This is a genomic window from Pseudomonas sp. 8(2025) (assembly GCF_052665325.1).
Genome location: NZ_JBQOIE010000013.1, coordinates 112,304 through 223,627, shown reverse-complemented (window position 1 = coordinate 223,627; position 111,324 = coordinate 112,304). Strand labels below are relative to the sequence as shown.

The 111,324-nt window shown below is 61.3% G+C and carries 113 protein-coding genes and 2 pseudogenes (2 of these 115 only partly in view); 78 read left to right on the top strand and 37 right to left on the bottom strand.

What is annotated here, in order from left to right; genetic code table 11:
- The 4 genes and pseudogenes from ACUXVH_RS23790 to ACUXVH_RS23775 all read left to right on the top strand — a co-directional run.
- Window positions 1-372: pseudogene (locus tag ACUXVH_RS23790) on the top strand (DUF637 domain-containing protein); its annotated part reaches 5,256 nt to the left of the window's first position; the annotation flags it as partial.
- A 54-nt stretch (window positions 373-426) separates the two neighbouring features.
- Window positions 427-1,035: a restriction endonuclease fold toxin gene (locus tag ACUXVH_RS23785; protein WP_445496067.1), complete on the top strand. Its 609-nt coding sequence runs from the start codon at window positions 427-429 to the stop codon at window positions 1,033-1,035.
- Window positions 1,035-1,394, top strand: coding sequence for a hypothetical protein (locus tag ACUXVH_RS23780; protein ID WP_141679898.1), 360 nt, complete (start codon window positions 1,035-1,037; stop codon window positions 1,392-1,394). The genes ACUXVH_RS23785 and ACUXVH_RS23780 overlap by 1 nt, the downstream gene beginning before the upstream one ends.
- A gap of 495 nt (window positions 1,395-1,889) precedes the next feature.
- The gene (locus tag ACUXVH_RS23775) at window positions 1,890-2,264 is read left to right on the top strand and encodes a DUF2846 domain-containing protein (protein WP_065363336.1); all 375 of its coding nucleotides are present in this window, start codon (window positions 1,890-1,892) and stop codon (window positions 2,262-2,264) included.
- 71 nt (window positions 2,265-2,335) lie between these two features.
- Here ACUXVH_RS23775 and ACUXVH_RS23770 read toward each other — a convergent pair whose 3' ends face one another.
- Entirely contained in the window at window positions 2,336-2,608 is a 273-nt protein-coding gene (locus tag ACUXVH_RS23770) for a hypothetical protein (RefSeq protein ID WP_065363337.1), read from the bottom strand.
- A gap of 450 nt (window positions 2,609-3,058) precedes the next feature.
- Here ACUXVH_RS23770 and ACUXVH_RS23765 point away from each other — a divergent pair, with 450 nt between their 5' ends.
- Window positions 3,059-3,640, top strand: coding sequence for a hypothetical protein (locus ACUXVH_RS23765; protein WP_065363338.1), 582 nt, complete (start codon window positions 3,059-3,061; stop codon window positions 3,638-3,640).
- 65 nt (window positions 3,641-3,705) lie between these two features.
- Here ACUXVH_RS23765 and ACUXVH_RS23760 read toward each other — a convergent pair whose 3' ends face one another.
- Window positions 3,706-4,653, bottom strand: coding sequence for an AraC family transcriptional regulator (locus tag ACUXVH_RS23760; RefSeq protein ID WP_065363339.1), 948 nt, complete (start codon window positions 4,651-4,653; stop codon window positions 3,706-3,708).
- A 117-nt stretch (window positions 4,654-4,770) separates the two neighbouring features.
- Window positions 4,771-5,514, bottom strand: coding sequence for a DUF899 domain-containing protein (locus tag ACUXVH_RS23755; RefSeq protein WP_019095061.1), 744 nt, complete (start codon window positions 5,512-5,514; stop codon window positions 4,771-4,773).
- Between the two features lie 197 nt (window positions 5,515-5,711).
- On the opposite strand from ACUXVH_RS23755, the gene ACUXVH_RS23750 reads away from it, so the two are divergent.
- Window positions 5,712-6,104 (top strand): transcriptional regulator, encoded by a 393-nt coding sequence (locus ACUXVH_RS23750; protein ID WP_065363340.1) that lies wholly within the window; start codon window positions 5,712-5,714, stop codon window positions 6,102-6,104.
- Window positions 6,105-6,111: 7 nt separating this feature from the next.
- Here the strand turns inward: ACUXVH_RS23750 and ACUXVH_RS23745 are convergent, their stop codons facing one another.
- From ACUXVH_RS23745 to ACUXVH_RS23735, 3 genes are all read right to left on the bottom strand, one after another.
- A complete protein-coding gene (locus ACUXVH_RS23745; RefSeq protein ID WP_065363341.1) occupies window positions 6,112-6,981 on the bottom strand; it encodes a DUF6279 family lipoprotein in 870 nt (289 codons plus the stop codon).
- Between the two features lie 65 nt (window positions 6,982-7,046).
- Complete coding sequence (locus tag ACUXVH_RS23740) at window positions 7,047-7,766, bottom strand: TorF family putative porin (protein WP_065363342.1); 720 nt, start codon at window positions 7,764-7,766, stop codon at window positions 7,047-7,049.
- 197 nt (window positions 7,767-7,963) lie between these two features.
- Window positions 7,964-8,152: a hypothetical protein gene (locus tag ACUXVH_RS23735; protein ID WP_016962619.1), complete on the bottom strand. Its 189-nt coding sequence runs from the start codon at window positions 8,150-8,152 to the stop codon at window positions 7,964-7,966.
- Window positions 8,153-8,494: 342 nt separating this feature from the next.
- Between ACUXVH_RS23735 and ACUXVH_RS23730 the strand changes: the two genes are divergently transcribed.
- From ACUXVH_RS23730 to ACUXVH_RS23720, 3 genes are all read left to right on the top strand, one after another.
- Entirely contained in the window at window positions 8,495-9,331 is an 837-nt protein-coding gene (locus ACUXVH_RS23730; RefSeq protein ID WP_065363343.1) for a CvfB family protein, read from the top strand.
- A 28-nt stretch (window positions 9,332-9,359) separates the two neighbouring features.
- Window positions 9,360-9,782, top strand: coding sequence for a DUF2177 family protein (locus ACUXVH_RS23725; protein ID WP_053149681.1), 423 nt, complete (start codon window positions 9,360-9,362; stop codon window positions 9,780-9,782).
- 86 nt (window positions 9,783-9,868) lie between these two features.
- Window positions 9,869-10,792: a DMT family transporter gene (locus ACUXVH_RS23720; RefSeq protein WP_041774558.1), complete on the top strand. Its 924-nt coding sequence runs from the start codon at window positions 9,869-9,871 to the stop codon at window positions 10,790-10,792.
- An 8-nt stretch (window positions 10,793-10,800) separates the two neighbouring features.
- On the opposite strand, the gene ACUXVH_RS23715 is transcribed toward ACUXVH_RS23720, so the two are convergent.
- Entirely contained in the window at window positions 10,801-11,961 is a 1,161-nt protein-coding gene (locus ACUXVH_RS23715) for a YbfB/YjiJ family MFS transporter (protein WP_011059906.1), read from the bottom strand.
- Between the two features lie 104 nt (window positions 11,962-12,065).
- Here ACUXVH_RS23715 and ptrR point away from each other — a divergent pair, with 104 nt between their 5' ends.
- Entirely contained in the window at window positions 12,066-12,959 is an 894-nt protein-coding gene (gene ptrR, locus ACUXVH_RS23710; protein WP_011059907.1) for a putrescine utilization regulator PtrR, read from the top strand.
- A gap of 133 nt (window positions 12,960-13,092) precedes the next feature.
- Window positions 13,093-13,221 carry a PA1414 family protein gene (locus tag ACUXVH_RS23705; protein ID WP_011059908.1) on the top strand — a complete coding sequence of 43 codons (129 nt, stop codon included), beginning with the start codon at window positions 13,093-13,095 and terminating at the stop codon, window positions 13,219-13,221.
- A gap of 88 nt (window positions 13,222-13,309) precedes the next feature.
- Here the strand turns inward: ACUXVH_RS23705 and ACUXVH_RS23700 are convergent, their stop codons facing one another.
- The 6 genes and pseudogenes from ACUXVH_RS23700 to speB form a co-directional block, all read right to left on the bottom strand.
- Window positions 13,310-13,570 carry a hypothetical protein gene (locus ACUXVH_RS23700; protein WP_011059909.1) on the bottom strand — a complete coding sequence of 87 codons (261 nt, stop codon included), beginning with the start codon at window positions 13,568-13,570 and terminating at the stop codon, window positions 13,310-13,312.
- Between the two features lie 27 nt (window positions 13,571-13,597).
- The gene (locus tag ACUXVH_RS23695; RefSeq protein ID WP_019093736.1) at window positions 13,598-13,855 is read right to left on the bottom strand and encodes a phosphopantetheine-binding protein; all 258 of its coding nucleotides are present in this window, start codon (window positions 13,853-13,855) and stop codon (window positions 13,598-13,600) included.
- A 304-nt stretch (window positions 13,856-14,159) separates the two neighbouring features.
- Window positions 14,160-15,539 carry a sodium:solute symporter gene (locus ACUXVH_RS23690; protein WP_065363344.1) on the bottom strand — a complete coding sequence of 460 codons (1,380 nt, stop codon included), beginning with the start codon at window positions 15,537-15,539 and terminating at the stop codon, window positions 14,160-14,162.
- Window positions 15,540-15,671: 132 nt separating this feature from the next.
- Window positions 15,672-15,887 carry a hypothetical protein gene (locus ACUXVH_RS23685; protein ID WP_019093738.1) on the bottom strand — a complete coding sequence of 72 codons (216 nt, stop codon included), beginning with the start codon at window positions 15,885-15,887 and terminating at the stop codon, window positions 15,672-15,674.
- Between the two features lie 21 nt (window positions 15,888-15,908).
- Window positions 15,909-16,100: pseudogene (locus ACUXVH_RS23680) on the bottom strand (DUF4440 domain-containing protein); the annotation flags it as partial.
- A gap of 165 nt (window positions 16,101-16,265) precedes the next feature.
- Entirely contained in the window at window positions 16,266-17,216 is a 951-nt protein-coding gene (gene speB, locus ACUXVH_RS23675) for an agmatinase (RefSeq protein ID WP_011059912.1), read from the bottom strand.
- A gap of 359 nt (window positions 17,217-17,575) precedes the next feature.
- On the opposite strand from speB, the gene ACUXVH_RS23670 reads away from it, so the two are divergent.
- Together ACUXVH_RS23670 and ACUXVH_RS23665 are read left to right on the top strand one after the other, a co-directional pair.
- On the top strand, window positions 17,576-18,469 hold the full coding sequence (locus tag ACUXVH_RS23670; protein WP_011059913.1) for a LysR family transcriptional regulator: 894 nt from the start codon (window positions 17,576-17,578) through the stop codon (window positions 18,467-18,469).
- Between the two features lie 9 nt (window positions 18,470-18,478).
- Window positions 18,479-19,075: a tRNA-uridine aminocarboxypropyltransferase gene (locus tag ACUXVH_RS23665; RefSeq protein ID WP_065363345.1), complete on the top strand. Its 597-nt coding sequence runs from the start codon at window positions 18,479-18,481 to the stop codon at window positions 19,073-19,075.
- An 80-nt stretch (window positions 19,076-19,155) separates the two neighbouring features.
- Here the strand turns inward: ACUXVH_RS23665 and ACUXVH_RS23660 are convergent, their stop codons facing one another.
- Entirely contained in the window at window positions 19,156-19,551 is a 396-nt protein-coding gene (locus ACUXVH_RS23660) for a YbaN family protein (protein WP_011059915.1), read from the bottom strand.
- A 10-nt stretch (window positions 19,552-19,561) separates the two neighbouring features.
- Window positions 19,562-20,149, bottom strand: coding sequence for a UPF0149 family protein (locus ACUXVH_RS23655; protein ID WP_011059916.1), 588 nt, complete (start codon window positions 20,147-20,149; stop codon window positions 19,562-19,564).
- Window positions 20,150-20,423: 274 nt separating this feature from the next.
- Between ACUXVH_RS23655 and recQ the strand changes: the two genes are divergently transcribed.
- Window positions 20,424-22,550 (top strand): DNA helicase RecQ, encoded by a 2,127-nt coding sequence (recQ, locus tag ACUXVH_RS23650; protein WP_065363346.1) that lies wholly within the window; start codon window positions 20,424-20,426, stop codon window positions 22,548-22,550.
- Window positions 22,551-22,669: 119 nt separating this feature from the next.
- Window positions 22,670-23,104, top strand: a complete 435-nt coding sequence (locus tag ACUXVH_RS23645; protein ID WP_011059918.1) for a MarR family transcriptional regulator — start codon at window positions 22,670-22,672, stop codon at window positions 23,102-23,104.
- A gap of 96 nt (window positions 23,105-23,200) precedes the next feature.
- On the opposite strand, the gene ACUXVH_RS23640 is transcribed toward ACUXVH_RS23645, so the two are convergent.
- Entirely contained in the window at window positions 23,201-25,390 is a 2,190-nt protein-coding gene (locus tag ACUXVH_RS23640; protein WP_065363347.1) for a patatin-like phospholipase family protein, read from the bottom strand.
- 71 nt (window positions 25,391-25,461) lie between these two features.
- Between ACUXVH_RS23640 and ACUXVH_RS23635 the strand changes: the two genes are divergently transcribed.
- Window positions 25,462-25,749 carry a SelT/SelW/SelH family protein gene (locus ACUXVH_RS23635; protein WP_011059920.1) on the top strand — a complete coding sequence of 96 codons (288 nt, stop codon included), beginning with the start codon at window positions 25,462-25,464 and terminating at the stop codon, window positions 25,747-25,749.
- On the opposite strand, the gene ACUXVH_RS23630 is transcribed toward ACUXVH_RS23635, so the two are convergent.
- Together ACUXVH_RS23630 and ACUXVH_RS23625 are read right to left on the bottom strand one after the other, a co-directional pair.
- A complete protein-coding gene (locus tag ACUXVH_RS23630; protein ID WP_015634597.1) occupies window positions 25,743-26,636 on the bottom strand; it encodes a DMT family transporter in 894 nt (297 codons plus the stop codon). The two genes, ACUXVH_RS23635 and ACUXVH_RS23630, sit on opposite strands and share 7 nt — an antisense overlap.
- Window positions 26,637-26,687: 51 nt before the next feature.
- Window positions 26,688-27,503, bottom strand: coding sequence for a helix-turn-helix transcriptional regulator (locus ACUXVH_RS23625; protein WP_015634598.1), 816 nt, complete (start codon window positions 27,501-27,503; stop codon window positions 26,688-26,690).
- A gap of 132 nt (window positions 27,504-27,635) precedes the next feature.
- Here ACUXVH_RS23625 and ACUXVH_RS23620 point away from each other — a divergent pair, with 132 nt between their 5' ends.
- Complete coding sequence (locus tag ACUXVH_RS23620; protein ID WP_065363348.1) at window positions 27,636-28,457, top strand: UDP-2,3-diacylglucosamine diphosphatase; 822 nt, start codon at window positions 27,636-27,638, stop codon at window positions 28,455-28,457.
- 22 nt (window positions 28,458-28,479) lie between these two features.
- Here ACUXVH_RS23620 and ACUXVH_RS23615 read toward each other — a convergent pair whose 3' ends face one another.
- Together ACUXVH_RS23615 and ACUXVH_RS23610 are read right to left on the bottom strand one after the other, a co-directional pair.
- Window positions 28,480-29,070 (bottom strand): HD domain-containing protein, encoded by a 591-nt coding sequence (locus ACUXVH_RS23615; RefSeq protein ID WP_015634600.1) that lies wholly within the window; start codon window positions 29,068-29,070, stop codon window positions 28,480-28,482.
- Window positions 29,071-29,144: 74 nt separating this feature from the next.
- Complete coding sequence (locus tag ACUXVH_RS23610) at window positions 29,145-29,456, bottom strand: DUF962 domain-containing protein (protein WP_011059925.1); 312 nt, start codon at window positions 29,454-29,456, stop codon at window positions 29,145-29,147.
- Window positions 29,457-29,615: 159 nt separating this feature from the next.
- Between ACUXVH_RS23610 and ACUXVH_RS23605 the strand changes: the two genes are divergently transcribed.
- The gene (locus ACUXVH_RS23605) at window positions 29,616-30,677 is read left to right on the top strand and encodes an AraC family transcriptional regulator (protein WP_011059926.1); all 1,062 of its coding nucleotides are present in this window, start codon (window positions 29,616-29,618) and stop codon (window positions 30,675-30,677) included.
- On the opposite strand, the gene ACUXVH_RS23600 is transcribed toward ACUXVH_RS23605, so the two are convergent.
- Window positions 30,634-32,088: a TrkH family potassium uptake protein gene (locus tag ACUXVH_RS23600; protein WP_011059927.1), complete on the bottom strand. Its 1,455-nt coding sequence runs from the start codon at window positions 32,086-32,088 to the stop codon at window positions 30,634-30,636. The two genes, ACUXVH_RS23605 and ACUXVH_RS23600, sit on opposite strands and share 44 nt — an antisense overlap.
- Window positions 32,089-32,210: 122 nt before the next feature.
- Between ACUXVH_RS23600 and ACUXVH_RS23595 the strand changes: the two genes are divergently transcribed.
- Entirely contained in the window at window positions 32,211-32,777 is a 567-nt protein-coding gene (locus tag ACUXVH_RS23595) for a nitroreductase family protein (protein ID WP_011059928.1), read from the top strand.
- Between the two features lie 81 nt (window positions 32,778-32,858).
- On the opposite strand, the gene ACUXVH_RS23590 is transcribed toward ACUXVH_RS23595, so the two are convergent.
- The 6 genes from ACUXVH_RS23590 to ACUXVH_RS23565 all read right to left on the bottom strand — a co-directional run bounded on the left by ACUXVH_RS23590 (window position 32,859) and on the right by ACUXVH_RS23565 (window position 36,950).
- Complete coding sequence (locus tag ACUXVH_RS23590; RefSeq protein WP_011059929.1) at window positions 32,859-34,199, bottom strand: sensor histidine kinase; 1,341 nt, start codon at window positions 34,197-34,199, stop codon at window positions 32,859-32,861.
- Between the two features lie 66 nt (window positions 34,200-34,265).
- Window positions 34,266-34,703 carry a Spy/CpxP family protein refolding chaperone gene (locus ACUXVH_RS23585; RefSeq protein ID WP_015634603.1) on the bottom strand — a complete coding sequence of 146 codons (438 nt, stop codon included), beginning with the start codon at window positions 34,701-34,703 and terminating at the stop codon, window positions 34,266-34,268.
- Between the two features lie 143 nt (window positions 34,704-34,846).
- Window positions 34,847-35,524, bottom strand: a complete 678-nt coding sequence (locus ACUXVH_RS23580; protein ID WP_011059931.1) for a response regulator transcription factor — start codon at window positions 35,522-35,524, stop codon at window positions 34,847-34,849.
- Window positions 35,525-35,531: 7 nt separating this feature from the next.
- Window positions 35,532-35,942, bottom strand: coding sequence for a translation initiation factor 2 (locus tag ACUXVH_RS23575; RefSeq protein ID WP_019093743.1), 411 nt, complete (start codon window positions 35,940-35,942; stop codon window positions 35,532-35,534).
- Window positions 35,943-36,052: 110 nt separating this feature from the next.
- Window positions 36,053-36,352, bottom strand: a complete 300-nt coding sequence (locus tag ACUXVH_RS23570; RefSeq protein ID WP_011059932.1) for a YciI family protein — start codon at window positions 36,350-36,352, stop codon at window positions 36,053-36,055.
- Window position 36,353: 1 nt separating this feature from the next.
- A complete protein-coding gene (locus ACUXVH_RS23565; protein WP_011059933.1) occupies window positions 36,354-36,950 on the bottom strand; it encodes a septation protein A in 597 nt (198 codons plus the stop codon).
- An 87-nt stretch (window positions 36,951-37,037) separates the two neighbouring features.
- Between ACUXVH_RS23565 and ACUXVH_RS23560 the strand changes: the two genes are divergently transcribed.
- The 6 genes from ACUXVH_RS23560 to rluB all read left to right on the top strand — a co-directional run bounded on the left by ACUXVH_RS23560 (window position 37,038) and on the right by rluB (window position 41,991).
- Window positions 37,038-37,898 (top strand): PHP domain-containing protein, encoded by an 861-nt coding sequence (locus ACUXVH_RS23560; RefSeq protein WP_011059934.1) that lies wholly within the window; start codon window positions 37,038-37,040, stop codon window positions 37,896-37,898.
- A 13-nt stretch (window positions 37,899-37,911) separates the two neighbouring features.
- Entirely contained in the window at window positions 37,912-38,541 is a 630-nt protein-coding gene (locus ACUXVH_RS23555) for an L-threonylcarbamoyladenylate synthase (RefSeq protein ID WP_041120586.1), read from the top strand.
- 120 nt (window positions 38,542-38,661) lie between these two features.
- A complete protein-coding gene (locus ACUXVH_RS23550) occupies window positions 38,662-39,360 on the top strand; it encodes a segregation and condensation protein A (protein ID WP_169893818.1) in 699 nt (232 codons plus the stop codon).
- Between the two features lie 12 nt (window positions 39,361-39,372).
- The gene (scpB, locus tag ACUXVH_RS23545) at window positions 39,373-40,386 is read left to right on the top strand and encodes an SMC-Scp complex subunit ScpB (RefSeq protein ID WP_065363349.1); all 1,014 of its coding nucleotides are present in this window, start codon (window positions 39,373-39,375) and stop codon (window positions 40,384-40,386) included.
- Between the two features lie 77 nt (window positions 40,387-40,463).
- A complete protein-coding gene (locus ACUXVH_RS23540) occupies window positions 40,464-40,655 on the top strand; it encodes a DUF1289 domain-containing protein (protein ID WP_011059938.1) in 192 nt (63 codons plus the stop codon).
- Window positions 40,656-40,800: 145 nt separating this feature from the next.
- Window positions 40,801-41,991: a 23S rRNA pseudouridine(2605) synthase RluB gene (gene rluB, locus ACUXVH_RS23535; RefSeq protein WP_041116636.1), complete on the top strand. Its 1,191-nt coding sequence runs from the start codon at window positions 40,801-40,803 to the stop codon at window positions 41,989-41,991.
- Window positions 41,992-42,131: 140 nt separating this feature from the next.
- On the opposite strand, the gene ACUXVH_RS23530 is transcribed toward rluB, so the two are convergent.
- Both ACUXVH_RS23530 and ACUXVH_RS23525 read right to left on the bottom strand, forming a co-directional pair.
- Window positions 42,132-43,097, bottom strand: coding sequence for a hypothetical protein (locus tag ACUXVH_RS23530; protein ID WP_015634612.1), 966 nt, complete (start codon window positions 43,095-43,097; stop codon window positions 42,132-42,134).
- Window positions 43,098-43,160: 63 nt separating this feature from the next.
- Window positions 43,161-43,298: a hypothetical protein gene (locus ACUXVH_RS23525; protein WP_011059941.1), complete on the bottom strand. Its 138-nt coding sequence runs from the start codon at window positions 43,296-43,298 to the stop codon at window positions 43,161-43,163.
- Window positions 43,299-43,347: 49 nt separating this feature from the next.
- On the opposite strand from ACUXVH_RS23525, the gene ACUXVH_RS23520 reads away from it, so the two are divergent.
- The 3 genes from ACUXVH_RS23520 (at window position 43,348) to arfB (ending at window position 46,359) form a co-directional block, all read left to right on the top strand.
- A complete protein-coding gene (locus ACUXVH_RS23520) occupies window positions 43,348-43,668 on the top strand; it encodes a hypothetical protein (RefSeq protein ID WP_125062206.1) in 321 nt (106 codons plus the stop codon).
- Between the two features lie 651 nt (window positions 43,669-44,319).
- Complete coding sequence (locus ACUXVH_RS23515; RefSeq protein WP_011059942.1) at window positions 44,320-45,741, top strand: amino acid permease; 1,422 nt, start codon at window positions 44,320-44,322, stop codon at window positions 45,739-45,741.
- Window positions 45,742-45,945: 204 nt separating this feature from the next.
- On the top strand, window positions 45,946-46,359 hold the full coding sequence (gene arfB / locus ACUXVH_RS23510) for an alternative ribosome rescue aminoacyl-tRNA hydrolase ArfB (protein ID WP_065363350.1): 414 nt from the start codon (window positions 45,946-45,948) through the stop codon (window positions 46,357-46,359).
- On the opposite strand, the gene ACUXVH_RS23505 is transcribed toward arfB, so the two are convergent.
- From ACUXVH_RS23505 to ACUXVH_RS23485, 5 genes are all read right to left on the bottom strand, one after another.
- A complete protein-coding gene (locus tag ACUXVH_RS23505; RefSeq protein WP_011059944.1) occupies window positions 46,356-47,555 on the bottom strand; it encodes an MFS transporter in 1,200 nt (399 codons plus the stop codon). The genes arfB and ACUXVH_RS23505 overlap by 4 nt on opposite strands.
- A gap of 116 nt (window positions 47,556-47,671) precedes the next feature.
- Window positions 47,672-47,854: a hypothetical protein gene (locus tag ACUXVH_RS23500; protein WP_011059945.1), complete on the bottom strand. Its 183-nt coding sequence runs from the start codon at window positions 47,852-47,854 to the stop codon at window positions 47,672-47,674.
- An 83-nt stretch (window positions 47,855-47,937) separates the two neighbouring features.
- A complete protein-coding gene (locus ACUXVH_RS23495; RefSeq protein ID WP_015634613.1) occupies window positions 47,938-48,069 on the bottom strand; it encodes a hypothetical protein in 132 nt (43 codons plus the stop codon).
- A 228-nt stretch (window positions 48,070-48,297) separates the two neighbouring features.
- Complete coding sequence (locus tag ACUXVH_RS23490; protein WP_065363351.1) at window positions 48,298-48,615, bottom strand: plastocyanin/azurin family copper-binding protein; 318 nt, start codon at window positions 48,613-48,615, stop codon at window positions 48,298-48,300.
- 12 nt (window positions 48,616-48,627) lie between these two features.
- Entirely contained in the window at window positions 48,628-49,599 is a 972-nt protein-coding gene (locus ACUXVH_RS23485) for a metallophosphoesterase family protein (RefSeq protein WP_065363352.1), read from the bottom strand.
- 148 nt (window positions 49,600-49,747) lie between these two features.
- Between ACUXVH_RS23485 and ACUXVH_RS23480 the strand changes: the two genes are divergently transcribed.
- Window positions 49,748-50,254: a sigma-70 family RNA polymerase sigma factor gene (locus ACUXVH_RS23480; RefSeq protein WP_065363353.1), complete on the top strand. Its 507-nt coding sequence runs from the start codon at window positions 49,748-49,750 to the stop codon at window positions 50,252-50,254.
- Entirely contained in the window at window positions 50,254-51,024 is a 771-nt protein-coding gene (locus ACUXVH_RS23475; protein ID WP_065364686.1) for an anti-sigma factor family protein, read from the top strand. Before ACUXVH_RS23480 ends, ACUXVH_RS23475 begins: the two co-directional genes overlap by 1 nt.
- A gap of 105 nt (window positions 51,025-51,129) precedes the next feature.
- Here ACUXVH_RS23475 and ACUXVH_RS23470 read toward each other — a convergent pair whose 3' ends face one another.
- From ACUXVH_RS23470 to phhA, 3 genes are all read right to left on the bottom strand, one after another.
- A complete protein-coding gene (locus tag ACUXVH_RS23470) occupies window positions 51,130-52,326 on the bottom strand; it encodes an amino acid aminotransferase (protein ID WP_065363354.1) in 1,197 nt (398 codons plus the stop codon).
- Window positions 52,326-52,682: a 4a-hydroxytetrahydrobiopterin dehydratase gene (locus ACUXVH_RS23465; RefSeq protein WP_065363355.1), complete on the bottom strand. Its 357-nt coding sequence runs from the start codon at window positions 52,680-52,682 to the stop codon at window positions 52,326-52,328. Before ACUXVH_RS23465 ends, ACUXVH_RS23470 begins: the two co-directional genes overlap by 1 nt.
- Window positions 52,683-52,752: 70 nt before the next feature.
- On the bottom strand, window positions 52,753-53,544 hold the full coding sequence (phhA, locus tag ACUXVH_RS23460; protein WP_011059947.1) for a phenylalanine 4-monooxygenase: 792 nt from the start codon (window positions 53,542-53,544) through the stop codon (window positions 52,753-52,755).
- A 307-nt stretch (window positions 53,545-53,851) separates the two neighbouring features.
- Here phhA and ACUXVH_RS23455 point away from each other — a divergent pair, with 307 nt between their 5' ends.
- From ACUXVH_RS23455 to fliP, 48 genes are all read left to right on the top strand, one after another.
- Window positions 53,852-55,420 (top strand): sigma-54-dependent phenylalanine hydroxylase transcriptional regulator PhhR, encoded by a 1,569-nt coding sequence (locus ACUXVH_RS23455; RefSeq protein ID WP_047284476.1) that lies wholly within the window; start codon window positions 53,852-53,854, stop codon window positions 55,418-55,420.
- A gap of 205 nt (window positions 55,421-55,625) precedes the next feature.
- Window positions 55,626-56,366: a flagellar basal-body rod protein FlgF gene (gene flgF, locus ACUXVH_RS23450; RefSeq protein ID WP_041116646.1), complete on the top strand. Its 741-nt coding sequence runs from the start codon at window positions 55,626-55,628 to the stop codon at window positions 56,364-56,366.
- 45 nt (window positions 56,367-56,411) lie between these two features.
- On the top strand, window positions 56,412-57,197 hold the full coding sequence (gene flgG / locus ACUXVH_RS23445) for a flagellar basal-body rod protein FlgG (RefSeq protein ID WP_011059950.1): 786 nt from the start codon (window positions 56,412-56,414) through the stop codon (window positions 57,195-57,197).
- A gap of 61 nt (window positions 57,198-57,258) precedes the next feature.
- Window positions 57,259-57,954, top strand: a complete 696-nt coding sequence (gene flgH / locus ACUXVH_RS23440; protein ID WP_065363356.1) for a flagellar basal body L-ring protein FlgH — start codon at window positions 57,259-57,261, stop codon at window positions 57,952-57,954.
- Between the two features lie 15 nt (window positions 57,955-57,969).
- On the top strand, window positions 57,970-59,079 hold the full coding sequence (locus ACUXVH_RS23435; RefSeq protein WP_011059952.1) for a flagellar basal body P-ring protein FlgI: 1,110 nt from the start codon (window positions 57,970-57,972) through the stop codon (window positions 59,077-59,079).
- 10 nt (window positions 59,080-59,089) lie between these two features.
- Window positions 59,090-60,352 carry a flagellar assembly peptidoglycan hydrolase FlgJ gene (flgJ, locus tag ACUXVH_RS23430; RefSeq protein ID WP_065363357.1) on the top strand — a complete coding sequence of 421 codons (1,263 nt, stop codon included), beginning with the start codon at window positions 59,090-59,092 and terminating at the stop codon, window positions 60,350-60,352.
- 10 nt (window positions 60,353-60,362) lie between these two features.
- Window positions 60,363-62,414 (top strand): flagellar hook-associated protein FlgK, encoded by a 2,052-nt coding sequence (gene flgK / locus ACUXVH_RS23425; protein ID WP_065363358.1) that lies wholly within the window; start codon window positions 60,363-60,365, stop codon window positions 62,412-62,414.
- Window positions 62,415-62,427: 13 nt separating this feature from the next.
- Window positions 62,428-63,993 carry a flagellar hook-associated protein 3 gene (locus tag ACUXVH_RS23420; protein ID WP_445496037.1) on the top strand — a complete coding sequence of 522 codons (1,566 nt, stop codon included), beginning with the start codon at window positions 62,428-62,430 and terminating at the stop codon, window positions 63,991-63,993.
- Window positions 63,994-64,103: 110 nt separating this feature from the next.
- Window positions 64,104-67,685 (top strand): glycosyltransferase, encoded by a 3,582-nt coding sequence (locus tag ACUXVH_RS23415; RefSeq protein ID WP_073698921.1) that lies wholly within the window; start codon window positions 64,104-64,106, stop codon window positions 67,683-67,685.
- A gap of 60 nt (window positions 67,686-67,745) precedes the next feature.
- Window positions 67,746-70,676, top strand: coding sequence for a glycosyltransferase family 2 protein (locus tag ACUXVH_RS23410; RefSeq protein WP_065363360.1), 2,931 nt, complete (start codon window positions 67,746-67,748; stop codon window positions 70,674-70,676).
- Between the two features lie 249 nt (window positions 70,677-70,925).
- Complete coding sequence (gene rfbF / locus ACUXVH_RS23405; protein WP_065363361.1) at window positions 70,926-71,696, top strand: glucose-1-phosphate cytidylyltransferase; 771 nt, start codon at window positions 70,926-70,928, stop codon at window positions 71,694-71,696.
- Window positions 71,678-72,751 carry a CDP-glucose 4,6-dehydratase gene (gene rfbG / locus ACUXVH_RS23400; protein WP_065363362.1) on the top strand — a complete coding sequence of 358 codons (1,074 nt, stop codon included), beginning with the start codon at window positions 71,678-71,680 and terminating at the stop codon, window positions 72,749-72,751. Before rfbF ends, rfbG begins: the two co-directional genes overlap by 19 nt.
- Window positions 72,744-74,066, top strand: a complete 1,323-nt coding sequence (gene rfbH / locus ACUXVH_RS23395) for a lipopolysaccharide biosynthesis protein RfbH (RefSeq protein WP_065363363.1) — start codon at window positions 72,744-72,746, stop codon at window positions 74,064-74,066. Before rfbG ends, rfbH begins: the two co-directional genes overlap by 8 nt.
- Window positions 74,066-74,761, top strand: a complete 696-nt coding sequence (locus ACUXVH_RS23390) for a sugar phosphate nucleotidyltransferase (protein ID WP_065363364.1) — start codon at window positions 74,066-74,068, stop codon at window positions 74,759-74,761. Before rfbH ends, ACUXVH_RS23390 begins: the two co-directional genes overlap by 1 nt.
- Window positions 74,758-76,125, top strand: a complete 1,368-nt coding sequence (locus tag ACUXVH_RS23385) for a GHMP family kinase ATP-binding protein (protein WP_065363365.1) — start codon at window positions 74,758-74,760, stop codon at window positions 76,123-76,125. The genes ACUXVH_RS23390 and ACUXVH_RS23385 overlap by 4 nt, the downstream gene beginning before the upstream one ends.
- Window positions 76,122-78,023, top strand: coding sequence for an N-acetylneuraminate synthase family protein (locus ACUXVH_RS23380; RefSeq protein ID WP_065363366.1), 1,902 nt, complete (start codon window positions 76,122-76,124; stop codon window positions 78,021-78,023). Before ACUXVH_RS23385 ends, ACUXVH_RS23380 begins: the two co-directional genes overlap by 4 nt.
- A 35-nt stretch (window positions 78,024-78,058) precedes the next feature.
- The gene (locus tag ACUXVH_RS23375) at window positions 78,059-79,861 is read left to right on the top strand and encodes a thiamine pyrophosphate-binding protein (protein WP_445496031.1); all 1,803 of its coding nucleotides are present in this window, start codon (window positions 78,059-78,061) and stop codon (window positions 79,859-79,861) included.
- A gap of 2 nt (window positions 79,862-79,863) precedes the next feature.
- The gene (locus ACUXVH_RS23370) at window positions 79,864-80,610 is read left to right on the top strand and encodes an SDR family NAD(P)-dependent oxidoreductase (protein ID WP_081305183.1); all 747 of its coding nucleotides are present in this window, start codon (window positions 79,864-79,866) and stop codon (window positions 80,608-80,610) included.
- Window positions 80,610-81,443: a sugar phosphate isomerase/epimerase family protein gene (locus ACUXVH_RS23365; protein WP_065363369.1), complete on the top strand. Its 834-nt coding sequence runs from the start codon at window positions 80,610-80,612 to the stop codon at window positions 81,441-81,443. Before ACUXVH_RS23370 ends, ACUXVH_RS23365 begins: the two co-directional genes overlap by 1 nt.
- A complete protein-coding gene (locus ACUXVH_RS23360; protein ID WP_065363370.1) occupies window positions 81,433-82,185 on the top strand; it encodes an SDR family NAD(P)-dependent oxidoreductase in 753 nt (250 codons plus the stop codon). The genes ACUXVH_RS23365 and ACUXVH_RS23360 overlap by 11 nt, the downstream gene beginning before the upstream one ends.
- Window positions 82,182-83,015, top strand: coding sequence for an SDR family oxidoreductase (locus ACUXVH_RS23355; RefSeq protein WP_065363371.1), 834 nt, complete (start codon window positions 82,182-82,184; stop codon window positions 83,013-83,015). Before ACUXVH_RS23360 ends, ACUXVH_RS23355 begins: the two co-directional genes overlap by 4 nt.
- Window positions 83,016-83,042: 27 nt before the next feature.
- Window positions 83,043-84,341: a hypothetical protein gene (locus ACUXVH_RS23350; protein WP_065363372.1), complete on the top strand. Its 1,299-nt coding sequence runs from the start codon at window positions 83,043-83,045 to the stop codon at window positions 84,339-84,341.
- An 81-nt stretch (window positions 84,342-84,422) separates the two neighbouring features.
- The gene (locus ACUXVH_RS23345; protein WP_176707077.1) at window positions 84,423-87,917 is read left to right on the top strand and encodes a glycosyltransferase; all 3,495 of its coding nucleotides are present in this window, start codon (window positions 84,423-84,425) and stop codon (window positions 87,915-87,917) included.
- A gap of 109 nt (window positions 87,918-88,026) precedes the next feature.
- Window positions 88,027-89,082 (top strand): NAD-dependent epimerase/dehydratase family protein, encoded by a 1,056-nt coding sequence (locus ACUXVH_RS23340; protein WP_081305185.1) that lies wholly within the window; start codon window positions 88,027-88,029, stop codon window positions 89,080-89,082.
- A gap of 334 nt (window positions 89,083-89,416) precedes the next feature.
- Window positions 89,417-90,343, top strand: a complete 927-nt coding sequence (locus tag ACUXVH_RS23335) for a ketoacyl-ACP synthase III (protein WP_065364690.1) — start codon at window positions 89,417-89,419, stop codon at window positions 90,341-90,343.
- Window positions 90,344-90,615: 272 nt separating this feature from the next.
- A complete protein-coding gene (locus tag ACUXVH_RS23330; protein WP_065363373.1) occupies window positions 90,616-91,464 on the top strand; it encodes a flagellin domain-containing protein in 849 nt (282 codons plus the stop codon).
- 73 nt (window positions 91,465-91,537) lie between these two features.
- Window positions 91,538-91,912 (top strand): flagellar protein FlaG, encoded by a 375-nt coding sequence (locus ACUXVH_RS23325; RefSeq protein WP_065364691.1) that lies wholly within the window; start codon window positions 91,538-91,540, stop codon window positions 91,910-91,912.
- Between the two features lie 82 nt (window positions 91,913-91,994).
- Entirely contained in the window at window positions 91,995-93,413 is a 1,419-nt protein-coding gene (fliD, locus tag ACUXVH_RS23320) for a flagellar filament capping protein FliD (RefSeq protein WP_065363374.1), read from the top strand.
- A gap of 128 nt (window positions 93,414-93,541) precedes the next feature.
- Entirely contained in the window at window positions 93,542-93,937 is a 396-nt protein-coding gene (fliS, locus tag ACUXVH_RS23315; protein ID WP_065363375.1) for a flagellar export chaperone FliS, read from the top strand.
- An 11-nt stretch (window positions 93,938-93,948) separates the two neighbouring features.
- Window positions 93,949-94,245: a hypothetical protein gene (locus tag ACUXVH_RS23310; protein WP_011059969.1), complete on the top strand. Its 297-nt coding sequence runs from the start codon at window positions 93,949-93,951 to the stop codon at window positions 94,243-94,245.
- Between the two features lie 171 nt (window positions 94,246-94,416).
- On the top strand, window positions 94,417-95,892 hold the full coding sequence (locus tag ACUXVH_RS23305) for a sigma-54 dependent transcriptional regulator (protein ID WP_011059970.1): 1,476 nt from the start codon (window positions 94,417-94,419) through the stop codon (window positions 95,890-95,892).
- 128 nt (window positions 95,893-96,020) lie between these two features.
- A complete protein-coding gene (locus ACUXVH_RS23300; RefSeq protein ID WP_176707078.1) occupies window positions 96,021-97,214 on the top strand; it encodes a sensor histidine kinase in 1,194 nt (397 codons plus the stop codon).
- 5 nt (window positions 97,215-97,219) lie between these two features.
- Window positions 97,220-98,626, top strand: coding sequence for a sigma-54-dependent transcriptional regulator (locus tag ACUXVH_RS23295; protein ID WP_065363377.1), 1,407 nt, complete (start codon window positions 97,220-97,222; stop codon window positions 98,624-98,626).
- Between the two features lie 128 nt (window positions 98,627-98,754).
- The gene (gene fliE, locus ACUXVH_RS23290; protein WP_011059973.1) at window positions 98,755-99,081 is read left to right on the top strand and encodes a flagellar hook-basal body complex protein FliE; all 327 of its coding nucleotides are present in this window, start codon (window positions 98,755-98,757) and stop codon (window positions 99,079-99,081) included.
- A gap of 15 nt (window positions 99,082-99,096) precedes the next feature.
- Entirely contained in the window at window positions 99,097-100,884 is a 1,788-nt protein-coding gene (gene fliF / locus ACUXVH_RS23285; protein ID WP_065363378.1) for a flagellar basal-body MS-ring/collar protein FliF, read from the top strand.
- Complete coding sequence (fliG, locus tag ACUXVH_RS23280) at window positions 100,877-101,896, top strand: flagellar motor switch protein FliG (protein ID WP_011059975.1); 1,020 nt, start codon at window positions 100,877-100,879, stop codon at window positions 101,894-101,896. The genes fliF and fliG overlap by 8 nt, the downstream gene beginning before the upstream one ends.
- A gap of 9 nt (window positions 101,897-101,905) precedes the next feature.
- Complete coding sequence (fliH, locus tag ACUXVH_RS23275; RefSeq protein ID WP_065363379.1) at window positions 101,906-102,751, top strand: flagellar assembly protein FliH; 846 nt, start codon at window positions 101,906-101,908, stop codon at window positions 102,749-102,751.
- Entirely contained in the window at window positions 102,741-104,099 is a 1,359-nt protein-coding gene (gene fliI / locus ACUXVH_RS23270; RefSeq protein WP_047284543.1) for a flagellar protein export ATPase FliI, read from the top strand. The genes fliH and fliI overlap by 11 nt, the downstream gene beginning before the upstream one ends.
- 6 nt (window positions 104,100-104,105) lie before the next feature.
- Entirely contained in the window at window positions 104,106-104,555 is a 450-nt protein-coding gene (gene fliJ / locus ACUXVH_RS23265; protein WP_011059978.1) for a flagellar export protein FliJ, read from the top strand.
- An 87-nt stretch (window positions 104,556-104,642) separates the two neighbouring features.
- Window positions 104,643-104,948 (top strand): STAS domain-containing protein, encoded by a 306-nt coding sequence (locus ACUXVH_RS23260; protein WP_011059979.1) that lies wholly within the window; start codon window positions 104,643-104,645, stop codon window positions 104,946-104,948.
- Window positions 104,949-104,953: 5 nt separating this feature from the next.
- Window positions 104,954-106,660 (top strand): fused response regulator/phosphatase, encoded by a 1,707-nt coding sequence (locus ACUXVH_RS23255; protein ID WP_065363380.1) that lies wholly within the window; start codon window positions 104,954-104,956, stop codon window positions 106,658-106,660.
- 30 nt (window positions 106,661-106,690) lie between these two features.
- Window positions 106,691-107,035, top strand: a complete 345-nt coding sequence (locus tag ACUXVH_RS23250; RefSeq protein ID WP_011059981.1) for an Hpt domain-containing protein — start codon at window positions 106,691-106,693, stop codon at window positions 107,033-107,035.
- Between the two features lie 98 nt (window positions 107,036-107,133).
- Window positions 107,134-108,528, top strand: coding sequence for a flagellar hook-length control protein FliK (locus ACUXVH_RS23245; RefSeq protein ID WP_065363381.1), 1,395 nt, complete (start codon window positions 107,134-107,136; stop codon window positions 108,526-108,528).
- Window positions 108,529-108,719: 191 nt separating this feature from the next.
- Complete coding sequence (fliL, locus tag ACUXVH_RS23240) at window positions 108,720-109,220, top strand: flagellar basal body-associated protein FliL (RefSeq protein WP_065363382.1); 501 nt, start codon at window positions 108,720-108,722, stop codon at window positions 109,218-109,220.
- A gap of 9 nt (window positions 109,221-109,229) precedes the next feature.
- On the top strand, window positions 109,230-110,198 hold the full coding sequence (gene fliM, locus ACUXVH_RS23235; RefSeq protein WP_011059984.1) for a flagellar motor switch protein FliM: 969 nt from the start codon (window positions 109,230-109,232) through the stop codon (window positions 110,196-110,198).
- Between the two features lie 55 nt (window positions 110,199-110,253).
- Window positions 110,254-110,715, top strand: a complete 462-nt coding sequence (gene fliN / locus ACUXVH_RS23230; protein ID WP_011059985.1) for a flagellar motor switch protein FliN — start codon at window positions 110,254-110,256, stop codon at window positions 110,713-110,715.
- On the top strand, window positions 110,716-111,159 hold the full coding sequence (gene fliO, locus ACUXVH_RS23225) for a flagellar biosynthetic protein FliO (RefSeq protein ID WP_011059986.1): 444 nt from the start codon (window positions 110,716-110,718) through the stop codon (window positions 111,157-111,159).
- Window positions 111,159-111,324: the 5' portion of a flagellar type III secretion system pore protein FliP gene (gene fliP / locus ACUXVH_RS23220; protein WP_011059987.1), read on the top strand. Its footprint extends 584 nt past the window's final position; the window shows 166 of its 750 coding nt (coding positions 1-166); the start codon lies at window positions 111,159-111,161; the stop codon falls past the right edge of the window. The genes fliO and fliP overlap by 1 nt, the downstream gene beginning before the upstream one ends.

Here is a 111,324-nt window from a genome sequence, read left to right as displayed (position 1 = left end):
AGCTTGGCTAACGCCTTCACCGCAGCAGGGTTCAATTGGGTTGGTGACCAGAGCGGGCCCGAAAAATGGGACCTCAAAGAGGGCCGCCTGCCCAAGATCGGTCTGCACGCTATCATGGGCGGCCTTGCAGCGGAGGCGGCGGGCGGCGACTTCAAGACAGGTGCCTTGGCTGCTGGAGTGAACGAGGCACTGGTTGGCTCGCTGTGGGATCAATACAGGCAGATGTCCTACGATGAGAGAAAAAAGCTACTTGTGATGAACTCGCAAGTGCTCGGTGTGCTGGCCGCCGCCGCGCAAGGCGGGGACGAGAAAGCCATGCAGACTGGCGCCTGGGTGGCGGGGAATGCTACGCAGTACAACTTCTTTGAACACCTGCCTCCAGGTTTGGCAGAGTATGGACAGGCAGTCACTACACTCACGGAGAGCATGCAGCAGCAAGGAGCAACTGCTGATGAAATAGCTCAGGCAAAGCTGGATCTTGCTCGAAGTCGAGGTTTCGAAGGTGTTCAACCTGCTACTGAATTCACCAAGGCCTGGGCTATGTTTATGGCAGGTGAACTCAGTGGCATGGGGCTGGCTGCGGCGTTAGGTAAGATCCTTTCGGGAGGTGCACGAGGGGGAGTCGCAGCGGGGCAGGCTGGAAAAGGAGAAGCGATACTTGAAAGTTCCTCCATAAAAATGTCGGATAAGGTAAGGGAGCTGTACTCAAAAGGAAAATATCGTGAGGCTTTAGATGTTCACTATGAGGACCTTGTTAGAGGTCGAACTGGAGGAATGTCTCAGATTATTAATGGTAGAGAGATTGATGTTGTTACAGATACTGCGTTGATACAGGTGAAAAGAACATATTCGGCTATTGAAAAGCCAAATAATTTCCTTAATAAGGCAACTCGTAATCAAATTAAGGCTACTATAGAAGTCGCGGTGGAGCAGGGTAAAAGAGCCGAATTTTGGTTTAAGTATGGTGTCTCTTCCAAAGTTAGGAAGTACATTGAAGATAAAGGTGGTATTGTTAAAGTTGGATTGGGGGGGTGATGTCTAGTTACGTTTCGGTTAGAGGGTGGATTGAGTGTGATTTTAAAGATGTGCCAACTATAAAAAATCTTGCGGCCGGATCTTGGGCGTCTTTCGGTAAGCATGGATTAAAAAGTGATGTCGCAGATTTATATTGGAATGGGTGGTCATTTCCTGAGGTTCCAATCAATTGGGTAGCTTTTGTATTTTATGGGGGGGTGATAAATTCGCGGGCATATGATTTCTTTAAATCTGTTTTAGATGAGGTTGCTAAGGCGAATGTAGAAATTGAAGGGGTTTTTTATGTGGATTTTGAAGAGGCGGATGACTCAAGGGTGCTGAGAGTTGAAAACGGGTTTTTGCTTGAGAAGAAAAGATAACTTTAGATGTTCTGCTATTTTAAAAGGAATCTTCGCGCAAGTCCGGAATTCAAAAAAACTCTATCTGGTGTGTGGTATTGCCTCAATGAGTGTCCGGTTTCATTAGAGCGCTGCACACTGGAGTGGCACTGATTTCTAGTATATTGAAGATGTAATCGCTATCTCCGCGCTGCTAGGTCTTGTTCGGTTTTTAAGTGTTTGTTTTTTTCAATAATGTGAGTTGTTGGATGAGATTTTGGCGGAAATTAAAATTGCAGTTGTCTAGCTTGGAAGAAGCATTAATGATTCGCGTGGTAGTATGAGGTGTTTGTTTGTGCTGCTATTTGGTGAAGGTTTCAAAGGGTTTTGGCAGTAGAAAGATTTTCTAGTTTAGAGGAGGTAATAAAGTTACGTGTAATAGGGGTGGTTCACATGATTTAGACTGTCTGTAAGATTGCTTCTGTTGTTTCGATAGCCCTGCTTTATGGCTGTGCCTCAGCCTCATCAATGGAAAAAATGCAAGCCGAAGTCGCGCAGTACTCGTTACCCAAACCTGCAGTTGCCGATAAAGGGCTTGTATACGTCGTTCGTCCCAGCAATGTGGGAATGATGGTGCGTTACAATGTCTTCCTGGATGACAAGGAAGCCGACTCGGAAATGGGCTACAACCGTGGTAACCAATACATTTATTTCTACGTCACCCCTGGTCAGCACGTTATTAGCTCCAAGGCTGAAAACTGGGCAGACATGTCTGTGACGGTGAAAGCAGGCGAGGTTATCTACCTCAAGCAAGAAGTTGAAGTTGACGTGGTGATGGCTCGTAACAGCTTGAAGGTGTTAAGTGATGTGGAGGGCCGTTATCTGGTCAAAGGTGTAAAAGAGATCAAATAAGCCTTTGATCGATCGCTATCCGATCTACAGCAAGAGAAAAAGGGCGACTTTCAAGCCGCCCTTTTTTTTGCTTACTGGAGCACCTGCTCCTGCATTCGCCTTGTCGTCACATCTATCAAATCACACCCATCGCGCAGCAAAATGCTGCACACCAGCGACAGTTCCTGCAGCACCACTGCACCTTTGGGCGCGTCATCACAAATCGCGAAGTTTTCCAGTAGTTGAGTCACAGCGCGAATGCGATACGCCGCCGCATCGTGCAGGACGTCAATGGGGGCTTGGGTATCGATCAGCAGGGAGGGAGTGTTGCAGTCGTGGCCGGTAATCGGCATGTATCTGTTCATGTGTAGACCTCTGTTTGACTGGCTGAATGCCTACACCCGTTGTCGCCAAACAAGAGGGTGACGGCAGTACGCAGGTTGGCGAACCGACTACAGAGGTAAAGTCGGCAGATCCTGAGATCTCCCGCGCACAGCCGTCACAGAACTGCGTGTGCGGACGCAAAATACCTGCAAGCTGGATCTTTTGCATTCCCTATGTAAATCAGGTCGCCAAACCCGGTGGTTCTTTCAACGCTCCCTCGACTATATCCAGCGTTCCTCCCTGTCCTTTAAGCCTCATTCCTACTGGATTGTCTGCTTCTGCTGTAAGGCAATTCCTAATTTGTCTAGAGGACCTGTTCAAGCCGGTCCGCCGTGTTTTTCCTGGCTTACAATGCCGCCGCTTATCGCCATGCCACAGGTGGTTTTCAGGTGGCGGTGCGTTGTTGAAAACCTTCTCAAGGAAGATCCGTCATGCGTCTGTTGTCTCTGCTCTTCACCCTCGCTTTGCTCGCCGGTTGCGCTTCCACCCCGGACTATTACATCTCGCCCAAACCGGTGCAGATTCCCGCCAACGCGACTTATTGGATCGACACTTTCAAACTGCAACTGGTCGGTGAGAGCGAGCGTTTTCTGCCCGAGGACAAGTTGCGCCAGCAACTGGGCATGGAGTTGATCCGGCAGTTGGGCAATGCCAATCGCTACGCCGCCACCAAGGACAGTGCCGACTACCTGCTGGATGTAGATGCGGTGTACAAGCGCCGCCTCAGTGATTCCCAGGGCGGGCTGGTGTCGATGGTCGTCGATGACAATACGATCCTTGCCAGTGTCGACTTTGGCTATAAGGTGCAGGTCAAGCGCGACGGCGCCGAGGTGTTGCATTTCGCCCAGGAGCGCGATGGTTTGCAGCCTGCCGGGGCCATGGGCCAGTTGCGCAATATGAAGACCATGTTGGGGGCGATCACCAACAGCGGTAACTCGGATGTGGAGAACTTCTACATTCGTGCTCTGCCGAGGTTCATCGTTCGCGATATCACGGCCATTCCTTCTCGTTGAGTGAGTGTGTGGGGGGATTGTAGGAGCGAGCTCGCTCCTACAGGGGGATCAACGTGCTTTTTGGGTTATAGCTTTTTCACCGGAATGCAGATCTCACACTCCAGCTCCCCGGTCTTGACGTCGTAGAAGGCATCCGCCGGGTAGCGTTCGAAGGCCGGGCGCGGGTCGAATTGCAGGCCGCTCTTGGGCAGCCAGTCGCGGCACAGTTCGATCCAGGCATCGGCGATAGCCGGGCCCAGGCCGCGGTAGTGGGCCACGGCGTAGAGGCCGCCGGGCAGGGTGGTGACGACCGCGGGGGCGCTGGCCTTGAAGTCTTTGGGCACTTCCACGCAGGCGTCGTAGCGGCATTTGTCGGCGGGGGTGAGGTCCGGGTCGTCGTGGCCGATGCCGTAGCGCACGCGGTTGAACAGCTGGTGTTCGAGCATCCACGGCGCGGCGGTTTCGCGCCAGAAAACGCCAATGTCCGGGCCGTAGGCGCCGATGTAGCGCAGGTAGGCCACGCGGGTGGCGGGTAGTTGCTGCAGGGTGACCTTCATCGCGGTTTCCTTCAGGTGAATGAAGGCGTCAGGATCGTCGAAGGCGGGGATGTGGGTCTGATCAGGATTGCGCAATTCACGCAGGCGGCGTTCGCGGATGTCGTCCAGGCGGCGGTGCCAGCGTTTGGGCTCAGTATCGCGCCAGGTGCTGGGGGAGACCGAGAAGTGCTGTTTGAAGGCCCGGGAAAATGCCTCGCCGGAGCCGAAGCCGACTTCCAGGGCAATTTCCAGCACTGAGGCCGAGGGGCGGCTGGCCATGAGGTAGGCGCCGCAGGCCAGGCGTCGGCGGCGCAGGTAGGCACCCAGGGGCTCGCCGACCCAGGCGCTGAACAGGCGGTGGAAGTGGTAGGGCGAGAAATGGGCGACCCGCGCCAGGTCCGCCAGCTCCAGGGGTTGGTCCAGGTGTTGGTCGATATGCTCCAGCACCCGGCTCATGCGCAGGGTGTATTCGTGGAGGCTGTGATAGGCGGCGCTCATGTCTACAGCTTAGTTGGCTGGGTGGGTCGTCACAGTCTGCCGCAGATTTGTGCCGTTTGTGAGTGCGATTCGCCGGCAAGCTGGCTCCTGCGGCAGGTTCTGCCGGCGAACAGGTTCTCAATCGTCACAACAGCAACTGCTGCTCTTGCCCTGGGGCGTTGCCTGGTAGCGATCGTGGTGCCGGACCCAGCCCATGATCTGCTCTTCGTTGCGCCCCTTGGGTGTCAGGTCGAGGAAGTTGTAGGCCCCCAGCAACAGGTCCAGCCCGCGGGCATAGGTGGAATAGGTGTGGAATATCTCACCTTGCGGGTTGCGGTAGAACACGCTGAGCCCGGGCAACTCCTGCTCATCGCCACTGGCCTGTTCGTAGTTGTAGCTGGCAGTGCCCTGGGCCAGTTGCTCGGTGCTGAGGCTGACGCCGAAGTCCTGGTTGAAGTCGTCGCCGGCGCTGGAATACCAATCGAAATGCCAACCCATGCGCTGGCGAAAGGCCTGGAACTCGGCATAAGGGGCGTGGGAGATGGCCACCAGCGCTACATCGTGGTGGGCCAGGTGCTGGTTGGCGCCATCGAAGTGGTCGGCGACGAACGAGCAGCCCTTGCAGCCTTCCTCCCAACCTTCGGCAAACATGAAGTGGTAGACCAGCAGTTGGCTGTGGTCGCCAAACAGATCGGCCAGGCCCAGCGGGCCATCGGGGCCATGAAACTGATAGGGCTTGTCGATTTTTACCCAGGGCAGCGCCCGGCGTTCGGCGCTGAGCTGGTCGCGCTGGCGGGTAAAGGCTTTTTCGTGGATCAGGTGCTGTTTGCGGGCTTGCAGCCATTGTTCCCGGGAGACCACGGGATGCTCGGTAACGGACATGACATCTCTCCTCAAGGCAGTGGGGGCGATGGGTCTTACACACGCTAGTCGTTTGGCGCTGGAGTGGATCGACAAACCGCCCAGCGGTTTTCCGATCAGGGGGCGGCGGCCTGGGGTGGATTTCCTGAACGGCTGAATGGCCTGCCGGTCACAACTTGTGAAGGCATTTCATTCGCTTGTCTGGAGGTTGAATCAGGATGACGACTTATAACTGGGATCTGATCGAACGACTGCTGCACGAAGTGCAGAACGGCGCCGGCCACAGCTTCACTCCGCGACCCTATGCCGAGCAGCATGCGGCGGCCAAGGCGGCGGAAGGCGAGCCCACCGGCAATCTGGATGACCTGAAAGTCACCGCCACCGAGTACGAAAAGTTACTGCTGGACCGGGGCTTTATCGAAAGCCGGCCGGAAGAGGAGGGGGGCAATGGCGAGAACTTCGTGCTCACACCCCGTGGTTCCAGCCTGCTGTGCCTGATCGACAGCAGCATCCCGGGCAATGATCACCCGCGCCAGGTGCTGGATGAGCAGGCCGATGCGCTGGATCCGGCGACCTTCGATCAGATGGCCTCCAAGGCCCAGATCGCTTAGGTTGCACCTAGCCCTGGCGGGCGTTCTGCAGGCATTTGAGCTCGGCGAAGTCCTTGCGCACTCCGTCGATTTTCTTCAGCAGGCGCTGGCGCTGGGCCGGGGTGCTTTGTGCCATCAGGTCCACCAGCAGGCTGCGTGCGGCCTGTTCGGTGTGGGCGTAGGCCTGGCGATAGTCCGGCGTCCATAAGCTCTCGCGGTGTACCAGCAATTGCTCGATACGTTGTGGGAAATCGCTGTTTTGCCGTTGCTCCACAGCCGCGCTGAATTGCGCCTGCCAGTGGGCTCGGTTGGCGATCCACTGCTGGTTCTGCTGGCCCAGGCTGCTGGACCATTGTTCCACCCGTTGCTGCTGGCTCGGGCTCAAGGGGCCGAGCCAGGCGTTCAGGCGCTTGCTCATGCGTTGGCTGCGCTGCTCTATCTGTTGCGCCAACGGCGGCTTGAGGTATTGCTCCTGGTGTTCCTGCAGGTCCTTGGCGAAGGCGGAATTCATCTCTTTGACTTGCTGGTCGTTCAGACCCTGGAGCAGCTCCACGGCGGACGGGGTGATCTGCTGGGCGGTTTCGGCGATGGCTTGCTTGGCTTCCCGGGTGCGCTCTTGCAAGCCCTGGTCGCTGACCTGGTTGTTCTGCACCATCAGTTGCAGGCGGTCGAGCCAGTCCAGGTAACCCGGAAGCTGGGTGGTGCAATGCCAGCTCAGGTGCTGCTGCAGGCGCTGGTTGAACCAGCTCTTCTGCTCGCTGTTCATGTCCAGGTAGTCGTTGAGGTTCCAGGGAATGATCACATCCAGGTTGCGATAGGCCAGGCCGACCCGGCTACAGGCGCCCAGCAGCAGGCTGATGATCAGGAGCGGAATGAGGAGGTGCCAGCGGCGCGCCATGTTCGAGTCCTTGCGAGTGCGGGTTGCTGTATCTGAACCCTGAAGGTGCCTCGCAGTTCAGACGTTCAGTAGAACGCCCGTTCGGCCTTGAAGGTAAGCAGGCCGTCGCATTGCGGGTTATGCCCGGAGTAGGCGCTGCAGTCGTTGCCGCTGAGGCTGGAGTCACTGTAGATCAGGTTCAGGTCGATCCCCAGCCAGGGGCGCGAGAGCTTGATCGACCAGTCATTGAAGCCGGCCACGTAGCCGCCGTCGGCGATCGAGACGCCATTGTTCAGTTGATGGGTGGTGTATTTGACGCTGACGCCAATGCCGAACGGTACGTTGCCGCCCAGGTCAGCGAACAGGGTGCTGTTGCGTTTGTCCGGGTCATTGCTGAAGGCCGCGCCGAAGCGGCTACCGAGCAGGGTCAGGCCGCCGTAGAATTCCTGGCTGTCCTGGGTCCGCAACTGCGGGTAGTTGTAGTGGATCATTCCCAGTTCGTAGCCCAGGGTCTGGTCGAAGGGCTGCTTGAAGCCCAGGTAGGAATCCACCTCCAGTTTGCTGGAGGGGCTCAGGCCCATGCTGGGGGCCCACTGGCCGGCATACCAGCCACTGTCGTGGCTCAGGTCGAGGCCGCCGTGGAACGAGCCGCTGGAAGACGGCTTGACCAGGCCCTGGGCCATGCTGCGGCTGGGGCTGGTGCCCAGCTTGAGGTCGAAATCCCCCAGCTCGCGCTGGAAGATTTGCCCATGGGCAATGGGGCAGGCCAACAGCAGGCTGCAGGCCAGCAACGCGGATTTGAGCATGCAGCACTCCCTGAACTGCGCGGAGCGACAACCTGAAAGGCGGCTGAAACGATTGATCTAGAGGGGGTAAAGGATACCGGCGAATGCCATTGGCTGAAGGCCGTTCGTCGATTTGCTGGTAGTGGGGAGGAGAGCGGGTGCCAGTCCTAGCGCTTTGAGGGCAAAGCGCTAAGGGACCAGGATAATGCGCGGGGGAGTTACTTCTTGCCCAGGCTGATCTGCTTGGACGGGCCGAAAGTCTGGCCGCTGACGCCTTTGGCGATCTGCTGGATTTCGCCGCCCGATTTCAGGAACGCTGCGATCTGTTCGTTGATCGATTCACTGGTTTCAACGGCGGGAGCTGGTTTTGCTTTGCTGTTGGAGGCTTTTACTCGCATGGCGGCCATTTAACCTTTCGGGAAAATTAATTTGGCCAGGCATCTTATCAGAAATACTTGACAATTGCTTGGTAAATATCCCCTGGAACAGAAAGACGCTTCCTGCTGTTTTTCCTAAGTTTATTTTTCGGATATTTTCCTAAGTCGCTGTTTTAACTAAGGACCCATCGAAAAAAATGCCCTCTCGCTGTGCTCCGCAAAGGCTCTATGCACGGCTGTTTGCCTGACGAGCGGCCGGTTGAGCGCCGGGAACGCCAGAAAAATCAAGGATTTCGTGGCCGGCGATTCAGGAGCGTCAACGCAGGCCTGGAAAACAGGTAGAATGCCGCCCACGCAATGAGGGTATTGGAAATGGCTTTAGTCGGGCGCTACAACAGTTTGCAAGTGGTTAAACACACTAACTTTGGTTTGTATCTGGACGGTGGGGCAGACGGCGAAATATTGCTGCCCAATCGTTATATCCCCAAGGACATTCCCAGTGAAGATGAAGACTGGCTGAATGTTTTTGTTTACTTGGACAGTGCTGACAAGTTAATCGCAACTACCGAAAAGCCGAAAGTTCAAGTTGGTGAGTTCGCCAGTCTTAAAGTCGTCGAAGTTAACAGTATCGGGGTGTTCCTGGACTGGGGGCTGCCCAAGGATCTGCTGCTGCCGTACTCCGAGGAAAAGCGCCAGATGAACGCCGGCGAATACTGCGTGGTGCATGTCTACCTGGACAAGCACACTCGCCGTATCACCGCCACGGCCCGTCTGGACCGCTACCTGGACAAGACGCCGGCCAACTACAAGGCCGGCCAGGAAGTCGACTTGCTGGTGGCCGAGTCCACCGAAATGGGCTTCAAGGCCATCATCAACAACAAGCACTGGGGCCTGATCCACAAGAACGAAGTGTTCAAGTTCCTGCGCTCGGGGATGCAAGAGAAAGGTTTCATCAAGGAAGTGCGCGCCGACGGCAAGATCAGCCTGAGTTTGCAACCTGTCGGTGAACAGGCGGCCACCAGCCTGAACTCGAAGATCCTCGCCAAGTTGCGGGAAAACGATGGCTCGCTGGCGGTCAGCGACAAGAGCGATCCGGCCTTGATCAGCAGTTTGTTCGGGGTTAGCAAGGGCAACTTCAAGAAGGCCATCGGTGCCCTCTACAAGCAGGGCCAGATTGTCATTCACGCGGATCGTATCGAGCTAAGCTGAGACTCACTTCACGCGGCGGGCGAGGCTTATGAAAACCACGCTGGTTGCCTGGCTCGCCACCTTGCTGGCGTTCCTGCTACTCGACGCGCTCTGGCTGGGGCTGATGATGGGCGAAACCTACCGGGCCCAGTTGGGGGCGCTGCTGCTGGAACAGCCACGGCTGTTGCCGGCAGCGCTGTTCTACCTCCTCTACGTTAGCGGTTGCCTGCTGTTCGCCGTGCGGCCCGCCCTGCAGCAGGGCGGCTGGCGCCGGGCTGCGTGCCTGGGGGCGCTGCTCGGGCTGGTGGCCTACGGCACTTATGACCTGAGCAACTGGGCGACCTTGCAGGGCTGGTCGGCTTCCCTGGCGCTGCTGGACATGGCCTGGGGCATGCTGGCCAGTGCCCTGGCCTGCAGTTTCGGCGTCTTCTGTGCCTGCCGCTGGGCGCCAGGCGCAAACGGCGGGAACTAGGTCTGCTCCAGGGGACCCGTCAGGCGCGGCGGCAGTTCTATATTTCGGGTAGGGGTCATGTCATTGAATCAATGTGAGGTATGGCGGTGAGCATCGAACGGCGCAACGCCGATGGGTTTGCCCTGCAGGTGATGTTGGGGCTGTGCCTGATCTGGGGCGTGCAGCAGGTGATGATCAAGTGGGCCGCGGCGGACATTGCGCCCATCATGCAGGCGGCCGCCCGTTCGGGGATCTCGGCGCTGCTGGTGGCTCTACTGATGTGCTGGAAAGGCGGCTGGTCCCAGGTTTCCAGTACCTGGCGCGGCGGCTTGCTGGCCGGCGCTCTGTTTGGTCTGGAGTTCCTGTTTATCGCCGAAGGCCTGAAGCTCACCAGTGCCGCGCACATGTCGGTGTTTCTCTACACCGCACCGATCTTCACCGCCCTTGGGGTCAATTGGCTGTTGCCCAGCGAACGCTTGCGGCCCTTGCAATGGTTGGGGATCGTCCTGGCCTTTATCGGCATCAGCATTGCCTTTGCCGGCGGGATCTCCCTGGACAACCTGGACCGGCGCATGCTCCTGGGCGACATTCTGGGATTGCTGGCGGGGCTGGCCTGGGGCGCGACCACGGTGGTGGTGCGGGCTTCGCGGCTGTCCGAGGCGCCAGCGACCCTGACCCTGTTCTATCAGTTGATCGTCGGTTTCGTCGGCCTGTTGCTGATCGCCGTGCTCAGCGGCCAGGTGACCCAGGTCAGCCTGACTCCGGTAGCGGTGGCCAGCGTGTTGTTCCAGGGGCTGGTGGTATCGTTCTTCAGCTACCTGACCTGGTTCTGGCTGCTGCGGCGTTATCTGGCGGCGAACCTGGCAGTGTTTTCCTTCATGACCCCGATGTTCGGCGTGACCTTCGGCGTGCTGTTACTGGACGAGCCCTTGAGCCTCAACTTCGTGCTGGGGGCAATGCTGGTGCTGCTGGGTATTACCTTCGTCAGCGCCGAACAGTGGCTGCGGCGGCGGATCCAGCGCTTGTTGTAGCCCGCGCTTCACGAGACGACCGCACAGCGCTGTGCCCTTGGTCGCAGTTGCCAGAGCAGGCTGGCGCCGATCAGCAAGCCGCAGCCCGCCACCACCAGCGCCAGTTGCAGGTCGCCGCTGAAGTGGCTGCTCAGGGCGGCCAGCAACGGGCCGCTCAACTGGCCCACGGCAAAGCAGGCAGTGAGCAGGCCGGCGTTGCGCTGGGCCGACTGCGGCGCCAGTTCCCGGGAGCGCTGCATCACCAACTGCATGCAGGCCAGGAACGGCGTGCCGCACAGCAACACGCCCAATACCAGCCCCAGGCCACTGCCCAGCAGGCAGGCAAAGACCCCGGCGGCCTGCAGCCACAAGGTCGCCATCAGCCATTGCCGGGTGCTGTGCGGGGTGTGCCGACGCAGGCTGGCCAGGGCCACGCCCACGGCCGCGGCCAGGCCGAAACCGGGCCAGAACAGGTCGGCCTGCCACTGGCCCTGGAAGCGCGCATTGGCCATCTGCGAAAGGAAGGTCGCGGGGATGATGTAGCCCACGCCATACAGGGCGTAGACCAGCCCCAGGCGCGCCACGCTGTGCTCAGTGGCGCAGGCGCTCTGCGTTTCGCCACTGGGGCGCGCCGAGGCCGGGGGCAGGATCGGCAGGATCACCAGCAGCATCAACAAGGCGACCGCGGCATACAGCAGCCACAGGTTGGCCGAGCTTTGCCCCAGAAGATTGGAGCCCAGGGCCAGTAGCCCGGTGAGCATGATGCCCAGCCCCGGGCCGGCGAATACCAGGGCCCCGAGGCGTGGCCGGCCCGCCGCCTGGGCCAGGGGTTGGCTCAGGGCCGTGATCATCACCAGCACCCAGGCGCTGGCCACCCCGGTGCCGAAGCGCAGCAGCAGGTGCGGCCAGAAGCCCTGGGCCCAGAACGAGGCCAGGGTCAGCAGCACGCACAGCCACAAGCCGCCCAGCAGGCGCAGGCGCACCTGGGCCGGACGCCGGGCGAACATGGCGTCCAGGGCTCCGAGGAAATAGCCCAGGTAATTGGCGGCGGCAATCAGCCCGGCGGCGGTCAGGTCGACCTGGCCTTCGCTGATCAGGTGCGGCAGTTGCGGGGTCAGGGCGAAGCGGCCAATGCCCATGGCCATCATCAGGGCAATGAAGCTGGCGAGCAGGCGGAGCAGGGGAGACATGGTCGGCTTTCCATCGATGGGGACAATGACCGTCAGGCTAGGGCTGATTGACTTTCTTTAAAAATGAATAATATTGAGTAACTTGTTCAGTTTTGGAGAAAGTCATGGAGTTCAGCCAATTGCGCATCTTCCAGGCCGTGGCCGAGGAAGGCTCCATCACTCGCGCCGCCGAGCGCCTGCACCGAGTGCCGTCGAACCTCTCGACCCGGCTCAAGCAACTGGAGGAGCAACTGGGGGTCGAACTGTTCCTGCGCGAGCGTCAGCGCCTGCAGTTGTCGCCGGCGGGCAAGGTGCTGCTGGATTACGCCGCGCGCCTGTTCGCCTTGCACGACGAGGCCCATGCCGCGGTGCAGGGCGGTCAGCCGGCCGGGGAGTTTGTCCTGGGCACCATGTACAGCACCGCGGCGATTCACTTGCCTGCGTTGCTGGCGCGTTATCACCGGGCTTATCCGGCGGTGAACCTGCAGGTGCAGTCCGGGCCCAGCGGCGAGTTGCTCGAAGGCTTGCTCACCGGGCGCCTGGATGCAGCCCTGGTGGACGGGCCGCTGGAGCTGGCAGGCCTGGATGGCGTGCCCCTGTGCGACGAGACCCTGGTACTGATCAGCGAAGCCGACCATCCGCCGGTGCGTACGGCCCGGGACGTGGAGGGCCGTGCGGTGTTCACCTTTCGCCAGGGATGCTCCTATCGCATGCGTCTGGAATCCTGGTTTGCCCACTACCACGCCGCGATGGGGCGGGCCATGGAGATCGAGTCCTATCAGGGCATGCTGGCCTGTGTGATCGCCGGTTCCGGGGTGGCGCTGATGGCTCAGTCGATGCTCGACAGCCTGCCGGGGCGCGAAAGCGTGGCGGTGCATGCCCTGGCCGAGCCTTTTGCCCGTGCCACTACCTGGCTGATGTGGCGCAAGGGCATGGTCGGGGCCAACCTCAATGCCTGGATCGAGCTGCAACAGGGCGCTGGCGTGCAGCTTGCGCAGCAGGCGCGGGCCCATGCTTGAGCACCCAATGGCCATTGGCTTTAATCCAGTAACAGTTCATTGCCATTGCGCAGCAGCGCGCTGGAAAAGATAGGGCTATTATCTGCTTGAGGCGGCGCAGTATCGCCGCTCGGCACGACCCTGAGGGGGCACTATGAAAGACAAACTGCAAAGCTGGCTGCACGACCTTGGCGTCGCACTGGGCCTGATCGAGCCACCGCTGCAACCGGTGCCGATTCCTACCGACGAAGAGCTGCGGCGCCGTCAACAACGTCGTCGCTGAAGCAGAGGCGAGAGCGGAGTGCAGGCTCCGGCTCTCGCGGATGTTTTCTAGCCGGCAGTCGCTGGGCCACAGGCCTGGGGCAATCGGGTCAATCCTGGTTTTGCCGGGCCTTTTCCAATAACCATTGCACCAGGTCATCCACCCTTTCCAGCTGCCCTAGCGCTCGCTGCTCTTCACGGGGCAAGACACCCAGGTCGAACCTGTCCTCCAGGCGCCACAGCAGCGCCTCGATATCATCCCTGTCCAGCCCCAGTTCAGAGAGACCGCTCTGGTCATCGAAATCCACAGGCTCATCCAGCCAGTGGCGAATGAGCAGGTGCACTGCCGCGCGCGCTTGGGCCCGATTCATCTGCGTTGCTCCCGATACGACAGCAGGTCAGGCGGGACGGGCAGCGTCGGCGCGGGTCTTTTCCAGGATGAACAGGCTCAGCTCGCTGATGCTGCTGATTCGATACAGGTCGCGGTCGGGATCCAGGCGAATGTTGAACTCTCGCTCCAGGCTGTGCAGCAGGGCCTTGAGGTCCAGGGAGTAGGTGTCGTGTTCGCGGGCCTGGCAGGGCGGGGTTGGCCACTTCTGGGCCATTTGTGCATCGATGGCATGACGGATGCTTTGCTGGATGGAGAAACGGTCCATAAACACCTCGGGGCAGGGAGAGGCTCTTATTGTTTTATGACCCCATCCAAGGGTGAAGCGATAGCGTGCACTGAGGCGGCCAGCGATCCTTGTACTGTTTTCCTGCGGGAACAGTCGTCGCTGGATCTGAGTACAGCACAGGTTTTTTTCCGGCGGGGTAACCATTCGTCCATTCATGGTCCTGACGAAAATGGCTGAGGGCTTTGCCCGTCGGTGCCGCGAGGCTTTTGCCAGGCGAAAAAAAACGGGTGCGGCCACCGACGCCGCACCCGTCGAAGAAAAGCTTCAGACCTCCGGCTTCACGTCAGATTGCGTTGGCCAGGGGCGCAGGGCGCCGGGAGGCCAGGCTTACCACCACGAAACTCACCAGGCCCACGGCCAGGCTGTAGTAGATCGGTGTGTTGGCATCCAGGCCGTCCTTGAACATGAAGGCCAGAGCCGTGACGAAGCCCAGGCCCATGCTGGCGATAGCGCCGGCAGTGGTGGCGCGTTTCCAGAAAATGGCGCCGATCAGCGGGATCAGCATGCCGCCCACCAACAGGTTGTAGGCCAGGGTCAGGGCGCTGATCACGTCGTTGACCACCAGGGCAATGCCCAGCACCAAGATGCCGGTGAGGAAGGTGAACAGGCGGTTGATCCCCAGGCTCGATTGCTTGCCGCCGCGCAGCCTTGGCAGCAGGTCTTCGGTCAGGGTGGTGGAGGCGGCCAGCAGGCCGGCGCTGGCGGTGGACATCATGGCGGCCAGCGCCGCAGCGATCACCAGGCCACGGATGCCGTCCGGCAGCGAGGCTTTGACGATGGCGGCAAAGGCGTTGTTGACGTTGTCCAGGTCCGGCAGCAGAACATGGGCGGCCATGCCGATCAGGGCGCAGGCCAGGCCGTAGAGGATGCAGTAGAAGCCCGCCAGGGTGCCGGCGTATTGCGCGACTTTCTCGGTCTTGGCGGTGAACACCCGTTGCCAGATGTCCTGGCCGATCAGGATGCCGAAGAAGTAGATCATGAAGTAGGTGATGATGGTGTCCCAGCCGATGGCGGTGAAGCTGAAACTGGACGCTGGCAGCTTGGCCACCAACTCATCCCAGCCGCCTACGCGGTACAGGCAGATCGGCAACAGGATGAACATCAGGCCCACGGTCTTGATCACGAACTGGACGATGTCGGTCAGGGTCAGCGACCACATGCCGCCGATCGCCGAGTACACCACCACCACGCCGCCGCCCAGCAAAACCGAAACCCAGAACGGCAGGCCGAACAGCACTTGCAGAACGGTGCCGATGGCGAGGATCGAAGTCACCCCGATCATCAGCGCGTAGGCCAGCATGATCACTGCGCTGGCCTGGCGGGCCATGGGGTTGTAGCGCTTCTCCAGCACCTGGGTGACGGTGAAGATGCGCAGCTTGAGCAGCGGCTTGGCCAGCAGCAGGTTCAGGGCAATGATCCCCGCCCCCAGGGCGGCGCACAGCCAGAAACCGGAAATGCCGTGGACATAGCCCAGGCGCACGGTGCCGACGGTGGAGGCACCGCCCAGGACCGTGGCGGCCATGGTGCCCATGTACAGGGTCGGGCCCAGGTTGCGGCCGGCCACCAGGTAGTCCTCGTGGGTCTTGGCCTTGCGCATGCCGTAGTAGCCGAGTACGAGCATGCCGGCGGCATAGATGAGTACGACAAATAGATCTAAAGCCATGGTGGCGTGTCTCCGATTATCTTTTTTATGTGAAACAAACGGTTCATGCAGGTGCTGGCTGCTCAGCGAAGGCGGGGTCAAGTCTTGTGCAAGACCCAGGGGCTCTATCGCGAGGCCGGCCGCTCCAGGAGGTTATCCGGGCAGTAGCGCGCGACTTGCCAGCAGCCCGCTGGTACAGCGGCTGGCCATGCTGGAGTGCGCAGTTTCGAGAGTGGCGATGGCGGTGCTGGCCAGGCCGGGGGGCAGGCGAAACAGGTCGCAAGGCCTGGTGTCGCGCTGGTGCTCGAGGATCTGTCCGATCCTGTTGGTTGCGATGTTGCTAGGGTTTTTTTCTTTGTTGTTATTCATGATCTGCTCCGATCACATTGGCTAAGGGGGTGGCAGCCCTTCCGGCACAGCGGACAAATGGTTGTGACAGGCCAGCCAGAGGCCTTGTTGTTTTGTGCGAGACCCAATGGTTTCGCGTTCCTGGCTGAAGTCTTGCTCCCCTTGCATGCGCAGCTTCGTGGCTACGTCATGAGTCAATCCGGCGCCGTCTCCTTGTGGGCGGACGACGGCGTTGTCCGGGATGCGTCACCGCACCTCGGAACCATCCTTGGCCCGTCATCGGCCCGGCTAATGCCTGGCAGGCATTGCGCAACAGCAGTCGAGGACGGGGTAAAGATGAAGCGGGTAGTACCGCTTTGCGCCGCAAACGGTCTGGCGGCGCGCAGCATGTGCTGAGTCTCAGCGATGGGCGACGCCAGGCAGCACGCAGAGCATTTCGTACAGCAGGTTGGCGCCCAGCAGCGAGGTATTGCCGGTAGTGTCATAAGGCGGCGAAACCTCCACCAGGTCGCAGCCCACCAGGTCCAGGCCCTGGCAGCCACGGACAATCTCGATGGCCTGGATGGTGGTCAGGCCACCGATTTCCGGGGTGCCGGTGCCTGGGGCCCAGGCCGGGTCGATGCCGTCGATGTCGAAGCTCAGGTACACCGGGCCGTTGCCGACTTTCTCGCGGACTTCGGCCATCAAGGGCTCCAGGGATTTGTGCCAGCATTCTTCGGCCTGGACCACGCGAAAGCCCTGCTTGCGGCTCCAGTTGAAGTCTTCGGCGGTGTAGCCCTGGGCGCGCAGGCCGATCTGCACCACGCGGTCGCAGTCCAGCAGGCCTTCTTCCACGGCGCGGCGGAAGGTGGTGCCGTGGGCGATCTTCTCACCGAACATGTGGTCGTTGACATCGGCGTGGGCATCGATGTGCACCAGCCCGACCTTGCCGTGTTTCTTGTGGATGGCCCGCAGGATCGGCAGGGTGATGGTGTGGTCGCCGCCCAGGGTCAGGGGAATCACGTTGTGTTCGAGGATGCCGTCATAGGCTTCTTCGATGATGCGCACCGCGTCCAGCAGGTTGAAGGTGTTGATCGCTACGTCGCCGATGTCGGCCACCGACAGCGAGTCGAACGGGGCAGCACCGGTGGCCATGTTGTAAGGGCGGATCATGACTGATTCGGCACGGATTTCCCGCGGGCCGAAACGGGTGCCGGCACGCAGCGAGGTGCCGATGTCCAGGGGCACGCCGACGAACGCAGCGTCCAGGCCGGCAGCGGATTGCAGATGGGGAAGACGCATCATGGTGGCGATGCCGCCGAAGCGCGGCATTTCGTTGCCGCCCAGTGGTTGGTGGAGAATCTTGTCCACGGGATAGGCCTCATCGTTGTTTTATATTTATGGGGTCGACGGCGCAGCGAATCCTGCCCGAGCAACCGAGTGGGGCCGATTCTGCGAAATGTAGTGCGGGGAAAGAATCGCTACGAACAAATACTTAGTTCAGATTTTTCTAAACTAATGGCCGATGGCGCGCTAGACTCCCGCGCTGCTCCCCAGGCCCTTGGTGGCGAGGGAGCTTGCTCCCGTCCGGTGGTGCAGCCACCGTTATCCGGGTTGCAGGGTTGGATTGAAAGCGGGCATGGAGGCCATCGGGATTGCTTTGCCGCTCGGCGAGAACCCGCACCCTCGCCGCAGGGACGTTGTCGTTTTGCCTGTTATCGGAGCCTGTCATGGCCAACGCTTTACCTGATCTGAAACTATTGCGCATCTTCGTCAGCGTGGTGCGGCATCAGGGGTTCGCCAACGCCCAGCACGAACTCAATCTTTCCACCTCGGCCATCAGCACCTACATGAGCCAGCTGGAGGCATCCCTGGGCCTGGTGCTCTGCCACCGTGGCCGGGGCGGTTTCAGCCTGACCAGCAAGGGCGAGCTGTTCCACCAGGAAACCCTGCGCCTGCTGGGCGAGCTGGAAGGTTTCGAACAGTACGCCGCAGCCCTCAAGGGCGAGCTTCGCGGCACCTTGAACCTGGGGGTGATCGACTCCACGGTGAGCGATAAGGCCCTGCCGTTCGCCGAGGCCATCGGCGCCTATAGCCAGGAGCATCCGGCGGTGCACCTGCACCTGTCGGTGATGAGCCCCCACGAGTTGCAGCTGGGGGTGCAGGACAATCGCCTGGACCTGGCCATCGGTGCCTTTTCCACGCGCATGAGCGGCCTGGTGTACATGCCGCTGTACCGCGAGCAGCATTGGCTGTATTGCAGCAACCGTCACCCGCTGTACAGCGAGCGGCGCATTCCCGAGCAGGTGATCACCCAGCAACGCATGGTCGGCCGCGGCTACTGGAGCCAGGCCGAACTGGCCCGGCACGGCTTCAAGCACAGTGCGGCGACGGTGGAGAGCATGGAGGCGCAGTTGATCCTGGTGCTGTCCGGCGCCTACATCGGCTACCTGCCGGAACATTACGCCCAGGCCTGGGCGGACAAGGGCGACTTGCGGGTGCTGCTGCCGGCAACCTTTGGCTACCAGGCGCCGTTCTCCATGATCATGCGTCGCGGACGCGGTCGAGAGCCGCTGATCCAGACCTTTCGCGACCTGCTCAAGGCCCAGCTCAACCAGTCATAAGGAGGTCCCATGTCTCGAGCACGCTGCGAGCGTTGCCTGCGCCCTGCGGGCCATTGTCTGTGCCCGCTGATTCCCCGGTTACCCAGCCGCACCCGAGTGCTGTTGTTACAGCATCCCAGTGAGGTCAATCATGCCTTGAACACCGCACGTCTGGCGGCGCTGGGGCTGAACAACGCCGAACTGGTGGTGGGGGAAGTGTTCGAGGAGCTGCCGGCGTTGCTCGACCAGCCCGGATATCGAGCATGCCTGCTGTTCCCGGCGGATGATGCCCGGCCATTGCAGGCCTATGCCGAGACGGATGCACCGCTGCTGCTGGTGGTGCCCGACGGCACCTGGCGCAAGGCGCGCAAGTTGCTGCACCTCAATCCGTTGCTGGCGGCGCTGCCACGGGTGACCCTGGCGAGCGCGGTGGAGTCTCGCTATCGCCTGCGCAAGGCCCCGGGGCCGGGAGCCTTGTCCACTGTGGAAGCGATCGTTCAGGCATTGCAGGTACTTGAAGCTCCTGCTTCGTTCGAGCCGCTATTGCGGCCTTTCGAGGCCCTGATCGAAGGGCAGATTGCCGCGATGGGCGAAGACACCTACCAGCGCAACCACGCCAAATCCTGACCGCTCCCGAGTCTGGCGCCGCTGCCGCAGGCGGCGATGGTGCGCGGTGGCCCCGCGCTTGCCGGCCACCCCACAAACCTTCAGGAGCGCCGCAGGGTCTTCTGCCGCAGGATATAGAGACTCACCAGTACTGCGCTGGTCAGCATGAAGCCCCGGGCCCAGGGCGATGGCACCAGATAGCAGGAGAAACCGATGCTCAACCACATCAGGCCGATGGCGTAGACCTTGCCCTTGAGCGGAATGCCGTTGCCGTCGAGATAGTCGCGGATCCACGGACCCAGGCGCGGGTGTTGCACCAGCCATTGGTAGAAGCGTGGCGAGCTACGGGCAAAGCAGGCGGCTGCCAGCAGCAGGAAAGGCGTGGTAGGCAATACAGGGAGGAAGATACCCACTACCCCCAGCGCTACGCTCGACCAGCCGATGGCCAGCAGAACGTAACGCCATAGCAGGGGGCGTTGGCCTATGGGCTTGGCCATAGGCAGCGGCTCAGTGGTGGCGCGGCTTGAGCAGTGCAGGTTTTTCGTCGGGGGCGTTGCACAGCAGGTACAGCGCGGTCAGCGCTTCGGGGATCTGCACGATCATGTCGTCCATCAGGTTGGCATCGCTGGCGATGTCGGAGAACTCCGGCTGTTCGTCGAACAGGCCGGAACCCACCATGATCGGCAGCAGCATCTCGCTGACTTCTTCCTCGGCGGTTTCGAACCAGGCCGCTTCACGCAGGAACACGCCTTCCATGAAGCCGATGCACCAGCCGCGCAGGTCGGAGTCGTCCGGGTCCTCGCCCAGGTCGAGTTCGCAGGGCAGCTCGAATTCTTCGTCGGAAGCCAGTTGGCGGGCGATGTGCGCCTTGAGGGCCAGCAGGGTCGACTCGATGGCTTCGCGTTCGGCGTCGTCACGGTAGTGCGGCTCTTCGGCGAACAGGGCGTCGATCCATTCACGGTCCGGAACGCTTTCCGAGCAGATGGACAGCGCGGTCAGGTAGCCGTGAGCGGCCACGTAGTCCAGCGCCTCGTCGTGCAGATCATCTGCATCGAGGAAGACTTGCAGGCGGGTTAGTTGCTCAGCGAAGGACATTGACGGCTACCTTGGGGAATAAACGATGCTGAATTCTAGGCTTTCTTGCGCGCTCAAGCCAGCCGCGGTGCCGATTTGAGCGGTTCTAAAGGTTACCAGCGGTCCATTGTCGGTGCCCTCTGCCGGGAAGGGGTCGGGTATACTCGCGCGTTTTGTGATGCCCTGCAGGCTGGCCGTCTGTTCCGGACAAGTCCGCTAACGCAAATGTCGGTGAAGCGTGCCGGCTTTTCGTCCAGTCTGCCCCCAGGGATTTCAGCGATTTTTGGAGTTTTTCATGCTCGAACAGGCTCAACGCGTCCTCAAGGACATCTTCGGCTACGACAGTTTCCGTGGTCGCCAAGGTGCGATCATTGAGCGCGTGGCCAGCGGCGGCGATGCCTTGGTACTGATGCCCACCGGTGGTGGCAAGTCGCTGTGTTTCCAGGTCCCGGCGCTACTTCGCGAAGGGCTGGCGGTGGTGGTTTCGCCGCTGATCGCGCTGATGGACGACCAGGTTGCGACCCTGGAGGAACTCGGTGTCGCAGCGGCAGCCCTGAACTCCACCCTCAGCCCCGAGCAGCAGCGTGACCTGGCCGCGCGCATCCGGCGCGGCGAAGTGAAGATGCTCTACCTGGCCCCCGAGCGCCTGGTCCAGCCGCGCATGCTGGCGTTTCTGCAGAGCTTGGAAATCGCCTTGTTCGCGATTGATGAAGCCCACTGTGTGTCCCAGTGGGGCCACGACTTCCGCCCCGAATACCTGCAATTGGGGCAACTGGCGGAAATGTTCCCCCAGGTGCCGCGCATTGCCCTGACCGCCACGGCTGACAAGCGCACCCGGGAAGAGATCGTCAATCGCCTGCACCTGCAGGACGCCGAGCGTTTTCTCTCCAGCTTCGACCGGCCGAACATCTTCTATCGCATCGTGCCCAAGGAGCAGCCACGCAAGCAGTTGCAGGCCTTCCTCAACGAGCGGCGCAGCGATGCCGGGATCGTCTATTGCCTGTCGCGCAAAAAGGTCGACGAAGTGGCTGCATTTCTCTGCGAACAGGGTTTCACCGCGCTGCCCTACCATGCCGGGTTGCCCAATGAGCTGCGGGCCTATCACCAGAAGCGCTTCCTCAACGAAGAAGGCCTGATCATGGTGGCCACCATTGCCTTCGGCATGGGCATCGACAAGCCCAACGTGCGCTTCGTGGCCCACATGGACTTGCCCAAGTCGCTGGAAGCCTACTACCAGGAGACCGGTCGCGCCGGCCGTGACGGCCTGCCGGCAGACGCCTGGATGGCTTACGGGCTGCAGGACGTGCTGATGCTCAAGCAGATGCTGCAGAACTCCGAGGGCGACGAGCGCCACAAGCGTCTTGAGCAGCACAAGCTCGATGCGATGCTGGCCCTGTGCGAGGAAACCCGTTGCCGGCGCCAGACCCTGCTGGCCTATTTCGATGAAGACATGCCGCAACCCTGCGGTCACTGCGACAACTGCGTCGATGGGGTACAGACCTGGGACGCCACCGAGCCGGCACGCCAGGCGCTGTCGGCGATCTATCGCACTGGCCAGCGCTACGGCGTCGGTCACCTGGTGGATGTGCTGCTGGGCAAGGACACGGAAAAGGTCCGCAGTTTCGGCCATCAGCACCTGTCGGTATTTGGTGTCGGCAAGGCCCGCAGCGAAGGCGAATGGCGCTCGCTGTTCCGCCAGTTGGTGGCCCGCGGCCTGGCCGACATCGATCTGGAAGGTTATGGCGGCCTGCGCCTGAGCGACAGCTGCCGCCCGCTGCTCAAGGGCGAAGTGACCCTGGAGTTGCGTCGTGATCTCAAGCCGCAAACCACCCCCAAGAGCAGCACCAGCCAGGCCAGCCAGCTGGTACGGGGCGAGGAGCGCGAGCAGTGGGAAGCGCTGCGGGCCCTGCGACGCAAGCTGGCGGAAGAACATGGGGTGCCGCCTTATGTCATTTTTCCCGATTCCACCTTGCTCGAAATGCTCCGCAGCCAGCCCGGCTCCATGGCCGAAATGGCCGAGGTCAGCGGCGTGGGTGCGCGCAAGCTGGAGCGTTATGGCGCAGCCTTCCTCGAAGTCCTCGGCGGCGGTGTCGAGGCGCCGAAAGTGGTTGCCGACCTGCGCCATGAACTGATCACCCTGGCTCGCGCGGGGATGACTCCGGTGCAGATCGCCGGCCAGTTGCAGTGCACGGAAAAGAACGTCTACACCCTGCTCGCCGAAGCCATCGGCAAGCAGCAGCTGTCGCTGGAACAGGCCCTGGACTTGCCGGAAGACCTGCTGGGAGAGATCCAGGATGCGTTCCTCGACGGCGAGGGCGAGTTGCCGCCAGTAGCCGAGGTTATCCCGGTGTTTGCCGGAAGGGTGCCGGAAGGGGTGCTGTATTGCGTACGTGCGGCCTTGGAGTCGGAGTTTGAAATGTGAAGGGGTGCGTCAATGTTGTAACGATTCAGTCCCTTACAGGCCTTGCCTCCGGGCAAGGGGCATGCTTAGCTGACTAATAATTAGTTTTTCTTTATTTTCAGTCTGATCATGAGTGTTTTATGCCGTTAACCGATGAACACCGTTTTGGTATGCAGCTGGCGCATATGTCTCGCGGCTGGCGTGCCGAACTGGACCGCCGCCTGGCGGGGCTCGGCCTGTCCCAGGCCCGCTGGCTGGTGCTGTTGCATTTGGCCCGCTTCGAAGAGGCGCCCACTCAGCGCGAGCTGGCGCAAAGCGTCGGCGTAGAAGGGCCGACCCTGGCCCGGCTGCTGGACAGCCTGGAAACCCAGGGCCTGGTTCAGCGCCAGTCGGTGGTGGAAGATCGCCGGGCGAAGAAAATCGTTCTCTGTCCGTCCGCCCGGCCCTTGATCGAACAGATCGAAACCATCGCCACCGCCTTGCGTCATGAGCTGTTCGTTGGCGTTGACGAAGAAGACCTGCGGGTCTGCATTCGCGTTCATGAGCGCATCCTGGCCAATCTGGAAAAATCCTGACGCCTTCAACCGGGGTTGCCTGACCCCGGTTTGTCTTGTTCCTCTGCCATTCTGAATTCAAGCCTGCTGCGCCCAGGGGCGTTTTTTGCGTGCCTGTCAAAAGGTCTGGCCCAGATTCAGTGACAGGGCTTTCTGGTTGTCGTCGTTGAAGCCGTAGCTGAAGTTCAGCGGCCCCAGCGGCGTGTCGAAGCCGAGAAAGATGCTCGCCGCGTTGATGTAGCCGCTGTCGAAGGCATTGTCGTTGTTCCACACCCGGCCCCGCTCCAGCGAGCCTCCCAGGTACAGTGGAAAGTCCAGGGGCAGATAGGAGCGCGGTGTCAGGCGACGGAAGTACACGGCGCGAGCCAGGCTGATGTTCTGCCCGGAGAGGGCGTCCTGACGGAAACCGGACAGTTGTCGAGCTCCACCGAGCAGGAAGCTGGACGTCACCACGTCGGCGTTGTCCAGGGTCCGGCCATAGCGACCGCCTAGGACAAAGGTATTGGGGCCGCTGCTCAGCGCCTTGTCCAGCTTGAACTCCCACTGCCGGTAGCGATTGTCCGAACCCAGGCTCGGTTCGAACTGGCGCAGGCTCAGCTTGATGTCTTCGCCGGAGTGAGGAAAGTAGACGTTGTCCAGCGAGTCGAAGGAGTACTGCAACTGGTAGTAGCCTTCGTTGAAGTTTTCGCTGGGCAGGTTATGGTCGCCGATGCGCACATCGGCCTTGCCCCAGGCCTCGCCGACGCCGAAACGCACTTCGCCGCTGTTGCCGATCTGGCGCCCTAGGTTGAGCCCGAAACCGTAGCGTTCCACGCGATATTCGGCGATCGGGTCGTTGTCCAGCACCGCCTCGACGTTCTGCGCTTCGGCGGCGATGAAGGGCGCAATGAAGTAGCGTGAACCGGCATCCAGTGGCTGGTAGAACTCGCTGTAGAGTTCCTGCTGATCACCGATCTGCACCCGGGTCAGCCATTCTGCACCCAGGCTGTTGATGCCGTTCATGCGGTAGCTGGCGCCGATATTGAACGCGCTGTCGCCACGCATGTCATCGGACAGGTTCAGCCCCAGGCGCAGGTAGTCGGTACCACTGCGCTTGCCCCGGGCGCTGATCACCAGGGTGTTGTCCTGCCCCTTGTGGGCTACGCGATACTGCACCTGTTCGAAGAAATCCAGGCCGTACAGGGTGCCCATGTCGGTTTCCAGGCGGCCCAGGTCCAGCGGCTCGCCGATGCGCTGGCGGATGTAGTAGCGGATCACTTCGTCGCCGACCTTGGAGTCGTTTTCCACCTTGATCGCGCTGATGATCGGAGTGCGCTGGCTGGGCTGGCGCGCAGCGGTCAGTTCGGCATCCAGCGCATGGGCCGGACGCAGACGGGCCAGGCGCGCGTCGAGGATACGGGTGGCGCGGTAGCCGGCGTCGATCATTTCCTGGGCCCGGCCAAAGTCGGTAACGCCAAAGCTCGACAGCGCTGGCTGGATCAGCACGTCGTCCTTGTGCAGTGCCGCCAGTTGCACCTCCGAGTTGCGCCGGGTCATCAGGGTGATGGACTGGTTGAGCACGTCGACCACGGTATTGAGTTGCTTGCGCGAACGCAGCGGTGTGCCGATGTCCACCACGATGGCGATGTCGACTCCCATGTCCCGCGCCACGTCCAGGGGAATGTTATCGGTCATGCCGCCGTCCACCAGCAGACGGCCATCCAGTTCCACCGGTGCGAAGACCGCCGGGATCGACATGCTGGCGCGGATCACCTGGGGCAGGTGGCCCTTGCGAAACACCACTTTCTCGCCGCTGGCGATATCGGTGGCCACGGCCCGGAAGGGGATCGGCAGCTTGTCGAAGTCACGGGTATCGCTGGCGTGGGCCAGCTTGCTTTCCAGCAGCAGTGCCAGGTTCTGTCCCTGGATCACCCCCAGCGGCAGGCCCAGGCTGCCATCGTCGCGGAAGCTGAGCTTCTGCTTGACCAGAAAATCCCGGTCGTCCTGCTTGCGCCGGAACGGCACGTCTTCCCGGGGCGGGGCATCGGACAAGGCCTGTCGCCAGTCGATGTTCAGCGCAAGCTTTTCCAGCTCGTCGATCTTGTAGCCCGAGGCATACAGCCCGCCGATCACCGCGCCCATGCTGGTGCCGGCGATGGCGTCGATGCGGATGCCCTGTTCCTCCAGGGCCTTGAGCACCCCGATGTGGGCCAGGCCGCGGGCGGCGCCCCCAGACAGCACCAGGCCGATTTTCGGTCGTGGCGCTTCGGCAGATTGAGCAAGCAAGGGCAGCAGGCAGAGGAACAGGCAGGACAGCAGGCGGCGCATTACGGTTCTCGGGGCGGGCGATAAAGCCGGCTATTATAACGACGCCCTTGAATCCAGGAGTCGGCCGTACCATGACTGAACGTAAACCCGAAGTGATCATCACCTATTGCACCCAATGCCAGTGGCTACTGCGGGCGGCGTGGCTGGCCCAGGAGCTGTTGAGCACCTTCAGCGACGACCTGGGCAAGGTGTCCCTGGAGCCGGCAACCGGCGGGGCCTTTCGCATCACCTGCGATGGCGTGCAGATCTGGGAACGCAAGGCCGATGGTGGCTTTCCCGAGGCCAAGGTGCTGAAGCAGCGGGTTCGCGACCAGATCGACCCCGAGCGCGACCTGGGCCACAACGACCGTACTCAGTGAGAGCCGGCTTCAGCCGTGGCTGCCTTGCTGCCCGAACCCGCCGACAGGCGGCTTGAAACCACGATGGCAACGATGATCAAGGCCCCACCGAACAACATGCGCAGGGTCGGGTTTTCGCCGAACAGCAACCAGGCCACGGTAATTCCGTAGACCGGTTCCAGGGCAAACACCACCGCTGCGGTGCGCGCCTTGATCACTGCCAGGCTGGCGACAAACAGGCTGTGGGCCAGACCGGTGCAGAAAATTCCCAGCAGGCTGATCCACAGCCAGTCCATGGCCCGCACCTGGCCAAGCTCGGGAGCCGCCACCGGCAACAGGCACAGGGCGACCACCACGTTTTGACAGAGCGCCGCCTGCACCGCGGGGATCCGCCCGGAGCTGGCACGGTTGTTCAGTGACAGCAGCGCAAACAGCAGGCCCGAGCCCACGGCCCAGAGCAGGCCGGTGGTGGCCTGGCTGGCCAGGTCGAAGTCCGGGGTCACCAGCACCAGGCCGATGCTGACCAGCAGCACCAACAGCATTTCGTTGAAGCGGATCCGCTCGCGGAAGATCAGGCCTTCGAGAATCACCGTGAACGCCGGAAAGCTGGCAAAGCCCAGGGTCGCGATAGCCACCCCCGCGACCTTCACCGCCACGAAGAAACTCACCCAGTGCCCGGCCAGCAGCAGGCCGCTGAGCAGCAGGCGCCGCCAATCGGTGGCGGCCAGTTTCTGCCAGGGGGTGTTGCTCGCCAGGCGGGCGAAGACGCCCAGGGCGAGCACGGCAAAGGCTGCACGGCCGAAGACGATGACCGCGGGCGAAGCGGCGGCGAGCTTACCGAATACACCGGTCAGGCCGAACATCAGGGCACCGATATGCAAGGCGCCAAGGGCGGTACGCGGAGTCATTTTTATCCTTAACCACAAGACGGGCAGTAATGGCCTTAGGCGGCAATGGGTTCAGTCTACGGGCGGGGCGGCCTGTTGGTCTGTCGCGATCCTGGCGTTTTTTGTCGAGGGACTAGCGTCTGCCCCTTGGCGCAGTTGGCGCGGCGAGTGGCCGTACTGCCGCAGTATCGCCGCGGCAAAGGCACTCTGGGAGCTGTAACCCACGCGGCTGGCGATTTCGCCCATGGGCAAGGTCGATCCGCGCAACAGTTCCAGGGCCATGTGCAAGCGCCGGCGTCGCACGTATTCCATGGGGCTGGCCCCGCACTCGGCGATGAACCGTGCATGCAGGCGGGCAGCGGACAGCCCGGCGATACGGGCCAGGTCGGCCACCTGCAAGGGGTGGGCGGCGTGATGATCGATATGGGCATTCAGGGCGGCATAGGGCAGGCGGCGCTCGCGGGGCTGGCTGTCGGCGCGATGATTGAGGCTGGCCAGCAGCAAGACCGCGCCTTGCTGGGCAATCAAGGGGTCGTCCACCGGGCTGTCCGCCAGCCAGTTGACCAGGCGGCTCTGGCTCGGCCCCAGGACCTGGTGTCGGGGCGCATCGAGCAAACGCCGACTGGCCTCTGCATGTTCCCCCAACGATTGCTGAACCCAGTGTTCGCCGGGTATGTCCAGCACCAGGCAATGGCTGCCGCTGGGGCTGCCGCAGACATGCCGGGCGCCGGCCGGCACCACCACGAAGCTCTGCTGCTGCACCTGGCTGCCCTGGCCTTCGACTTCGAAATCGAGCTGGCCACGCAGGCCGAACACCAGTTGCGCATGTTCATGGCTGTGGGCGATCAGGTCATGGGTGTAGTGGCGCAGGGTGAGGATAGATCCCATCACGGTCTCCTTGGCAGGCGGCCAGTCTACACCGGCGGTCGGGCGTTTCGCGCTGTCATCGCACTGCCGCATTTGTGTCATGGGCTATTAATCGCTGGGGCGCAAGCTCGCAAAAAATCCAGGAGAGCGTCCATGACCCATGCCGAACTCGCCAAGCCCAGCCGCAAGCAACGGGTGCGGACCCTGTGGATTTCAGATGTGCACCTGGGCACCCGGGATTGCCAGGCCGCACACCTGGCACGCTTTCTCAAGGCCTATCACGCCGATCGCATCTATCTGGTGGGCGACATCATCGATGGTTGGAAGCTGCGCGGCGGCATGTACTGGCCCCAGGCCCATACCAACGTGATCCGGCGCCTGCTGACCATGAGCAAGCGTGGTACCGAGGTGATCTACGTCACCGGCAACCACGACGAATTCCTGCGGCGCTACTCCAGGCTGATTCTCGGCAATATCCAACTGGTGGACGAGGCGGTGCATGTCACTGCGGACGGGCGTCATCTGCTGGTGATCCACGGCGATCAGTTCGATGTGATTACTCGCTATCACCGCTGGCTGGCCTTTCTCGGCGACTCGGCCTACGAATTCACCCTGACCCTCAACCGCTGGCTCAACCACTGGCGGGCGCGTTATGGCTATGGCTACTGGTCGCTGTCGGCCTACCTCAAGCACAAGGTCAAGACGGCGGTGAGCTTCATCAGCGATTTCGAGGAAGCCATTGCCCACGAATGCGTCAAGCGCGAGTTGCACGGGGTGGTCTGTGGCCATATTCACCATGCCGAGATCCGCAAGGTGGGCGAGGTGGATTACCTCAATTGCGGTGACTGGGTGGAGTCCTGCACGGCCCTGATCGAGCACTGGGACGGCAGCATCGAACTCTATCGCCTGGCCGAGGCCCAGGCCCGTGAGGCCCTGCTCAAGGCTGAGCGGATGAAAGTCGCGGAGCCGGCCTGAGCCCTGGGCCGAACACGGTTTTTCAGGCCGGGCTGGCCTGCTCCATGGCCGCCTTGTACAGCGACTGCCGGGGCTGGGCGAACAGCCGTTGCAGCATGGGCTCGAAGAAGCTCAGGGGCAGGCTCTCGTAGGCCGGATCGAAGGCGGCGGCGTCGTACTTGGCGCAGAACTCGGCGGTGTACTGGTACAGCGGGTGGTCACTGAACTGCTCGCGCAGGTGGCGATCCATGCCCAGGTGATGGAAGAAGTAGTAACCCTGGAAGATCCCGTGCTTCTCCACCATCCACAGGTTTTCCGGGCTGACAAAGGGCTTGAGAATGGCGGCGGCGATATCCGGGTGGTTATAGGAACCCAGGGTATCGCCAATGTCGTGGAGCAGGGCGCAGACCACGTATTCCTCGTCGCGCCCGTCATGCCAGGCGCGGCTGGCGGTCTGCAGCGAATGGGTCAGGCGGTCCACCGGGAAGCCGCCGAAGTCGCCTTCCAGCAATTGCAGGTGGGCCAGGATGCGTGTCGGCAACTGCTTGGCGTAGGCACTGAAATCCGCGGCGATGATCGCCCAGTCCTCCTGGGTACCGTCCTGCATATGGGTAAAGCGCGCATGGGTGTTCATCGGCCATCCTCTTGTTGTCATGGGGCGGGTCTGCAAGGCCTGGCCCTGTGGGGAGCCGCTGGCGGCCCTGGGGTCTAGAAGGGCACCTTGCCGAGGATCATGTCGCGGTACATGACGAAGTCCCCCAGCAGGCTGTACAGCGGATGCTGGAAGGTGGCCGGGCGGTTTTTCTCGAAGAAGAAATGCCCGACCCAGGCGAAGCCATAGCCGGCTATCGGCAACACCAGCAGCAGCCACCAGGCGCCTTTGCCGATGGCCAGGGCGAGGATGAAGATCACCAGGCTGGTGCCGATGAAGTGCAGGCGTCGGCAGGTGCTGTCGCTGTGCTCGCTCAGGTAGTAGGGGTAGAACTCGGCGAAGCTGTTGAACTGTCGGATGTTTTCCATGGCCGCGATCTCTGTGTCTGTTGTTCTGTCGGCGGATGTTCGGCGGGGAGCTTATTTGAGTCTAGAGTCCTTGGCGGCGCAGGCCAGTGACAATAGGCGCCACTTTAGTATCCTTGGGAAATTGGCCGTAGCATGCGGCTCATCATGTAAGAACCCCTCATGAGCGAACGAACGACTTCTGCAAGCTGGACCCTGGGAATCGTTAAGGCCCTGGAGATGGACGGCCTGGATTGCCGGGCCTTGTTCAAGCAGTTGGGGCTCGACTACGGTGCCCTGGAAGATCCCGACGCGCGCTTCACCCAGGACTCCATGACCCGGCTCTGGCAGCGCGCCGTCGAGCTTTCCGGCAACCCGGCGATCGGCCTGAACATGGGCAAGGTGGTGCGTCCGGCGTCTTTTCACGTGGCCGGGTATGCATTGATGTCGAGTCGTACCCTGGCGGAGGGGTTTCAGCGGCTGGTGCGTTATCAGCGGATCATTGCCGAAAGCGCTGACTTGAGTTTCCGCCTTCTTCCCGAGGGCTATGCACTGATCCTGACGGTGCATGGCGACCATCTACCGCCCACCCGGCAAAGTGCCGAGGCTTCGCTGGCCTGCGCCCTGGCCTTGTGCGGCTGGCTGACGGGGCGCGCGTTGCAGCCGCGCAAGGTGTTGCTGCAGGGCGAGCAGCCCGGGGACCTGCAACCCTACAAGGACATGTTCCACGCGCCCCTGGTGTTTGCCGCGCCCTTTGATGCGCTGATCTTCGAGCGTGCCGACATGGAGGCCACGCTGCCCACCGCCAACGAGGCCATGGCCCTGCTGCACGATCGTTTCGCCGGCGAATACCTGGCGCGCTTCTCCGAAAGCCGGGTGACCCACAAGGCGCGGCAGGTCTTGTGTCGCCTGCTGCCCCAGGGGGAGCCCAAGCGCGAGATGGTGGCGCAGACGCTGCACCTGTCCCAGCGCACCTTGCAGCGCCGCCTGCAGGAAGAGGGCACCAGCTTCCAGGCGCTGCTGGATGACACCCGCCGGGAACTGGCAGAGCAGTACCTGGCGCAGCCGCGCATGACCCTGCTGGAAATTGCCTACTTGCTGGGGTTTGCCGACCCGAGCAACTTCTTCCGTGCATTCCGCCGCTGGTTCGATGCCACGCCCGGTGAGTACCGAGCGCGGTTACAGGCCGCGCCGGCCCCGGTCAATGACGCCAGAATGCCGGAATACACAACACGAACACCGTGATGATTTCCAGCCGGCCCAGGAGCATGCCCAGGGACAGGATCCACTTGGCGGCGTCCGGCAGGGTCGAGAAGTTGCCGGCCGGGCCGATGGTTTCACCCAGGCCCGGGCCCACGCCCGACACGGTGCTGGCGGCACCGGTGAGGGCGGTCATCCAGTCCAGGCCCAGCAGCGAAAGGGCCAGGGCGATCATGCAGATGGTGATGGCGAAGAAGAACGAGAAGGTCAGGATCGAGCGGACGATTTCTTCGTCCAGGCGATGGCCGTTGTACTTCTGCTTGATCACCGCCCTCGGGTGAATCAGTTGATTGAGGTTGGCCTTGAGCAGGATGTAGGCGACCTGGAAGCGGAAGATCTTGATCCCGCCGGCAGTGGAGCCGGAACAGCCGCCGACAAACCCCAGGTAAAAGAACAGCATCAGTGAGAAATTGCCCCACAGGCTGTAGTCGCCCAGGGCGAAGCCGGTGGTGGTGACCACCGACGTCACGTTCAGCGCCACGTGGCGCAGGGCCTCGAGCCAGTGCAGGTTGGTGGTCCACCAGTACCAGGTGCCGAGTACCAGCCAGGTCACCAGCAGCAGCCCGAGCAGGCCCTGGACCTGCTGATCCTTGATCAGCGCCCGGCGGTTGCCACGCAAAGTGGCCACATAGAGGGTGAAGGGCAGGCTGCCGAGGATCATTACCACCACCGCCACCCAGTGCACCGCCGGTTGCTTCCAGTGGGCCAGGGAATCGTCTGAGGTGGAGAAACCGCCGGTGGAGATCGCCGACATGGCGTGGTTGATGGCATCGAACACGTTCATCCCGGCCCACCAGAACGCCAGGCTGCCAAAGATGGTAATGCCCACGTAGGTGGCGACGATCAGCCGGGCGACCATGTGCGAGCGCGGCATGACCTTTTCCGAGCGGTCCGAGGATTCGGTCTGGAACAGGCGCATACCACCGATACGCAGCAACGGCAGGATCGCCACCGCCATGCCGATGAAGCCGATGCCCCCCAGCCAGTGCAGCATAGAACGCCAGATCAGGATCCCAGGCGACATGCTGTCCAGGCCGCTGAGCACCGTGGCGCCGGTGGCGGTGATGCCGGACATGCTTTCAAAGAACGAGTCGGTGTAGCTGATGTGCTGGGTCAGCAGGAATGGCAGGGCGGCAAAGATGCACACCACCAGCCAACTGGAGACCGTCAGCAGGTACATGTCGCGGGGGCGCAGATGAACGTGCTCGGGGCGCCCGGGGATCACCAGGGCCAGGCCGGCGATAAAGGTGATCATGCTGGCCCAGAGGAAGGACGGCAGGTCGCCGGTACGTTCGAAGACCACCAGGGTCGCCATCGGCACCACCATGGCGATCGCCAGGGTGATGAGGAAGATGCCGATGATGAAACCAATGATCCTTAAGGTCGGCAACGCCATGTGTTCCGCTCGGGCTGGTAGATGAAGGGCGCCCATTCTACCTGCGGGGCAGGGCATGTAAACCGGCACCCGGCCGGCAGATCCCGCTAGAATGGCCGGACATTTTTTTCAGGAGGTGGCCGATGGAGGCTCTCGACGCTTTGCTCAACCGTGTTTCCGTGCCGCGCCTGGTGGAGCCCGCGCCTAGCGCCGCGCAGCGCGAAGCCTTGTTCGCCGCCGCCCTGCGCGCGCCGGATCATGGCCAGTTGCGCCCCTGGCGGTTCCTTACCGTCGAAGGTGCGGCACGCGAGCAGTTGGGCGAGTTGCTGGTGGAGGCGGTACAGCTGCAGGGCGGCGAAGTGACCCAGGCGGCCCTGGACAAGGCCCGGGCCATGCCCCTGCGCGCACCACTGGTGGTTGTGGTGGTCGCCCGTTTGCAGGAGCACTTCAAGGTGCCCAGGAGCGAGCAATTGCTGGCAGCGGGCTGCGCGGCCCACGGTATCCTGCTGGCGGCCTACGCCCAGGGGATCGGCGCGGTGTGGCGTACTGGCGAGTTGTCCTACTCGCCCCATGTAGCCAAGGGCCTGGGCCTGGAGGACGGCGAAGAGATCATTGCCTTCCTGTATCTTGGCACGCCGCTGAATGAGCCGCGGATCGCCCCCAAGGTCGATACCGCCGAGTTCGTCAGCGCCTGGACTGCCAAGGCCTGATTTTCCTCTTCTAACGCTGTGTACCTCGCGGGCAAGCCCGCTGTTGCCGGACCCGGCGGCAGCGGCTTGCCCGCATTGCGTTCAGGCCTGCACCACGGCGCCGGGGACCAGGGGCAGTTCCAGGGTGGCGATGAATCCGCCCTGAGGGTGGTTGGCCAGCAGCAGGCTGCCACCGTGACGCTCTGCGGCGCGGCGGGCGATGGCCAGCCCCAGGCCATGGCCCGGAGCGCTTTGCCCCGGGGCGCGGAAGAAGGGCTCTCCCAGCTGGCTCAAGTGCTCGGCTTCTACGCCGGGTCCATGATCGCGCACGCTGATCTGGATCTTCTCGCCCTGGCGTTGGGCCGTGACTTCGATCGCTTGCCCGGCGGGGTTGAAGCGCTGAGCGTTGCGCAGCAGGTTGTCCACTGCCCGCTCCAGCATGGTCGGCCAACCGCGCAGGTGCAGCTGTGGCGGGGCGGTTATCAGCACCGGCTGTTCCGGGCAGGCCAGTTGCGCGTCTTTCTGCACGGCGACCAGCAAGGCGTTGAGGTCCACTTCTTCGGCGCTGGCGTTGTCCGCATCGACCCGGGCCAACACCAGAATCTCGCTGATCAGCGCTTCCAGGCGGTCACATTCGCGGGTCAGCCGCGGCCAGAGCTTTTCCCGTTCTTCGGGGGCGGCCCGTTCCGCCAATGCCAGGGCGATGCGCAGGCGGGCCAGGGGCGAGCGCAGTTCGTGGGACACGTCCCGCAGCAGTTGGCGCTGGCTGCCGATCAGGCTCTGCAGGCGCGAGCCCATGCGGTTGAAGTCCCGGGCCAGTACACCGAATTCGTCGCGGCGGTTGGACAGGCGCGCCAGGCTGTTCTGCTGGTAGGTGGCCTGGCCCAGGTCGTGTACCGCGCCGCGCAGGCGGCTCAGGGGGCGGGTGATGGACAGGGTGACCAGGAGGCTGAACAGGGTCAGCACCACCAGGGCGATGGCCAGGGCGCTGAGGGGCCAGGTCAGGCTGTCGCGGTGCCAGGCGTCCAGTTCCGGATGGGGGATGCGATAGATGAACAGGTAGGTGTCGCCGGTTTTCGGGCTGGTGTACTCCGCCGTCAGGCGGCGCCAGGGCAGGTGCCGGTCGTCATTGTTCTGCCGGGCTTCGAAGGCCGCGGCGCGGCGCGGGAAGGTGCCGCGAACCACCGGGTCGCCACTCTCGTTGAGCACCTGGACATCGATGTGGTACTGGCGCTTGCGCTGCTGGAGGATGTCCTGGGCAGCGTCCTCGCCCTGGTTCTCGTAGGTCTGTGTCCATTCCTCGGTCAGGCTGTTGAGGCCGGGGTGACGGCTGAGGATCCAGGCATCCTGGTTGAGCATGTGCCCGAGCAGGATCGACAGCCCTGCAACCAGGGTGATGGCCAGCCAGAAGCTGGCCAGGATGCGCCAGAACAATGAACGCACAGGAACTCCTCGAACGCGAAAGCCCAGTGGGGGGAGGCCACTGGGCTGGGGGTGGACGCTAACGCATTATTGCGCTTTTTGCGGTTGCTGCGCTTTCCAGGCCTTGAACTCGGCCCATTCGGCGCGACGCTCCTCTTGTTTCTTGACGATGGCGTCAAACTCTTTCTGCTGCTCTGGCTTGAGCAGGGCGCGGATATCGGCCTGGGTTTTCTGGTGCTTGGCGGTCAGCTCATCCTTCATGGCTTTTTGGTCGGCCGGCGAGAGTTTCTCCAGGTACTTTTCCACCACGGCCTTGCGGTCGTGCATTTGCTCGCCCATCAGCTTGCCGATCTGCTGGCGCTGTTCGCGGCTCAGGTCCAGTTGGCTGAAAGGGCCTTTGCCGCGCATGTGCTCGCTGTGCCGAGGGCCGTCCATGGGGCCCATCGGGCCGTGACCTTCCGGCATGGCCATGGCCACGGTTGGCAGGGCGGCGGCGAACATCAGAGCGATCAGGGTCTTGCGCATGGTGTATCTCCTTGTCTCATTCCCGGTAAGTTCCGGATGAGTTCAGGTTACCCAGATCAAGGTCAGCGGCAGTCAGCGGAGGGTAAAGCTTGGGTAAAGAAGGTATTTCACGGCCCTGACATATCTGCCAGGGCACATCGGGATCAGAGGCTGTAGTAGTAGCCGCGGCTGCGCAGGGCGACGATCCGTGGACGGCCGTCGGGGTGCGGGCCGATCTTCTTGCGCAGGTTGCTGACATGCATGTCCAGGCTGCGGTCATACAGGGTCAGCTTGCGGCCCAGGGCGATCTGCGCCAGTTCCTGCTTGTCCAGGGGCTCGCCCGGTTGCTTGAGCAGGGCTTCGAGCAGGCGGCTTTCGGAAACGGTCAGGGTAATGTCCTGCTCGTCGATGTTGACCACACCGCGCAGCGGGCTGAAGCACAGGTCGCCCAGTTCCATCTGGCTGGAGGCCGCCACCGGATGGCTGCGGCGCAGTACGGCACGCAGGCGGGCGGTGAGTTCACGGGGGTCGCAGGGCTTGGCCAGGTAATCGTCGGCACCCAGTTCCAGGCCGAGGATGCGGTCCAGGGGTTCGCCACGGGCCGAGAGCATCAGCACCGGCAGGTCGGGGTGCTCATTGCGCAGTTGCTTGAGCAGCTCCAGGCCGCTGCCGTCGGGCAGCATCACGTCCAGTACCACCGCTGACGGCGCCGTTTCGGCCAGGGCGCGACGGGCGCTCAGGCCATCGTGGCAGGCCCGCACCAGAAAACCTTCCTGGCTCAGCCAACTGCTCAGGAGCTCGCACAGCTCCTGGTCATCATCAATCAGTAACAGGTCGCTCATGAATCTCTCAATTTAGCCATTGTCGACGCTTGCGATGCCCGCCACTGGCGAAGATCCCGCAGAGCAGGGCCAGCAGGGCCACGCCGCCGCCGGTGACGAACCACTGCTGTTGATCGGTCAACAGGCGGGGTGCCGGGTTGGCCTGGGCCTCTTTGAGTTGCAGCTTGAGGCGCTGGTTCTCCTGGCGCAAGCGGGTCAGTTGGGGGCTTTCCCGTTCGGCATCGGTATTTTGCAATTGTTTGCTCAGTTCATCGCGCAGGCGCTCGCTTTCTTTCAAGCGTTGCTGCAACTCGGTGATCTGACTGCCGGCGCTCAGGGACAGCGGCGTGGAATGGCCGGTGTCCTGGGTTTCCTCGGCAAGGGCTGGAGCCCCGATCGACAACATGACCAACAGCAGGCACAGCGGACCTTGGCGCATCGAAACTCCTGATTCCAATCGAGTGTTGGGCAGGTTGTCGGCAGTCAAACGAGAATAATGAGCGATTGAGAGCGCGATGAACCGCGAAGGTTCATCGCACCCGGGAGGATTTACGGCATCGATTGCTTGAACGGCTTGACCAGTACATGGGCGTAGACGCCGCAGGTCACGAACGGGTCGGCGTCGGCCCAGGCCTGGGCGGCGCTCAGGGAGTCGAACTCGGCGACGATCAGGCTGCCGCTGAAACCGGCCGCGCCCGGGTCATTGCTGTCGATCGCCGGGTGTGGGCCGGCGAGTACCACGCGCCCCTGATCCTTGAGCACTTGCAGCCGCTCCAGGTGCGCCGGCCGGTTGGCCAGGCGTTTTTCCAGGGAGTTGGCGACGTCTGTGGCAATGATTGCGTAAAGCATGTCAGTCCTCGGTTTTCGGGGTGGTGGGATCGGCGTCATGCAGGTGGCGCGAGAGGTAGATACCCTGGCCCACCAGGAACAATACGGTCATGCCCAGGCTGCCGAAGACCTTGAAGTCGACCCAGATGCTCTGGAAGGTGAAGGCGACAAACAGGTTGGCGGCGCCGCAGAACAGGAAGAAGGCGATCCAGGCGATGTTCAAGCGGGTCCATACCGGGTCTGGCAACGTCAGGGCGTGGCCCATGATGCGCTTGATCAGCAGGCGGTCGCCGACGAAGTGGCTGCCGATGAAGGCCAGGGCGAACAGCCAGTTGACCACCGGAGCTTTCCATTTAAGGAAGGTTTCGCTGTGGAAGGCCAGGGTCAGGCTGCCGAAGACCAGGCAGGCGATCAGGGTCAGCCACTGGCTTTTTTCCAGCTTGCGCTGGGAGATGAACAGGGCGCCATACACCACCAGGGAACTGATGATCAGCACCGCTGTGGCGCTGTAGATGCCGCCCAGGGTGACTTCGTGACCGGCAAGGTCGACGACGCGGGGATCAATTTTATAGACGATGAAAAACAGGAACAGCGGGATGAAGTCGATGAATTGTTTCACAGTGGCAGCCAGAAGCAGGATGTCCCGGCATAATAACAAACATCCTTGGTAGCGAAAGCGCCAGCTGACTTGAGGTTTTATCGTCCTGTGAATGTTGATTTGCACTGCCATAGCACGGCCTCCGACGGCGCCCTGGCGCCCGCGGTTCTGGTTGCGCGTGCGTACGAGAGAGGCGTGCGAATCCTGTCCCTGACCGACCACGACACCCTCGAAGGGCTGGACGAAGCGCGCCAAGCGGCGCAGCAACTGGGTATGCAGCTGGTCAATGGCGTCGAGCTTTCCTGCACCTGGGGCGGCGCCACTATCCATGTGCTGGGCTACGGCTTCGATACCCAGGCCCCGGCTTTGGTGCAAGCCATCGAAAAGCTCCACGAAGGCCGCTGGCTGCGTTCGGAGGAGATCAGCCGCAAGCTGGCCCTCAAGGGCATGCCGGGAGCGCTGGAAGGCGCCCGGGCGATCCAGCAGGAACTGGGGGACAGTGGCAATGCACCGGCGCGGCCGCACTTTGCCGACTACCTGGTGCGTGCCGGTTTCGTGAAGGATCGCGCCGAGGCGTTTCGCAAATGGCTGGGGGCCGGCAAGCTGGGGGACGTCAAGCAGCACTGGCCGACCCTGGAAGAAACCGTCGGCACACTGCGGGCCGCGGGGGCCTGGGTCAGCCTGGCCCATCCCTGGCATTACGATTTCACCCGCAGCAAGCGTCGCCGCTTGATTGCCGACTATATTCAAGCCGGTGGTCATGCTATCGAAGTGGTCAATGGCCACCAACCTGCAGAGCAAGTGGGCAGTTTGGCTATCCTTGCTCGTGAATTCGGACTGCTGGTCAGCGCTGGCAGTGACTTTCATGGCCCTGGAGGCTGGTCCGAGATTGGTGAGTATCGCCCGGTCCCGGAAGACCTGCCGCCCCTTTGGTGTCGGTTCAAACATGAGCCAATTATTGCCGCCTGAACAGGTAGAGACAGTGAGTCAATTTTTCCAGATCCACCCGGAAAACCCCCAACCACGCCTGATCAAACAGGCCGTCGAGATCATTCGCAGCGGCGGTGTGGTGATCTATCCCACGGATTCGTCCTACGCCGTCGCCTGCCAGATGGGCGACAAGGGCGCAATCGAACGGGTTCGACGCCTGCGCCAGCTGGACGACAAGCACAACTTCGCGCTGATCTGCAGCGACCTTTCGCAGTTGGGCCTGTTCGCCAAGATCGACACGGGCACCTTCCGTCTGCTCAAGGCCCATGTGCCGGGGCCCTACACCTTCATTCTCAACGCCACCCGGGAAGTGCCGCGCCTGCTGCTGCACCCCAAGCGCCGGACCATCGGCCTGCGGGTGCCGAGCAACCCGATCGCCCTGGCGCTGCTGGCCGAGCTGGGCGAGCCGCTGATGAGCGTCAGCCTGATCATGCCCGGTGATACCGAGGCCCTGAGCGATCCCTACGAGATGCGCCAGTTGCTGGAGCACCAGGTGGACCTGATCATCGATGGCGGTTTCGGCAGCACCGAGTCGTCCACGGTGATCAACCTCGCCGACGGCGAGCCGGAAGTGATCCGCGTCGGTTGCGGCGACCCCGCGCCGTTCATGGCCGAGGCCTAGATGTCCGCAGTGGAAACCGTCGACGACCAGGCCGGCGCCCAGCAGGAGCTGCCCTTCGCCATGGTCTACGGCCAGGCGGTCATGGAAATGCCCCTGGACCTGTACATCCCCCCGGATGCCCTGGAAGTCTTTCTCGAAGCCTTCGAAGGCCCGCTGGACCTGCTGCTGTACCTGATCCGCAAGCAGAACATCAACATCCTCGACATCCCGGTGGCGGAGATCACCCGCCAGTACATGGGCTATGTGGAGCTGATGCAGTCGGTGCGCCTGGAACTGGCCGCCGAGTACCTGGTGATGGCGGCAATGCTTGCCGAGATCAAGTCGCGCATGCTCCTGCCGCGCTCAGCCGAGGTCGAGGAAGAAGAGGACGATCCGCGGGCCGAACTGATCCGCCGCCTGCAGGAATACGAGCGCTTCAAGGCGGCCGCCGAGGGCATCGACGGCCTGAGCCGGGTCGGTCGCGATGTGCTGGTGCCCAAGCTCGACGCCCCGGAGGCCCGGGCGCGCAAGCTGCTGCCGGATGTGGCCCTGGAAGAGTTGCTGATGTCCATGGCCGAGGTGCTGCGCCGTGGCGACATGTTCGAAAGCCATCAGGTGAGCCGCGAGGCGCTGTCCACCCGCGAGCGCATGAGCGATGTGCTGGAGCGGCTCAAGGGCGGCGGTTTCGTGCCCTTTGTCGAGCTGTTCACCGCCGAGGAAGGGCGCCTGGGGGTGGTGGTGACCTTCATGGCGATCCTCGAACTGGTCAAGGAATCCCTGGTCGAGCTGGTGCAGAATGAGCCCTTTGCGGCCATCCACGTACGGGCGCGAGCCGAATAACGAGCTTAAATCATGAACCTGAATGAACCCCGCGAGCTGGCGCCCCTGCTCGAAGCCTTTCTGTTGGCCTCGGGAAAACCCCAGTCCCTGGAACGCCTGTTCGAGCTCTTCGAAGAAGCCGAGCGGCCGGACCCGGCGGTCTTCAAGAAAGCCCTGGCCCTGCTCGGCAAGTCCTGCGAAGGGCGGGCCTTCGAGCTCAAGGAAGTGGCCTCCGGCTATCGCCTGCAGATCCGCGAGAAGTTCGCGCCCTGGGTCGGCCGCCTGTGGGAAGAGCGCCCGCAGCGTTACTCGCGCGCCATGCTGGAAACCATGGCCCTGATCGCCTATCGCCAACCCATCACCCGGGGCGAGATCGAGGACGTGCGTGGCGTGGCGGTCAACAGCCATATCGTCAAGACCTTGCTGGAACGTGAGTGGATCCGCGTGGTGGGGTATCGCGACGTACCGGGCAAGCCGGCGATGTTCGCCACCACCAAGGCGTTTCTCGATCACTTCAACCTGAAGAACCTCGACGACCTGCCGCCTTTGGCGGAACTGCGGGAGATCGAGGCCGAGCCGGTACTGGAATTCGACGACGCGCCGGTGCCCGAGCACCTGCAACAACTGGCCGATGCCAGCGCCGAGCCGGAGGAACCCAAGGAAGAAACCAGCTTCCATACCCTGCTGCTGGAGCTGGACTCCATGGAGGAGGGGATCAAGACCGACTTTGAAGACTTGCACCGTGATGGTGTGGTGGAACCGGAGCAGGGAGGAGTGCAAGAGCCCGTGTCGGATCTCCCGCAGGAGGAGGCCCGGACCGAATCTGAGTTCCTCGCCGATGAGCCCGATGAATTCCCGGTCGAACCCGAGGACCGGCCGCCGGTCGAAGCAGAGGATGATGTGCTGGGCGTGGCCGAGGCCCGGGCCAAGTTGCTCGCCGCAGTAGCCGCACTGGAGCCTGCTACGCCGCAGTTGAGCGAGGAAGAGGCCGAAGCCCTGGCCCTGGCCGAAGCCATCGAAAACGAACGCCGCCTGCTGGACGATTGACCTTGTAGTCGCTGGCCGGCTCGGCGCATGGCTGGCGGTTTTTTTCGCCGGCAAGCCGGCTCCTACAGAGGTGATGGATGAGTTCTGCCAAGGATCCCTGCATCAGCGTGTGCAAGTTCAGCGATGACATCTGCATCGGCTGCGGGCGCAGCAAGCGTGAGATCAAGGCCTGGAAGAAGCTCGACAAGGCCGAGCGCCGTCAAGTGCTGGCTGAAGCCGCCATGCGCCTGCTGCAATTGCGCGCCACCGGCCGGCGGAAAAAGTCCTGAGGGGCGACTTATCAACTAGTCTGTGATGCGCAACCGCCGCCATGAGCGTATGATTCGCGACCCTTTGGCGATCCATTCGCCACAGACCCTGTTTTCCACCCTTCAGGCCGCTCAAGCCTGAAGCGACACACCGGGAGGTGCCCAGATGAGCGATACCGATCAGAACGACCAGGAAATCCGTCCAGCCGGCGAAAAACTGCAGAAAGTCCTCGCACGCATCGGCGTCGGCTCGCGCCGCGATGTCGAGTCCTGGATCAGCCAGGGCCGGATCAAGGTCAACGGCAAAGAGGCCACCCTGGGCCTGCGCGTCGACCTGCATGACGCCATTTCCATCGATGGCAAGGTGATCAAGCGCGAAGAGGCCGCCGAATCGGTGCGCCGCGTGATCATGTACAACAAGCCCGACGGCGAGATCTGCACCCGCGACGACCCGGAAGGCCGCCCGACCGTGTTCGACAAGCTGCCGCGTCCGCGCGAAGGCCGCTGGATCAACATTGGCCGCCTGGACATCAACACCACCGGTCTTTTGATGTTCACCACCGACGGTGAACTGGCCAACCGCCTGATGCACCCTTCCTACGAGATGGACCGTGAGTACGCGGTGCGTGTGCGTGGCGAGGTCGACGACGAGATGATCGAGCGCCTCAAGGCCGGCGTCATGCTCGAAGACGGCCCGGCCAAGTTCACTGACATTCAGCAGGCGCCCGGTGGCGAAGGTTTCAACCACTGGTACCACTGCGTGGTGATGGAAGGTCGCAACCGTGAAGTGCGCCGCTTGTGGGAATCCCAGGGCCTGGTGGTCAGCCGCCTGAAGCGCGTGCGCTTCGGTCCGGTGTTCCTGAACTCCGACCTGCCCATGGGCCGCTGGCGCGAAATGAGCCAGTACGAAGTCGATGTGCTCAGCGCCGAAGTCGGCCTGACGCCGGTGGCCATGCCGCAGCTCAATGCCAAGTCCAAGGACAAGCTGGAGCGCATGCAGCGCAAATCCTCGCGTCCGGTGGGCAAGAGCGAGCGCGTGCGCACCCTGCGTCCGGCCAATGGCAGCGCGGCCACCCCGCGTGTTTCCCGCGAGCCGCAGATCGAAGGCGAGCGTCCTGGCCGCAAGCCGGCTGCCCGTCCGGATGGCGAGCGTGGCTCCCGTGCTCCGCGTCCGGCTACTGGCCGCGGCACTCCGGTGGCCGAACGCCCGGCGGACACCAAGCGTCCGGCCAAGCCGGCGCCCAAGTCCAAGCGCCCAAGCCTGGTGCTGGACAAGGACGCACCTTCCGGCAAGCGCCGTGGCGCCCCGGCCGGTTCCGGCCAGCGTCCCGGTTTTGGTCGCCGCAAGCCGGAGTGATTTCCGGCCTGCCGACAAAAACGCCAACCTCCGGGTTGGCGTTTTTTTTTGCCTGCAACTGCGCAGGAGCCGGCTTGCCGGCGAACCAGGCCGCCCGGCTTGCGCAGGCTGATAGCGGCCTTCGCTTGCCAGCTCCTACGCTAGAAGGCGAACTGGCCGTCGAACACAGGCTTGTTATCCACCGCCAGCACTCCGGAACTGAAGATCAGGTCCAGGTGATGGCTGCCTTTGGCGCCGCCCCCCAGGCCCAGGTGCAGGCCGCAATGGCGCTCTTCGAAGCCGGAGTTGCGCCCGTAGAGGGACCTGATGCCCTCGTTGGTGCCGATTCCCAGTTCCTCTATGCGCCGGTTGGACGGGTTGGCATCCAGGTACTTGTTGAAGTCATTGGCCAGCCCCGGCACCTCGGTGGCCACCCGGCTGATGCTGGAGTTCTCGATCCACAGTTCCAGCGGTGCTTTCAGCACCCCGTACTTGCGGGCGAAAGGGATGGTGCTGAGGAAGGTGCCGAGAAACTTCACATGGCCGTTGATGGCATCGCTGTGGGTGGCGATTTCCCCCGGTGCCAGGTCGTAGTTGCCGACGCCGTTGATGTCGGTCCATTTCTTCACGCTGTTCAAGGGCGCTTCGAAATATGAGCCCTGAAGGTCACTGAAGCTCAGGGTGGTGGCCTGGGACAGGCGGCGGATCAGAGTGGCGTTGAGGTCGGCAATGCGTTGCGGCTCGACGCTGAAGGTGTCGTAGAAGTACTCGCCGTAATCCTTGAACAGCAGGGACTTCTTCCAGTGCTCGGCCATCAGCCCATGCAGCGGCCGCAGGAACTCCGGGCCGTCGGGGCGTGGCTGGGGCAGGGTCGAGGAGTCGTAGAAGAAGATGTACAGGTCACAGTCGATGATGGCCTGGGCAAGGGTCGCCGCCGGCTCCTGGTCCAGGCGCAGGGCGCTGACCGTCAGTGGGGTGGCCTGGCGCGACTGTTCGAGGATGGCGCTGACCATGGCCTGGTACTCGGCGGTGTGGCCGATCACCACCCTGGAGGGCTGGGCGCCGCTCAAGGCCGGATGCCGCTCGAGGTAGTACAGGAAATGGCGGATGGCGCGGGTCTGGTCCATAAAACCTCCCTGGAGGACAAAGGTGACCGGCGCAGGCACCAGGCCTGCACCGGTCCGGGCGCCTTACATCGGCCACATGGCGGTGCCGAATGGCACCACCGCGTCAGCCTGCATCATTTCCACTGCTGCTTCATGGGTGGCGGCTTCGAACCAGTCGTCCAGTTGCAGTTCGGTTTCCAGGTCTTGTTCCAGTGCTTGCATGGTGTCTCTCCTAGATACAGTGCGTGTAAGCAGTCCATTGGCGGAGCAGTTGAACAGCGGAGAACGGGAAGGTTGCTGGGCCGCTCATCCACTCCCGGAACTTGTCGGCTGGCTGAGCCGGCAAGTGGCTGGAAACCTAGTCCAGGGCATTTTGAAGTGCAAAAAAATAATTAGATTATTTTCTGCTGAACTTTATTTTCTATTTTTAGGTGAAATATTTATTCCCAGAAAACAAAAAGCTAAGGCTTTTCCGCTTGTCGGGCGGCGTGGGTGTCAATTTGCAGTCGGTTCGCCAGTTGATCTGGTTTGGCAATTTATCGTTACGACTCGTAAAGAAAAAATTACGAAATGCGCCGTGATCCGCCTGTAATCCGCGGCGATGGATGTGCTGTAAGGAAAAGCTGCCGGCAGTTGTTCGGGAAAGCCACCGCCGAGGCTCTAGCCCGCTTGTTCCGGGGCGCCAAGGCAGGTGAGATGCACACCTGCCTGCGTACAGGTGCATAACAAGAAGGAGGCGCAATGAACGCCGTAACCGACTTTCACCCACACCCTTCGATGGGCGATGGCCTTCGCTCATTCATCGACGACCCCACTCGGTCCGTCCACTTTCGCGCCGCCGATGCCGAGCATCGGGCTGGCCCCGCAGGATTCCGGTTACCGGCACGCTGATAAAGCGGTGTCTGGCGGCAGGGAGTCAGGGGTGTACAATGCGCGGCGTTTTAACTGTGACCCAACTGCGTACCCGCGCATTTTGCGCCTGAAACGTGCTTTCCAGACCGCTTGCGAGGCGCTGAAGAGCTCGCTGCAAGGCCAATAAACTCAAGGTTATCCACCTTGTTCACTCCGCCGCGTCACGAGCGTGGTGGGTTCGATTTCGTCACAGATAAAAACAAACAGGTGACGCATGACCGTTAAAAGAACGCTGAACTTCTGGTGCCTGCGCTGGGGTTTGATCCGCGCCGCTTAAGCCTTTACCGGGCGGCAACGTCTGACACACATTACCTTGCGTGAGAGCCTTTTCATGAGTGGACAAAACTCGCATTCGGGCGAGCTGAAACGCGGCCTGAAGAATCGCCATATTCAACTGATCGCCCTGGGCGGCGCGATTGGTACCGGTTTGTTCCTGGGGTCGGCCGGGGTGCTCAAGTCCGCCGGCCCGTCGATGATCCTCGGTTATGCCATCTGCGGTTTCATCGCTTTCATGATCATGCGCCAGCTCGGCGAGATGATCGTCGAGGAGCCGGTGGCCGGCTCCTTCAGCCACTTTGCCCATAAATACTGGGGCGGCTTTGCCGGTTTCCTCTCGGGCTGGAACTGCTGGATCCTCTATATCCTGGTGGGCATGTCGGAGCTGACCGCGGTCGGCAAATATGTGCACTACTGGTGGCCGGACGTCCCGACCTGGGCCTCGGCAGCCGTGTTCTTCGTCATGATCAACGCCATCAACCTGGCCAACGTCAAGGTCTTCGGCGAGGCCGAGTTCTGGTTCGCCATCATCAAGGTGGTCGCCATCGTCGGCATGATCGCCCTGGGCAGCTACCTGCTGGTCAGCGGCCACGGCGGCCCGCAGGCCTCGGTGAGCAACCTGTGGTCCCACGGCGGCTTCTTCCCCAATGGGGTCAGCGGCCTGGTGATGGCCATGGCAATCATCATGTTCTCCTTCGGCGGCCTGGAAATGCTCGGTTTCACTGCAGCGGAAGCCGACAAGCCGAAGACCGTGATCCCCAAGGCGATCAATCAGGTGATCTATCGCATCCTGATTTTCTACATCGGCGCCCTGGTGGTGCTGCTGTCGCTGACGCCGTGGGACACCCTGCTGGTGACCCTGAACGCTTCCGGCGATGCCTACAGCGGCAGCCCGTTCGTCCAGGTGTTCTCGATGCTGGGCAGCAACACCGCGGCGCACATCCTCAACTTCGTGGTCCTGACCGCGGCGCTGTCGGTGTACAACAGCGGCACCTATTGCAACAGCCGCATGCTCCTGGGCATGGCCGAGCAGGGCGATGCGCCCAAGGCCCTGGCCAAGATCGACAAGCGCGGCGTGCCGGTGATGTCGATCCTCGCTTCGGCGCTGGTGACCTTCGTCGCCGTGGTGCTCAACTACCTGATTCCGCAGCACGCCCTGGAGCTGCTGATGTCCCTGGTGGTGGCGACCCTGGTGATCAACTGGGCGATGATCAGCTACTCGCACTTCAAGTTCCGCCAGCACATGGAGCGTACCGGCCAGACCTCGCTGTTCAAGGCGCTGTGGTACCCCTACGGCAACTACGTCTGCCTGGCGTTCGTGGTGTTCATCCTGGGCATCATGCTGATGATTCCGGGCATCCAGATCTCGGTGTACGCGATCCCGGTGTGGGTGGTGTTCATGTGGGTCTGCTACTGCATCAAGAACAAGCGCAGTGCCCAGCACGCGCTGCAGGCAGCCAGTGCTTCGCTGAAGTAAGCGCGGCCCTGGCAACGACTAACCCGGCTCCGGCCGGGTTTTTCATGGCCGTGATTTTTGTCGGGGGCTGAGATCGCTTTCGCGGGCAAGCCGGCTCCTACGGTGTGCCTGCCCGCTGTAGGGGGCTGGCTTGCCAGCGAAGAGACCCGCAAGAGCGTGGGGAATGGGGGTATCCTATGCGCCCTGAAGACGGATTCCTGTTCCATGCTGGTGATTTCCAACAACGTGCATCTGCCGGATGCCGAGATCGAGCTGACCGCCATCCGTGCCCAGGGCGCCGGTGGGCAGAACGTCAACAAGGTGTCCAGCGCGGTGCACCTGCGCTTCGACATTCCGGCTTCGTCCCTGCCTCCGTTCTACAAGGAGCGCCTGCTGGCGCTGCGCGACAGCCGCATCACCAGTGACGGCGTGATCATCCTCAAGGCCCAGCAGTACCGCACCCAGGAGCAGAACCGCGCCGATGCCCTGGAGCGCCTCACCGAGCTGATTCTCAGCGCCGTCAAGGTGGAGAAGAAGCGCCGCCCGACCAAGCCGACCCTGGGTTCGAAGAAGCGCCGCCTGGAGACCAAGGCCAAGCGCGGCAGCATCAAGGCCGGGCGCGGCAAAGTGGACTTCTAGCGCGCCTCGCGTTCCTGGCGCAGCTTGGGCGCCTGGTGGTACAGGTACAGGCTCAGCACCAGGCCGGTGCAGGCAGCGATGGCGGCGAACAGGAAGATCGAGGCAAAGCCGAAACCGGCAGCAATCGCCCCCGCCAGCGGGCCGGTGATGCCCAGCGACAGGTCGATGAACAGCGAGTAGGCCCCCACTGCCGCGCCGCGGCTGGAGGCTGGCACCAGGTTCACTGCTTCCACCCCCAGGGCCGGGAATACCAGGGAGAAGCCGAAGCCGCTCAGGGCTGCGCCGGCCAGGGCCCAATTGGCATCCGGGGCCAGCCACAGCAGCAACAGGCCGAGGGTTTCCACCGACAGGCAGGCAATCGCCACGCGAAAGCCGCCGAGGCGGTTGATCAGGTTGCCGAACAGCAGTCGCGCGCCGATGAAACTGGCACCGAACAGGCTCAGGCACAGTACGGCGTTGTCCCAGTGCCGGGTGGCGTAGTACAGGGTGATGAAGGTGGCGATGGTGCCAAAGCCGATGGAGCCCAGGGCCAGGCCGCAGCCGTGGGGAAACACCTTGCCCAGCACGTGGATGAACGGCAAGCGCTCGCCGGCAACGATCGGCGCGGCGAGTTTCGGCCAGGCCAGCAGCAGGCCGAGCAGCGCCAGCAGGATGATGCTCGCTCCCATGCTCCACAGCCCCAGCCGGCTTACCAGCCACACCCCCAGCGGCGCGCCAATGGCCAGGGCGCCGTAGCTGGCGATGCCGTTCCAGGAAATCACCTTGGCGGTATTCTGCGCCCCGACCCGGCCGATGCCCCAGCCGATGGAGCCCGAGCCCACCAGGCTTTCCGCGCTGCCCAGGACCAGGCGGCCGATCAGCAAGCTGATCAGGCTCAGGGTCGGCAGGTTGTGCAGCCAGGCCGAAAGCAGCATGAACACCCCGCTCAAGCCGCAGCCGGCCAGGCCGTACATCACCGCGCGCTTGCTGCCCAGATTGTCGATGATGCGCCCGGCATAGGGCCGGCTGAGCAGGGTGGCCAGGTATTGCACGCTGATCACCAGGCCGGCGATCACCGCGCCAAAGCCCAGTTCGCTGTGCACGTAGCCCGGCAGCACCGCCAGCGGAATGCCGATATTCAGGTAGCCGATAAAGGTGAACAGGACGATGGAGACGACGTGCAGCGTGACCGTCAAGGGGCGCTGGGTATCTGGCATGGGGATCGGACCACTGCGACAGCTCAATAGATAGGCTGCTTATGATACCGATGTGCAGGGAGGGGTTGTGGGGGAAATCGATGTGTTGTTCAGATTTTTACCTGGCCGGAGTCGGTTCAGGCGTCATTGTTGCCCAGCAACCGGGTGGTGACCAAGGCGGCCAGGGCATTTTCCTGGGTGCCGAAGCGGGCCAGCAGAGCGGCCTGTTTTTCTTCGCTGAGGCGATTCCACACGTCGATCATCTGTTCGGCAGTGCCGATCAGCACGCTGGCTTGGGTTTCGCTGAAGGATTCGGTCATGGTGCGGCGGGGCTCGGGAGGAGGGTTTCAGGCGGTGTGGAAAGCGCTTGAGTAGCGCTTTCCACACGGTCTGGTTACAGCTTTCAGTCTTCGCTGTCGGCCTTGCGGCTGTCGGCGGCTTCTTGCACTACAGGCTTGTCGGCACTGGCTTGTGGCGGAGTTGTCTGCTCAGTTTCGTGCAGGCTTGGGAAGGGGAGATTCGGGATCTCATGCATGTCGTTGCTCCTCGCAAAGTCTGTTTTTTAAATCGCTGGGTAGATCCGCGCTTTTAAAAAGCCTGGGCAGGATACAGCAGTACAAATGACAGAAAGATTTTTATTTCCCCTCGGTCGAGGGTTATTCGTCAGGTTCTGGGTGCTTTGGCCGCGCATGAAACGGCATGTGCGGGCCGGCGATGGCGGCCCGGTGCAGCGCCGCATAAGGCGTTGCAACGGGCCTGTTGCCTAGGGTTGTGGCGGGTTGACGATGATCTTGCCGATCATCTGTGGGTGCAGCACGCAGAAGTACTGATAGATGCCGGGGGTATCGAACTGGTAGGAAAAACTGTCGTTGGTGTCCAGTGCGGCGGAACGGAACAGCTTGTGGGTCTCGGTCACCGTGTGCGGTATCTGGTCGTCATTGACCCAGGTGACCCGGGTGCCCGCGGTGATTTGCACATCCTGGGGGTTGTACATGAACGCGCGGATATCGATCTTCACCTCCTGGGCCCAGGCCGGCGTCGCCAGGCAACCCAGAAGCAGCAGCGTGAGCAATGTCTTCATCGCACGAGGACCTCAGACCAGAGTGGAGTCGAGCAGGGCCAGGGGGTGCTCGCCCTGGGTTGCGCGAACATCGGTGATGCCCAGGTAATTGCGCAACTGGTCGGCAGCCACGGTCATCGGCCCGGGGTTGGCCGCGGCACCGGGGGCTGGTTGCGGGTAGGCCGTGCCGCGAGCGGTGTGGAAGGTGATGTTGCCCTCGACTTTCTGGATGACCTGGTGGATATGGCCGTTGAGGACAGTCACCGAGCCGAAGCGGCGCAGCAGGGCGATGGCCTGGTCGCCGTCCTCCGTGCCCCAGCCCCAGGGCTGATAGATGGTCCACAGCGGGATATGGGTGAAGACTACGATCGGCGTGCTGCTGGCCACTGCCCGCAGGTCGTCCGCCAGCCAGGTCAGTTGCTCGGCGCCCAGGGTGGCTTCATGTCCGGGTTGCAGGTTGAAGACATTCACCAGGGCAATGAAGTGCACACCCTGCTGGTCGAAGCTGTACCAGCCGTTACCCCGGGTGCCCTTGCCATAGCGCTGCAGGTAAAGCTGGCCGCCGCCTTCATCCAGGGTGTCATGCTCGCCCGGTACGTAGTGCACGGTGGAGGGCAGGCCCTTGAGCAACTGGGCGGCGGTGTCGAACTCTTCGGCCCGGGACAGGTGGGTGATGTCCCCGGTATGGAGGATCAGTGCGGGCCGTCTGGGTAGGGCAATGACCTTGTCGATGGCCACTTGCAGGGTCTTCACCGGTTCCGGGTTGGCTTCCTTGTTGAAGCCGATATGCGAGTCGCTGATCTGTACGAAGTGAAAGCTGCTGTTCAGTGCGGTGGGGTCGCTTGGCTGACCTGCGTGGTCCAGGGCAAAGGCCCGCGGGATCCCTCCGCTCAAGGCCCAGATGACGCCGGCGCCGGCCCAGGCCGAGCACTTGAGCAAAGTGCGTCGGTCGGGGTTCTGCGGGCTGTCGGTGGCTCGGGTGTGCGATGTGGCATGGGTATCCATGGTGCGCCCTCGGTAGCGGTCTACAGTGATGGGTCTCACATCTGTAAAACCGTGCGGTGCGGGGCTTTATTCCAGGAAAGAAGTTTTTTATTTCGGGAATAAAACGCCGGCTTTCACCGTTATAGGGTGCAAAGGAGACGGAGCCACCATGACGCGATTCGAGGAACTGTTCCTGCCGCATCTGAATGCGGCCTATAACCTCGCGCGTTGGCTGACTGATAACGACAGCGCGGCCCAGGACGTGGTTCAGGAAAGCGCGTTTCGCGCAGTGAAGTTCCTCCATCGTTTCGACGGCAGCAACGCCAAGGCCTGGTTCCTGACCATAGTGCGCAACGAAAGCTACAACTGGCTCAAGGCATCGGCACGCCAGGGCGCGGTGGCTTTCGACGAGACCTGTGGCGAAGACGATCCGGCCCTGGCCGATGGACGAACACCGGAGTGGCAACTGATCCAGGGGCAGGAGGTGGAGCAGTTGCAGCAGGCGCTCCTGGCTCTGGCTCCGGTGTTTCGTGAGGTGATAGTGCTCAAGGAGTTGGAAGATATGCCCTACAAGGACATTGCGAAGATCGTTGATATCCCCCTGGGAACGGTCATGTCGCGTCTTGCCAGGGCGCGTTCCATGCTCCGGCTGCAACTGCAGAAGTCCCGGCCATGATCAACGATATCGACTGCAAGACCTGTAGGGCGTGGCTGCATGGCTACCTAGACAACGAGTTGGAAGCCAATGCCGCTGCCGAGGTGGCCGAGCACCTACGCCACTGTGCCGAATGTGCTCGGGAATATGCCGACGCCCGGCGTCTGGTGGCACAGCTCAAGGCTCACATGTCCTATCACCAGGCGCCGGTAGGCTTGGCCCAGCGTCTGCTGGCCAGCATCGACGCACCTGCCTCGCCTCCTGCGGGGTTGTTCCAGCGCTGGCTGGGAGGTGGCGGCTGGCGCTGGCTGGCCCCGGGATTTTCGAGCCTGGCGCTGGCCCTGGCCCTGGTGTTCTACCTGGCAGCGCCCTCTGTCGAGCGGCCATGGCTGGATGAGGCAGTGTCCAGTCATGTGCGTTCGCTGATGGTTGATCACTTGAATGACGTGGTGTCCTCGGACCGGCACACGGTCAAGCCCTGGTTCACCGGCAAGCTGGATTTTGCCCCGCCGGTCTTCGACTTCAGTCAGCAGGGCTATCCGCTGCTGGGCGGGCGCCTGGACTACCTGCAGCAGCAAAGTGCGGCGGCCCTGACCTATGGTCATGGGCGGCACTTGATCAACCTGTTCATCCTGCCCACGGCGGATGCCGATGCAGCAGCGCAAAACCTCTCCTTGCGCGGCTATAACCTGGTGGCATGGCGGCGCAATCACCTGCGCTTCATCCTGGTGTCCGACCTGGAGCAGAGCGAGCTGGCGGCGTTGGGGCAGTTGATTCAGAAAGATCTTTGAGGCGGGGGCGTTGTTGCGAGGGTGGGGCCAGGGCCTGCGAACTGGGGCAGCTAGCCCAGCCTCGACACCGCAGTGCAGAGGCCGGGCTTGCCGGTAGGGGAGGGATCAGCCCTTGCAGACGCTGGCGATGGCGCTAGCCAGCAAGTCCAGGCGCGTGGCGTCGATTCCGGCCACATTGGCGCGGCCGGAGCTGACCATGTACACGCTGTGGTGGTCACGCAGTTCCTGGACCTGGGCAGGGCTCAGGCCGGTGTAGGAGAACATTCCCCGTTGCACGCCGATATGGGCGAAGCGCTCGGCCAGGCCATGGGGTTGCAAGGCTTCCACCAGGCCGGCGCGCAGTTGCGCGATCCGCAGGCGCATGGCTTCCACTTCGTCGGCCCAGAGGCTTTTCAGCTCCGGATCGCCGAGGATGGTGGCGACCACCGCCGCGCCGTGATCCGGTGGCGTGGACCACAGGTTACGGGCGATATGGGCCAGTTGGCTGCGCACATCGAGCAGTTTCTCGGCGTCCTGGGTGCAGACGATCAAAGCGCCGGTCCGGTCGCGGTACAGGCCGAAGTTCTTCGAGCAGGAGCTGGTGATCAGCACTTCCGGCAGTTCGGCGGCGAACAGCCGCACGGCCCAGGCATCCTGCTCCAGGCCGTCGCCGAAGCCCTGGTAGGCGAAGTCGATCAGCGGCAGCAGCTTGCGGCTGCGTACCACGTCTAGCACGCGTTGCCAGTCGGCGTGGCCGAGGTCGAAGCCGGTGGGGTTGTGGCAGCAGGCGTGCAGCAGCACCACGTCGCCCTCGGGCACCTGGTTCAGGGTCGCCAGCATGGCCTCGACGTCCAGGCGGTTGTCGCTGCCCACATAGGGGTAGTGACTGACCTTGACCCCGGCCGCGGCAAAGATGGTCTCGTGGATCGGCCAGGTCGGGTTGCTCAGCCACACGCCACGGCCCGGTAGGCAGTGGGCGATGAAGTCGGCACTCAGGCGCAGGGCGCCAGTGCCGCCCGGGGTTTGCGTGGCGCCGGCACGCTGGGTGGCGATCAGTTTCGAATCGCTGCCCAGTACCAGTTCATTGATCACCTTGCCGAAGGCCGCGTCGCCATGGCCGCCGATGTAGATCTTGGTGTCCTGGCTGTCCACCAGGCGCTGTTCGGCCAGCTTCACCGAGCGCGGGATCGGCGTCAGGCCCTGGGAGTCCTTGTAGACCCCCACGCCGAGGTCGAACTTGCGCGGGTTGGGATCGTTGGCGTAGGCCCCCATCAGGCCGAGAATCGGGTCGCCGGGAACCCGGCCGATGGCGTCGAAGTGCATTACTTGCGTCCTTCTGCGGTCTTGGCCACTTCATCGGTGCGGGCTGCCATGATGAAGTCGTTGCGGTGCAGGCCCTTGATCGAGTGGCTCCACCAGGTCACGGTCACCTTGCCCCACTCGGTGAGCAGGCCTGGGTGGTGGCCTTCGGCCTCGGAGATCTCGCCCATGGCGTTGGTGAAAGCCAGGGAAAATTTGAAGTTCTTGAACAGGAAGACTTTTTCCAGCTGCATCACGCCATCGCGAACTTCGATGTTCCAGTCAGGGATCTGCTTGATCAGTACCGGCAGTTCTTCGTCGCTGACTTGAGGAGCATCGGCACGGCAGGCTTCGCAATGGGCTTGGTTCAGAGCGGTCATGGTGGGTTCCCAGGATTCAATTCTTGTTGGAAGTTACTATCTTTCGCAGCGGCTCGCGAGTGCGGGCCGCTCAGGCCGCCTTGGGTTTTGGCGGAAACTTGGGGGCGTGCAGGCCCAGCTGCATGCCTTGGTGGACTAGGGCCATGATGTCTTCGTGGGCCAGGTCGAACAGGCGCTTGAGGTTGGGCAGGGTGAAATAGATCGGCTGCAGGATGTCGATGCGATACGGCGTGCGCATGGCTTCCAGCGGGTCGAAGGCCTGGTGTTCCGGCTCTTCGGACAGGCTGTACACGGTCTCCTTGGGCGAGGACAGGATGCCGCCGCCGTAGATGCGCCGCCCGGCCGGGGTGTCCACCAGGCCGAACTCGATGGTCATCCAGTACAGCCGCGCCAGGTACACCCGCTCTTCCTTGGTGGCTTGCAGGCCGAGCTTGCCGTAGGTGTGGGTGAATTCGGCGAACCAGGGGTTGGTCAGCAGCGGGCAGTGGCCAAAGATCTCGTGGAAGATGTCCGGCTCTTGCAGGTAGTCGAGTTCTTCGCGGGTGCGAATGAAGGTCGCCACGGGAAAGCGCTTGCTGGCCAGCAGTTCGAAGAAAGTCTGGAAGGGGATCAGCGCCGGTACCCGGGCCACTTGCCAGCCGGTGGTTTCACCCAGGACCTTGTTGATTTCACCCAGTTGCGGAATACGGTCGTGGGGCAATCCGAGCTTGTCGATGCCGTCCAGGTATTCCTGGCACGCACGACCCTCGATCACTTTCAACTGGCGTGTGATCAGGGTGTTCCACACCGCGTGCTCTTCGGGTGGATAGTCGATAAAACCTTGCGCGTCGGGCTCGCGGGCCACGTACTGCGTCTGCTTCATGCTGCTCTCCTGCCAGGGGATGCGTTCTTGTTATGTGTGACCCCAGTGATACCCGAGGGTGCGACGCTTTGCAGCAGGTGGCCGGTGCGGGTGGAGGGCTGTTGCGCATCAATTTGTAAAGTAAACGTTACGAATCTGGCGGAGTCTCCACCCTGTGGTGGGTTTTCAGGTTTGAAAAAGCCGTTTGCTGTCACATAATCTTGACGATTATCTGCGCCATCCTGCAGAAAGTTTGTAAAACCCGATGCCATAAGCGTCGGTTTTCGGCGCTTATGCCTTTCACTGTCAGTCCCAGGGCCTTCCTTCTATGCGTATCAAAGTTCACTGCCAGAATCGCATCGGCATCCTGCGCGACATTCTCAACCTGCTGGTGGAGTACGGGATCAACGTGGCCCGCGGCGAGGTGGGGGGCGAGCATGGCAATGCCATCTATCTGCACTGCCCGAACCTGATCAACCTGCAATTCCAGGCGCTGCGCCCCAAGTTCGAGTCCATCGCCGGGGTGTTTGGCGTCAAGCGAGTCGGGTTGATGCCCAGCGAGCGCCGGCACATGGAGCTCAATGCGCTGTTGGGGGCTCTGGAGTTCCCGGTGCTGTCCATCGACATGGGCGGCTCCATCGTGGCGGCGAACCGGGCCGCAGCGCAGTTGCTGGGAGTGCGGGTGGACGAGGTGCCAGGCATTCCCCTGTCGCGCTACGCCGAAGACTTCGACCTGCCGGAACTGGTGCGGGCCAACCAGTCGCGGATCAACGGGTTGCGGGTCAAGGTCAGGGGCGATGTGTTCCTGGCGGACATCGCGCCGCTGCAATCGGAACATGACGACAGCGAAGCCATGGCCGGCGCGGTATTGACCTTGCACCGGGCGGATCGTGTTGGCGAGCGCATCTACAACGTGCGCAAGCAGGAGCTGCGGGGCTTCGACAGCATCTTCCAGAGTTCGAAGGTCATGGCGGCGGTGGTGCGTGAGGCGCGGCGCATGGCGCCGCTGGATGCGCCGCTGCTGATCGAGGGCGAGACCGGGACCGGCAAGGAGCTGCTGGCCCGTGCCTGTCACCTGGCCAGCCCGCGCGGGCAGTCGCCGCTGATGGCCCTGAACTGCGCCGGGTTGCCGGAGTCCATGGCCGAGACCGAGCTGTTCGGCTACGGCCCCGGCGCCTTCGAGGGGGCTCGGGCAGAGGGCAAGCTGGGGCTGCTGGAGCTGACCGCCGGTGGCACCCTGTTTCTCGACGGGGTAGGGGAGATGAGCCCGCGCTTGCAGGTCAAGCTGCTGCGCTTCCTGCAGGATGGCTGCTTCCGCCGGGTCGGCAGCGATGAAGAGGTGTACCTGGATGTGCGGGTGATCTGCGCGACCCAAGTGGATCTTTCCGAGTTGTGCGCCAGGGGCGAGTTCCGCCAGGACCTCTATCACCGGTTGAATGTGCTGTCCCTGCACATTCCGCCATTGCGCGAATGCCTCGACGGCCTGACCCCCCTGGTGGAGCACTTTCTCGACCAAGCCAGCCGGCAGATCGGTTGCCCGTTGCCGCGTCTGGCGCCGGCGGCCATGGAACGCCTCAGTCACTACCACTGGCCGGGCAATGTGCGGCAACTGGAGAACGTGCTGTTTCAGGCGGTTTCCCTGTGCGATGGCGGTACGGTCAAGACCGAGCACATCCGGCTGCCGGACTATGGTGCGCGCCAGCCGCTTGGCGATTTCTCCCTGGAGGGTGGCCTGGAACAGATTGTCGGGCGCTTTGAAAAGGCCGTGCTCGAGAGTCTGTACGCCGAGCACCCCAGTAGCCGTCAGCTGGGCAAGCGGCTGGGGGTTTCCCACACCACCATCGCCAACAAACTGCGCGAATACGAGGTCGGCAAGAATGCCGGCGACAATCCCTAGGCTTGTATCCGGGCCGTTACTTGCCGGTAGCGGCATAAGACCGCCGTTTTTCCGTCTTCTGCCAGCGCTGTTTTTTCCTCTGTAATCAGGCAAAGCCTTGCCCCGCCTGGGGATCACCACTGCGTGAAAAAGTTGGTGCGCTTATTGCTTATGGCTTCGCAGTACAGCGGTGGGCGGCAAACGTCCGGCAGACAGAGGAAAGACTGTGGACAAGTACCTTTATGTGGCAATGACCGGCGCCAGCCAGAATGCACTGGCGCAAAAGGCTCATGCCAACAATCTGGCGAACATCTCTACCAATGGTTTTCAGCGCGACCTAGAGCAGGCCCGTGCGATGCCGGTATTTGGTGACAGCTTTCCGGCGCGCGCCTTTGCCATGAGCGAGCGCCCGGCAACGGATTTCAGTGCCGGCTCGATGGTGGAGACCGGTCGTGACCTGGACGTGGCCGTCAGCGGCAACGGCTGGATCGCCGTGCAGAGCCCCGACGGCAGCGAAAGCTATGTGCGTACCGGCAGTTTGAATGTCGACGCCCTGGGTGTGCTGCGCGCCGGCAACGGTATGCCGGTGATGGGCAACGGCGGCCCGATCGCAGTGCCACCCGAGCAGAAGATCGAAGTTGGCCAGGACGGCACCATCAGTATCCGTGCCATGGGCGAGGGCCCGCGAGTCATGGCCGAGGTCGACCGCATCAAGCTGGTCAACCCGGACATCAAGAACCTCACCAAAGGCCTGGACGGCTCGATTAAGACCAAGGACGGCCAGCCGGCACCCGCCGACGCCAACGTCCAGCTGGTCTCGGGTTTCCTTGAGTCGAGCAACGTCAACGCCGTGCAGGAAATGACCGCGGTGCTGGCCCTGTCCCGGCAGTTCGAATTGCACGTGAAGATGATGAACAGCGCCAAAGAAGACGACCAGGCCATGGCTCGGGTCTTGCAGATCAGCTAATTACCAGTATCTAGCGCCGTAAAACAGGCGCGAGAGGAGAAATCAATGCTTCCGGCTCTATGGGTTGCCAAAACCGGTCTGTCCGCCCAGGACACCAACCTGACCGTCATTTCCAACAACCTGGCGAACGTCTCGACCACGGGCTTCAAACGTGATCGCGCCGAGTTCCAGGACCTGCTGTACCAGATCAAGCGTCAGCCGGGGGCCCAGTCCACCCAGGACAGCGAGCTGCCAACCGGCCTGCAGGTCGGTACCGGTGTGCGCATTGTCGGCACCCAGAAGAACTTCACCGCCGGCAGCCTGCAGACCACCGAGCAACCTCTGGACCTGGCCATCAACGGCCGCGGTTTCTTCCAGATCCTGCAGCCCGATGGCACCACGGCCTACACCCGTGACGGTACTTTCCACCTGAACTCCGACGGCCAGATCGTCACCGCCAGCGGTTTTGCCCTGGAGCCTGCGGTTGTCGTGCCCAACGATGCGCAGACCTTCACCGTAGGCCAGGACGGCACCGTGTCCATCACCATTGCCGGCAACCCGGCGTCCCAGGTGATCGGCAACCTGCAAACCGCCGACTTCATCAACCCGGCGGGCCTGCAGGCCCAGGGCAACAACCTGTTCCTGGAAACCGCCGCCAGTGGCGCGCCGCAGATCGGTACCCCGGGCCTCAACGGTTTCGGCACCACGCTGCAGAACACCCTGGAAGCCTCCAACGTCAGCACCGTTGAGGAGATGGTCAACATGATCACCACTCAGCGCGCTTACGAGATGAATTCCAAGGTGATCTCCACCGCGGACCAGATGCTCTCGTTCATTACGCAGAAGCTGTAATCAAGTCTTGAGGTCGCCACGGGTCTGAAGTGGCGCACCGGCAACATCGTGAGGAAGGGTCATGAATCGGTTTATTTGTGTTCTAGCGCTGAGTGGGAGTGCCGTGCTCGCGGGCTGTGTCGCCCCGCCGCCCAAGCCCAATGACCCTTACTACGCGCCGGTGCTGCCGCGTACGCCGCTGCCTTCCGCGTCCAACAACGGTTCGATCTACCAGGCCGGCTTCGAGCAGAACCTGTACAGCGACCGCAAGGCGTTCCGGGTCGGTGACATCATTACCATCACCCTGAACGAGCGGACCAACGCCAGCAAGGGTGCCAACTCGGCGCTGACCAAGACCAGCTCCAACAGCATTGGCCTGACCTCGCTGTTCGGTGCCGTGCCCAACACCAACAACCCGCTGGGCGACGGCGACCTGAGCCTGAATGCCGGCTACAGCGGCAATCGCGCCACCAAGGGCGACAGCAAGGCGGCCCAGAGCAATAGCCTGACCGGTTCGATCACCGTGACCGTGGCCGACGTACTGCCCAACGGCATCATCGCGGTGCGCGGCGAGAAGTGGATGACTCTCAACACCGGCGATGAGCTGGTGCGGATTGCAGGCCTGGTACGGGCGGACGACATCGCCACCGACAACACCGTGTCCTCGACCCGGGTCGCGGATGCACGCATTACCTATTCGGGCACCGGCTCGTTTGCCGATGCCAACCAGCCTGGCTGGTTCGACCGTTTCTTCCTCAGCCCGCTGTTCCCTTTCTAGGTGATGAAAAGACTCATGCTCAATTTCAAGCACCTGATGGCGGCGGCGTTGTTGCTGTCCACTTCCCTTGGCGTCCAGGCCGAGCGGTTGAAGGACATCGCCAGCATTTCCGGCGTGCGTTCCAACCAATTGATCGGCTATGGCCTGGTGGTCGGGCTTAACGGTACCGGCGACCAGACTACCCAGACGCCTTTCACCCTGCAGACCTTCAACAACATGCTGTCGCAGTTCGGCATCAAGGTGCCGGCCGGCTCCGGCAACGTGCAGTTGAAGAACGTCGCGGCGGTGTCGGTGAGTGCCGATCTGCCGGCGTTCGCCAAGCCGGGCCAGCAGGTGGATATCACCGTGTCCTCCATCGGCAATTCCAAGAGCCTGCGCGGCGGCACCTTGCTGCTGACGCCGCTCAAGGGTATCGACGGCAACGTCTACGCCATCGCCCAGGGCAACCTGGTGGTGGGTGGTTTCGATGCCGAAGGGCGCGACGGTTCGAAGATCACCGTCAACGTGCCGTCGGCCGGGCGGATTCCTGGTGGCGCCTCGGTCGAGCGTGCCGTGCCCAGTGGTTTCAACCAGGGCAACAGCCTGACCCTGAACCTCAACCGGTCGGATTTCACCACCGCCAAGCGCATCGTCGACAAGATCAACGACATGCTCGGCCCAGGCGTGGCCCAAGCCATCGACGGTGGCTCGATCCGGGTGACTGCACCCCTGGACCCAAGCCAGCGTGTGGACTACCTGTCGATCCTGGAGAACCTGGAGATCGATCCGGGGCAGGCGGTGGCGAAGGTCATCATCAACTCCCGTACCGGCACCATCGTCATCGGCCAGAACGTCAAGGTCTCGCCGGCGGCGGTGACCCACGGCAGCCTGACCGTGACCATTACCGAAGACCCGATCGTCAGCCAGCCCGGCCCTCTGTCCAATGGCCAGACCGCGGTGGTGCCCCGCTCGCGGGTCAATGCTCAGCAGGAAGCCAAGCCGATGTTCAAGTTCGGCCCGGGCACCACTCTGGATGAGATCGTCCGGGCGGTGAACCAGGTGGGCGCGGCGCCAGGCGACTTGATGGCCATCCTCGAAGCCTTGAAACAGGCCGGCGCCTTGCAGGCCGACCTGATCGTGATTTGAGGTGAGCGCCATGGATATTCGTAAGAGCGGACTGATTGGCAGCGGCGACTCCGGGTCTTACTCCGACCTCAACCGCCTGCAGCAACTGAAGGTCGGCGACAAGGACGGCGAAGCCAACGTGCGCAAAGTGGCGCAGGAGTTCGAGTCGCTGTTTCTCAATGAAATGCTCAAGTCCATGCGCAAGGCCACTGACGTCATAGGCCAGGACAACCCGCTCAATACCCCGGCCGCCAAGCAGTACCAGGACATGTACGACCAGCAGTTGGCGGTGTCCCTGTCTCGCGAGGGTGGCGGTATCGGCCTGGCCAATGTGCTGATGCGCCAGATGATGAAGAACAAGCCGGCTCATCCGAATGCGGCCACCACGACTTTGCCGGCCGCGGCGCCGGTGGCGACTCCGACGCCGATCGCTGCCGGTACCACGGCCCAGGATGGTCCGTTGAGCCGGGTCAACGGCCAGCGCCCGATGTGGGCTTCGCGGGCCCACGATCCTTTGCGCACGAGCGTGGCGCATAACGACATGGTGCTGCTTAACCAGCGTCGTCTGTCCCTGCCCAGCAAGCTCACCGATCGCCTGTTGACCGGCATCGTGCCGTCGGCCGGTGCCGTCGAGGGCGGCGCACAGAACGTCGCGCCGACCCGCAATAGCCCGGCCGCCGATGCCGTGCTGCGGGGCGAGTGGCGGGTCAATCAGGGCTACGCCGCGTCCCAGGGCAAGATGCGGGTCTATGGCCGGGCCATGGCCCAGCCGCCGCTGGCACCGGCCAAGCGTGCCTTCAGTTCCGCCGACGACTTCGTCGCCACCATGCTGCCGATGGCGCAGCAGGCGGCCCAGCGTATCGGGATCGATCCACGCTACCTAGTGGCCCAGGCCGCCCTGGAAACCGGCTGGGGCAAATCGGTGATGCGCCAGCAGGATGGCAGCAGCAGCCACAACCTGTTCGGCATCAAGGCCGGCAGCAGTTGGCAGGGTGCACAGGCCCGGGCGATCACCAGCGAGTTCCGCAACGGGCAGATGGTCAAGGAGACGGCGGCGTTCCGTTCCTACGATTCCTATCAGGACAGCTTCCACGATCTGGTGACCTTGTTGCAGAGCAACAATCGCTATCAAGAAGTGCTGAAGGTGGCCGATAAACCAGAACAGTTTGTTCGCGAGTTGCAAAAAGCCGGGTATGCAACGGATCCGGATTACGCAAGCAAGATTTCGCAGATAGCCAAGCAGATGAAGAATTACCAGAACTACGCTGCGGCTGGCGTTTCCACGAATTTATAAGGTCTGAATCATGAGTTTGCTCAATATCGGGATGTCGGGGCTGGCCGCCAGCCAAACGTCGTTGATGACCACGGGTAACAACATTGCCAACGCCGACACCGCCGGGTACTCGCGTCAGCAGACCGTGCAGGGCACCAAGGCTTCGAATCAGTTCGGCAATGTCTTCATCGGCACTGGCACCACCCTGGCGGATGTACGCCGGGTGTATAACAGCTTCCTGGACGCACAACTGCGTACGGCTACTTCGCTCAACAGTGACGTGGCGGCCTATCAGGGGCAGATCAGCCCGATCGACCAGTTGCTATCGGACAGCGGCACCGGCATGACCGGCGCCCTGACCAAGTTCTTCGCTTCGGTACAGAACCTCAATGCCAAGCCCACCGACGAGGCTTCCCGGCAGTTGCTGCTCAGCGATACCCAGGCCCTGAGCGACCGTTTCAATTCGGTGTCCAGCCAGCTCAACCAGCAGAACACCAATATCAACGGCAACCTGGCGAACATGGCGGACCAGGTCAACAAGCTGGCCAACACCGTGGCCCAGCTCAACCAGAAGATTTCCGAGCTGTCGACCAACGGCAACGGCATGCCCAACGACCTGCTCGATGCGCGTAATGAAACCGTGCGCCAGCTTTCGACCTTCATCGGTGTACAGGTCTCGGAGCGTGGCTCCAGCGTCGATCTGTACCTGGGCAGCGGCCAGCCGCTGGTCATGGGTAACTCGGCCAATACCCTGGAAGTGGTGCAGGGCAAGAACGACCCGAGCCGCTCCGCGCTGCAGCTCAACCGAGGTACTAGCACTGTTGATATCACTAACGTCACCACCGGTGGCGAGATCGGTGGTCTGTTGCGTTATCGCAGTGAGGTGTTGGATCCGGCGATGAATGAACTGGGGCGCGTGGCCTTGGTTATCGCCGATCAGATGAACAGCCAGATGGCTCAGGGCATCGACAAGAACGGCAATTTCGGCGGCAACCTGTTCAATGACATCAACAGTGCTCGCATGGTCGCCCAGCGCAGCGTTGCCAGCACCAGCAACAGTACAGGTTCGGGCAACTTCGATGTGACCATCAAAGACACTGGCAAGCTGAGCACAAGCGATTACACCGTGACCTTCAGCAGTGCCACTGACTACAGCGTGAAGCGCTCTGATGGGACCGACATGGGCAGCTTCAGCACCACGACATCGCCGGCTCCGGTGATTGATGGCTTTTCGCTAAATCTCAATGGCACAGCGGGTGCTGGTGACAGTTTCAAGATCATCCCGACACGCAACGCGGCGACGACCATCCAGACCGAGATGACTGACGCCAAACGCTTAGCCCTGGCTGCGCCGTTGAAGGCTGAGCTCGGTGCCGGGATCAAGAGTTCGCTGAGCATTTCCGCGCAGCCTTCGCTAGCGGTGCCAGTCGACAACTACGATGCCGCTGCCAGGCTGGAGATGCAGACTGCTATCAAGAATTCGGGCCCGGTGAAGGTGGTGTTCAACGCCGTGTCCGGTGGCAGTCAGACCTACGACTACTACGATGCCAAAGGCAACAAGATGGGCAGCGGCTCTATCGTGCCGGGGCAGAGCAATACCCTGAATCTGCAAGTCAACATGCTAGATGCCAGTGGCAATCCGGTCACTGACGGCGGTACGCCGCCTGTGACCAAGACATTTACCGTGCAGATGACCATTGCCGGCGCGCCCAACTCTGGCGACAGCATGAGTATTTCGGTGAACGGTGCCGGCTCGTCCGATAACCGCAATGGTTTGGCCCTGGCCGGCTTGCAGACCAAGCAGACTGTCGATACCGGCTCCGCCAGCAAGGGCATCACCCTGGTGGATGCCTATGGCAAGCTGATCGAGAACGTTGGTGCCAAGGCCAGTCAGGCCAAGCTCGACACCGCCGCCAACGGCACCATCCTGGCCAACGCCAAAGGGGCTCGGGACTCGTTGTCCGGGGTTGACCTGGATGAAGAGACCGGCAACCTGGTCAAATTCCAGCAGTACTACACAGCGTCTTCGCAGATCATCAAGGCTGCGCAGGAAACCTTCAGCACGCTGATCAACAGCCTTTAAGGAGCCGTAGCCCATGCGCATTTCCACCGCCCAGTTTTACGAGTCTTCGGCTGCCAACTACCAGAAGAACTTCGCCAACGTAGTCAAGAGCAGCGAAGAGGCCAGCAGCCTGGTTCGCGTCAATACCGCTGCAGACGATCCGGTAGGCGCTTCGCGTTTGCTGCAATTGGGCCAGCAGGCTTCTCTGCTTGATCAGTACAAGACCAATACCAACTCGATCAAGGCCTCGCTGGGCCAGGCCGAGTCGGTGATGACCAGCATCAACAATGTGCTGGCGCGAGCCAAGGAACTGGCGCTGGGTGCTGGTAACGCTGGCTACACCGATGCCGACCGTCAGGCCAACGCCTCTGAGCTGGGGCAGATCGAAGAGCAGTTGCTGAGCCTGATGAACACTCAGGATGAAAACGGTAAGTACATCTTCGGTGGTTCCAAGGATGATGTGCCGCCATTCTCCCGAAACTCCGATGGCACCTACAGCTACAACGGTGACCAGACCAGCCTCAAGCTGCCGGTGGGCGATACCATGACAATGGCCGCCAATAGCACTGGCTGGGATGTTTTCCAGCAGGCCCTTAACACCAGTCGCAGTGAGGTCACCCGTGTCTTGCCGGCGGTGGATGATGGTCGTGTGAGCTTGTCTAATGGGCAGGTGACCAATAGCGTCAATTACAACAACAGCTTTCGCATTGGCGAGCCCTACAAGGTCGAGTTCGTCACTGGCACTCAATTGAAGATCACTGATGCCAATGGTGTCGACGTCACATCCGAAGCGAGCAAGGGTGGAGTGTTCGATAGCAGTCCCAACCAGACCGTGAGCTTTCGTGGGGTCGACCTGACCCTGAACGTCAATTTGAAGGCAGGTGAAGACCCCGCAGCATTGCTGCCGGGGCACCAATTCACCTTGGCGGCCAAACCCGATACCTTCAATGTGGCCCGCAGCCCGGGTAACCCGAGCATGGCTCAGGTCAGCAGCACTACTGTGACCGACCAGGCGGCCTACAAAGCGGCTTTCCCTAGTGGTTCGGCGGTGCTCAAGTTCACCAGCGCCACTGATTTCGATCTGTATGCTGCTCCCGTGACTGCCGACAGTAAGCCGGTGTCTTCGGGAACTCTGACTGCGGGCAATGTAGCTACGGCGGCTGGAGTGAGTTTCCAGTTGAATGGCACCGCTCCCGCGGCCAATGATCAGTTCAGTGTTGCGGTCAATACTCATGAAACGCAGAACATTCTGGACACTGTGAGCCAGTTGAAAAACGCCCTCAACACTCCAGTGACCGGCGATACCATAGCTACCCAGAAGCAGCTGGCAGACCTTGCCTCTGGTATTGCCAACCTGACCAGCGGTGTTGATCAACTGGCCATTGGTATCAGTTCGATTGGTGGTCGCGGCCAGGCCCTGGATACTCAGACAGAAATCAACGAGAGCCTGTCGGCGGCCAACGTAAAGACGCGTTCTGCGATTAGCGATTCCGATCCAGCCGAAGTGATGACTCGCCTGACCCTGCAACAAACCATGCTGCAGGCTTCGCAGTTGGCATTCAGCAAGATCGCTCAGTTGGGCCTGTTCAATAAGGTCTGATTCAGTGAGGGGATCGTGGCAGCCTGCGCGATCCCCGTTCTTCTTCTTTTTACGGATCGGGGCGTTCCGCTCTCACGTGAGCCGGCGTATACCGGTCGAGAGTTACGCGCGTGAAACCAGCCCCTCTTGTCAGCATCGCCATTGCGGCATTCAACCCTCGCTTTTTTAGTGCTGCACTGTGCAGTGCGCTTGGCCAGACCTACTCCAGCCTTGAAATCGTTGTGTGCGATGACTGCCGCACGGATGAAATCGAACAGATCGTAACCCAGGCGCGTAGCTCGTATCCTGCCGTCACGCTGCGTTATGTGCGCAACCCCCAGCGGTTGGGGTTTCAGCGCAACATCCTGCGTTGCCTGGAAGAGGCTAGCGGCGAATACATCAAGTTTCTCTGTGACGATGACCAACTGGTGGCCGATTGCATCGAGCGCCAGGCAGCGATTCTGGATACCCAGGACGACGTCCAGTTGGTGGTAAGCAAGCACCACTTCTTCGATGCCGACGACTACGTGCTACCCATCCGCATGGAGAATGTGGGCCTAACTCAGTTCGATGCATTGTTCAACGGGCAGGACCTGCTGGCGTACTTTGAAAAGGCCCCGCGCAACATCATCGGGGGGTTCAGTTGTGCATTGATGCGCCGGTCGAACATCGAGTCTCTGTTGCCGGCCCTGGCACAGGAGCAAGGTGGGTTTGTCGCGACGCTCGACTTTGCCTTGTTCGTCTGTCTTTTGCGTCGCGGCAACCTAGTGGAGCTCAGTGCCCTAGGCAGTTTCGAGCGTCTTTATCCGGAGCGCCTTTCGCGCCGTCCGGAAATAGTCAGCGCCGCAATCGTTGAGTGGGGCTGGCTGGAGCAGATGCTCAAACAGCGCAGCGGTGATCAGGCCCCGGCTCAGGGCTGGGTTCGTTATCTTGCGCTGGATAAGGCGCAAGGGCCGTCACTGCGTGACTGGGAGGAAATCAACCTCTATGTGCTGATGGCGGGGCGCCAGGGCATTATCCAGAGCCATGTCGGTACTGATACTGAAAGCTATGGCGATCTCTATGGTCAATGGTTGCGGTATCGTCGTTTTAGCCCGGCGCAGCAGCAGTTGCTATCCAGGCAGATGAGTTTCTGGACAAAGCGTCCGCAGATCATGCTTTTGGTCATCGACACCGATGCGGATGACAGCGCCGTGGATTTGACGTTGTCCAGCATTGCTGCGCAGGGCTACGAGTCGCAGGTGTTGCTCTTGTCTGACGGCCAGTGTGCCCTGGATCAGAAGGTTCGGCGGCATGCGCTGGGCAGTGAGTGGCTGATTCGGGCCAACGAACTGTTGGTCCAGCAAGATGGTGTGGACTGGTTTTACCTGTTGCGTGCGGGCGATTGTCTGCGGGAGACGGCGCTACAGATTCTGGCCGAGCGGATTGTCTGCAGCCAGGGAGTCTTCTGCATATACAGCGACGAAGGTGCCCTGGTCGATGGGAAATCGGTGGAGCCTATCTTCAAGCCGGACTTCAATCTCGATCTTTTGCGTTCATATCCCTATGTGGGTCGGACGTTGGCATTCGACCGCCAGGCTGTGCTGAATCTAGGCTGTTTCGATGCAAGGCTCGGCGAGTTGGCGCCTCATGATCTTATCTGGCGCCTGGTGGAGAGCCATGGATCGCAGGTCATCGAGCACATTGCCGAGATTCAGGTGGAGTCGCAGTTTTCCTTTGCTCAATGGTTGTCATTACCGCAAGTCGTGGAGCAGAACCCGCACCTGCTGGCAGCCCATTTGCAGCGCATCGGTGTCGAGCATCGATTGCATGAGGGGAGAGGCCTGCAATTGATTCCGCGGATTGAATATGTGCATGTCTCCGATCCGCTGGTGTCGATCCTCGTCTCGGTCAAGGACGATCTGGGGGCGCTGGAACAGTGCATCAATAGTCTGATTACTCATACCGCCTACACCCGCTATGAAATCATCATTGTGGATAACGCCAGCAGCCAACCCGAATTGTGTCACTGGTTGCGGGCCATGGCTGATCTCGGCAGTGACGCGTTGCGGATTTTTTTCCATGAGCAGGGTGGCAATGAAGCACAGTTGATGAATTTCGCGGCGCGTCAGGCGCGGGGCGATTATCTGCTGATGTTCAGTACCTGCTGTGTTGTTCGCGACAAGGATTGGTTGCAAGAGTTGCTCAATCACGGGCAGCGTCCTGAGGTGGGGATAGTCGGGCCGCGGACCTTGAATACGCTAGGCAATGTCATCGATGCCGGCTTGATACTTGGCCTGGAAGGCCTGGCCGGAAGAGCCTTTGTCAACGAGCCGGTATCCTCGGTCGGCTACATGCAGCGCATGCAGGTGGTGCAGAACTGGAGTGCTGTGAGCGGCCATTGCCTAATGGTACGAGCTCAGGTCTTCGCGGAAGCAGGTGGTTTCGATGAGGAGGTCGGCACTCAGGGGATCAACTCGCTGGAGTTGTGCCTGCGCGTGGGCAAGAACGGTTACCTGATCGTGACTACGCCGCATGCGGCAGTTGTGTTGGCAGCTTCCCAAGAAGTTCGACGAGAGGAGGGTTGGGAGCGGCGGCTGGAGCGTGAGCAGGAAGCGTTCTACAAGCGCTGGCTGCCGAAGGTGGCTCGGGATCCTGCCTACAACCACAACCTTACTCTGACGGGCATCAGTTTCGGATTGATGCCCGGTTCGCGTGCGGGATGGAATCCACTTTGCAGTCGATCAGTACCCTCAATTCTCGGCCTGGCCCTGAATAATTCTGCCATCGGTCACTACCGCGTCAGCCAGCCACTGATCGAGTTGCAAGAGGCTCAGAGGATAACGGGTAGCGTGTCTTACCAAATGCCTTCGATTATCGAGATTGAGCGCCTGCAGCCGGACGTGGTGATCTTTCAGGGGCGCTACAACACCTCCAAGTTCAACGATATCAGCCAGGTTCGCAATTATTCCCAGGCCCGTAGGATCTATGAGCTGGATGACTACGTTGCGCATATTCCCGAGCGCAACGATCATGCTCGCAACATGCCCGACAATATCCAGGATTTGTTGCGCCGTGGCATAGCCCAGTGTGACCGCGTGGTGGTCTCGACCTATGCCCTGGCCAACACCCTGTCCAGCATGCACCAGGATATCCGGGTGGTGCCGAACATGCTGGCACCGCATTTGTGGAGCCAGATTCGCAGCCAGCGCCGCACCTCACTCAAACCACGGATTGGCTGGGGTGGCGGCACCAGCCACCGTGGTGACCTGGAGTTGATTGCCGATGTGGTGAAGGAGTTGGCCAATGAGGTGGAATGGGTGTTCTTCGGAATGTGCCCTGAAGTGCTCGAGCCTTATGTTCACGAGTACCACCCTGGCGTGAGCCTGGCGAATTACCCGGCCAAGCTGGCTAGCCTGAATCTCGACCTGGCGCTGGCGCCGCTGGAGTTTCATATTTTCAACGACTGCAAGAGCAATCTGCGCTTGCTTGAGTACGGTGCCTGCGGTTATCCGGTGATCTGTTCGGATACCGAGGCCTATCGTGGTCATCTACCCTGTACCCGGGTCGTCAGTAACTCGGCGCAGGAGTGGTTGCAGGCTATCCGTATGCATCTGGCCGATCCACAAGCCAGCTACCAGATGGGCGATGAGTTGCGCGAGGTAGTACTGCGCGACTTCATGTTGCGTGGTGACAACCTGCAGTACTGGGCCGATGGCTGGCTCGCAGACTGATGGGTGTAAGCGACATCAGCCAACAACCTAATGCCTCCGATTGAGCGGACAGGAATTCATATGCAAAGCAATTTTCCCAATGGCGCATCCCCCTTGAGTGAGCGTTTCACCTTGGTTTTGCTGGCGCATGAGCAGCCTCGGGCCTTGCGTCGAGCGCTGCGCTACTACAGTGAATGGCCTTGCGGGGTGCTGGTGGTCGACTCGTCGAGCGAGAGCGATAACGGGGTGGGCGCCGAGTTTGCCGATGTGCTTTATCTGCATGTGCCGACGGACGGTGCCGAGCATTTCAGCGGCAAATTGCGGCAGTCCATCGCGACGCTGAAGACTCCTTACATGGCCATGGCTGATGTCGAGGGTTTCCTTTTGCGTGAAGGGGTCGAGCAGTCTCTGGACTTTCTTGAGGCCCATGGCGACTACGGTGCTTGCCAGGGATACAGCCTGGCTTTCGAGGCACATGCCCAGCGAGTCGATTACCTGCGCCTTGATCGCAAGGGGGAAGAGGACTATTGCGCGGAGTCTGCCGAGGCCCGGTTGGACGTATTCGCCCGCCATTGTCCATCGTTGATCAGCGCAGTGACCCGAACCGAGTTGCTGCGTCGGTGGTATGTTTCGATGCCGGCAGATTTCAATCCGGCCCTTCAGGAGATCGGGCATTCCTATGGTCTGATGGTCGCCGCCAAGGTGCGTCTGTTGCCAATCCCCTATGGGCTGCATGAGCGGCATTGTGCTTCAAGGCTGCAAAGCCAGCAGATCGCAGCGCAACTGAGCTACCGTGACGCGCAGGCCCTGGTTGAGCACGAACGTTTCGCCCTGGCTCTGGCCGGGGCTTTCGACGCCATCGACGGCGAGAGCATTCGCCAGCGTACTCGGGACAACCTGCTGGCCGTCGGCAAATACCTTGCGACCTTGCCAGGGTTGGCAACGGAAAAGCTGATCGAATCGACTTGGGACTCGCTGCTGGAACAGCCGGTCCGGCGCTTCGAGCCGATCCAGTACGTAGAGCTGCCCTTCTACAACCAGGCGTTTTTCGAACAATTGAGCGTCTTGGAGTTTCTCCTTCATGCGGCACCGAGCGGTCGTCGACAGTTGGAGGAGCTCGAAGGCGTCATGCTCCAGCAGAAAGAGTTGTTGCGGGTGCAGCGCAACGCTAGTGCCGAGCCTCTCGATGATCGGCTGCAGAAGGCCTTCGAGCTCTACGCTTTCAATTTGCCAGTGGTGCGGCAGATGATTCTGTCGCTGCAGGCCCGAGGGCAGGAGCAGCGTGCGCAGGCAGTGCAGGCCTGGGAGGTTCGATTGCAGGCAGCGACACTAGCGCACTGCGCTGAGTGGTTTGATACAACCCGTTCCGGACGCCTTCTACACTGGCTCGAAGCACGTGAGCCGGATGCCGGTCAGGTGGAGAAGATCGGACGGCATTTGGCGCGCCATTCCGGTGGGCCTTCTTTCGGGATATTGCTGCTGGATCTGCAGGCCGACATCCTCAAGTTGCAAGCGACCTTCGATAGCGTGATCAACAGCTACTGCCGCAACTTCAAGATCATTGTCTTCACTAGTGGTGACCTGCCTTCGGTCACTACCCCGCAGAACACCTTGCATTTCGTCAAGGTCGACGAGAACAACTACGTCGACAAGATCAATCAGGCAGTGCGGCAGAGCGATTGCGATTGGATGGTCATGGCGCAAGCCGGAGATGAACTCACACCCAGTGGCTTATATCAGGCAAGCCTTGAGCTGTTGGCGGCACCGCAATGCCGTGCGGTGGCCATGGATGAGATCCAGCGCCTGCCGGATGGCACCTTGCGTGATGTATTCCGTCCGGGCTTTAACCTGGACCTGTTGCAGAACTGTCCTGCGCTGCTGGCGCAGCATTGGCTGGTACGTCGCGACGCGCTGGTGCAGGCAGGAGGCTATTCCCGCGAGTTCAAGGACGCTCTGGAGTTTGATCTGCTGTTGCGCCTGATCGAGCAGGGTGGTTTGGAGGGGCTAGCCCACCTGGCCGAGCCGCTGCTGGTCTGCCAGGCGCCCATGGCGCAGAACAATGCTGATGAGCGCAAGGCGCTGTTGCGTCATCTGGCCACCCGAGGCTATCAGGCCGATATCAGCGCGCCGGTGCCGGGGACCCATAAGATCGACTATCGCTTCACTGAGCGTCCGCTGGTATCAATCATCCTTCACAGCGTTAAGGATCTGCCGGCCTTGCAGCGCTGCCTGCTCAGCATACTGCAGCGAACCCGCTATCAGCGTTACGAGATCCTGCTGGCTGAAGATCCGGCCTACTCGGCGCCATTGAATCAATGGCTGGCCTCCCAGGGGCAGCAGGCCAGCCGTCTGCGTCAGTTCGGCATTCAACCCGGTTTGTCGGCTGCGACATTGATCAATACCCTCAGCCAGCAAGCCAAGGGTGAATACCTGGTGACTCTGGCGGCTGACAGCGAAGTGCTCAACGTCAACTGGATTGAGTCACTGCTTAACCAGGTCCTGCGTCCTGAAGTCGGCGTGGTGGGGGCCAAGTTGGTGGATCAGCAGGCGCGGGTGACCCAGGCGGGGCTGATCATGGGTTTCAATGGCAGTGTCGGTTCAGCGTTTGTTGGTGAGCCCAAGACATCCGTGGGGTACCTCAATCGATTGGTGGTGGAGCAGAACTGTTCGGCGGTGTCTTTTGCCTGCCTGATGATTGCCAAGCAATTGTTCGATGCCGCCGATGGTATCGACGACAGTTTGTTTGCCGAAGGGTTGGGCGATGTCGACCTGTGCCTGCGGATTGGCCAGGGCGGTTACCTGACGGTCTGGACTCCCCATGTCCAAGTCATTCAGTCGGGATTGCTTGAGTCCTCGCCTGGAGTATTGCAGGTACTTCAGGAGAAGTGGTCGCAGGTTCTGGGGCATGACCGCTTCTATAACAAGAACCTGACCTTGCAGGGGCGTGGCTATGGCCTTGGTCCTGTGGCTGCGGTTCCTTGGATGGAACTGCTGGAGCAGTCCGCAGGCTGAGAGTGATCAATATTCTCCCGCTGCATGCCGCACACAAAAAAGCCCACTGAAAGTGGGCTTTTTTACAACTTTGCAAAAGCGCTGAAAGTGCCGAAGAGTTGGGTTTTTCAGGCGTTTTTTCGATGGCACCAATATTGCTTTCCAGTGCCTGCGCCCCCGGTAAATCGCACAGACGCCGTATTATTGGCGTACAGGTTGAGGGGGTAGCAGGCCATTGAAGACGATGCTGTTCACATTTGAGAGACGCACATGAAGGCAGTAATTCTGGCGGGGGGATTAGGAACTCGCATCAGTGAGGAATCCCACCTCAAGCCCAAGCCGATGATCGAGATTGGTGGCAAGCCAATCATCTGGCACATCATGAAAATCTACTCTCACTACGGCATCAACGACTTTGTGGTCTGCCTGGGCTACAAGGGGTACATCATCAAGGAGTACTTCGCCAACTACTTTCTGCACATGTCGGATGTGACCTTCGACATGGCGGAAAACAGCATGCATATACACCAGCGCCATGCTGAACCCTGGCGTGTGACTCTGGTAGACACTGGAGAAACTACCGGCACCGGCGGACGCTTGAAGCGGGTACGCGACTACCTCGGGGGAGAGAGCTTCTGCTTCACCTATGGCGATGGTGTTTCGAACGTAAATATTCCCGAACTGATCGCCTTCCACCGCCAGCACGGCAAACTTGCCACTGTGACCACTGTTCAGCCTCCAGGTCGCTTCGGCGCCATGGAGCTGGAAGGCTCCTGCGTACGTGGTTTTCAGGAAAAGCCTCAGGGCGATGGGGGGTGGATCAATGGCGGATTCTTCGTCCTGGAGCCGGGTGCGCTTGATTACATCGAAGACTATTCAACCACTTGGGAATACGAACCCATGCGCAACCTGGCCCGTGAGGGGCAGTTGATGAGCTATCTGCATCGTGGTTTCTGGCAGCCGATGGACACCCTGCGCGACCGAGTTCTGTTGGAAGAGCGTTGGAGCGGTGGGCAGGCTGAATGGAAACTCTGGAGTTGAAAGGGTTCTGGTCGGGCAAGAAGGTCTTCCTTACCGGGCATACAGGCTTCAAGGGCGGCTGGCTGGCGCTTTGGTTGCGTGAGCTGGGTGCGCAGGTGCAGGGTTATGCCTTGCCCGCGGTGACCACGCCATCGTTATGGCAGGACGCGGGGTTGGATCGCCTGATCGCTGGCGACCTGGCAGATATCCGCGATCTGGCCACCGTCACCCGGGCGGTACAGGCCTTTGCTCCGGACGTGGTGTTTCACTTGGCGGCGCAACCTCTGGTCCGTGAGTCCTACCGTGCTCCGGTGGACACCTACGCCGTCAACGTCATGGGCACGGTCAACTTGTTGGAAGCAGTACGCCAGTGCCCTGGGGTGCGCGCGGTGGTCGTGGTCACCACTGATAAGTGTTACGAAAACCGTGAATGGGTGCTGCCCTATCGCGAGTACGACGCCCTTGGCGGTTTCGACCCCTACAGCAATAGCAAGGCCTGCGTGGAGCTGCTCTGCGCCTCCTATCGCGACTCCTTCCTGCAGGCTTCGGGAGCGGCCCTGGCCACGGCCCGGGCGGGCAATGTCGTGGGCGGTGGCGACTGGTCGCCGGACCGCCTGGTGCCGGATATTTTTCGTGCTTGGCAGCACAACGAAGAAGTGGTCTTGCGCTATCCCCAGGCCACTCGTCCCTGGCAGCACGCTCTTGAACCACTGAAGGGTTATTTGATGCTGGCCAAGGCTTTGTTCGAAAACGGCGAGCAGTATGCCGGTGCCTGGAACTTTGGTCCTGATAGCCACAATGTGGCCACGGTCCAGAGCATTGTCAGCCAGCTCGCCGAGTTGTGGCCCACACCTGTGCGCTGGGCTATCGAGCCGGGGGCTCAACCCCATGAAGCCAGCCTGCTGGCGCTGGACTCGAACAAGGCGCAAACGGAACTGGGCTGGACCCCGCGCTGGTCTCTGGCAACCACATTGGAGCAGACCCTGGCCTGGAACCTCGCCTGGCAACATGGCGAAGACATGCACACCTTTACCCGCAAGCAGATCGCGGACTATCAAGGCGATACCCATGAGTGAAAGTACTTCGCAGCAGTTACGCCAACAAATTGTCGAGTTGGTTGGGCGTTATGCGCAGTTGCAGATGGCTCCACAAGTGTTCGTGGCTGGCCAGAGCGCCGTGCCGCCTGCGGGCAAGGTGATCGGTGCCGGCGAGTTGCAGTCGATGACCGAAGCGGTACTGGATGGCTGGCTGACCACCGGGCGCTTCAACGATGCCTTTGAGAAACGCTTGGCCAAGTACCTCGGTCGGCGTTGTGTACTGACCACCAACTCAGGCTCGTCAGCGAACCTGCTGGCCTTTTCGGCGTTGACCTCGCCGCGCCTGGGCGACCGCGCGATAAAGCCGGGTGACGAAGTGATCGGGGTCGCTGCGGGTTTCCCCACCACAGTCAACCCGATCCTGCAATTCGGTGCAGTGCCGGTATTCGTCGACGTCGAACTGGCCACCTACAACATCGATCCAGCCAAGATCGAGGCGGCCATCAGCCCCAAGACCAAGGCCATCATGCTCGCCCACACTTTGGGCAATCCCTATGACCTGAGTGTGGTTCGAGCCCTGTGCGACAAGTACAAGCTGTGGCTGATCGAAGACTGCTGCGATGCCCTGGGTTCAACCTACAAAGGGCAGTTGGTGGGCACCTTTGGTGATATCGGAACACTGAGCTTCTACCCGGCGCACCACATCACCATGGGCGAGGGCGGGGCGGTGTTCACCAACAATCCGTTGCTCAAGCGGATCATGGAGTCCTTCCGCGACTGGGGGCGTGATTGCTATTGCGCACCCGGCCAGGACAACACCTGCAAGCAGCGTTTCTGCAAGCAGATGGGAGAGTTGCCAGAGGGATACGACCACAAATACACCTACTCGCACCTGGGCTACAACCTCAAGATCACTGATATGCAGGCTGCCTGCGCCTTGGCGCAGATGGATCGGGTGGATGATTTCACCAAGGCGCGCAAACGCAATTTCCAGTGGCTGCGCGAACGTTTGGCCAGCTGTACCGACTTCCTGATCCTGCCCGAGGCTACCGCTGATAGCGATCCGTCCTGGTTCGGTTTTCCACTGACCTTGCGCGATGGTTGCGGGATCAAACGGGTCGAACTGTTGCAGTATCTGGATAGCCAGAACGTCGGCACGCGGTTGCTGTTCGCCGGTAACTTGGTACGCCAACCCTACATGCTCGGGCGCAACTTTCGCGTCAGCGGCGAGCTGACCGTGACCGACAAGGTCATGAACGACACTTTCTGGATCGGCGTCTGGCCGGGCCTGGGCGAGGAACATCTGGCGCATGCGGCACGCTGTCTCGAACACTTCTTCGGGCTGGATCGCTGATGCGTGCCTATATCCTCTGTGGCGGCTTTGGCACACGTCTTAGCAGCGTACTGCAAGGATCGCAAAAGGCCGTGGTCGATGTGCACGGCCGGCCATTTCTGGAGCTGGTACTGCAACAGTTGAAGCTGGCCGGGCTCAGCGAAGCCGTATTGTGCGCCCATTACCGTGCAGATCAGTTGGACGAGCTGTTGCCGGCACTTGCGGCGCAGAGTGGTCTGAAGTTGCAGTTGGTGGTCGAAGAGCAACCCATGGGTACGGGAGGTGCAATATTGCATGCGCTGCACGAGGTGCGGGCTGAGGAGCGCTATCTGGTGCTCAACGCCGATACGTACCTTGATCAGCAGGCTTACCGCCTGGCCCTTGGTTCGGCAACGGACTGTGTACTTGGAGTGATGGTCGAGGACCGTACGCGCTATGGCAGCCTCGCCTGCACGCAGGATCTGCGCCTGCTGGCCCTGAATGAGAAGGGCGTGTCCGGGCCAGGCCTAGTGAATGCGGGAGTGTACGGTTTCTCCGCCAACGCCCTGAGTGAGTTTGAGCGGCAGGCCTGTTCCATGGAGCAGTTGATCCTGCCGCAACTGATCGAGCTGCAACGGTTGCAAGTGATCCAGTACAGCGGGCCATTCATTGATATTGGAACACCCGACGCGTTGAGTGCTTTCAAGTCGCGTGTGCAAGAGGTCGGGAAACCATGAGCCAATTGGTTAAAACCCAGACGATCTATACCCACCAGACCATCCTCGAGGCCGTCGAGTGCATCGAGTCGGGGGACTTGCAGATTGTCTTTGTGGTCGATAACGGCTACCGCCTGGTTGGCGTGCTGACAAACGGTGACTTGCGCCGTTATCTGTTGCAGGGCGGCGCCACTACCGTGCCGGTCACCGAGTGCATGAACACTCAATACCGATCGGTAAAGGTGGGTGCTGCTCGGGAGGAAATGCTCAAGATCTTCGACCTCAGCTACAACGCAATTCCGGTGGTGGATGCTCAGGGGCTGCTGGTGGACGTGGTCACTCCGGCGTTGCTGGCCGCCAACCAGGAGGTGCCGGTGCTGGCCAGGGCGCGAGCCCCGGTGCGTATGAGCTTCAGTGGTGGCGGCTCGGACCTTACTTACTACTTTGTGGAAAACCCGGCGGCGGTGCTCAGTTGCACGGTGGGTCTTTATTCCCACGCTACCCTCATTCCGCGTACGGATGAGGTCATCCGGATTTTCTCCGAAGATCTGGATACCGAAGAGCAATACGAGTCGGTGGACGCGTTGCAGGCCCATGCCGGCAAGGGGTTGCTGGCGACCATTGTGTCGGTGATCAAGCCCAGCTATGGCTTGGACTTGCATGTGCGTTCTGATTTTCCAGTGGGCTCAGGCCTGGGGGGCTCTTCGGCAGTGGCGACGGCAGTGATCGCTGCCTTCAACGAGCTGCGCCGCGATCGCTGGAGCACCTATGAAGTTGCCGAACTGGCTTTTCAGTCCGAGCGTCTGTGCTTTGGTATTGCCGGTGGCTGGCAGGATCAGTACGCCTCAGCCTTTGGCGGTTTCAACCTGATCGAGTTCAAGGAGGGGCGCAACCTGGTGCACCCGATTCGCCTTGACGATTCGATCTGCAACGAGCTTGAAGAGTGCCTGGTGCTCTGTGATACGCGGATTTCCCACGACTCCGGCAAGCTGCATGTACAGCAGCGTGAAGAAATGGAAAGCAAGCAGGCCCAAGGGTTGCTGCTGACCGAGAGCGTATCGCTGTGCCGGCAAATGCATCACCACCTGATTCGCGGCGAGTTGCTGGATTTCGGCCGCAGCCTGCATCAAGGCTGGATGCTCAAGCGACAATTTTCCCGGGCCGTCAGTGATGGCGTCCTCGATCAGATCTATGAATGCGCGCTAAGCGCCGGTGCCTTGGGCGGGAAACTGCTGGGGGCCGGAGGCGGCGGGTTCTTCCTGTTCTATGTACAGCCCCAGCATCGGCATGCGGTCGTTGAAAAGGTCCGCGAGCTGGGCTGTCGCACCACTGATTTCCGATTCGAATCCAACGGTGTCACTTCCTGGCGGACCAAAATTCAATGAATGAGCAAGTTTTCAGCATCGATGGCATGGTCATCGGTGGCGACCGGACCTTTGTGATTGCCGAAGTGGGCAACAACCACAACGGTTCCCTGGCACTGGCCAAGCAATTGGTGGATGCCTCGATCAAGGCCGGCGCCGACTGTGTGAAGTTCCAGCTGCGCAATCGCGAGGCGCTTTACCGGCGCAAGGCTGACGGTTCAAGAGCCGAGGACCTGGGGGTGGAATACATCCAGGACTTGCTGGATAAGGTCGAACTGAATGTGGACGAGCATCGACAGATCCGCGCCTACTGTGCGGAAAAAGGTATCAGTTACATCTGCACCCCCTGGGATGAACCCAGTGTCGATGTGTTGGCCGGTTTCGATGTTCCGGCATTGAAGATCGCCTCCGCCGATCTGTGCAATCCGTACCTGATCGCCAAGGCCGCGACCCTGGGCAAGCCGCTGATTCTCTCCACCGGGATGTCCCTGGAGCATGAGATCGAGCGCGCCATCATGCAGTTACGTGGCTTGGGCGTGCCCTTCGCCTTGCTGCATTGCAACAGTACCTATCCGGCTCCCGAGAGCGATATTCAGCTCGGCTACCTGGCCCGTCTGCGCGAACTGCATGGGCTGATCGGGTATTCCGGCCACGAGCGCGGGACGGCCATCAGCATCGCAGCAGTCGCTCTGGGGGCCAAGCTGATCGAGCGGCACATCACTCTAGATCGTGGCATGGAAGGCCCGGATCATCTGGCCAGCCTTGAACCCCAGGAGTTCCGCCAATTGGTGGAGGGGATCCGGCAGTTGGAGAAGGCGTTGCCATGGACCGGTCCAGGCCGCCATGCCAGCCAGGGTGAGTTGCTCAATCGCGAGAACCTCGGCAAGAGCGTGATCGCTGCGCGGGCCATCGCTCCCGGGGAAACCTTCACCCAGGACATGTTGCGAGTAGCCAGCCCGGGTCAGGGCCTGGCGCCATACCGATTGAGCGACCTGCTGGGCAGGCCGGCCGGGCGGAGCATCGCCCAGGGCGACTTTCTTTTCGACAGCGATCTGACCGAGCAGGCCGAAGTTCGCCGAGAGTTCTCCATGCCCATCCTCTGGGGCGTGCCGGTTCGTTATCACGACTTTCTGCAGTATGAGCAGTGGATCAAGCCGGACCTGTTCGAGTTCCACCTGTCCTACCGCGACTTGAGCGTGGCGCCACAGGCGTACTTGCGTCAGGTGGAGTGCTCGCGCTTGGTGGTGCATGCCCCGGAGCTGTTCGAGAACAGTGAACTGCTGGACCTGGTGGCCGATGACCTGGAATATCGCCAGCGTTCGATCGTCAATCTGCAGCGGGTAGTGGATGCCACCTTGCAGATTGCCGAGTACTTCCCCAATGCCGACTCGCTGCTGATCGTTGCCAACATCGGCGGGTTCTCCGCAGATGAGCCGTTTCCCATCGCTCATCGGGCCGAACTGTACCGGCGTTTCCAGGAATCCTGTGCTCAGGTGGACTTCGGTCGCACCGAACTGATTCCGCAGAACATGGCGCCGTTCCCCTGGCACTTTGGCGGGCAGCGCCACCAGAACATTTTCATGATGCCCGACGAGCTGGCCGAGCAGGCCAAGGTCCTTGGCCTGCGCCTGTGCCTCGACCTGTCGCATTTGCAGATGGCCTGCTTCCACTTCGGCCTGGACTTCCAGTCCGCGCTGGCGCTGCTGCTGCCGCATTCGGCGCACTTGCATGTGGCGGATGCCAAAGGGGCCAATGGCGAGGGCGTGATCATGGGCACCGGCGATGTGGACTGGCCGGCAACCTGGGCTCAGCTCAAGGGGTATCCAGCCGTGAGTTTCATCCCTGAGGTCTGGCAGGGGCATAAGGATCATGGCGCCGGTTTCTGGTCGGCGCTGGAGTTTCTCAACACATTGAATTGAGCCGAGTGCTCCGCGAACGGGATGGAGTTTCAACGATGAGTAACACAATACGCGTAGCTGATTACATCATGAATCGGCTGGCGGAGCTGGGCATCAAGCAGGTGTTCTTCCTGCCGGGCGGTGGCGCCATGCATTTGAATGACGCGCTGGGACGCCATCCCGACCTGGAGCCTATCCTTTGCCTTCAGGAGCAGGCATGCGGAATCGCCGCCGAGGCCGCTGGCAAGTTGACCGGTGGCGCGAGTGCCTGCATGACGACCTGCGGGCCGGGTGCGACCAACGCCGTTACGGCCACCCTTGGCGCGTGGCTGGACTCCACCCCGGTGTTCTTCATTTCCGGGCAAGTCAAAACTGCCGACCTGAAGGCCGGTACCGGCTTGCGCATGCTGGGCGTGCAGGAGGCCGATATCGTGTCCATGGTCTCCTCGATCACCAAGCGGGCGGTGACGCTCACCGATCCTGAAGCGGTCGCCGAGGTTTTCGACGAGCTGGAGTACGCCGCGTTCAACGGTCGTCGCGGGCCGGTCTGGCTGGATGTGCCCCTTGACGTGCAAGCCGCGCAAGTCGATCCCCAGGAGTTGCGTCGGGCAACACTGCCCGCGCCCGTCGCCGCGCCTGACATCAGCGCGGCAGTCGCCCGTACCCTGGAACTGCTCAAGACCGCCAAGCGTCCAGGCATCATCGCCGGTAGCGGTATTCGCATGGCCGGGGCCATCGATGCCTTCAATGCGCTGGTCGAAAGCGCAGGTGTGCCGATCATGCCGACGTGGCTGGCCATGGATGTGATTGAAGACGAGCACCCGCTCTACGGCGGACGCCCGGGTTCGATCGCGCCGCGCTGGGCCAACTTCACTCTGCAGAATTGCGACCTGCTGATTGTGCTGGGCTCGCGCCTGGACATGGCGTTGACCGCTTACAACCATGCACATTTCGCCCCCTTCGCCAAGAAAGTGGTGGTTGACATCGACGCGGCGGAAATTGCCAAGCTGCAGATGCCGATCGAGGTGCCGGTGGTGGCGGACGTCAAGCCGTTCATCGAGGCATTGGTCGCTGGTGTCGCCGCCGAGCCTCTCCCGGACTATTCGGCGTGGCTCGCGCAGATCGCCCAATGGCGCCAACGTTATCCGCTGCTGCAGCCCGAGCACGCCGACGACAGCCAGGGTGTGAGCATGTACCACTTCACCGATCGGCTGTCCGAGTTGCTAGGCGAGGGCGATGTGATCGCGCCTTGCAGTTCGGGGTTCGCCGCAGAGCTGTTCCTGCTGAGCCTGCGGATGAAGAAACACCAGCGCTGCTTCCATAACCGCGGGACTGGCTCCATGGGCTTCGGTGTGCCATCGGCCATCGGCGCTTGCCTGGCCTCGGGCCGTCGGCAGACGATCTGTGTGGAAGGCGACGGCGGCCTGCAAATGAACGTGCAGGAGCTGGCGACCCTGGCCGCGCAGCGCCTGCCGGTCAAATGCTTTGTGGTCAACAATCAGGGCTACGCGTCCATTCGCACCTCGCAGAGCGCGCACTTCAAGTTGCTGGTGGGTGCCGACGCCGAAAGTGGCTTGCAACTGCCGAACTTGCGTCAGCTGGCCGAGGCCTATGGCGTGGGTTATGCCTTGATCGAGGGGCACGCCAACCTCGACGCCCGCCTGCGCGAAGTGCTCGACCGCGAAGGCCCGGTGGTCTGTGAGGTGATGGTCCAGGTTGAAGAGCCGCGCATCCCGCGGGTGATGACCCGTATCAACGCCCAGGGCAAGCCTGAATCGGGTGCCCTGGAGGATCTGTATCCCTTCCTTTCGCGTGAAGAATTCGCCCAGAACTGGCCCCTGGACGCGCAAGGAGCATGAGCATGAATGTACTCGATAGATTCCGGCTCGATGGCCAGGTCGCCCTGGTGACCGGCGCATCTCGCGGGATCGGCGCGGCCATTGCCAACGGCCTGGGCGAGGCCGGTGCCATCGTCTACGGCATTGGTCGCTCGGCTGAGATGGAGGCGCCTGGCGCCTTCCAGTATCGACAGTGCGACGCGCGCGAGGCCGTCGAGGTGAAGGCGCTGTTGGCCGAAATCGCCGAGCGCCATGGTCGTTTCGACATTCTGGTGAATGCCGCGGGCATTACCTTGCCGGGCAACACGGATGCCGATCCGATGGTCAGCTTCCAGCGCACCCTGGAATTGAACCTGACGGCGGCCTACGCCTGCTGCCTCGCGGCCGTGCCTCACATGCAGCGCAACGGGCGTGGGTCGATTATCAACGTCACCAGCATTGGCGCCGGGTTGGGTTTTCCCGGCAACCCCGGTTATGTCGCGTCCAAGGGCGGGCTGGCGGCGATGACCCGCGCATTGGCGCTCGACCTGGGCGGCCAGGGCATCCGGGTGAACAACATCGTACCGGGCTATGTGCATACGGCGATGACTCACGGTAGCTACAGCGATCCGGAGCTGAACGCGGCTCGCGCCGGGCGCACGATGCTCGGACGCTGGGGCCGCGTCGAAGAGCTGGCAGGCGCGGCGGTGTTTCTCGCCTCGCCCGCCAGCAGCTATGTCACGGGCACCGATCTGCATGTCGACGGCGGCTGGTCGGCCAAGGGGTTGTGATGGAAATCGGCTTTATGCAAGGGCGCCTGTGCGAGCGGGTGGATGGAAAGATCCAGGCGTTTCCCTGGGGCGACTGGGCCTCGGAGTTCGAGGTCGCACAAGGCCTCGGCGTGCGCTTGATGGAGTGGACCCTGGATCAGGAGCGGTTGTACGAAAACCCGCTGATGACCGAGGCCGGACGCCAGCGCATCAACCAGTTGAGCCAGGCCCATGGGGTGCGGGTCCTTTCGCTGACCGGCGATTGCTTTATGCAGGCGCCTTTCTACAAGGCCCAGGGTGCGGAGCGTGCCAGCCTGCTACAGGACCTGGAGGCGATTCTGGATGCCGCCCAGAGCGTCGGCATCGTCTATGTGCTGATCCCGCTGGTCGATAACGGCTCGCTGACCAGCCCTGAAGAGGAAGCGGCCTTGCTCGAAGGCCTGCTACCGCTGCGCGAACGCTTGGTCGAGGGCGGCTTGAAGATCGTGTTCGAGTCCGATTTCTCCGCCGAGCGCCTGGCGCGTTTTATCGCCCGTTTTCCCGCCGATGCCTTCGGTATCAACTACGACATCGGCAACAGCGCCGCCTTGGGCTATTGCGCGACGGAAGAAATCGCCGCTTATGGGGCGCGGATCGACAACGTGCATGTCAAAGATCGGGTTCTAGCCGGCACTACCGTGCCCCTGGGGACCGGCAACGCCGACTTCGAGCAGGTGTTTGCGGCACTGCACAGGACCGGCTATACCGGCCATTTCATCTTGCAGACCGCGCGTGCCGACGACGGCGACCATGCGGGGGCTATCGCTCGCTACCGCGACATGACCCAGGCTTGGTGGAACACCCATGAATCTTGAGCTTGGCGGCAAGGTGGCCCTGGTCACCGGTTCCTCTTCGGGCATCGGGCTGGCCATTGCCGGCCAGCTGGCCGAAGAGGGTTGCCAGGTGGTGCTCAATGGCCGTGACCCAGAGCGCCTGCGTGCGGCACAGGCCCAGCTGCCTGGCGCGCAATCGGTGCTTGCCGACGTGCGTGAGCCGTCAGCCTGCCAGGCGCTGATCGCCGAAGTCATGGCTGTTCACGGTCGGCTTGACATCCTGGTGTGCAATGTCGGCAGCGGCGCTTCCGTGCCGCCCGGCCAGGAGCATCCGAGCGAATGGCAGCGCGTGCTGGACATCAACCTGCACTCGACGACCAACGCCGTATGGGCGGCCACCGATGCATTGGCGGCCAGCAAGGGAAACGTCATCTGCATCTCTTCCATCTGCGGTATCGAGGCGCTCGGCTGCCCCGTGCCATACGCTGCCGCCAAGGCCGCCCTGGAAAGCTATGTGCGCAATAGCGCGCGGGCATTCGGGCGCCAGGGCGTGCGGATCAACAGCATCGCCCCGGGAAACATTCTGTTCGAGGGGTCGGTCTGGGACCGCAAGCTCAAGCAGGACCGCGGGGCGGTCGAGTCAATGCTGACCAGGGATGTGGCCCTGGGGTGCCTGGGCACGCCCGGCGATGTCGCACGGCTGGCAGCCTATCTGGCGTCGCCGCTGGCGGCGTTCATTACCGGGGCTACGTACGTGGTCGACGGAGGACAACTCAGATCATGAAAAACGCAACGTCCAACCTGTTCGACCTGAGCGGCCGGGTCGCGGTCATCACTGGCGGCGGCGGCATGCTGGGTTACCAGCATGCGGCAACGGTCGCCGATCTTGGCGGCATTGCGGTGCTGTTGGATATCAACCCCGAGGCCCTGGCGAGCAATCGTGCGCGGTTGCATGACGAGCTTGGCGTCGAGGCGCTGTGCCTGACGGTCGACATCACCGATGTCGACAGTGTGAGCGCTGCCTGCGCCACCGTTCTGGAGCGGCATGGCCGGGTCGACATCCTGATCAACAATGCCGCACGCAACCCAAAGGTCGAAGGCAACGATGGCAAGGAGTTCTCGCGGTTGGAGCACTTCCCCTGGGAGCAGTGGCGCCTGGATCTCGACGTCGGCCTGGGCGGCGCCTTCAATTGCGCCAAGGTCTTCGGTGCGCACATGGCCGGGCAGGGCGCTGGCGTGATCATCAATATCGCCTCGGACCTGGGTGTCATCGCCCCCGATCAGCGGCTGTACCGGGTCGAGGGCAAGGCCGCGGACGAGCAGCCGGTCAAGCCGGTGACTTATTCGGTGGTCAAGCACGGCCTGATCGGGCTGACCAAATACCTGGCCACATACTGGTGCGAGCAGGGCGTGCGCTGCAATGCCTTGTCGCCGGGCGGGGTATACGCCGGGCAGAACGATGTTTTCCTGGGCAAGCTCAGCCAGTTGATTCCCATGGGGCGCATGGCCCAAGTCGATGAGTATCGCGGGGCGCTGGCGTTCCTCTGTTCCGACGCATCAAGTTACATGAATGGTGCCAACCTTATTGTCGACGGTGGGCGCAGCACCTGGTGACGCCCCACTCTCACGCTGGAGACGCTGATGAATTTTGAATTGCAATCGACAAGCCAATGGGTGGCCGGCAGCACCCAGACGCTGCTGTTGTCCTCCGGGGTGTCGGTCCCCGTGCGCCTGAGTCAGGCGCCCCTGTCGGAGGCGGTCGACGCGGTATTGCTGCGCGGGCCGGAAGACCTGGCGGTGCTGGAGCGGTTGCCGGAATTTCCCGCGCTGCATCGGCTGTTGGAAGGCCATGACGAGGCGGCCCGCCTGGCCGAGCACAAGCGCGGCCTGCTGGCCGCGATGAGCAGGGGTATCCACGTATTCGGCGCCCACCGGATCGGCCAGTCGGTCGTCAACGACGCGCGACGCGTGGGGATTACCGTGGCTGGCCTGCTGGACAACGATCCGGCGAAGGCCGGACAACACCTGGACGGCATCGAAGTGTTCCACCCGACGGCCATTGACCTGTCCGACGCGGTGGTGGTGGTTGCCAGCGGCCGCTACAGCAACGACATCATCCGGCAAATCAAGGATCGTTGCGCTCGGGTGGTGAACTTCCATGAGTTCCTGTACGCGACGGACTCGGCGCATGGCCCGGAATCCACGTTCGCCAACCTGCCCCATGACACCCTGGCTGGCCCCTTGCGCTACCTGTCGGCCTTCCTGCGCCTGGGCGATGAGCAATCCAGGCAGGCATTCAATGGGCTGATCGAGATGCGTATGTTGCTGTCGATCGAGCCGGCCGATGCCCACAAGTCTCCTTTCGCCGACGAGTACTTCGACAGCGCCTTTGTCAGTGCCGAGCAAGCGCGTCACTTTGTCGACGCCGGTGCCTTCAATGGCGACACCCTGGCGTCGCTGGAGCGGCATTTCGGTCCGGTTGAACGCGCTTACCTGTTCGAACCGGAGATGGCTCCCTACTACGCGGCTCTGAAGCGCTTTTCGGATCGGCCTCACGTGCTGCTGTTCAACATGGGCCTGGACAGTGACTACAGCCGTTTCGAGTACGATCCGGTGCTGTCGTGCAACCTGGCGGGCGAAGTGACCGGGCCGATTCCCGGCAACATAACGTCTTACATCCAGGGCGTGCCGCTGGAGCAACTGGTGCCTGGCAAGGTCGGGCTGTTCAAGCTGGACATCGAGGGCATGGAAGAGAGGGCGCTGTTTGGCGCTACGGCGGTTATTCGGCGTGAAAAGCCGGTATTGGCCGTCTGTGCCTATCACCGGGCAGACGACTTCTGGAAGTTGATCGATACGGTGACGGCGATTAGGCCGGATTATCGCGTAGGCATTCGGCACTACGCAGATATTCTTCACGACATCACCCTGTACTTCTATTGATGTAGTGGAGCGCCCGGATCCGTTCGGGCGTTGCGTTTTTTGAAGATGGTTTTTTCGCAATATCCAGCATCGGGTGTGTCCATGATTCGTTCGTTATATGCTCCACGGCCAAATCCTTATTATCTTCTTGCGCCGGACTACCGACGAAATTCTGCGGGTATCCGGGTCATGCACATGCTCTGTGATGTGTTGAATCGATCCGGGTATGAAGCGTATATCGGGGCGAACGTTCTGAATCCGGAACTGATGACGCCGCCGCTGACGAATCAAGTGATTGCCTTGCATAAACAACAGGGTCTGGAGCCGATCGTCGTTTACCCGGAAGTCACCAGTGGCAATCCGCTAGGTGGTGACGTCGTGGTCCGGTATCTATTGAATACGCCCGGGTTCCTCGCCGGAGGCAAGAATTACGGTGAAGACGACATCATGTTCGCCTTCACCAAGGGGTTGTTGTTACCGGGCATGCCTGAAGAGCATGTGATGTTTCTTCAGCCCATCGACCTGAATGTCTTCACGTTGCCTGAGGATCCGGCCCGGCGCATACCGGGCAAAATCTGCTACTACCAGGGGCGCGCGGGATCGGGGATCGATAAAGACAGCCTGCCCGCCGACGCGGTGGAAATTACCGGCAGTTACCCGGATACCTGGGAAGGGCTGGTGGAGATCTTCCAGACCAGCGAATTCTTTTATTCCTCGGCGACGACGGCCCTTTCGGCGGAGGCCGCGCTCTGTGGGTGTATAGGCGTGGTCATTCCGGGTAAAGGTGCACCGTTGAATTTCTCCTCCGAAGAGACCGGAAATTACGGTGTGGCCTGGGGAACCTCGCCCCAGGAAATCGAGCGGGCGCGGCAAACGTTGCCCTTGTTGAGGGAAAGCCTGGAGAAGCAGGAAGTCGCTTTCTGGCAGGCGCTCGATCTGTTTATCGAGACGACGCAGAACGCCGCTTCGACCTCCAGAAAGGCCAAGCTTGAACGGAGTGTTGCCAAGCGACTCGAAGCGCGAGACCAGACGGCCCGGCAACTGCAGGCGGACTCTGCTGTTGCGCAGGGCCATGTCCCGAACATCGGTGTGGTCGTTCTCGATCTTCAGGGCCATAACGATTTGCTAGCCCGAACGCTGAACAGTTTGGCGGCCTGCGCGGGCGGGGCGGTTTCGACCGTTCCGCTGATCGTGTCCAACGTCACCCCCGGACGTTCGGGGGCTCATGGCCTCAAGCCAGGCGACAATTGCGTAGAGGCGATTAACCAGATCGTCCGTGAAAGCGCGTGCGATTGGTTGGTCGTGGTTCGCGCGGGAGAGGAGTTCACTGCTGCCGGCCTGTTGATGACCTCGTTGCAGTTGGCGCAAATGGGTGAATACCGGGCTGTTTACGCGGATGAGGTCGTTCGGGTCGGCCACAACAGCTTCGAAGCGGCACTTCGGCCTGATTTCAACCTGGATCTCTTGCTCAGCTACCCCGCAGGTTTTTCCCGGCATTGGCTATTGCGGCGTGATACGTGGCAAGAGATGGGAGGTTTTGCCGATGATTGTCAGGAAGCTTTCGAGCTTCAGTTCATTTTGCGCCTGATCGAATCCGGGGGTGTTGAGGGGCTAGGGCATATCAGTGAGCCGTTGTTGATCAGCGACGCTGTGCCTCTACAGGATATGGCCGAGGAGCGCAGGGTCATCGTGCAACACCTGCAGCAGCGCGGCTATGAGCATGCTCAAGTGAATGCCTCTCAGCCTGGCCGTTACCAGATTGATTACGGCCATGCGCAAACGCCGCGCGTCAGCATTGTGATTCTGCTCGACGGCCAGCTCCCGCAGGCGCAACTGTGCATGGACAGCCTGTTGGAAAATACGACGTACAGTCATTTCGAAGTATTGCTGCTGGACCGCGGCAACCAAGATTCGGCGATGGTGGATTGGCTGTCCGGGATCGAGCAGTTGGGCGTTGCCCAGTTGCAGGTATTGAGGTACGAGGCTCAAGCGTCGCCGATTGCGATTCGTAATCATGCGTGCAACCAAGCCAGTGGCGATTACCTGTTGTTCCTCGACTCCACCATCGGCGTGGTCGGCAAGGACTGGCTGCAGCAATTGCTCAACCACGCCATGCGCCCTGAAGTTGGGTGCGTGGGGGGTAAGCTGCTTGGCGGCGATGGCAGGATCCGTCATGCCGGTTTGTTGCTGGGGTTGGGCGCGGCGGTAGGCGACCCCTTCCTGAATGCGCCCGATGAGCCTGGTTACATGCAGCGATTGCAGGTCGATCAAGATTGTTCCGCTGTGGCTGAGCAGTGCTTGATGGTGCGTCGAGAACTGTTCGTTGCAGCAGGCGGCTTCGATGAGACGATGTCATCCTGGGCGTCCACGGACCTTTGCCTGAAGCTTTCTCAAGCCGGCTATATGAACGTCTGGACGCCGAGGGTCAGGTTGTTTATCGGCGATACGCAGGCGTCCCCGGCCAGCGCCGACCAGGACGACCTGATGTACCAGCGCTGGCTGGCGGTCCTGGCTCAGGATCCGGCCTACAACAAGAACCTGTCCCTGGCCACCGGCGGCGCTTTCAAGCTTGCTGATAACGCATGGGCGTTGCCGCTTTCGATCGCTGGTGTCTCTGCGCCCAAAATCCTGGCGCATCCTGCGAGAAGCGCCGTCGACGGACAGTCGAGGCTTATTCAGCCGTTCACTGCCTTGCGTAACGAGGGGTTGATCGACGGCGCTGTTGTTCGCGACTTGATGTCGGTAGCCGAGTTGGCCCGGTTCGCCCCGGACAGCGTTGTGCTGCAACGGCACGTTGATGGCATGCAGATAGAGGCCATGCGCCGGATGAAGGCTTTCTCCCGGGCTTTCAAGGTTTATGAGCTGGATCGTTATCTGCCCGATACGCCCATGCCGGGGTTCAATAGGGAAAACCATGGTCTGCAGGTACTGGATGCCTTGCGACAGGGGCTGGGTTTCATGGATCGCCTAGTGGTTTCCTCCGACATGCTTGCCGATGTTTTCGAGGGCTTCAATCCCGATGTGCAGATCCTCAAGACTCGCCTTGATCCGCACCCCTGGATTGGCTTGAGCAGCAAACGCCAGGCTGGCGACAAGCCGCGTGTAGGCCTGTCGGCACGCGGAGCCCGGCCAGATGACCTTGAGCTGATTGCCGATGTCATAAAAGCCTTGGTCAATGACGTTCATTGGGTGCTGATCGGCCATTGTCCGACTCATCTGCGTGCTTTTGTCCATGAGGTCTATACGGACGTAGACGCGGGATATGCGGCGAGGCTGGCTTCGTTGAATCTCGATTTTGCCCTGGCGCCCCTGCAAAACACCTTGTTGAACCGTTGCCGCAGTCACGAGCGGTTGTTGGAGTTCGGTGCATTGGGCATCCCGGTGATCGGCAGCGATCTCGAGCCGCATCGCGGCGATTTGCCGGTGACCCTGGTCAAGGATGGGGTGGCGCCCTGGATGGACGCGATTCGCTCCCATATGGTGGATCTGGATGCGGCGCAACGCTTGGGCGACACGCTGCAACAGTGCGTTCGCAGTCAATGGCTGCTCGACGGCTTGCACCTGAAAGCCTGGCGCGATATCTGGCTGCCGGCTTGATTCGCGCCCTCTGCGTAAACCTATTGCAGGCTGTTGCGACGTAACAGCCTGGCGGACCTATCTCCTTTAATACGATGCCCGCGTTCAGGCTGGCAGGGGTGTACAAAGCATGAAGGTAACGTTGGATTCCCAGGTGGTGCTGCGTGATCTGCAGCGGATCAGCAAACACCTGGATGCCTGTCGAGAGTTGCGCGGCAAGCATTTGCTGATTACCGGGAGCACGGGTTTTTTTGGTAAATGGCTGCTGGCGCTGATTGCCTTTTTGAACAGGGAAGGCGCGGCCATCGAGGTCACTGCGGTGTCCCGATCGCCTGAGCGTTTTCTCGGAGAGCATCCGCAATACCATCAGTGTGGCTGGATAACCTGGTTGAAAGGTGACGTTCAGGCGTTGCCTCGGGTGCCTGAACTGCGACCGGTCGACTTGGTCATTCATGCTGCCACCGATACCTTGGCGGGCGCTCATGCCGACCCTTTGCGCATCTTCGATACGATTTTGCAGGGGGCGCGCAACGTACTTGATCTGGCCGTGAGGGCGGGGGCCAAGCGCGTTCTGTTCACCGGAACGGGAGCACAGTACGGCGCTATCAGTTCTTCGCTACCTGTTCCAGAAACCCATATGTCTGCATGCAACAGTCTTCTGGCCAGCAGCGCTTATGCCGAAGCCAAGCGGGCTCAGGAAACGTTGGCGGCGCTGTACGCGGATCGGCATGGGTTGGAGTGCATCCTGACACGCTGCTTTGCCTTCTCGGGACCAGGGCTTCCTCTGGATGCACATTTTGCAATCGGCAACTTCATCAGGGACGCCATCGGTCAGGAAGCGCTGGTGATGCAGTCGACTGGCCTGTCTGTGCGCAGCTATCTGCACGGTGCCGATCTGGCGGCGTGGCTGTTGACGCTGCTGGTGCGAGGGCAGAGCGGACATGCCTACAACGTGGGGTCTGACCAGGGCCTCAGCATCGCCGAACTGGCCCACAGAGTTGTGGCTCGGGTAGCACCGCAAACCCCCATCATCATGCCGAAGGCAGGGGAAGGTAGTTCTGTGGCTTCTTACTACGTGCCCGATATCCAGAAGGCGCGAGCATTGGGTCTGGATGTCTGGACCTCGCTGGATGAGTCTATCGATAGCATGGTGGACTGGAACCTCGACCGCCCGCTGAGCTCTTGAGCTGTACCGATCACCCGGTCACGACAGCAGATCAGGAGGGCGCTTCTAAAAGCGGTTGTGCCCTGCAAGATCAAATCCGGCGCGACGAAATCTTGACTGGTACGGGCTTTTTGAAAGGGTGCGCTATCCGGCTGCCAGACTGAGCCGGAGGCGCAGCCTGTATGAAAAATCGTATTCGTGGGCTTAACGGCGTGACGCATAGGTCATAAAGTGCATCTTCACTGTATTGTGTTCTTGAGTTCGGGCGATAAGTCCGCACCGGAAATCAACTATTTTGATGCGCCCTGAGCTTTTCGGGGTGAACCTAGTCGCAGTTTATGATCGGGAAGCCATGATGATTGGCATAAAAAGCATAGCGAGTTACGTGCCGACTGCCGGTGTGGATAACTACGCTCAGGGTGCCAAATTCGCCAAGGATGAAGAGTTCATCCTTGGCAAGATCGGTTCGGCATTCCTGCCGCGCAAAGAGGCTGCGCAGGAAACCTCTGATCTTTGTGTGGAGGCGGTGAATGCCTTGTTCGCCAATAATCCGCAGCTCCAGCGTGATTCTATCGATGCGCTGATTGTCGTGACCCAGAACGGTGATGAAGAAGGCTTGCCCCACACTGCTGCCATTGTTCAGGACAAGCTGGGCCTGCCGACCCATGTGGCCGCTTTCGATATTTCCCTGGGCTGTTCCGGGTACGTTTACGGCTTGTACGCCATGAAAGGCTTCATGGAGGCTGCGGGCCTGAAAAACGGCCTGCTGGTGACCGCCGACCCCTACTCTAAGATTGTCGATCCCGAAGACCGCAACACCACCATGCTGTTCGGCGATGCGGCCACCGTCACTTGGATGGCCGACGGCGCGCCCTGGCAGTTGGGCAAGGCCAAGTTCGGCACCGACGGTTCCGGGGCGCCACACCTGAAGGTCAGCGACGGGGTGTTCTTCATGAATGGCCGGCAGGTCTTCAACTTCGCCTTGCTGAAGGTGCCGGCGCACCTGCATGAGCTGCTGGAAGAGTCGGGTCTGGAGGAAAGCCAGATCGACGCGTTCTGCATCCACCAGGGCAGCGCGGCGATTGTCGACGCGGTGGCCCGGCGCTTCGAGGGCGAGACGGAGAAGTTCATCAAGGATATGGTCGAGACCGGCAATACCGTGTCTTCGAGCATTCCGCTGCTGCTGGAGCGGCATGTCCTGCCTTCCACCTGGAAGCGTGTGGCCCTTAGCGGCTTTGGTGTCGGTTTGTCCTGGGGCTCGGCGATCATCCATCGCGAATGACGTTTCACGCTTATGTAGAAGCGCTGCCGGTCATGCCGGCGGCGTTTTTTTTGTCCCGGTTTTTGGGTGGCGGTTTTTCTGGCGCCATTTTTATCGCCTTTTGTTGGTTAAACCCTTGTTTTATTAGGGGTGGCCGTCTGCTAGTAAATATTTTTAAAAAAAACCTCAAGCAACCTGCTACGGCGACGATAACTATTACGAAGGTTCTCTAGGCCACACCCGGCGGTTGCCAGGGCCGGAAGCCGCAGTACCCAACCAACGAGGAATTCGTCATGGCTTTAACCGTAAATACTAACGTCACATCGTTGAGCGTTCAGAAAAACCTGAACAAGGCTTCCGACGCTCTGTCGACTTCGATGACTCGCCTGTCTTCCGGCCTGAAAATCAACAGCGCAAAAGACGACGCCGCCGGCCTGCAGATCGCTACCCGCATGACTTCGCAGATCCGTGGTCAGACCATGGCGATCAAGAACGCCAACGATGGTATCTCCATCGCCCAGACCGCTGAAGGCGCGATGCAGGAACAAACCAACATTCTGCAGCGTATGCGTGAACTGGCCGTTCAGTCGCGAAACGACAGCAACAGCTCCGACGACCGTGATGCTCTGAACAAAGAGTTCTCGCAGATGAGTGCTGAGCTGACCCGTATTTCGGGCAGCACCAACTTGAACGGCAAGAACCTGCTCGACGGTACTGCCAGCACCATGACCTTCCAGGTCGGCTCCAACACTGGCAGCACCAACCAGATCACTCTGACTCTGAGCGCCAGCTTCGACGCCGACACCCTGGGTGTTGGCTCGGCAATCACCATCGCCGGTTCCGACAGCGCCGTTGCTGAAACCAACTTCTCGGCCGCTGTTACTGCAATCGACGGCGCTCTGAAGACCATCAACGCCAGCCGTGCTGACCTCGGTGCTGCACAAAACCGTCTGACCAGCACCATCTCCAACCTGCAGAACATCAACGAAAACGCCAGTGCTGCACTGGGTCGTGTACAAGATACCGACTTCGCTGCTGAAACTGCTCAGTTGACCAAGCAACAGACTCTGCAACAAGCTTCCACCGCAGTTCTGGCTCAGGCCAACCAACTGCCATCCGCTGTACTGAAGCTGCTTCAGTAATAGCTGGTGATTTTTTGGCGGGGGAGTGCGCTTGTCGTGCTCTCTCGCTTTTTCCATTCAAGAGGTGATGGACATGGATATGAGCGTTAAGCTGAACTTGTCTTATCCAGCTGCCAAGCTATCGGCGCCAGTCGCTGAGCCTGCAGCGGAGAAGCCTCGAGCCGATGCTGCGTTGAAGGTGGCGGCAGCGGACAAGGATGAGCAAACTAAAGACGCGACCAGCGAGCAGGACAAGCTTAAGATGGCCGTTCAGGAAATTGAAAAGTTTGTGCAGTCGGTCAAGCGTAACCTGGAGTTCTCGATTGATGAACCCTCAGGCAAAGTAGTCGTCAAAGTCATTGCCAGTGACTCCGGTGAGGTGATCCGTCAGATCCCCAACGAAGAAGTCCTCAAGCTGGCTAATAGTTTGAATGATGCAAGCAGTCTGCTGTTCAGTGCTAAGGTCTGACAGCTGGCACGAATTTTGTTGCTATGTTCTTTTGGGCGTTGTAGTGGTCAAAAGACCGGCGAGACACTAAAGGGAGTTCTACATGGCGAGTCCAATTCTACCGGGTACAGGTCTGGGGTCCGGCCTGGACACCGGTTCTATCGTCAAGGCATTGGTCAACGCTGATAAAGCGGCCAAGCAGGGACAGATTGACCGTGGAACCACGGCTAACACCGCGTCGATCTCTGCTATCGGTTCCCTGAAATCGCTGCTGGCGACCTTTCAGTCGACCATGAAGACATTGGCCGATCCGGAGCAGCCGCAGTTCACCGGTTTTTCTGCGACTACGTCCGACCCCAAGACCTTGGCTGTTACGGCCAATAACTCGGCGGTCAACGGCGTTTATAATATTGAAGTCACTCAAATTGCGACTGGTTCCAAGGTCGCCACTTCAGCGTTTTCCGGCGGTTCCTCGGCAGTTGTACCAGCGGGGGTGTTGAATATTGCCCAGGGTACCAAGAGTTACAATCTTGATGTGCCTGCCGGTTCGACCCTGGATTCTGTTGCCAAAGCCCTGAACAGCAAGTATCAGTTCAGCGGCTTCAGTGCCAACGTGGTAACCGATAGCTTCGGTTCCCGTCTGGTGGTGAGTTCCTCCAACACGGGTGCTGGCTCGGATATCACCCTTAGCGGAATTCCTGGGCTGGAGGCTGATGGTACGAAACTGATGCCCAAGGGCACGGTAGATGATCCGATCACCGCTAGTTCTTCCGGGGTTGTAGGTGGTTTCGCCCAAGACGCGAAATTCACTGTGGATGGTATGGCAATCACCAGCTCCACCAACAAGTTGGATAAGACTGTCTCTGGTCTGTCTATGGTCTTGGTTGCGCCAGGTAAATCCCAGGTTCTGGTGGCTCCGAACAATGATGGCCTGAAGGCGTCTATCCAGAAGTTCGTGGATGCTTACAACGCGGTCTCCACAGCTATTACTTCCTACACTAAGCCGTCTCTGGATGATGATGGCAAGCCAACTGTTGCTGCTGCTCTGACCGGTGATGCCATGCCGCGTTCGATTCTGGCGGCGATGCGTGGCCCATTGGCTGAGAGCGGTAATGGAGATCGCCTGACTGTTCTGTCGCAGCTGGGTATCACTACGGATCAGAAAACTGGCAACTTGAACTTCAACTCCGTCAAGTTCGATCAGGCGATGAACGACAAGAAGCTGGGTGGCGAGGTGCAGAACCTCTTCACGGGTGATAACGGCCTTCTGGAGCGGATGACCAAGGCGATCACTCCTTACACTCAGACTGGGGGTATTCTCGATACCCGTAACGATGCATTGGCTCGTACCAAGACCAAGCTGAGCAATGATCAACTGGCCTTGGATCGTCGGGTGGAGTCTCTGACTGCAGTGCTCACCAAAAAATACAACGACATGGATACTCTGGTGGGCAAGCTGAAGGCTACCGCTAGTAATATCACCTCAATGTTCGAAGCGATGAACGCACAGCAAAAAGGCTGATATTCACTCAGCGCCAAAAGCCCGGCAGCGTTTTTCAGCGCTCCGGGCTTTTGTATTTGGCCTAAAGTTTTTTGACGTTGCGTCGATATATTGCTTATACGAACCCTTGAGTTTTGAAGAGGTATTACATGAATCCGATGTTAGCCCTTCGGCAGTACCAGAAGATCGGTGCGCAGGCGCAGACCTCCGAAGCTAGTCCCCACCGTCTGGTGCAGATGCTGATGGAAGGCGGCCTGGATCGTATTGCACAGGCCAAGGGGGCGATCGAGCGCAAGGATATCGCCAACAAGGGTGTGTTCATCAGTAAGGCAATAGGCATCATTGGCGGTTTGCGTGAGGGCCTGGACCTGGAAAAATCCCTGGATACCCTGGGGGATCTTGACGGTCTGTACACCTACATGATGAAGCGTCTGGCTGAAGCCAATATCAAGACCGACCCGAAGATTCTCGATGAGGTCGCCGATCTGCTGCGCACGGTTAAAGAGGGCTGGGATGCCATCGCCGCGCCGGGTCCGCAGTTTTAAGGAGAAACACCATGAGTGCTGTCCTGCAACGCATTGAAGAAACCCGTGAGGCGCTGGTCGGCGCCCTGGCCGAGCGCAACTGGCAAGCCATTGGCGAGCTGGACCTGGCGTGCCGTTCATGCATGGAGGACGTGCTCAGCGAGGCTGAGGTCGACGAGGCGGCACTGCGCGACAATCTGGAGGAGTTGTTGGGGGTCTACCGGCAACTGCTTGAGGTGGCAACAGGGGAGCGCCAGGCGATAGTCGACGAGATGTCGCAGATCCAGCAAGCACAGAACGCGGCAAAGGTTTACCATTTGTTCGGTTGATGTTGAGTTAATCCCGAACACTGCGCGCCATAAATTTGACTGTGCACGCTTTTTTGACTTAACTAGTGGCTGTTTTCAGATTTCAGGCGTCTATAAGGCAGAAAATGCCTACAAGCGCGTCTAGCTTGCCCCTTATCTGGGCATTGAGTTGACTAGGGAAGTTGCTATTGCATGTGGCGTGAAACCAAAATTCTGCTGATCGATGACGATAGCGTGCGCCGCCGCGACCTGGCGGTGATTTTAAATTTTCTTGGCGAAGAAAATTTACCCTGCGGTAGCCATGACTGGCAGCAGGCTGTCGGCTCTTTGTCGTCAAGTCGCGAAGTAATTTGCGTCCTCATCGGGACCGTAAATGCTCCTGGTGCACTTCTGGGCCTGTTAAAGACACTCTCAACCTGGGATGAGTTCCTTCCAGTGCTGTTGATGGGCGAAAATTCTTCCATTGATCTGCCTGAAGACCAGCGTCGTCGTGTGCTTTCCACCCTGGAAATGCCTCCCAGCTACAGCAAATTGCTGGACTCTCTGCACCGGGCCCAGGTCTATCGTGAAATGTACGATCAGGCCCGTGAGCGCGGTCGTCACCGTGAACCCAATCTTTTCCGCAGCCTGGTAGGCACCAGTCGCGCCATCCAGCATGTGCGGCAGATGATGCAGCAGGTGGCGGATACCGACGCCAGCGTGCTGATCCTTGGCGAGTCGGGAACAGGCAAGGAAGTGGTAGCGCGCAACCTGCACTATCACTCCAAGCGGCGCGATGCGCCTTTCGTGCCGGTCAATTGCGGCGCCATTCCGGCAGAGCTGCTGGAAAGTGAGCTGTTTGGCCATGAAAAGGGCGCGTTCACCGGTGCTATCACCAGTCGTGCCGGACGTTTTGAGCTGGCTAATGGCGGCACTCTGTTCCTCGACGAAATCGGCGATATGCCACTGCCGATGCAGGTCAAGTTGTTGCGGGTGCTGCAGGAGCGCACGTTCGAGCGCGTGGGCAGCAACAAGACCCAGGGTGTTGATGTGCGAATCATCGCTGCCACCCATAAGAACCTGGAAAGCATGATCGAGGTAGGCAGCTTCCGTGAGGATCTGTACTACCGCCTCAACGTGTTCCCCATTGAAATGGCGCCGCTGCGTGAGCGAGTGGAAGACATTCCGCTGCTGATGAATGAGCTGATTTCGCGAATGGAGCATGAGAAGCGCGGCTCGATCCGCTTCAACTCTGCCGCCATCATGTCGCTGTGCCGGCATGGCTGGCCGGGTAACGTTCGTGAGCTGGCCAACCTGGTGGAACGCATGGCGATCATGCATCCCTATGGCGTGATTGGCGTCGTCGAGTTGCCGAAGAAGTTCCGCTATGTGGATGACGAGGACGAGCAGTTGGTGGACAGCCTGCGCAGCGATCTGGAAGAGCGCGTAGCGATCAACGGTCACGCGCCAGACTTTGCCGCCACGGCCATGCTGCCGCCGGAAGGCCTGGACCTGAAGGACTACCTCGGCAGCCTGGAGCAGGGGCTGATCCAGCAGGCGCTGGACGACGCCAATGGCATCGTGGCGCGGGCCGCAGAGCGTTTGCGTATCCGTCGCACCACCCTGGTGGAGAAGATGCGCAAGTACGGTATGAGCCGTCGTGAAGGTGATGAACAGGCGGATGATTGACGCCGGTTTTTCAAGTCTTTGAAAACTGGGTGGTTTTTTTTAGGCACGGGTATTGCTAAGTCTCTTGCAACGTTCCGTTTAACTGACGGTCAGCCACGCGAGAGTGCACGATGCCCCAAGCCGCCCAGATGTCTCCTGCCCCTGATGCACAGGGGCAATCGTCGTCCGTAGAGCAGGCAAGCCGGCTAGGTCTTGAGCAGGCCTTCGCCTTGTTCAACCAGATGTCGAGCCAACTTACTGACTCCTACAGCATGCTTGAGGCCCGGGTGACCGAACTCAAGGGCGAGTTGGCGGTGGTCAGCGCCCAGCGCATGCAGGAGCTGGCGGAAAAGGAGCGTCTGGCCAATCGTCTGCAGAACCTGCTGGACCTGTTGCCGGGCGGGGTCATCGTGATTGATGGTCATGGCATCGTCACCGAGGCCAACCCGGCAGCCTGCGAGCTGCTGGGGCTGCCGTTGGAAGGGCAGTTGTGGCGCAACATCATCGCCCGCAGCTTTGCCCCTCGCGAAGACGATGGCCATGAAATTTCCCTGCACGACGGTCGACGCCTGTCGATTGCCACGCGCTCGCTGGATGCCGAGCCCGGGCAGTTGGTGCTGCTCAATGACTTGACTGAAACCCGTCATCTGCAAGACCAGTTGGCCCGTCATGAGCGTCTGTCCTCCCTGGGCAAGATGGTTGCCTCCCTGGCTCACCAGATCCGCACGCCGCTGTCGGCGGCCCTGCTGTACGCCAGCCATCTCACTGAGCAGGAACTGCCGGTAGCTACCCATCAGCGCTTTGCCGGGCGGCTCAAGGAGCGTTTGCACGAGCTGGAACATCAAGTGCGCGACATGCTGGTGTTCGCCCGTGGCGAATTGCCCCTGACCGATCGCCTGACGCCCAAGTCGCTGTTGCAGTCGTTGCAGGCCGCGGCCCTGACCCATGTGCAGGACGTTGCCGTGCGCTGGCAGTGCGATAGCCACCACGGTGAGTTGCTGTGCAATCGCGACACTCTGGTGGGCGCCTTGCTCAATCTGATCGAGAACGCGGTGCAGGCCAGTGCCGGCGCGGCGCGACTCAAGGTGCACCTGTACAGCCGCGGCGACACCTTGCGGCTGTGCATCAGTGACAGTGGCAGTGGTATCGACGCCGCGGTCCTGGAGCGCTTGGGGGAGCCGTTCTTCACCACCAAAGCCAATGGAACCGGGCTGGGCCTGACGGTGGTCAAGGCGGTGGCCCGTGCTCATCAGGGAGAATTGTCGCTGCGCTCGCGTCCTGGGCGCGGTACTTGTGCGCTGGTGACACTGCCTCTGTTCTCCAGCGTGCATGGAGTGGAGTGAAGGTAATGGCAATCAAGGTTCTACTGGTTGAAGACGACCGCGCATTGCGCGAGGCCCTGGCGGATACCCTGCTGCTGGCCGGTCATGACTACAAGGCTGTCGGCAGTGCTGAGGAAGCATTGGAGGCTGTGGCCGCGGAGCCCTTCAGCCTGGTGGTCAGCGATGTCAACATGCCGGGCATGGACGGTCATCAATTGCTTGGCCTGCTGCGAGCCCGTCAGCCACAACTGCCGGTGTTGCTGATGACTGCCCATGGCGCCGTCGAGCGTGCCGTGGAAGCCATGCGCCAGGGGGCGGCCGATTATCTGGTCAAGCCTTTCGAGCCGCGGGCCCTGCTGGACCTGGTGGCGCGCCATGCCTTGGGCAGCCTGGGTGTTGGCGAGGATGAGGGGCCGGTGGCCTTCGAACCAGCCAGCGCTCAGTTGCTGGAGCTGGCGGCGCGGGTGGCCCGCAGTGACTCCACGGTGCTGATTTCCGGTGAATCCGGCACTGGCAAGGAGGTGCTGGCGCGCTATATCCATCAGCATTCCCATCGAGTCAATCAGCCGTTTATCGCCATCAACTGCGCGGCCATCCCGGACAACATGCTCGAAGCCACTTTGTTCGGGCACGAAAAGGGCTCTTTCACAGGGGCCATCGCTGCCCAGCCCGGCAAGTTCGAGCAGGCCGATGGCGGCACCATCCTGCTGGACGAGATTTCCGAAATGCCTCTGGGCTTGCAGGCCAAGCTGCTGCGGGTGTTGCAGGAACGCGAAGTGGAGCGGGTTGGTGCGCGCAAGCCGATCACCCTGGATATCCGCGTGGTTGCCACCACCAACCGCGATCTGGCGGGGGAGGTGGCGGCCGGCCGTTTCCGCGAGGACTTGTATTACCGTTTGTCGGTATTTCCTCTGGCCTGGAAGCCGTTGCGCGAGCGTACCGCCGATATCCTGCCGCTGGCCGAGCGCCTGCTGGCCAAGCACGTCAATAAAATGAAGCACGCGGCGGCCAGGCTATCGGCCAAGGCCCAGGAGTGCCTGCTGGCCTATCCATGGCCAGGCAACGTTAGAGAACTGGACAACGCATTGCAGCGCGCATTGATCCTGCAGCAGGGGGGCTTGATCCAGCCGGAAGATTTCTGTCTTGCCGGCCCTGTGGCTTGTGCTCCGCTGCCGGCGCTGGCGCCCGTGGTGCAGATGGCAGCGCGTGGCACGGCTGCCGAGGTGGAGGTGCCGGCTCAAGAATCCGGCGGCCTGGGCGATGACCTGCGGCGCCGGGAGTTTCAGATGATCATCGATACCCTGCGCTCCGAGCGCGGGCGACGCAAGGAGGCCGCGGAACGCCTGGGTATCAGCCCGCGGACCTTGCGCTACAAGTTGGCGCAGATGCGCGATGCTGGAATGGACGTCGAGGCCTATCTGTTCGCGACCTGATCTGTGAGAGGCAAGCCCGGGATGGGCTTTTGTCGATAAGGGCCATGGAGCTGGCACCCTTGTTGCTAACACCTCACTAACCGCTGAGTGAGCGTCAAAAAATTGCGGGTCGTCAGAGAGAGTAGACCATGAGCCAAGGTGTTGAATTTAATCGGTTGATGCTGGATATGCGTGCCATGCAGATGGACGCAATGTCGCAGCCTAAATCCGCCGCGGTGGCAGAAGTCAGCGGCAGCAGCTTTGCTGACATGCTTGGCCAGGCCGTGAACAAGGTCAATGACACTCAGCAGGCGTCCAATCAGCTGTCCAGTGCCTTTGAAATTGGCAAGAGCGGTGTCGACCTGACGGACGTGATGATTTCCTCGCAAAAGGCCAGCGTGTCTTTTCAAGCCTTGACCCAGGTTCGCAACAAGCTGGTTCAAGCGTATCAAGACATCATGCAGATGCCGGTTTAAGGACGAGATTGAGTCATGGCAGAAGCAGTCGCCGATAACGTACCGGCCAAGGCCGCCCCGATCGACGGTAAACCGCCGCTGTTCGGTTTGTCCTTCCTGGAAAACCTGTCCCAGATGACCATGCTGCGTCAGGTCGGCCTGTTGGTGGGCCTGGCCGCCAGCGTGGCGATTGGTTTTGCCGTGGTGCTGTGGTCCCAGCAACCCGATTACCGGCCGCTGTACGGCAGCCTGGCGGGTATGGACGCCAAGCAGGTCATGGATACCCTGGCCTCTGCCGACATTCCTTACACCGTAGAGCCCAATTCCGGCGCCTTGCTGGTCAAGGCCGATGACCTGTCCCGAGCCCGCCTGAAGCTGGCCGCGGCTGGCGTAGCGCCGGGTGACGGCAACGTCGGTTTCGAGATCCTCGATAAAGAGCAGGGCCTGGGTACCAGTCAGTTCATGGAGGCGACCCGTTACCGTCGCGGCCTGGAAGGCGAGCTGGCTCGCACCATCTCCAGCCTGAACAACGTCAAGGGCGCCCGGGTACACCTGGCGATTCCCAAAAGCTCGGTGTTCGTGCGTGATGAACGCAAGCCCAGCGCCTCGGTCCTGGTAGAACTCTACTCCGGCCGTTCCCTGGAGCCCGGCCAGGTCATGGCCATCGTCAACCTGGTGGCGACCAGTGTTCCGGAACTGAACAAGTCCCAGGTCACCGTGGTCGATCAGAAGGGCAACCTGTTGTCCGATCAGGCGGAAAACTCCGCACTGACCATGGCTGGCAAGCAGTTCGACTACAGCCGCCGCCTGGAAGGCATGCTGACCCAGCGGGTGCACAACATCTTGCAACCGGTGCTGGGCAACGATCGCTACAAGGCTGAAGTCTCGGCGGACGTCGACTTCAGTGCCGTGGAATCCACCTCCGAACAGTTCAACCCCGACCAGCCGGCCCTGCGCAGCGAGCAGTCGGTGAATGAGCAGCGCTCCAGCAGCAACGGCCCGCAAGGCGTGCCGGGTGCTCTGAGCAACCAGCCGCCAGCGCCGGCCTCTGCGCCACAAACCACCGGTGGCGCCACTGCCGCCGCCGGCATGGTGCAACCGGGCCAGCCACTGCTGGACGCCAACGGCCAACAGATCATGGACCCGGCCACCGGCCAGCCGATGCTGGCGCCGTACCCGTCGGACAAGCGTCAACAATCCACCAAGAACTTCGAGCTCGATCGCTCCATCAGCCATACCAAGCAGCAGCAGGGTCGCCTGAATCGTCTGTCGGTAGCGGTAGTGGTGGACGACCAGGTCAAGGTCAACCCGGCCAATGGCGAAACCAGCCGAGCGCCGTGGAGCGCCGACGAATTGGCGCGTTTCACCCGTCTGGTGCAGGACGCCGTGGGCTTCGATGCCAGCCGTGGCGACAGCGTCAGCGTGATCAACGTGCCGTTCTCCGCCGAACGCGGGGAAGTGATCGCCGATATTCCGTTCTACTCGCAGCCCTGGTTCTGGGACATCGTCAAGCAAGTGCTCGGCGTGCTGTTCATCCTGGTGCTGGTGTTCGGCGTGTTGCGTCCGGTGCTCAACAACATCACTGGCGGCGGCAAGAGCAAACAACTGGCAGGCCTGGGCAGTGACGTCGAGCTGGGCGGCATGGGCGGCCTGGACGGTGAGTTGGGCAACGACCGCGTGAGCCTCGGCGGCCCGCAGAGCATTCTGCTGCCGAGCCCGAGCGAGGGTTATGACGCTCAGTTGAACGCAATCAAGAGTCTGGTGGCTGAAGACCCGGGTCGAGTGGCTCAGGTCGTGAAAGAGTGGATTAACGCAGATGAGTGATAACCGAGCCGCTACCGCCAAACTGACCCGGGTCGACAAAGCCGCGATTCTGCTGCTGTCCCTGGGTTCTACCGATGCTGCGCAAGTGTTGCGCCACATGGGCCCCAAAGAGGTCCAGCGGGTGGGCGTGGCCATGGCGCAGATGGGTAACGTGCACCGTGAGCAGGTCGAACAGGTGATGAGCGAGTTCGTCGATATTGTCGGCGACCAGACCAGCCTCGGCGTCGGCTCCGATGACTACGTGCGCAAGATGCTCACCCAGGCCCTGGGCGAAGACAAGGCCAACGGCCTGATCGACCGCATTCTGCTGGGCGGCAACACCAGCGGCCTGGACAGCTTGAAGTGGATGGAGCCGCGGGCCGTTGCCGACGTGATCCGCTACGAGCACCCGCAGATCCAGGCCATCGTGGTGGCCTACCTCGATCCTGACCAGGCCGGCGAAGTGCTCGGCAACTTCGACCACAAGGCGCGCCTGGACATCATCTTGCGGGTTTCCTCGCTCAACACCGTGCAACCCGCGGCGCTCAAGGAACTCAACCAGATTCTCGAGAAGCAGTTCTCCGGCAACTCCAACGCATCGCGGACCACCCTGGGTGGTATCAAGCGTGCAGCCGACATCATGAACTTCCTCGACAGCTCGATCGAAGGCCAACTGATGGATTCGATCCGCGAAGTGGACGAAGACCTGTCGGGCCAGATCGAAGACCTGATGTTCGTCTTCAACAACCTCGCCGATGTCGACGATCGCGGCATCCAGGCGCTGCTGCGCGAAGTCTCTTCCGATGTGCTGGTGCTGGCTCTCAAGGGCTCGGACGAAGGGGTCAAGGAAAAGATCTTCAAGAACATGTCCAAGCGTGCGGCGGAACTGCTGCGCGACGACCTGGAAGCCAAGGGCCCGGTTCGCGTCAGCGATGTGGAAACCGCGCAGAAGGAAATCCTCACCATTGCCCGCCGTATGGCCGAAGCCGGAGAAATCGTTCTCGGCGGGAAGGGCGGCGAAGAAATGATCTAAGGTCGCTTTATGTCGTCCAGCAGTGATGAGTCCCAAAGCGAGCTGATTCGCGCCCGGGACGTCGAGGGTTTTGACGTCTGGGCGCTGCCCAGTTTCGATCCCGAGCCGCCCGAGCCTGAGCCCGAGCCGGAAGAGGTGCAGGAGGAGATCGAGGAAGTGCCGCTGGAGGAAGTCCAGCCGCTGACCCTTGAAGAGCTCGAGAGCATCCGCCAGGAAGCCTATAACGAAGGGTTCGCCACCGGCGAGAAAGAGGGCTTTCACAGCACCACCCTCAAAGTGCGCCAGGAAGCCGAAGTGGCACTGAGCGCCAAGTTGCAGGCGCTCGAGCAACTGATGGCCAACCTGTTCGAGCCCATTGCCGAGCAGGACACCCAGATTGAAAAGACCCTGGTGGAGCTGGTGCGGCATATCACCCGCCAGGTGATCCAGCGCGAGCTGGCGATGGACTCCACGCAGATCGAACATGTCATGCGCGAAGCGCTCAAGCTGCTGCCCCTGGGCGTCGGTAATGTGCGCCTGTACGTCAATCCGCAGGATTTCGAGCAGGTCAAAAGCCTGCGCGAGCGCCATGAGGAAAGCTGGCGCATCGTCGAGGACGAAGCGCTGCTGCCCGGCGGTTGCCGGGTCGAGACCGAGTACAGCCGTATCGACGCCAGCATGGAAACCCGGATCGCCCAGGCCATGGACCAGCTGTCCGACCAGTTGCACGAACAATCGCTGCATCCGGCAGCGGCGGACCTTGGCCTGGACCTGGGGCCGTTGACGCCGTCGGCGCCGCAGAGCGACATCGCCGACCCCGCTATGGACCCTGACGCCGCCGCGCACGAGCCAGCGGACCCTAGCAATGCGCCTTGAACGCACCAGCTTCGGCAAGCGCCTTGGGGGCTATGCCGAGGCCATCAGCCTGCCGGGCCAGCCGATCCTTGAGGGCCGCCTGCTGCGCATGGTCGGCCTGACACTGGAAGCCGAAGGCTTGCGCGCGGCCATGGGCACCCGGTGCATGGTGATCAACGATGACAGCTACCACCCGGTCAAGGTCGAAGCCGAGGTCATGGGGTTCTCCGGGAGCAAGGTATTCCTGATGCCAGTGGGCAGCGTGGCCGGGATCGCTCCGGGCGCGCGCGTGGTGCCCCTGGCCGACACCGGCCGTTTGCCCATGGGCATGAGCATGCTCGGGCGTGTGCTGGACGGCGCCGGCAGGGCGCTGGACGGCAAGGGCGCGATGCGTGCCGAAGACTGGGTGCCGATGGACGGCCCCACCATCAACCCGCTCAAGCGCGACCCCATCAGCCAGCCGCTGGATGTGGGTATTCGCAGTATCAACGGTTTATTGACGGTAGGTCGCGGTCAGCGTCTCGGCCTGTTCGCCGGTACCGGCGTGGGCAAGAGTGTGCTGCTGGGCATGATGACCCGCTTTACCGAGGCCGACATCATTGTGGTCGGGCTGATCGGCGAGCGGGGACGTGAGGTCAAGGAGTTCATCGAGCACATCCTGGGTGAGGAAGGCCTCAAGCGTTCGGTGGTGGTGGCCTCGCCAGCGGATGATGCTCCGCTGATGCGTCTGCGGGCTGCGATGTACTGCACGCGGATCGCCGAATATTTTCGCGACAAGGGCAAGAACGTCCTGTTGCTGATGGATTCCCTGACACGTTTCGCCCAGGCCCAGCGGGAAATCGCCCTGGCCATCGGCGAGCCGCCGGCCACCAAGGGTTATCCGCCTTCGGTGTTCGCCAAGCTGCCAAAACTGGTGGAGCGTGCCGGCAATGCCGAGGCCGGCGGCGGTTCGATCACCGCCTTCTACACGGTATTGTCCGAAGGCGATGACCAGCAGGACCCGATCGCCGACTCGGCGCGGGGCGTGCTCGACGGGCATATCGTGCTGTCCAGGCGCCTGGCGGAAGAGGGGCACTACCCGGCCATCGACATCGAGGCCTCCATCAGTCGGGTCATGCCGGCGGTGATCAGCCCTGACAACATGGCGCGGGCGCAGTACTTCAAACAGCTGTGGTCGCGTTACCAGCAGGCCCGGGACCTGATCAGCGTCGGTGCCTATGTGGCCGGCGGCGACCGGGATACCGATACGGCCATTTCCCTGCATCCGGCCATGGTTGCGTACCTGCGCCAGGGGCTCAATGACAACATCAGCCTGGGCCATAGCCAGACCCACCTGGAAATGCTTTTCGCTCCGGCAGCGGGCGGGTAACCGGCCATGGCTGATAGCCGTGCCGCGCGCCTGGCGCCGGTGGTGGACATGGCAGAGAGTGCCGAGCGCACGGCCGCCCAGCGCCTGGAGTACTTTCACGGCCAGGTGCGTGTGGCCGAGAGCAAGCTGGGGGACCTGGAGCGTTTTCGTGGCGACTACCAGGAACAGTGGGTCGAGCGCGGCAAGTTGGGGGTCAGTGGCCACTGGCTGATGAACTACCAGTACTTTCTCAGCCAGCTGGATACCGCCGTCGGTCAGCAGCGACAGAGCCTGGCCTGGCACCAGAACAACCTCGATCGCGCCCGGGAGGCCTGGCAGCAGGCCTATGCCCGGGTCGAGGGGCTGCGCAAGCTGGTGCAGCGCTATATCGACGAGGCGCGGGCGCTTGAGGACAAGCGTGAGCAGAAGTTGCTGGATGAACTTTCCCAACGCTTGCCTCGTCAGAGCCCATACTGATGGTGCTCATTTGCCCCGTGCGGGTTGTCCCCCCGGCGAGTGGGTGCTAAACCTTTTAGACGTCGTCAATGACAAGGAAGCAGTCACATGTCGGTCGTTACAGAAATATCCCCGGACGGGCAAAAACTCACGATCTCCATCAGAGGCCGTTTCGATTTCGGACGCCACCAGGAGTTTCGCGAATCCTACGAGCGACTCAACCGGACACCGGAGTCCATCGTGGTGGACCTCAAGGAAGCCACCTATCTCGACAGTTCGGCCCTGGGCATGCTGCTGTTGCTGCGTGACCACGCCGGCGGCGACAACGCCGATGTCCGGGTAATCAACAGCAACTCGGATGTGCGCAAGATCCTCGCCATCTCCAACTTCGACAAGCTTTTCGACATCAGTTGACCGGTATGCGGTCGATGCTCGAGCCCCTGTGTGTGCTGATCGCCGAAGATGGCGCAGCGGACCGCATGCTGCTGTCCAGCATCATCCGGCGCCAGGGGCATCAGGTGCTGGCGGCAAGCAACGGCGCCGAGGCGGTGCAGCTGTTTCAGCAACAGCGCCCGCACATCGTGCTGATGGATGCATTGATGCCGGTGATGGACGGTTTCGAGGCTGCCCGGCAGATCAAGGCCCTGGCTGGCGAGACCCTGGTGCCGATCATCTTTCTCACCTCCTTGAGCGGCGGCGAGGCCCTGGCTCGCTGCCTGGAAGCGGGTGGCGACGACTTTCTGGCCAAGCCTTACAACCCGGTGGTGCTGGGTGCCAAGATCAACGCAATGGACCGCCTGCGCCGTCTGCAAGAGACCGTGCTGCACCAGCGTGATCAGATCACTCGCCACCACGACTACCTGCTCAACGAGCAGCGGGTGGCCAAGGCGGTGTTCGACAAGGTCGCCCATGCCGGCTGCCTGGATGCGCCGAATATCCGTTACCTGCAATCGCCCTATGCCCTGTTCAACGGCGACCTGTTGTTGGCGGCCTACACCCCGGCCGGAGACATGCACGTACTGCTGGGGGATTTCACCGGCCATGGGCTGCCTGCGGCGGTAGGCGCCATGCCGCTGGCGGAGGTGTTCTACGGCATGACCGCCAAGGGCTACGGCCTGCCGGAAACCCTGCGGGAGATGAATGCCAAGCTCAAGCGCATCCTGCCCGTGGACATGTTCTGCTGTGCCACCCTGCTGTGCCTGAGTTCCCAGCGGCGGGCGGTGGAGGTGTGGAACGGCGGCATGCCCGAAGGGTATCTGTATCGGCACGCCAGCGGCGCACGCACGCCGCTGGTGGCTCGCCACTTGCCCTTGGGTGTGTTGAGCGCCGAGGCCTTCGAGGACAGCACCGAAGTGTTTTCCATGGCGCCGGGAGACCGCGTCTTCCTGTTGTCGGATGGGGTGATCGATACCTGTAATACCGAGGAGCAACTGTTTGGCGTCGAGCGATTGCACCAGGTGTTTGCCGCCAATCGCCAGGAAGATCAGCTGTTCGAAGAAATCCGGCAGGCCCTGGAGCGCTTTGGCGGCAGTGCCCGGGATGATGTGAGCATGGTTGAGGTGGGGTTGCCGGAGTTTCCCCGGTTGGCGCCGCCGGCTCTGGTGTACTCCGACAGTGGCCAGTCCTGCCCGCTGGACTGGTCGGTGAGTTTCGAGTTTCGGGCTGCCACCCTCAAGCGTTTCAATCCCTTGCCCTATCTGCTGCAACTGTTGCTTGAGGTGCATGGCTTGCGCTCCCAGAGCGGGGCGCTGTACAGCGTTTTGGCAGAGCTCTACTCCAATGCCCTGGAACATGGCGTGCTCAAGCTCGACTCGCGGCTCAAGCGCGATGCCGAGGGGTTCACCCGCTATTACCGCGAACGCTCGACCCGGCTTGCGCAGTTGCAGGAGGGCTTTGTCCGGGTGCATCTGCAAGTGCAGCCCCTGGAAGCGGGAGGGCGCCTGGTGGTGCGCGTCGAGGACAGTGGCGAGGGCTTCGATGTGGCTGCGGTCCTGGCGCGGCCCAATGATATGGAGCGTCTGTCGGGGCGTGGCGTCAGTCTGATCCGGCAGATGAGCCGGCAGGCCGTGTGGGCAGATGATGGGCGCAGTGTCTGCGTGGAGTTTTCTTGGGAGGCTCTGGCATAATTCCCGGGTTCTTGATCAAGGAGTGAACAAGTGGCTGAGATTCATCTGGACCACACGGTGCTCAATGCTTTGCAAGAGGTCATGGAGGATGAGTATCCCGTCCTGCTGGATACCTTCGTCTGCGATTCCGAGGAGCGTGTGCGGTTGCTGCATAAGTCCGAGGATACGATTTTGCTGGTAGCCACCGCCCACAGCCTCAAGGGCAGCAGCAGCAACATGGGCGCCACCCGCCTGGCCGAACTCTGTCATCAGCTGGAACTGCGGGCCGGGCAGTCGGCCGCGGATGGCATTCGACAATTGGTGGGGGAGATCGACGGCGAGTTCGCTATCGTTCGACGCTTGTGCGAGCAGGAGCTGCAGCGCTTTCATTGTTGAGAAACAGCTTTTTATCTGCGGATTGATAAAGCTGGCCCGGCCTTTGCAGTCAAGTCTTCCAACTGTACCTATGATCCCCGTGCAGCGGAGACTGTCCCATGGCTGTTACCCCTAATTCGCTTCTTCAGGCCACTGCCCAGGCCAGCGCTAAGTCCAAGACTCAAGCGGCACCTGTCAGCCCCCTGGCGAGCATTGCCGAGCCTGGGGACAAGGCTTCCAGCTTCGCGCAGCTCTACGCCAAGGAATCCCAGAACCAGCCGCAGGCCAAGCCTCCAAGCTTTGCCGACAACTCGCCCAAGCCGGTGCGCGACAAGGGGGCTGACAGTAGCCCGAAGAAGGATGTCAGCAAGGACTCTTCTGCCGCGCCGCAGCCAGTCGTTGCCGATAGCGGCAAATCCTTGCCTGCCGACAAGCCGGCCAGCAGCGACAGCAAAACAGCGTCCACTGATGCTGCCAAGCCGGCTGATACCGCACAAACCGACACTCCGCCCCCCAGCGATCCGATGCTGGATCCAAGCCTGGTACAGGTCGCGCCGCCGCAGCCTGTGGTGCCGGCTGAACCGGCCCCGGCGACACCTGCGCCGCCTCAGGTCGAGGCGGCTCCCGTCGCCCCTGCGCCGGCCATCGTTGCCGCAGTGGTGGCGCCACCCGTCGAGCCGGCCAAGCCTGAGTTCGACCCCGAGGCTGATCCTCTGGATGCCTTGCCTGCGGTGCGCCTGGCCATGGAGCAGGGCGGCCATGTGTCGGCGTCCAGCCAGAGCCAGCCGAAGGCCACGCCAGGCAATGCCGGCAATGAAGGGCAGCTGGCCTCGGTGCAGAACTTCGCCAATGGCATGGCCGGCATGCTCGAGCAGCAGGCGGGCAAGAGCGGCACCGAGCAGGGCGGCGAAAAGGCCTTTAGCGGGTTGATCGCCGATGGCTTGAAGGACCTCAAGGGGGCTTCCAGTGATACCCGGGTGGATGATTTCGCCAATCGCCTGGCGGCGTTGACCCAGGCCGCGACGCCCAAGACGGCCAACGCGGTGCCGGTCAACCAGCCGCTGGCCATGCACCAGAATGGCTGGACCGAAGAGGTGGTCAATCGGGTGATGTACCTGTCCAGCACCAACCTCAAGTCGGCAGACATCCAGTTGCAGCCGGCCGAGCTGGGGCGCCTGGACATTCGCGTGCACATGATTCCGGACCAGCAGACCCAGGTCACCTTCATGAGTGCCCATGCTGGCGTTCGCGAAGCCCTGGAAGGGCAGATGCACCGCATGCGCGACATGTTCAACCAGCAGGGCCTGGGGCAGGTGGACGTCAACGTCTCCGATCAGTCCCGTGGCTGGCAGGGCCAAGAGCAGGCGCAGCAGGAACAGAATCGCCGCAGCGGTTCCAGCACCAGCGGCGGGCGCCTGGACAATGGCGATGATGAGTCGACCCCGGCCGTGGCAGAAGTTCAGGCTCCGGTACAGACCGTGATCGGCAGCAGCGCCGTCGACTACTACGCCTGACCTGTGGCGGGGGTCGCTACCGGCCCCTGCACTGATCCTCGCGGTGTAACTGCAACAGCTTGCCCCCCCAGGTTTCCCTTCGCAGCGTTGCCCTTCGCTGTTGATCCCTGCCTTTCTGACAAATCTGGCATAACACTTGCTCTTGCCTTGCCGTGCGACTGTGAACCCCCGATTAGTGACGGATTATTGGCATGGCGAAGAGCGAAGCAGCAGAAAAACCCACCGCAGGGAAAAGCAAACTCAAGCTTATCCTCTTGATTGTCCTGGCGTTGTTGCTGGCCATCGGCCTGTCGGTCGGCGCCACCTGGTACTTCATGCACAGTGCTCAGAGCAAGCCGGCCCCGGCTGCAGAGACCGCCAGCAACGTCAAGCCTGCGGCGATCTACGAGCCCATGGCCCCAGCCTTTGTTGCCAACTTTACGCAGAACGGCCGGCAGCGCTACATGCAGGTGAGCATTACCCTGCTGGCGCGCAATCAGGCCGACCTGGATGCGCTGAAAGTGCACATGCCGGTGATCCGCAACAACCTGGTCATGCTCTTCTCCGGGCAGAATTTCGACACCCTGGCCACTCCGGTCGGCCAGGAAATGCTCCGCCAGAAGGCCACCGCCAGCGTTCAGGAAGTGGCGCAGAAAGAGGTGGGCAAAGTGGTGGTCGAGCAGTTGCTCTTTACTAACTTCGTACTGCAGTAGGAACACGACATGGCCGTGCAGGACCTGCTGTCCCAGGATGAGATCGATGCGCTGTTGCATGGCGTCGACGACGGTCTGGTACAGACCGAACACGCTGCCGAGCCCGGCAGTGTCAAAAGCTACGACCTGACCAGCCAGGATCGCATCGTCCGTGGACGCATGCCGACCCTGGAAATGATCAACGAGCGTTTCGCCCGCTATACCCGTATCAGCATGTTCAACATGCTGCGCCGTTCGGCTGACGTGGCAGTGGGTGGCGTGCAGGTAATGAAGTTCGGCGAGTATGTGCACTCGCTGTACGTACCCACCAGTCTGAACCTGGTGAAGATCAAGCCGCTGCGCGGCACCGCGCTGTTCATTCTTGACGCCAAGCTGGTGTTCAAGCTGGTGGACAACTTCTTCGGCGGCGATGGCCGCCACGCGAAGATCGAAGGGCGCGAATTCACCCCGACCGAACTGCGGGTGGTGCGCATGGTGCTGGAGCAGGCCTTCGTCGATCTCAAGGAAGCATGGCAGGCGATCATGCCGGTCAACTTCGAGTACATAAACTCGGAAGTGAACCCGGCCATGGCCAACATCGTCGGTCCCAGCGAAGCCATCGTGGTGTCGACCTTCCACATCGAGCTCGATGGCGGTGGCGGCGATCTGCACGTGACCATGCCGTATTCGATGATCGAGCCGATCCGCGAAATGCTCGACGCCGGCTTCCAGTCCGACCTGGACGACCAGGACGAACGCTGGAGCAAGGCTCTGCGCGAGGACGTGCTGGATGTGGCCGTGCCGCTGAGCGCCACTGTCGCCCGTCGTCAGTTGCGCCTGCGGGACATCCTGCACATGCAGCCTGGCGATGTAATCCCGGTGGAACTGCCCGAAGACATGATCATGCGCGCCAATGGCGTGCCGTCGTTCAAGGTCAAGCTGGGTTCCCACAAGGGCAACCTGGCGCTGCAAGTGATCGAGCCGATCGAGCGCCGTTGAGCGGCGCTCCAACCTGTTTGCTGTTCAATGAATTTTTGCCCGTCGAGGACCTATGATGGCTGACGAAATTAACTCCCAGGACGACCAGGCGCTGGCCGACGAGTGGGCTGCTGCGCTGGAAGAAACCGGTGATGCCGGTCAGGCGGATATCGATGCCCTGCTGGCGGCGGATGCCGGCGCCGCGTCAAGTTCCGGGCGCTTGCAGATGGAAGAGTTCGGCAGCGTGCCGAAGAACCATGAGCCGGTCACCCTGGACGGCCCTAACCTGGACGTGATTCTGGATATCCCAGTATCGATCTCCATGGAAGTGGGCAGCACCGATATCAACATTCGCAACCTGCTGCAGCTCAACCAGGGCTCGGTGATCGAGCTCGATCGCTTGGCCGGCGAGCCGCTGGACGTGCTGGTCAACGGCACCCTGATCGCCCATGGCGAGGTGGTTGTGGTCAACGAAAAGTTCGGCATTCGCCTGACTGACGTGATCAGCCCCAGCGAACGCATCAAGAAGCTGCGCTAAGTGAACAAGCTGCTTGGCATTGCATTTGCGCTGCCCCTGAGCGCCCTGGCTGCGGAGCCGGCGGCCACCGCCGCGGTGGCTGCGGCTGCGCCCGTGACCGGCAGTGTCAGCGGCCAGTTGACCCAGTTGGTACTGGGCCTGCTGCTGGTGATCGGCGTGATCTTCTTCCTGGCCTGGCTGTTGCGCCGGGTGCAGCAGGCCGGTCCTGCCGGCAAGGGGCAGGTGATCGAACTGATCGGCTCCCGGGCTCTGGGCCCGCGCGATCGCCTGGTGTTGGTGCAGGTTGGCAACGAGCAGATCCTGCTGGGCCTGACCCCGGGCACCATCACCCCGTTGCATGTACTCAAGGAGCCGGTGCAGGTGCCCAGTGCCGAGCAGGCGACGCCCGAGTTCGCCCAGCGCCTGATGGAGCTGTTGGGCAAGGATCAGAAGGATAAGAAGTAATGCCGTTGCGCATCATCTTGACGTTGGCACTGATGCTGGCGGCGCCGCTGGCGTTGGCGGCGGACCCGTTGTCGATCCCGGCGATCACCCTTGGCACCAATGCCAGCGGCCAGCAGGAGTATTCGGTCAGCCTGCAGATCCTGCTGATCATGACGGCGCTGAGCT

Bases quoted from the DNA above. Each gene is read 5' to 3' on its own strand.
- ACUXVH_RS23785 (WP_445496067.1), top strand. From the start codon at position 427: ATGCAGCAGCAAGGAGCAACTGCTGATGAAATAGCTCAGGCAAAGCTG.
- ACUXVH_RS23780 (WP_141679898.1), top strand. From the start codon at position 1,035: ATGTCTAGTTACGTTTCGGTTAGAGGGTGGATTGAGTGTGATTTTAAA.
- ACUXVH_RS23775 (WP_065363336.1), top strand. From the start codon at position 1,890: ATGCAAGCCGAAGTCGCGCAGTACTCGTTACCCAAACCTGCAGTTGCC.
- ACUXVH_RS23770 (WP_065363337.1), bottom strand. From the start codon at position 2,608: ATGAACAGATACATGCCGATTACCGGCCACGACTGCAACACTCCCTCC.
- ACUXVH_RS23765 (WP_065363338.1), top strand. From the start codon at position 3,059: ATGCGTCTGTTGTCTCTGCTCTTCACCCTCGCTTTGCTCGCCGGTTGC.
- ACUXVH_RS23760 (WP_065363339.1), bottom strand. From the start codon at position 4,653: ATGAGCGCCGCCTATCACAGCCTCCACGAATACACCCTGCGCATGAGC.
- ACUXVH_RS23755 (WP_019095061.1), bottom strand. From the start codon at position 5,514: ATGTCCGTTACCGAGCATCCCGTGGTCTCCCGGGAACAATGGCTGCAA.
- ACUXVH_RS23750 (WP_065363340.1), top strand. From the start codon at position 5,712: ATGACGACTTATAACTGGGATCTGATCGAACGACTGCTGCACGAAGTG.
- ACUXVH_RS23745 (WP_065363341.1), bottom strand. From the start codon at position 6,981: ATGGCGCGCCGCTGGCACCTCCTCATTCCGCTCCTGATCATCAGCCTG.
- ACUXVH_RS23740 (WP_065363342.1), bottom strand. From the start codon at position 7,766: ATGCTCAAATCCGCGTTGCTGGCCTGCAGCCTGCTGTTGGCCTGCCCC.
- ACUXVH_RS23735 (WP_016962619.1), bottom strand. From the start codon at position 8,152: ATGGCCGCCATGCGAGTAAAAGCCTCCAACAGCAAAGCAAAACCAGCT.
- ACUXVH_RS23730 (WP_065363343.1), top strand. From the start codon at position 8,495: ATGGCTTTAGTCGGGCGCTACAACAGTTTGCAAGTGGTTAAACACACT.
- ACUXVH_RS23725 (WP_053149681.1), top strand. From the start codon at position 9,360: ATGAAAACCACGCTGGTTGCCTGGCTCGCCACCTTGCTGGCGTTCCTG.
- ACUXVH_RS23715 (WP_011059906.1), bottom strand. From the start codon at position 11,961: ATGTCTCCCCTGCTCCGCCTGCTCGCCAGCTTCATTGCCCTGATGATG.
- ptrR (WP_011059907.1), top strand. From the start codon at position 12,066: ATGGAGTTCAGCCAATTGCGCATCTTCCAGGCCGTGGCCGAGGAAGGC.
- ACUXVH_RS23705 (WP_011059908.1), top strand. From the start codon at position 13,093: ATGAAAGACAAACTGCAAAGCTGGCTGCACGACCTTGGCGTCGCACTG.
- ACUXVH_RS23700 (WP_011059909.1), bottom strand. From the start codon at position 13,570: ATGAATCGGGCCCAAGCGCGCGCGGCAGTGCACCTGCTCATTCGCCAC.
- ACUXVH_RS23695 (WP_019093736.1), bottom strand. From the start codon at position 13,855: ATGGACCGTTTCTCCATCCAGCAAAGCATCCGTCATGCCATCGATGCA.
- ACUXVH_RS23690 (WP_065363344.1), bottom strand. From the start codon at position 15,539: ATGGCTTTAGATCTATTTGTCGTACTCATCTATGCCGCCGGCATGCTC.
- ACUXVH_RS23685 (WP_019093738.1), bottom strand. From the start codon at position 15,887: ATGAATAACAACAAAGAAAAAAACCCTAGCAACATCGCAACCAACAGG.
- ACUXVH_RS23670 (WP_011059913.1), top strand. From the start codon at position 17,576: ATGGCCAACGCTTTACCTGATCTGAAACTATTGCGCATCTTCGTCAGC.
- ACUXVH_RS23665 (WP_065363345.1), top strand. From the start codon at position 18,479: ATGTCTCGAGCACGCTGCGAGCGTTGCCTGCGCCCTGCGGGCCATTGT.
- ACUXVH_RS23660 (WP_011059915.1), bottom strand. From the start codon at position 19,551: ATGGCCAAGCCCATAGGCCAACGCCCCCTGCTATGGCGTTACGTTCTG.
- ACUXVH_RS23655 (WP_011059916.1), bottom strand. From the start codon at position 20,149: ATGTCCTTCGCTGAGCAACTAACCCGCCTGCAAGTCTTCCTCGATGCA.
- recQ (WP_065363346.1), top strand. From the start codon at position 20,424: ATGCTCGAACAGGCTCAACGCGTCCTCAAGGACATCTTCGGCTACGAC.
- ACUXVH_RS23645 (WP_011059918.1), top strand. From the start codon at position 22,670: ATGCCGTTAACCGATGAACACCGTTTTGGTATGCAGCTGGCGCATATG.
- ACUXVH_RS23640 (WP_065363347.1), bottom strand. From the start codon at position 25,390: ATGCGCCGCCTGCTGTCCTGCCTGTTCCTCTGCCTGCTGCCCTTGCTT.
- ACUXVH_RS23635 (WP_011059920.1), top strand. From the start codon at position 25,462: ATGACTGAACGTAAACCCGAAGTGATCATCACCTATTGCACCCAATGC.
- ACUXVH_RS23630 (WP_015634597.1), bottom strand. From the start codon at position 26,636: ATGACTCCGCGTACCGCCCTTGGCGCCTTGCATATCGGTGCCCTGATG.
- ACUXVH_RS23625 (WP_015634598.1), bottom strand. From the start codon at position 27,503: ATGGGATCTATCCTCACCCTGCGCCACTACACCCATGACCTGATCGCC.
- ACUXVH_RS23620 (WP_065363348.1), top strand. From the start codon at position 27,636: ATGACCCATGCCGAACTCGCCAAGCCCAGCCGCAAGCAACGGGTGCGG.
- ACUXVH_RS23615 (WP_015634600.1), bottom strand. From the start codon at position 29,070: ATGAACACCCATGCGCGCTTTACCCATATGCAGGACGGTACCCAGGAG.
- ACUXVH_RS23610 (WP_011059925.1), bottom strand. From the start codon at position 29,456: ATGGAAAACATCCGACAGTTCAACAGCTTCGCCGAGTTCTACCCCTAC.
- ACUXVH_RS23605 (WP_011059926.1), top strand. From the start codon at position 29,616: ATGAGCGAACGAACGACTTCTGCAAGCTGGACCCTGGGAATCGTTAAG.
- ACUXVH_RS23600 (WP_011059927.1), bottom strand. From the start codon at position 32,088: ATGGCGTTGCCGACCTTAAGGATCATTGGTTTCATCATCGGCATCTTC.
- ACUXVH_RS23595 (WP_011059928.1), top strand. From the start codon at position 32,211: ATGGAGGCTCTCGACGCTTTGCTCAACCGTGTTTCCGTGCCGCGCCTG.
- ACUXVH_RS23585 (WP_015634603.1), bottom strand. From the start codon at position 34,703: ATGCGCAAGACCCTGATCGCTCTGATGTTCGCCGCCGCCCTGCCAACC.
- ACUXVH_RS23580 (WP_011059931.1), bottom strand. From the start codon at position 35,524: ATGAGCGACCTGTTACTGATTGATGATGACCAGGAGCTGTGCGAGCTC.
- ACUXVH_RS23575 (WP_019093743.1), bottom strand. From the start codon at position 35,942: ATGCGCCAAGGTCCGCTGTGCCTGCTGTTGGTCATGTTGTCGATCGGG.
- ACUXVH_RS23570 (WP_011059932.1), bottom strand. From the start codon at position 36,352: ATGCTTTACGCAATCATTGCCACAGACGTCGCCAACTCCCTGGAAAAA.
- scpB (WP_065363349.1), top strand. From the start codon at position 39,373: ATGAACCTGAATGAACCCCGCGAGCTGGCGCCCCTGCTCGAAGCCTTT.
- ACUXVH_RS23540 (WP_011059938.1), top strand. From the start codon at position 40,464: ATGAGTTCTGCCAAGGATCCCTGCATCAGCGTGTGCAAGTTCAGCGAT.
- rluB (WP_041116636.1), top strand. From the start codon at position 40,801: ATGAGCGATACCGATCAGAACGACCAGGAAATCCGTCCAGCCGGCGAA.
- ACUXVH_RS23530 (WP_015634612.1), bottom strand. From the start codon at position 43,097: ATGGACCAGACCCGCGCCATCCGCCATTTCCTGTACTACCTCGAGCGG.
- ACUXVH_RS23525 (WP_011059941.1), bottom strand. From the start codon at position 43,298: ATGCAAGCACTGGAACAAGACCTGGAAACCGAACTGCAACTGGACGAC.
- ACUXVH_RS23515 (WP_011059942.1), top strand. From the start codon at position 44,320: ATGAGTGGACAAAACTCGCATTCGGGCGAGCTGAAACGCGGCCTGAAG.
- arfB (WP_065363350.1), top strand. From the start codon at position 45,946: ATGCTGGTGATTTCCAACAACGTGCATCTGCCGGATGCCGAGATCGAG.
- ACUXVH_RS23505 (WP_011059944.1), bottom strand. From the start codon at position 47,555: ATGCCAGATACCCAGCGCCCCTTGACGGTCACGCTGCACGTCGTCTCC.
- ACUXVH_RS23500 (WP_011059945.1), bottom strand. From the start codon at position 47,854: ATGACCGAATCCTTCAGCGAAACCCAAGCCAGCGTGCTGATCGGCACT.
- ACUXVH_RS23495 (WP_015634613.1), bottom strand. From the start codon at position 48,069: ATGCATGAGATCCCGAATCTCCCCTTCCCAAGCCTGCACGAAACTGAG.
- ACUXVH_RS23490 (WP_065363351.1), bottom strand. From the start codon at position 48,615: ATGAAGACATTGCTCACGCTGCTGCTTCTGGGTTGCCTGGCGACGCCG.
- ACUXVH_RS23485 (WP_065363352.1), bottom strand. From the start codon at position 49,599: ATGGATACCCATGCCACATCGCACACCCGAGCCACCGACAGCCCGCAG.
- ACUXVH_RS23480 (WP_065363353.1), top strand. From the start codon at position 49,748: ATGACGCGATTCGAGGAACTGTTCCTGCCGCATCTGAATGCGGCCTAT.
- ACUXVH_RS23470 (WP_065363354.1), bottom strand. From the start codon at position 52,326: ATGCACTTCGACGCCATCGGCCGGGTTCCCGGCGACCCGATTCTCGGC.
- ACUXVH_RS23465 (WP_065363355.1), bottom strand. From the start codon at position 52,682: ATGACCGCTCTGAACCAAGCCCATTGCGAAGCCTGCCGTGCCGATGCT.
- phhA (WP_011059947.1), bottom strand. From the start codon at position 53,544: ATGAAGCAGACGCAGTACGTGGCCCGCGAGCCCGACGCGCAAGGTTTT.
- ACUXVH_RS23455 (WP_047284476.1), top strand. From the start codon at position 53,852: ATGCGTATCAAAGTTCACTGCCAGAATCGCATCGGCATCCTGCGCGAC.
- flgG (WP_011059950.1), top strand. From the start codon at position 56,412: ATGCTTCCGGCTCTATGGGTTGCCAAAACCGGTCTGTCCGCCCAGGAC.
- flgH (WP_065363356.1), top strand. From the start codon at position 57,259: ATGAATCGGTTTATTTGTGTTCTAGCGCTGAGTGGGAGTGCCGTGCTC.
- ACUXVH_RS23435 (WP_011059952.1), top strand. From the start codon at position 57,970: ATGCTCAATTTCAAGCACCTGATGGCGGCGGCGTTGTTGCTGTCCACT.
- flgJ (WP_065363357.1), top strand. From the start codon at position 59,090: ATGGATATTCGTAAGAGCGGACTGATTGGCAGCGGCGACTCCGGGTCT.
- flgK (WP_065363358.1), top strand. From the start codon at position 60,363: ATGAGTTTGCTCAATATCGGGATGTCGGGGCTGGCCGCCAGCCAAACG.
- ACUXVH_RS23420 (WP_445496037.1), top strand. From the start codon at position 62,428: ATGCGCATTTCCACCGCCCAGTTTTACGAGTCTTCGGCTGCCAACTAC.
- ACUXVH_RS23410 (WP_065363360.1), top strand. From the start codon at position 67,746: ATGCAAAGCAATTTTCCCAATGGCGCATCCCCCTTGAGTGAGCGTTTC.
- rfbF (WP_065363361.1), top strand. From the start codon at position 70,926: ATGAAGGCAGTAATTCTGGCGGGGGGATTAGGAACTCGCATCAGTGAG.
- rfbG (WP_065363362.1), top strand. From the start codon at position 71,678: ATGGAAACTCTGGAGTTGAAAGGGTTCTGGTCGGGCAAGAAGGTCTTC.
- rfbH (WP_065363363.1), top strand. From the start codon at position 72,744: ATGAGTGAAAGTACTTCGCAGCAGTTACGCCAACAAATTGTCGAGTTG.
- ACUXVH_RS23390 (WP_065363364.1), top strand. From the start codon at position 74,066: ATGCGTGCCTATATCCTCTGTGGCGGCTTTGGCACACGTCTTAGCAGC.
- ACUXVH_RS23385 (WP_065363365.1), top strand. From the start codon at position 74,758: ATGAGCCAATTGGTTAAAACCCAGACGATCTATACCCACCAGACCATC.
- ACUXVH_RS23380 (WP_065363366.1), top strand. From the start codon at position 76,122: ATGAATGAGCAAGTTTTCAGCATCGATGGCATGGTCATCGGTGGCGAC.
- ACUXVH_RS23375 (WP_445496031.1), top strand. From the start codon at position 78,059: ATGAGTAACACAATACGCGTAGCTGATTACATCATGAATCGGCTGGCG.
- ACUXVH_RS23370 (WP_081305183.1), top strand. From the start codon at position 79,864: ATGAATGTACTCGATAGATTCCGGCTCGATGGCCAGGTCGCCCTGGTG.
- ACUXVH_RS23365 (WP_065363369.1), top strand. From the start codon at position 80,610: ATGGAAATCGGCTTTATGCAAGGGCGCCTGTGCGAGCGGGTGGATGGA.
- ACUXVH_RS23360 (WP_065363370.1), top strand. From the start codon at position 81,433: ATGAATCTTGAGCTTGGCGGCAAGGTGGCCCTGGTCACCGGTTCCTCT.
- ACUXVH_RS23355 (WP_065363371.1), top strand. From the start codon at position 82,182: ATGAAAAACGCAACGTCCAACCTGTTCGACCTGAGCGGCCGGGTCGCG.
- ACUXVH_RS23350 (WP_065363372.1), top strand. From the start codon at position 83,043: ATGAATTTTGAATTGCAATCGACAAGCCAATGGGTGGCCGGCAGCACC.
- ACUXVH_RS23345 (WP_176707077.1), top strand. From the start codon at position 84,423: ATGATTCGTTCGTTATATGCTCCACGGCCAAATCCTTATTATCTTCTT.
- ACUXVH_RS23340 (WP_081305185.1), top strand. From the start codon at position 88,027: ATGAAGGTAACGTTGGATTCCCAGGTGGTGCTGCGTGATCTGCAGCGG.
- ACUXVH_RS23335 (WP_065364690.1), top strand. From the start codon at position 89,417: ATGATTGGCATAAAAAGCATAGCGAGTTACGTGCCGACTGCCGGTGTG.
- ACUXVH_RS23330 (WP_065363373.1), top strand. From the start codon at position 90,616: ATGGCTTTAACCGTAAATACTAACGTCACATCGTTGAGCGTTCAGAAA.
- ACUXVH_RS23325 (WP_065364691.1), top strand. From the start codon at position 91,538: ATGGATATGAGCGTTAAGCTGAACTTGTCTTATCCAGCTGCCAAGCTA.
- fliD (WP_065363374.1), top strand. From the start codon at position 91,995: ATGGCGAGTCCAATTCTACCGGGTACAGGTCTGGGGTCCGGCCTGGAC.
- fliS (WP_065363375.1), top strand. From the start codon at position 93,542: ATGAATCCGATGTTAGCCCTTCGGCAGTACCAGAAGATCGGTGCGCAG.
- ACUXVH_RS23310 (WP_011059969.1), top strand. From the start codon at position 93,949: ATGAGTGCTGTCCTGCAACGCATTGAAGAAACCCGTGAGGCGCTGGTC.
- ACUXVH_RS23305 (WP_011059970.1), top strand. From the start codon at position 94,417: ATGTGGCGTGAAACCAAAATTCTGCTGATCGATGACGATAGCGTGCGC.
- ACUXVH_RS23300 (WP_176707078.1), top strand. From the start codon at position 96,021: ATGTCTCCTGCCCCTGATGCACAGGGGCAATCGTCGTCCGTAGAGCAG.
- ACUXVH_RS23295 (WP_065363377.1), top strand. From the start codon at position 97,220: ATGGCAATCAAGGTTCTACTGGTTGAAGACGACCGCGCATTGCGCGAG.
- fliE (WP_011059973.1), top strand. From the start codon at position 98,755: ATGAGCCAAGGTGTTGAATTTAATCGGTTGATGCTGGATATGCGTGCC.
- fliF (WP_065363378.1), top strand. From the start codon at position 99,097: ATGGCAGAAGCAGTCGCCGATAACGTACCGGCCAAGGCCGCCCCGATC.
- fliG (WP_011059975.1), top strand. From the start codon at position 100,877: ATGAGTGATAACCGAGCCGCTACCGCCAAACTGACCCGGGTCGACAAA.
- fliH (WP_065363379.1), top strand. From the start codon at position 101,906: ATGTCGTCCAGCAGTGATGAGTCCCAAAGCGAGCTGATTCGCGCCCGG.
- fliI (WP_047284543.1), top strand. From the start codon at position 102,741: ATGCGCCTTGAACGCACCAGCTTCGGCAAGCGCCTTGGGGGCTATGCC.
- fliJ (WP_011059978.1), top strand. From the start codon at position 104,106: ATGGCTGATAGCCGTGCCGCGCGCCTGGCGCCGGTGGTGGACATGGCA.
- ACUXVH_RS23260 (WP_011059979.1), top strand. From the start codon at position 104,643: ATGTCGGTCGTTACAGAAATATCCCCGGACGGGCAAAAACTCACGATC.
- ACUXVH_RS23255 (WP_065363380.1), top strand. From the start codon at position 104,954: ATGCGGTCGATGCTCGAGCCCCTGTGTGTGCTGATCGCCGAAGATGGC.
- ACUXVH_RS23245 (WP_065363381.1), top strand. From the start codon at position 107,134: ATGGCTGTTACCCCTAATTCGCTTCTTCAGGCCACTGCCCAGGCCAGC.
- fliL (WP_065363382.1), top strand. From the start codon at position 108,720: ATGGCGAAGAGCGAAGCAGCAGAAAAACCCACCGCAGGGAAAAGCAAA.
- fliM (WP_011059984.1), top strand. From the start codon at position 109,230: ATGGCCGTGCAGGACCTGCTGTCCCAGGATGAGATCGATGCGCTGTTG.
- fliN (WP_011059985.1), top strand. From the start codon at position 110,254: ATGGCTGACGAAATTAACTCCCAGGACGACCAGGCGCTGGCCGACGAG.